The 89,779-nt window shown below is 70.6% G+C and carries 86 protein-coding genes, 3 tRNA genes and 2 pseudogenes; 47 read left to right on the top strand and 44 right to left on the bottom strand.

Annotated elements, in window-relative coordinates; all coding sequences use genetic code 11:
* The 7 genes from ACLBYG_RS25170 to ACLBYG_RS25140 form a co-directional block, all read right to left on the bottom strand.
* Positions 1-1,418: condensation domain-containing protein (locus ACLBYG_RS25170; protein ID WP_447683282.1), on the bottom strand; the 1,418-nt coding region annotated here is incomplete at its 3' end.
* A complete protein-coding gene (locus ACLBYG_RS25165) occupies positions 1,415-4,603 on the bottom strand; it encodes an amino acid adenylation domain-containing protein (protein WP_447683281.1) in 3,189 nt (1,062 codons plus the stop codon). The genes ACLBYG_RS25165 and ACLBYG_RS25170, both read right to left, overlap by 4 nt.
* A complete protein-coding gene (locus ACLBYG_RS25160; protein ID WP_447683280.1) occupies positions 4,600-9,060 on the bottom strand; it encodes a condensation domain-containing protein in 4,461 nt (1,486 codons plus the stop codon). The genes ACLBYG_RS25165 and ACLBYG_RS25160 overlap by 4 nt, the downstream gene beginning before the upstream one ends.
* Entirely contained in the window at positions 9,057-10,754 is a 1,698-nt protein-coding gene (locus ACLBYG_RS25155) for a cyclic peptide export ABC transporter (RefSeq protein WP_447683279.1), read from the bottom strand. Before ACLBYG_RS25155 ends, ACLBYG_RS25160 begins: the two co-directional genes overlap by 4 nt.
* Complete coding sequence (locus ACLBYG_RS25150) at positions 10,754-11,737, bottom strand: TauD/TfdA family dioxygenase (RefSeq protein WP_020094342.1); 984 nt, start codon at positions 11,735-11,737, stop codon at positions 10,754-10,756. Before ACLBYG_RS25150 ends, ACLBYG_RS25155 begins: the two co-directional genes overlap by 1 nt.
* Positions 11,738-11,799: 62 nt before the next feature.
* A complete protein-coding gene (locus ACLBYG_RS25145) occupies positions 11,800-12,516 on the bottom strand; it encodes a thioesterase II family protein (protein WP_447683278.1) in 717 nt (238 codons plus the stop codon).
* Between the two features lie 2 nt (positions 12,517-12,518).
* The gene (locus ACLBYG_RS25140; RefSeq protein WP_020094344.1) at positions 12,519-12,752 is read right to left on the bottom strand and encodes an MbtH family protein; all 234 of its coding nucleotides are present in this window, start codon (positions 12,750-12,752) and stop codon (positions 12,519-12,521) included.
* Between the two features lie 453 nt (positions 12,753-13,205).
* Between ACLBYG_RS25140 and ACLBYG_RS25135 the strand changes: the two genes are divergently transcribed.
* The 6 genes from ACLBYG_RS25135 (at position 13,206) to ACLBYG_RS25110 (ending at position 20,700) form a co-directional block, all read left to right on the top strand.
* On the top strand, positions 13,206-14,579 hold the full coding sequence (locus ACLBYG_RS25135; protein ID WP_447683277.1) for a lysine N(6)-hydroxylase/L-ornithine N(5)-oxygenase family protein: 1,374 nt from the start codon (positions 13,206-13,208) through the stop codon (positions 14,577-14,579).
* A 103-nt stretch (positions 14,580-14,682) separates the two neighbouring features.
* The gene (locus ACLBYG_RS25130; RefSeq protein ID WP_447683276.1) at positions 14,683-15,627 is read left to right on the top strand and encodes an ABC transporter substrate-binding protein; all 945 of its coding nucleotides are present in this window, start codon (positions 14,683-14,685) and stop codon (positions 15,625-15,627) included.
* Entirely contained in the window at positions 15,624-17,636 is a 2,013-nt protein-coding gene (fhuB, locus tag ACLBYG_RS25125; RefSeq protein WP_447683275.1) for a Fe(3+)-hydroxamate ABC transporter permease FhuB, read from the top strand. The genes ACLBYG_RS25130 and fhuB overlap by 4 nt, the downstream gene beginning before the upstream one ends.
* Positions 17,633-18,430: a siderophore-iron reductase FhuF gene (gene fhuF / locus ACLBYG_RS25120; RefSeq protein ID WP_447683274.1), complete on the top strand. Its 798-nt coding sequence runs from the start codon at positions 17,633-17,635 to the stop codon at positions 18,428-18,430. Before fhuB ends, fhuF begins: the two co-directional genes overlap by 4 nt.
* The gene (locus ACLBYG_RS25115) at positions 18,427-19,275 is read left to right on the top strand and encodes an ATP-binding cassette domain-containing protein (RefSeq protein ID WP_170855236.1); all 849 of its coding nucleotides are present in this window, start codon (positions 18,427-18,429) and stop codon (positions 19,273-19,275) included. Before fhuF ends, ACLBYG_RS25115 begins: the two co-directional genes overlap by 4 nt.
* 435 nt (positions 19,276-19,710) lie before the next feature.
* Positions 19,711-20,700, top strand: coding sequence for a helix-turn-helix domain-containing protein (locus ACLBYG_RS25110; protein WP_091682844.1), 990 nt, complete (start codon positions 19,711-19,713; stop codon positions 20,698-20,700).
* Positions 20,701-21,089: 389 nt separating this feature from the next.
* Here the strand turns inward: ACLBYG_RS25110 and ACLBYG_RS25105 are convergent, their stop codons facing one another.
* Positions 21,090-21,368: a hypothetical protein gene (locus ACLBYG_RS25105; RefSeq protein ID WP_091682775.1), complete on the bottom strand. Its 279-nt coding sequence runs from the start codon at positions 21,366-21,368 to the stop codon at positions 21,090-21,092.
* 431 nt (positions 21,369-21,799) lie between these two features.
* Entirely contained in the window at positions 21,800-22,438 is a 639-nt protein-coding gene (locus tag ACLBYG_RS25100) for an isochorismatase family protein (RefSeq protein ID WP_447683273.1), read from the bottom strand.
* 124 nt (positions 22,439-22,562) lie between these two features.
* Between ACLBYG_RS25100 and ACLBYG_RS25095 the strand changes: the two genes are divergently transcribed.
* From ACLBYG_RS25095 to ACLBYG_RS25065, 7 genes and pseudogenes are all read left to right on the top strand, one after another.
* Positions 22,563-22,925, top strand: coding sequence for a LysR family transcriptional regulator (locus ACLBYG_RS25095; RefSeq protein WP_447683272.1), 363 nt, complete (start codon positions 22,563-22,565; stop codon positions 22,923-22,925).
* Between the two features lie 5 nt (positions 22,926-22,930).
* Positions 22,931-23,473, top strand: a complete 543-nt coding sequence (locus ACLBYG_RS25090; RefSeq protein ID WP_447683271.1) for a LysR substrate-binding domain-containing protein — start codon at positions 22,931-22,933, stop codon at positions 23,471-23,473.
* 186 nt (positions 23,474-23,659) lie between these two features.
* Complete coding sequence (locus ACLBYG_RS25085; protein WP_447683270.1) at positions 23,660-24,538, top strand: pirin family protein; 879 nt, start codon at positions 23,660-23,662, stop codon at positions 24,536-24,538.
* Positions 24,539-24,641: 103 nt separating this feature from the next.
* The gene (locus ACLBYG_RS25080; RefSeq protein ID WP_447683269.1) at positions 24,642-25,586 is read left to right on the top strand and encodes an alpha/beta hydrolase; all 945 of its coding nucleotides are present in this window, start codon (positions 24,642-24,644) and stop codon (positions 25,584-25,586) included.
* A gap of 23 nt (positions 25,587-25,609) precedes the next feature.
* A pseudogene (locus tag ACLBYG_RS25075) lies at positions 25,610-26,380 on the top strand (GMC family oxidoreductase); the annotation flags it as partial.
* 95 nt (positions 26,381-26,475) lie between these two features.
* A complete protein-coding gene (locus ACLBYG_RS25070; protein WP_447683268.1) occupies positions 26,476-27,147 on the top strand; it encodes a GMC oxidoreductase in 672 nt (223 codons plus the stop codon).
* Positions 27,148-27,584: 437 nt separating this feature from the next.
* Positions 27,585-28,001 (top strand): ester cyclase, encoded by a 417-nt coding sequence (locus ACLBYG_RS25065; RefSeq protein WP_056529496.1) that lies wholly within the window; start codon positions 27,585-27,587, stop codon positions 27,999-28,001.
* Here the strand turns inward: ACLBYG_RS25065 and ACLBYG_RS25060 are convergent.
* From ACLBYG_RS25060 to ACLBYG_RS24995, 14 genes and pseudogenes are all read right to left on the bottom strand, one after another.
* On the bottom strand, positions 27,998-28,180 hold the full coding sequence (locus ACLBYG_RS25060) for a hypothetical protein (RefSeq protein WP_056529492.1): 183 nt from the start codon (positions 28,178-28,180) through the stop codon (positions 27,998-28,000). The two genes, ACLBYG_RS25065 and ACLBYG_RS25060, sit on opposite strands and share 4 nt — an antisense overlap.
* A 170-nt stretch (positions 28,181-28,350) precedes the next feature.
* A complete protein-coding gene (locus tag ACLBYG_RS25055; protein WP_447683267.1) occupies positions 28,351-29,079 on the bottom strand; it encodes a phosphatase PAP2 family protein in 729 nt (242 codons plus the stop codon).
* Positions 29,080-29,105: 26 nt separating this feature from the next.
* The gene (locus tag ACLBYG_RS25050; protein ID WP_447683266.1) at positions 29,106-30,446 is read right to left on the bottom strand and encodes an MFS transporter; all 1,341 of its coding nucleotides are present in this window, start codon (positions 30,444-30,446) and stop codon (positions 29,106-29,108) included.
* A 468-nt stretch (positions 30,447-30,914) separates the two neighbouring features.
* A pseudogene (locus tag ACLBYG_RS25045) lies at positions 30,915-32,430 on the bottom strand (ATP-binding protein).
* Positions 32,431-32,466: 36 nt separating this feature from the next.
* Entirely contained in the window at positions 32,467-32,757 is a 291-nt protein-coding gene (locus ACLBYG_RS25040) for a hypothetical protein (protein ID WP_447683265.1), read from the bottom strand.
* Positions 32,758-33,346: 589 nt separating this feature from the next.
* Positions 33,347-35,890, bottom strand: a complete 2,544-nt coding sequence (locus ACLBYG_RS25035; RefSeq protein WP_447683264.1) for an HWE histidine kinase domain-containing protein — start codon at positions 35,888-35,890, stop codon at positions 33,347-33,349.
* Between the two features lie 184 nt (positions 35,891-36,074).
* Positions 36,075-36,323 carry a CsbD family protein gene (locus tag ACLBYG_RS25030; protein ID WP_244535010.1) on the bottom strand — a complete coding sequence of 83 codons (249 nt, stop codon included), beginning with the start codon at positions 36,321-36,323 and terminating at the stop codon, positions 36,075-36,077.
* Positions 36,324-36,995: 672 nt separating this feature from the next.
* Positions 36,996-37,087 (bottom strand) — tRNA-Ser (locus tag ACLBYG_RS25025).
* 12 nt (positions 37,088-37,099) lie between these two features.
* On the bottom strand, positions 37,100-37,960 hold the full coding sequence (locus ACLBYG_RS25020; protein ID WP_447683263.1) for a glycosyltransferase family 2 protein: 861 nt from the start codon (positions 37,958-37,960) through the stop codon (positions 37,100-37,102).
* Positions 37,957-39,225 carry a diaminopimelate decarboxylase gene (gene lysA, locus ACLBYG_RS25015; RefSeq protein ID WP_447683262.1) on the bottom strand — a complete coding sequence of 423 codons (1,269 nt, stop codon included), beginning with the start codon at positions 39,223-39,225 and terminating at the stop codon, positions 37,957-37,959. Before lysA ends, ACLBYG_RS25020 begins: the two co-directional genes overlap by 4 nt.
* Positions 39,226-39,392: 167 nt before the next feature.
* Entirely contained in the window at positions 39,393-39,740 is a 348-nt protein-coding gene (locus ACLBYG_RS25010) for a hypothetical protein (protein WP_091928103.1), read from the bottom strand.
* A 168-nt stretch (positions 39,741-39,908) separates the two neighbouring features.
* Positions 39,909-40,211: a hypothetical protein gene (locus tag ACLBYG_RS25005; RefSeq protein ID WP_020094369.1), complete on the bottom strand. Its 303-nt coding sequence runs from the start codon at positions 40,209-40,211 to the stop codon at positions 39,909-39,911.
* Between the two features lie 143 nt (positions 40,212-40,354).
* Positions 40,355-41,077, bottom strand: a complete 723-nt coding sequence (locus ACLBYG_RS25000) for a hypothetical protein (RefSeq protein WP_234081382.1) — start codon at positions 41,075-41,077, stop codon at positions 40,355-40,357.
* A 158-nt stretch (positions 41,078-41,235) separates the two neighbouring features.
* A complete protein-coding gene (locus ACLBYG_RS24995; RefSeq protein ID WP_091682796.1) occupies positions 41,236-41,862 on the bottom strand; it encodes a DUF1134 domain-containing protein in 627 nt (208 codons plus the stop codon).
* A gap of 157 nt (positions 41,863-42,019) precedes the next feature.
* Here ACLBYG_RS24995 and ACLBYG_RS24990 point away from each other — a divergent pair, with 157 nt between their 5' ends.
* Positions 42,020-42,598: a YHS domain-containing (seleno)protein gene (locus ACLBYG_RS24990; RefSeq protein ID WP_447683261.1), complete on the top strand. Its 579-nt coding sequence runs from the start codon at positions 42,020-42,022 to the stop codon at positions 42,596-42,598.
* Here ACLBYG_RS24990 and ACLBYG_RS24985 read toward each other — a convergent pair.
* Both ACLBYG_RS24985 and ACLBYG_RS24980 read right to left on the bottom strand, forming a co-directional pair.
* Positions 42,579-43,451, bottom strand: a complete 873-nt coding sequence (locus tag ACLBYG_RS24985) for a 3'(2'),5'-bisphosphate nucleotidase CysQ family protein (protein ID WP_447683260.1) — start codon at positions 43,449-43,451, stop codon at positions 42,579-42,581. The genes ACLBYG_RS24990 and ACLBYG_RS24985 overlap by 20 nt on opposite strands.
* Positions 43,452-43,523: 72 nt before the next feature.
* On the bottom strand, positions 43,524-46,529 hold the full coding sequence (locus tag ACLBYG_RS24980; RefSeq protein ID WP_447683259.1) for a bifunctional [glutamine synthetase] adenylyltransferase/[glutamine synthetase]-adenylyl-L-tyrosine phosphorylase: 3,006 nt from the start codon (positions 46,527-46,529) through the stop codon (positions 43,524-43,526).
* A gap of 407 nt (positions 46,530-46,936) precedes the next feature.
* Between ACLBYG_RS24980 and chpT the strand changes: the two genes are divergently transcribed.
* The 10 genes from chpT to ACLBYG_RS24930 all read left to right on the top strand — a co-directional run bounded on the left by chpT (position 46,937) and on the right by ACLBYG_RS24930 (position 57,802).
* Entirely contained in the window at positions 46,937-47,647 is a 711-nt protein-coding gene (gene chpT, locus ACLBYG_RS24975; RefSeq protein WP_447683258.1) for a histidine phosphotransferase ChpT, read from the top strand.
* 104 nt (positions 47,648-47,751) lie between these two features.
* Positions 47,752-50,523 (top strand): hybrid sensor histidine kinase/response regulator, encoded by a 2,772-nt coding sequence (locus ACLBYG_RS24970; RefSeq protein WP_447683257.1) that lies wholly within the window; start codon positions 47,752-47,754, stop codon positions 50,521-50,523.
* A gap of 161 nt (positions 50,524-50,684) precedes the next feature.
* Positions 50,685-51,203, top strand: coding sequence for a chemotaxis protein CheW (locus ACLBYG_RS24965; RefSeq protein ID WP_020094377.1), 519 nt, complete (start codon positions 50,685-50,687; stop codon positions 51,201-51,203).
* Positions 51,204-51,214: 11 nt separating this feature from the next.
* Complete coding sequence (locus ACLBYG_RS24960) at positions 51,215-51,607, top strand: response regulator (RefSeq protein WP_012320961.1); 393 nt, start codon at positions 51,215-51,217, stop codon at positions 51,605-51,607.
* A 58-nt stretch (positions 51,608-51,665) separates the two neighbouring features.
* The gene (cheB, locus tag ACLBYG_RS24955; RefSeq protein WP_103986160.1) at positions 51,666-52,883 is read left to right on the top strand and encodes a chemotaxis-specific protein-glutamate methyltransferase CheB; all 1,218 of its coding nucleotides are present in this window, start codon (positions 51,666-51,668) and stop codon (positions 52,881-52,883) included.
* Complete coding sequence (locus ACLBYG_RS24950; protein WP_091682808.1) at positions 52,880-53,743, top strand: CheR family methyltransferase; 864 nt, start codon at positions 52,880-52,882, stop codon at positions 53,741-53,743. The genes cheB and ACLBYG_RS24950 overlap by 4 nt, the downstream gene beginning before the upstream one ends.
* 170 nt (positions 53,744-53,913) lie before the next feature.
* Positions 53,914-54,576, top strand: coding sequence for a hypothetical protein (locus tag ACLBYG_RS24945; RefSeq protein WP_447683256.1), 663 nt, complete (start codon positions 53,914-53,916; stop codon positions 54,574-54,576).
* 119 nt (positions 54,577-54,695) lie between these two features.
* Complete coding sequence (locus ACLBYG_RS24940; RefSeq protein WP_447683255.1) at positions 54,696-55,712, top strand: asparaginase; 1,017 nt, start codon at positions 54,696-54,698, stop codon at positions 55,710-55,712.
* 347 nt (positions 55,713-56,059) lie between these two features.
* Complete coding sequence (locus ACLBYG_RS24935) at positions 56,060-56,965, top strand: tetratricopeptide repeat protein (RefSeq protein ID WP_447683254.1); 906 nt, start codon at positions 56,060-56,062, stop codon at positions 56,963-56,965.
* Between the two features lie 303 nt (positions 56,966-57,268).
* Positions 57,269-57,802: an isochorismatase family protein gene (locus ACLBYG_RS24930; RefSeq protein WP_447683253.1), complete on the top strand. Its 534-nt coding sequence runs from the start codon at positions 57,269-57,271 to the stop codon at positions 57,800-57,802.
* 32 nt (positions 57,803-57,834) lie between these two features.
* Here the strand turns inward: ACLBYG_RS24930 and ACLBYG_RS24925 are convergent, their stop codons facing one another.
* The 5 genes from ACLBYG_RS24925 to ACLBYG_RS24905 form a co-directional block, all read right to left on the bottom strand.
* Positions 57,835-58,431, bottom strand: a complete 597-nt coding sequence (locus ACLBYG_RS24925; RefSeq protein ID WP_447683252.1) for a sigma-70 family RNA polymerase sigma factor — start codon at positions 58,429-58,431, stop codon at positions 57,835-57,837.
* On the bottom strand, positions 58,428-58,685 hold the full coding sequence (locus ACLBYG_RS24920; RefSeq protein WP_447683251.1) for a NepR family anti-sigma factor: 258 nt from the start codon (positions 58,683-58,685) through the stop codon (positions 58,428-58,430). Before ACLBYG_RS24920 ends, ACLBYG_RS24925 begins: the two co-directional genes overlap by 4 nt.
* Before the next feature lie 324 nt (positions 58,686-59,009).
* On the bottom strand, positions 59,010-59,768 hold the full coding sequence (locus ACLBYG_RS24915) for an SDR family oxidoreductase (RefSeq protein WP_447683250.1): 759 nt from the start codon (positions 59,766-59,768) through the stop codon (positions 59,010-59,012).
* A gap of 17 nt (positions 59,769-59,785) precedes the next feature.
* Positions 59,786-61,000 carry an ABC transporter substrate-binding protein gene (locus ACLBYG_RS24910; protein ID WP_447683249.1) on the bottom strand — a complete coding sequence of 405 codons (1,215 nt, stop codon included), beginning with the start codon at positions 60,998-61,000 and terminating at the stop codon, positions 59,786-59,788.
* 282 nt (positions 61,001-61,282) lie between these two features.
* Positions 61,283-61,357: transfer RNA gene (locus ACLBYG_RS24905), tRNA-Thr, on the bottom strand.
* A gap of 268 nt (positions 61,358-61,625) precedes the next feature.
* Between ACLBYG_RS24905 and ACLBYG_RS24900 the strand changes: the two genes are divergently transcribed.
* Complete coding sequence (locus tag ACLBYG_RS24900; RefSeq protein ID WP_447683248.1) at positions 61,626-61,757, top strand: hypothetical protein; 132 nt, start codon at positions 61,626-61,628, stop codon at positions 61,755-61,757.
* Between the two features lie 108 nt (positions 61,758-61,865).
* Here ACLBYG_RS24900 and ACLBYG_RS24895 read toward each other — a convergent pair whose 3' ends face one another.
* From ACLBYG_RS24895 to ACLBYG_RS24860, 8 genes are all read right to left on the bottom strand, one after another.
* The gene (locus ACLBYG_RS24895) at positions 61,866-63,056 is read right to left on the bottom strand and encodes an acyltransferase family protein (protein ID WP_447683247.1); all 1,191 of its coding nucleotides are present in this window, start codon (positions 63,054-63,056) and stop codon (positions 61,866-61,868) included.
* Positions 63,057-63,417: 361 nt separating this feature from the next.
* Positions 63,418-64,017: a hypothetical protein gene (locus ACLBYG_RS24890; RefSeq protein WP_447683246.1), complete on the bottom strand. Its 600-nt coding sequence runs from the start codon at positions 64,015-64,017 to the stop codon at positions 63,418-63,420.
* A 366-nt stretch (positions 64,018-64,383) separates the two neighbouring features.
* Positions 64,384-64,998: a class I SAM-dependent methyltransferase gene (locus ACLBYG_RS24885; RefSeq protein ID WP_447683245.1), complete on the bottom strand. Its 615-nt coding sequence runs from the start codon at positions 64,996-64,998 to the stop codon at positions 64,384-64,386.
* Positions 64,999-65,390: 392 nt separating this feature from the next.
* The gene (locus ACLBYG_RS24880; RefSeq protein ID WP_447683244.1) at positions 65,391-65,768 is read right to left on the bottom strand and encodes a hypothetical protein; all 378 of its coding nucleotides are present in this window, start codon (positions 65,766-65,768) and stop codon (positions 65,391-65,393) included.
* A 64-nt stretch (positions 65,769-65,832) separates the two neighbouring features.
* Complete coding sequence (locus tag ACLBYG_RS24875; RefSeq protein ID WP_447683243.1) at positions 65,833-66,162, bottom strand: hypothetical protein; 330 nt, start codon at positions 66,160-66,162, stop codon at positions 65,833-65,835.
* A 104-nt stretch (positions 66,163-66,266) separates the two neighbouring features.
* Entirely contained in the window at positions 66,267-66,632 is a 366-nt protein-coding gene (locus tag ACLBYG_RS24870) for a response regulator (RefSeq protein ID WP_007567202.1), read from the bottom strand.
* A 163-nt stretch (positions 66,633-66,795) separates the two neighbouring features.
* Positions 66,796-67,362, bottom strand: coding sequence for a hypoxanthine phosphoribosyltransferase (gene hpt / locus ACLBYG_RS24865; protein WP_020094392.1), 567 nt, complete (start codon positions 67,360-67,362; stop codon positions 66,796-66,798).
* Positions 67,363-67,486: 124 nt separating this feature from the next.
* Positions 67,487-67,855: a hypothetical protein gene (locus ACLBYG_RS24860; protein ID WP_447683242.1), complete on the bottom strand. Its 369-nt coding sequence runs from the start codon at positions 67,853-67,855 to the stop codon at positions 67,487-67,489.
* A gap of 470 nt (positions 67,856-68,325) precedes the next feature.
* Between ACLBYG_RS24860 and ACLBYG_RS24855 the strand changes: the two genes are divergently transcribed.
* The 7 genes from ACLBYG_RS24855 (at position 68,326) to ACLBYG_RS24825 (ending at position 73,669) form a co-directional block, all read left to right on the top strand.
* A complete protein-coding gene (locus ACLBYG_RS24855; protein WP_447683241.1) occupies positions 68,326-69,561 on the top strand; it encodes a tyrosine-type recombinase/integrase in 1,236 nt (411 codons plus the stop codon).
* 7 nt (positions 69,562-69,568) lie between these two features.
* Complete coding sequence (locus ACLBYG_RS24850; protein ID WP_447683240.1) at positions 69,569-70,210, top strand: hypothetical protein; 642 nt, start codon at positions 69,569-69,571, stop codon at positions 70,208-70,210.
* 163 nt (positions 70,211-70,373) lie between these two features.
* Complete coding sequence (locus ACLBYG_RS24845) at positions 70,374-70,508, top strand: hypothetical protein (RefSeq protein ID WP_280951362.1); 135 nt, start codon at positions 70,374-70,376, stop codon at positions 70,506-70,508.
* A gap of 196 nt (positions 70,509-70,704) precedes the next feature.
* Positions 70,705-71,136: a hypothetical protein gene (locus ACLBYG_RS24840; protein WP_447683239.1), complete on the top strand. Its 432-nt coding sequence runs from the start codon at positions 70,705-70,707 to the stop codon at positions 71,134-71,136.
* Positions 71,133-71,366: a hypothetical protein gene (locus ACLBYG_RS24835; protein WP_245337779.1), complete on the top strand. Its 234-nt coding sequence runs from the start codon at positions 71,133-71,135 to the stop codon at positions 71,364-71,366. The genes ACLBYG_RS24840 and ACLBYG_RS24835 overlap by 4 nt, the downstream gene beginning before the upstream one ends.
* Positions 71,366-72,598 carry an AAA family ATPase gene (locus ACLBYG_RS24830; protein ID WP_447683238.1) on the top strand — a complete coding sequence of 411 codons (1,233 nt, stop codon included), beginning with the start codon at positions 71,366-71,368 and terminating at the stop codon, positions 72,596-72,598. The genes ACLBYG_RS24835 and ACLBYG_RS24830 overlap by 1 nt, the downstream gene beginning before the upstream one ends.
* Before the next feature lie 396 nt (positions 72,599-72,994).
* A complete protein-coding gene (locus ACLBYG_RS24825) occupies positions 72,995-73,669 on the top strand; it encodes a recombinase family protein (RefSeq protein WP_447683237.1) in 675 nt (224 codons plus the stop codon).
* Here the strand turns inward: ACLBYG_RS24825 and ACLBYG_RS24820 are convergent.
* Positions 73,666-74,121: a hypothetical protein gene (locus tag ACLBYG_RS24820; protein WP_447683236.1), complete on the bottom strand. Its 456-nt coding sequence runs from the start codon at positions 74,119-74,121 to the stop codon at positions 73,666-73,668. The genes ACLBYG_RS24825 and ACLBYG_RS24820 overlap by 4 nt on opposite strands.
* A gap of 149 nt (positions 74,122-74,270) precedes the next feature.
* On the opposite strand from ACLBYG_RS24820, the gene ACLBYG_RS24815 reads away from it, so the two are divergent.
* The 9 genes from ACLBYG_RS24815 to ACLBYG_RS24775 all read left to right on the top strand — a co-directional run bounded on the left by ACLBYG_RS24815 (position 74,271) and on the right by ACLBYG_RS24775 (position 82,114).
* Positions 74,271-74,654 (top strand): hypothetical protein, encoded by a 384-nt coding sequence (locus ACLBYG_RS24815; RefSeq protein WP_447683235.1) that lies wholly within the window; start codon positions 74,271-74,273, stop codon positions 74,652-74,654.
* A gap of 3 nt (positions 74,655-74,657) precedes the next feature.
* Positions 74,658-76,163 carry a hypothetical protein gene (locus tag ACLBYG_RS24810; protein WP_447683234.1) on the top strand — a complete coding sequence of 502 codons (1,506 nt, stop codon included), beginning with the start codon at positions 74,658-74,660 and terminating at the stop codon, positions 76,161-76,163.
* 2 nt (positions 76,164-76,165) lie between these two features.
* Positions 76,166-76,444, top strand: a complete 279-nt coding sequence (locus tag ACLBYG_RS24805) for a hypothetical protein (RefSeq protein ID WP_447683233.1) — start codon at positions 76,166-76,168, stop codon at positions 76,442-76,444.
* A gap of 11 nt (positions 76,445-76,455) precedes the next feature.
* A complete protein-coding gene (locus ACLBYG_RS24800) occupies positions 76,456-76,836 on the top strand; it encodes a hypothetical protein (RefSeq protein ID WP_447683232.1) in 381 nt (126 codons plus the stop codon).
* A 5-nt stretch (positions 76,837-76,841) separates the two neighbouring features.
* Positions 76,842-77,513, top strand: a complete 672-nt coding sequence (locus ACLBYG_RS24795; RefSeq protein ID WP_447683231.1) for a hypothetical protein — start codon at positions 76,842-76,844, stop codon at positions 77,511-77,513.
* Between the two features lie 223 nt (positions 77,514-77,736).
* Positions 77,737-78,213 carry a phage tail assembly chaperone gene (locus ACLBYG_RS24790; protein WP_447683230.1) on the top strand — a complete coding sequence of 159 codons (477 nt, stop codon included), beginning with the start codon at positions 77,737-77,739 and terminating at the stop codon, positions 78,211-78,213.
* 202 nt (positions 78,214-78,415) lie between these two features.
* Positions 78,416-79,057, top strand: coding sequence for a hypothetical protein (locus ACLBYG_RS24785; RefSeq protein WP_447683229.1), 642 nt, complete (start codon positions 78,416-78,418; stop codon positions 79,055-79,057).
* Positions 79,058-79,060: 3 nt separating this feature from the next.
* Positions 79,061-79,912, top strand: a complete 852-nt coding sequence (locus ACLBYG_RS24780; protein WP_447683228.1) for a baseplate hub protein — start codon at positions 79,061-79,063, stop codon at positions 79,910-79,912.
* Positions 79,913-79,921: 9 nt separating this feature from the next.
* Positions 79,922-82,114 (top strand): hypothetical protein, encoded by a 2,193-nt coding sequence (locus ACLBYG_RS24775; RefSeq protein ID WP_447683227.1) that lies wholly within the window; start codon positions 79,922-79,924, stop codon positions 82,112-82,114.
* On the opposite strand, the gene ACLBYG_RS24770 is transcribed toward ACLBYG_RS24775, so the two are convergent.
* From ACLBYG_RS24770 to ACLBYG_RS24760, 3 genes are all read right to left on the bottom strand, one after another.
* Positions 82,111-82,455 carry a hypothetical protein gene (locus tag ACLBYG_RS24770; RefSeq protein WP_447683226.1) on the bottom strand — a complete coding sequence of 115 codons (345 nt, stop codon included), beginning with the start codon at positions 82,453-82,455 and terminating at the stop codon, positions 82,111-82,113. The genes ACLBYG_RS24775 and ACLBYG_RS24770 overlap by 4 nt on opposite strands.
* Before the next feature lie 162 nt (positions 82,456-82,617).
* Complete coding sequence (locus ACLBYG_RS24765; RefSeq protein WP_447683225.1) at positions 82,618-83,178, bottom strand: hypothetical protein; 561 nt, start codon at positions 83,176-83,178, stop codon at positions 82,618-82,620.
* A 19-nt stretch (positions 83,179-83,197) separates the two neighbouring features.
* Positions 83,198-83,599 carry a hypothetical protein gene (locus ACLBYG_RS24760; protein ID WP_447683224.1) on the bottom strand — a complete coding sequence of 134 codons (402 nt, stop codon included), beginning with the start codon at positions 83,597-83,599 and terminating at the stop codon, positions 83,198-83,200.
* Positions 83,600-84,183: 584 nt separating this feature from the next.
* On the opposite strand from ACLBYG_RS24760, the gene ACLBYG_RS24755 reads away from it, so the two are divergent.
* The 4 genes from ACLBYG_RS24755 to ACLBYG_RS24740 are packed head-to-tail and all read left to right on the top strand — an operon-like array spanning position 84,184 to position 85,410.
* The gene (locus ACLBYG_RS24755; protein ID WP_447683223.1) at positions 84,184-84,573 is read left to right on the top strand and encodes a hypothetical protein; all 390 of its coding nucleotides are present in this window, start codon (positions 84,184-84,186) and stop codon (positions 84,571-84,573) included.
* On the top strand, positions 84,570-84,791 hold the full coding sequence (locus tag ACLBYG_RS24750) for a hypothetical protein (RefSeq protein WP_447683222.1): 222 nt from the start codon (positions 84,570-84,572) through the stop codon (positions 84,789-84,791). The genes ACLBYG_RS24755 and ACLBYG_RS24750 overlap by 4 nt, the downstream gene beginning before the upstream one ends.
* The gene (locus ACLBYG_RS24745; protein ID WP_447683221.1) at positions 84,791-85,237 is read left to right on the top strand and encodes a hypothetical protein; all 447 of its coding nucleotides are present in this window, start codon (positions 84,791-84,793) and stop codon (positions 85,235-85,237) included. The genes ACLBYG_RS24750 and ACLBYG_RS24745 overlap by 1 nt, the downstream gene beginning before the upstream one ends.
* The gene (locus ACLBYG_RS24740; protein WP_447683220.1) at positions 85,228-85,410 is read left to right on the top strand and encodes a hypothetical protein; all 183 of its coding nucleotides are present in this window, start codon (positions 85,228-85,230) and stop codon (positions 85,408-85,410) included. The genes ACLBYG_RS24745 and ACLBYG_RS24740 overlap by 10 nt, the downstream gene beginning before the upstream one ends.
* A 379-nt stretch (positions 85,411-85,789) precedes the next feature.
* Here the strand turns inward: ACLBYG_RS24740 and ACLBYG_RS24735 are convergent.
* Positions 85,790-85,866, bottom strand: a tRNA-His gene (locus tag ACLBYG_RS24735).
* 221 nt (positions 85,867-86,087) lie between these two features.
* Between ACLBYG_RS24735 and ACLBYG_RS24730 the strand changes: the two genes are divergently transcribed.
* Complete coding sequence (locus ACLBYG_RS24730; RefSeq protein WP_447683219.1) at positions 86,088-88,019, top strand: chloride channel protein; 1,932 nt, start codon at positions 86,088-86,090, stop codon at positions 88,017-88,019.
* Positions 88,020-88,122: 103 nt separating this feature from the next.
* A complete protein-coding gene (locus ACLBYG_RS24725; RefSeq protein ID WP_020094395.1) occupies positions 88,123-89,214 on the top strand; it encodes a tartrate dehydrogenase in 1,092 nt (363 codons plus the stop codon).
* Between the two features lie 298 nt (positions 89,215-89,512).
* On the opposite strand, the gene ACLBYG_RS24720 is transcribed toward ACLBYG_RS24725, so the two are convergent.
* Positions 89,513-89,779, bottom strand: a 267-nt coding sequence (locus tag ACLBYG_RS24720; protein ID WP_447683218.1) for a transketolase C-terminal domain-containing protein, incomplete at its 5' end; no start/stop codon positions are given.

The following is an 89,779-nucleotide window of genomic DNA, read 5'->3' as shown; positions in this document are numbered from 1 at the left end:
GAGGCCGTGAGCGCGCTCGCCGCGTGGATGGGCCGGTCCGGCGCCGCGACGAGGGAGCGCAGCAGGGCGAGGAACCCGTCGCGCCAGCGCCGGGCGGTGGCGTCCGCGATCAGGCCGGCATCGTACTCGAGCTGGCAATCGATGCCGGTCCCGTCGGCGGCGACGTCGAGGGCGACGTCGAACTTGGCGCTCGCCACGTCGACGTCGATCCGCGCCGCCGCGACCCCCGCGAGGTCGAGGGGGGCGGTATCCCGGCTGGGGCGGAAGTTGAACGCCGCCTGGAAGACCGGCGTGGTCGCGGCGTCGCGCGCGATCCCGGTCTCCGCCACGAGGCGCTCGAAGGGGACGTCGTCCTCGGCCAGGAACGCCATCGCCTCGCCGCGCAGCCGCGCGCAGAGATCGCGGAAGCTCCCGCGCGGATCGAGGCGGACGCGGTAGACCTGCGTGTTGACGAGGAAGCCGACGAGGTCCTGCAGCTCGGGGCGGGTGCGGGCGGCGTTCGGCACGCCGACGGCGAAGTCCTTCTGGCCGCTCAGGCGGGCGAGCAGCACCTGCCACGCCGCCAGCAGCGCCACGAAGGGCGGGCACGCCTGCGACCGGCAGAACGCGGCCACCGCGCCGGCGAGGTCGGCGGGCAGGGTGAAGTCGACCCGCCTGCCCGGGCGGTTCGCCAGGGGCTGGCGGGGATGGTCGAGGGGCAGGTCCAGGGTCGGGACGGCGTCGCCGAGGTAGCGGCGCCCGCGCGCGATCGCCGCGGACCCGGCCGCGCCGTCGAACCGGGCGCGCTGCCACGCGGCGAAATCCAAGAAGCGCAGGCGCGGGGCAGGCAGCGGCTGCCCGATCCGCGCGGGATCGGCGAGGGCCGCGCGGTAGGCCTGCGCCAGATCCCGGAAGAGCCGCGCCGTCGACCACGCGTCCACCGCGATGTGGTGCATCACCACGAGGAGGACGCGCCCGCCCGCCGGATCCGCCTCCGACAGGACCGCGCGCAGCGGCGGCGCGCGGGTGAGATCGAAGGGGCGGCGGCTCAGGGCGCGCAGCGCCGCGCCCGGGTCACCGTCGAGGGCCGGGACGCGCTCGAGTTCGAACGGCACGTGCGGGTGCAGGATCTGGCGCGGGCCGTCGGCGGTATCCGCCAGCGCCGTGCGCAGGACGTCGTGACAGGCGATCAGGCTCCGGAACGCGCCCTCGAGCGCCGGGACGTCGAGGGGGCCGGTGAGGCGGAAGGCCCGGGCCGAGTGGTAGGCCGGGCTCTCCGGGTCGTAGCGCTGGTGGAACCAGAGCCGCGCCTGCGGGAACGACAGGGGCGCCGGGCCGCCGGCGTGCCGCGGGATGCCGTCGGCCGCCTCGGCGTCCTCCCGCAGCAGGCGGGCGAGGGCCGCACGCCGCGCCGCGTCGCGCGCGCCGACCCCGGTCACGCGCCCACCCCGGCGAGGCCGGCGCGCTCGGTCTCGCTCAGGCCGGCGAGTTCCAGGCGCAGGCTCGCCGTCTCCTCGATCGCGTCCGGCGGGGCGTAGGTGCCGAGCGCCGCCGCGAGGGTCGCGGGCGTGCTGTGGTCGAAGACCAGGCTCGGGGGGATCTCGACCTTGAGCAGCTTGCGGATGCGCGCCGTCAGCTTGATGACGAGGAGTGAGTTGCCGCCGGCCGCGAAGAAGTCGCCCGCGGCGCCGAGGCGCTCCGCCGGGAGGCCCAGCAGCTCCGCCATGGCGTCGGTGAGCACGGTCTCGAGCGCCGTGCGCGGCGGGACGCCCGTGCCCCCGTCCGGATGTGCGTCCGGACGGGGCAGGGCGGCGCGGTCGATCTTGCCGTTGGCCAGCCGCGGCAGGCTGTCGAGGCGCAGGATCGAGGCGGGCAGCCACGCGGCGGGCAGGGTTTCGGCCAGCGCCGCGAGGAGCGCGGCGGGTGTCCGCTCGGGATCGGCGACCACGTAGGCCGCGAGTCCGGTCGCGCCGTCCGGCCCCGTGAACGGGCGCACCGCCGCCTGGCTCACGCCGGCGAGGCCCGCCAGCGCGGCCTCGACCTCGCCCGGCTCGACGCGGTGGCCGCGCAGCTTGATCTGGTCGTCGGCCCGCCCGGCGAGCACGAGGCGGCCGCCGGGCAGCAGGCGGGCCCGGTCGCCGGTGCGGTAGAGCCGCCCCGCTCCGAACGGGTTGGGCGAGAACGCGCCCGCGCCGCCGGCCTCCGTGCCCGGGAGGTAGCCGCGGCAGATCTGGGCGCCCCCGAGGTGGAGCACGCCGACCGCGCCGGTCGGCGCGAGCGCGCCCGCCGCGTCGAGGATGTAGGCCTCGCTGCCGGCGAGCACGCGGCTCAGCGGCAGGCTCTCGTCCGGCGGCGCGGTGGCCGCGTCCGGATGCACCAGCACGCCGACACAGGCCTCGGTGGGACCGTAATGGTTGGCGATCCGCGTCGTCGGCGCCGCCGCCCGGATCCGCCGGACCAGGGCGCCCGGCGTCGGCTCGCCGCCGAGCACCAGCAGGGCGGGCATCGCGGGGTCCTCGACGCCGTCGAGGAGGGCGGCGAGGTGGGACGGGACCAGTTTCGCGCAGGCGACGGCGTTGCCGCGCAGGAAGCGCGCGAAGGCCGGGCCGTCGGCCATCTCGGCCTCGTCGGCGACCACGAGGCAGGCGCCGAGGCGCAGCGCCGCGAACAGCATGGTGTTGCCGAGGTCGGCCGCCACCGTGGAGGTCAGCGCGAAGCGCCCGTGGCCGGACAGGTCGAGGGCGTCGATGACGGCCTCCGCGTAGGCGCGGATCTGGGCGTGCTCGATCACCACGCCCTTCGGCGTCCCGGACGAGCCGGAGGTGAAGAGCAGGCAGGCCATGTCGGAGGGGTCCCGGGCCTCGGCGGGGTGCCGGGCCTCACCGAGGCCGTCGAGGATCGCCCCGAGGGCGTGCCGGCCGGCCGCGGGGTCGGCCGAGAGCGCCACGGTCAGCGCGGGCCGGGCGAGCGCGATCAGGCGGTCGCGGCGGGCCTGCGGCCAGGCCGGGTCGAGGGGCAGGTAGGCGCCCCCCGCGCGCCAGACCGCGAGGATCGCCACCACGAGGTCGACGGAGCGCGGCAGGTCCAGGGCGACGACGCGCTCGGGACCGACGCCGCGCGCAGCGAACCAAGCGCCGAGGCGCGCGACGCGGTCCTCCAGCGCGGCGTACGACAGGGTGCGGCCGGCGCCGACGAGGGCGGGGGCGTCCGGCGCCGTCGCCGCGTGGCGGGCGACGAGGACCGGAAGGGTCTCTGCCGGCAGGGCGCGGGCGGCCGGGCGGCCGAAGGCGCGCAGGCGCACCTCCTCGCGCGCGCCGACGAGCGGGTAGGTCGCGAAGGGCGTCGCGGCCTTCGCGGGCAGGCGGGCGAGCAGCGTCTCGACCTGATCGAGCAGGGTCTCCAGGGCCTCCACCGCGTAGCGGCGCGGGTCGGCGTGCAAGGTCAGCGCGGCGAGGCGCCCCTCCGCGTCGAGGGCCGGCTCCAGGCAGAGCTCGAACCCGGCGGGTCCGGGCAGGAGCCGGTCCTGCGCGGCCCCCTGAGCCGCGAGCGCGAAGCCGACCGCGGGGCGGTGGTCGTCGCCGGCCGCGTCGAGGGGGCAGAGTTCCTGGAAGGCGCGGTGCTCGTCGAGCCGCGCGGCGAGACCGGCCGCGGCCTCCGAGACGCTGGTCTCCGGCGGGAGGACGAGGCGCAGGGGCAGCGTCTTGGTGAAGACGCCGACCGTGCCGGCGAAGACCGCGTAGTCGCGCCGGCAATCGTGCGCCCAGCCGCCGAGGATCTCCGTCCGCTCGGCGAGGCGCGCCACGAGCAGCCACCACGCGGCCTGGAGCACGGCCTCGGCGCCGGCCGCGGCGAGGTCCGGCCGGGCCAGCGCCCGCGCGAAGGCGTCCGTGACGGCGGCGTCGACGGCCCGACTCAGCCGGATCGCGGCGGCCGGCTCCTCCACCGCGTCGGCGGCCGCCCCGCGGCGATAGGGCAGCCGGAGGGGCGCCGCGCCCGCGCCGATCTGGTCCCGCCAGTAGGCTTGGCCCTCGCCGTCCGCGTCGTCGGCGGCGACCGCCTCGCGCCACTCCGCGTACTGGGCGTAGGTCGCGGCCTCGGGATCGGCGCCGGGTGCCGCGTCGTCCGCGCAGGCGGCCGCGACCTCCGACAGGACGCGGTCGAGGCTGCCGGCATCGACCGCGAGGGCGCTGGCGACGAGGCGCAGCCGCGGCGTCGCGCCCGGCAGGAGGACGGCCGCGAGGGTTTGGCCGCGCTCCGGCGCGAGGCCGACGGTCCCGACGTCTCCCTGCGGCGCGCCGGTATCGAGCGGGATAGCGGGCGCGCCGGCCTCGGCCTGCCGCAGGCCGCGGAAGCCCGGTTCGCGCACGAAGGCGGTGCGCAGGACGTCGTGGCGGGCGGCGACCGCGGCGAGGCCGCGGCGGAGGCGGTCCGCCTCGACCGGCCCGGGCAGGTCGATCTCGGCGACGAGATTCGGCGCGGTGCCGGTCTCGTCGAGGCAGGCGCGCTGCTCGGGGGTCAGCGCCCGGGTCGGCGCCGCCGCGAGGGAGGCCGGCGCCCCAGTCATCGCCGCGCCGGTCATCGCCGCGCCGGTCATCGCCGCGCCGGTCATCGCCGCGCCGGTCATGCCGCCGCTCCCGTGACCTCGCCGCGCTCGATCATGTCGCCCATGGCGACGACGATCCGGCGCGGCCCCTCGTAGGGGTCGCGGGCATGGGCGGCGAGCATGTTGTCGAGCATCACGACGTCGCCGGGGCGCCAGTCGAAGCGCACGGCGATCGCCTCGTAGAGGCGGCCGACCTCGTCCATCACCGCGTCCTCGATCGGCGTGCCGTCGCCGTAGAGCACGTCGCGCGGCATCCGCTCCGGCCCCACGAGGCCGAGGAGGTCGGCGCGCACCTCGGGGTCGAGGCAGCGCGGGTGGTGCAGCTGCACCTGGTTGAAGAACGACTTCTCGCCGGTCAGCGGGTGGGTGATCACCGCCGGGCAGCGCGTGCGGGTCTGGAGCGTGTCCGCGTCGAGCCAGGCGAAGTCGACGCCCTCGGCCCGGCAGCGGGCCTCCACGGCCGCGCGATCCTCGGTGTGGAAGAACCGGCGCCAGTCGACGTCGAAGCGCTCCGTGAAGGTGCGGACGTAGATCAGCCCCAGGCGCTCGAAGCGGTCGGCGATCGCCTGCGGCAGCTGCCGGTACAGCGCGCGGCAGTCGACGATGGGCGTGGCGCCGCCCACTGGCGACGGCTGCTGGCAGAAGAACCACTGCTTGCGCGGCCAGGCATGCAGGTGGCTGCTCTCGTTGTGGTAGAGGATCATCTCCCGCTCGGGGTAGGGCGTCGAGCGGTAGGTGTTCTTCCCGCCCTCGTTCTTGGGCAGGTCGCCGTACCCGCCGTAGAGGCCGGGCTGGAGCGCCTCGGCGAAGGCCTCGAATTCCTGCGGGGTCGCGATGCCGAAGCCGCGCAGCAGCAGGCCGGCGTGGCGGCGCAGCTTGCCCTCGACCCAGTCGCGCTGGGCGGTCGCCCAGGCCACCGCGTCGACGTCGGCCGACAGCGGCTCGATCACGAGGGGGAAGTCGCGCCCGGGCGCCAGGGTCGAGAGGCGGGCCGGCTCGCCCGCCGCGGCGGCGGGCGAGCCGGCGCCCAGTCCCTTGAGCTTGTCGAGCTTCGCTTCCAGGCGGCCGGTGCGCGGGAGCGACGGGGCGGTGTTCGACATGACGGGGTCCTCCGGGTCTCGTGAGGGCGGGAGCGCGGGCAGAAGGTCGGGCAGGCCGGGCAGCAGGGTCGGGAGCGGGGCCGCGGGCGCGGCGGCTGCGGCGGCGAGCAGGGTCGCGTAGGCCTCCGCGAGGCGCGCGACGCGTTCGGGGGTGAACAGGGCCGTGGCGAAGACCCACTCGGCCGCGATCCCGCCCCCCGGCGCGGGCGGGTCGAGGAAGAGCGCCATCTCGAATTTCGAGCCGTGCGCGCTGGCCGCCCGGGCCTCGGCCGCGAGCCCCGGGACACCGAAATCGCCGGGCGGCGCGTTCTGCATCACGAACAGGGCCTGGACGAGGGGTGGCCGGGCGCGGGCGCGCGGGATGTCGAGGGCGTCGACGATCCGGTCGAAGGGCAGGGTGGCGTGCTCGAAGGCGGCGAGGACGTCCTCGCGGACGCGCTCGATCAGCGCGGCGAAGGACGGGGCGCCGTCGAGGCGCGCCCGGATCGGCAGCACGTTGACGAAGAAGCCGATCAGCCCGGCCAGATCGGGGTGCGGTCGCCCCGCGACGTCGGTGCCGACCACGAAGCGTTCGGCCCCGCTCAGCCGATGGAGCAGGGCCTGGAAGCCCGCGAGCAGCACGACGAACGGCGAGGCGCCGCGCGCCCGGCCCAGCTCCGCCAGACGGGCGACCAGCGGCCCCGGCAGTTCGAAGCGGACGGAGCCGCCGGCCTGCGACGGGACCGCCGGCCGCGGCCGGTCGGTCGGCAGGGGCAGCAGGACGGGCACCTCCGCGAGGTGCCCGCGCCAGAACGCGGTCTCGGCCGCCGCCGCGCGGTCTACGGCCGCCCGGTGCCAGCGCGCGAAATCCGCGTACTGGACGGGGAGGGGCGGCGCCTCCGCGCCGCGATAGGCGGCCCCGAGTTCGGAGAGCAGCACGCCGACCGACCAGCCGTCGCCGACGAGGTGGTGGAGGGCCAGGACGAGGCGGTGATCGTCGGCGGCCAGGCGCAGGAGCCGGGCGCGCAGGAGCGGCGGCACGGCGAGGTCGAACGGCGCGGCCGCCTCCGCGGCCTCGCACGCGGCGACCCGGATCTCGCGGGCGCCCGGATCGAGGCCGGTGAGGTCGTCGACGGGCACGTCGAGGGCGACCGCCTCGGCGATCCGGGGCTCCGGAAGGCCGTCCTCGCCGGTGGGATAGCCGGTCCGCAGCACGTCGTGCCGGGCGACGACCCGGCGCAGCGCCGCGGCGAGCCGGTCGGGCTCCAGCGGGCCTCCGAACCGGATATGTCCGACCATGACGTAGGCGCCGCGCCCGGCCGGGTCGCCGAGCCGCTCGGCCAGCCAGAGCCGCTGCTGGCCGAGCGACAGGAGGGGCGGGCCCGCGCGCGGCAGGAGCGCGGGCGCCGGCACCGCGTCGCGGGGCAGCGCGTCGATCCGCGCCGCGAGGTCGGCGAGGGTCGGGGCCGCGAACAGGTCGCGCAGCGGCAGGGCGACCCCGAAGGCGGCGCGGACGCGGTCGACGGCGCGCATCGCCAGGAGCGAGTGGCCGCCGAGTTCCAGGAAGCCGCGCCCGCGCGAGACCTCGTCGAGGCCGAGGAGATCGCACCAGATCGCCGCGAGGGCGCGCTCCGTCGCGCTCCGGGGCGGCTCATCCGGCGACGGGGCACCCTGCGGGCGCCGGTAGAGGTGGAGGGGGGTGAGGTCGCCGGCCGCGAGGCCGTCCCGGCACGCGCCGCGCCGGAGCTTCCCGCTCGTGGTCTTGGGCAGGGTGCCCGGCGCCAGCAGGGCCACGAGTTCCGCCGGCTCGGCCAGCACCTCCGCCAGCGCGGCGTCGACCGCGGCCGCGATCTCCGGCGCGCGGGCGGCGGCGCTCCGGCCGATCTCGGCGGCGATCCCGATCGCCTCGCCCGCCGGACCCTCGACCGCGAAGGCCGCGACCCGCCCCGGGCGGAGGGCCGGCACGCGCGCCTCGACCGCCGTCTCCACGTCCTGCGGATAGACGTTGTGGCCGCGCAGGATGATGAGGTCCTTGGCGCGCCCGGTGACGTAGAGCTCGCCGCCGTCCAGGAAGCCGAGGTCCCCGGTCCGCAGCCAGGTCGCGCCGTCGCGGGGCACGAAGGTCGCGCGGGTCGCCTCCGGGTTGTTCCAGTAGCCGCGCGCGACGCAGGGGCCGCTGAGCCAGATCTCGCCGACCGTCCCGTCGGGGCAGGGGAGGCCCGTGCGCGGGTCGACGATCCGCAGGTGCTCGGGCCGGACCGGCCGGCCGCTGCTCGCGAGGGCGGTGCCGGCCTCGTCGGCGACGGCGCGGCCGGCCGCCAGCGCCGCCGGCGCGACGCTCAGCCGGCGCCACGGCGTGCCCCGGGGCTTCGCCGCGACGAGGAGGGTCGCCTCGGCGAGGCCGTAGGCGGGGCTGAGCGCCGTCGGCGCGAAGCCCGCCGGGGCGAAGCGCTCGGCGAAGCGGGTGAGGGTCCGGGGCCGGATCGGCTCGGCACCGCTGTAGGCGACGCGCCACCCGGCGAGGTCGAGCTCCGCCAGCGCGGCGGCGCCGACGCGCTCGCAGGCCAGCCGGTAGGCGAAGTCCGGGCCGCCGCTGATCGTGCCGCCATGCGCGCCGATCGCCTCGAGCCACGAGGCGGGCCGGGCGAGGAAGGCCTGCGGGCTCATCAGCACGAGCGGCGCGCCGGCGAAGATCGGCTCGATCAGCCCCGCGATCAGGCCCATGTCGTGGTAGAGGGGCAGCCAGGAGACGAAGACGTCGTCCGGGCCGGGCGCGATCGCCTCGGCGAGCCAGCGGGCGTTGGCGACGATGTTGCCGTGCGTGACCTCGACGCCCTTGGGATTCGCGGTCGAGCCCGAGGTGTACTGCAGGAAGGCGAGGGTGTCGGGCGGGCACGGGACCGGCCGCCACGCCTCCGCCCCGGCGCTGCCGACCGCGTCGACACAGACGATCGCGCTTACGGAGCTGCCCGCGCAGGTCGCCGCCACGGTCTCGCGGTTCGCCCGATCGGTCAGGACGTGGCGCGGTGCCATGTCGGCGATCATCAGGGCGAGGCGGGCCGCGTGGTGCGGATCCCGCGTCTCCGGCGGGAAGGAGGGCACGGCGACGAGGCCCGCGTAGAGGCAGGCGAAGAACGCCACGACGTAGTCGGGCCCGCTCGGCAGGGCGATGAGCGCCCGCGCGCCGGGCTCGGCGTCGCGCTGGAGGCGCGCCGCGAGGGCGCGGACCCGCCGGTCGAGCTCCGCGTAGTCGAGGGACGCCCCGACCGCGCGCCCGTCTGTGAGGAAGCGCAGGGTCAGCCGGTCGGGCGTGGCGGCCGCCCGCGCCCGCAGGATCGCCACGAGGCTGTCGTCCGGCGCGGGCCGGTGCGGCGACGGCGCGCGGTGCGCGCGGCTCACGCGCCGGCTCCCGCCTGGCGGCCGCGCGGCGCGGCGGCGCGGTGCTCCACCACGAGGCCGCGCTCGAGCTTCACGACCTGGTCGGCCCGGTCGAACCAGCGGTCGTCGTGGGTGACGACGAGGATCGTCCGGCCCTCGGCGGCCAGCTCCGGGAGGAGCGTCTCGTAGAAGGCCGCCCGGGAGTCGGGATCCTGGTCGGCGGCCCACTCGTCGAAGATCATGACGGGCCGGTCCTCCAGGCAGGCGACCAGGAGGGCGAGCCGCTTGCGCTGGCCCGTCGAGAGATCGCGGGTCGAGAAGACCCCGTCCCGGAGGCTGACGCGGCCGTCGAGGCCGAGGCGCGTCAGCCACGCGCGCGCCTGCGCCTCGCGCGCGGCGTCCGGCCGGCCGAGCAGCGTCTCGAACAGGTGGAAATCGGAGAAGACGGCCGCGACGTGCGCGCGGTAGCCGGCGAGGGCCGCGCCCGCCACCGGGCGACCGTCCAGGCACAGCGTCCCGCCGGTCGGCGGATGCAGGCCGGCGATCACCCGGGCGAGGCTGGTCTTGCCGGAGCCGTTGCCGCCGACCAGGAAGGTGATCTCCCCGGGGCGCAGCGTCAGGTCGACCGGGCCGAGGTCGAAGCGGTCGCCGGTCTGCGGATCGGCCCGGTGATGGGTCACGCCTCGCAGGGTCACGGTGGCGTCGCGCCGGGGCGCGGCCGGGCCTGTCCCCGGATCGCCGACCGGCTCGGGCGGCAGCTCGGCGAAGGCCGCCTCGATCCGCCGCGCGCCGACGCGGGCGAGGTTGACGAGCGGCATCGTGTTCAGCACCGCCTCGAGCGGCCCCATCAGGTAGAGCAGGGCGATGACGTACCCGGTCGTCACCGCCGGGCTCTGCGCGCCGGTCCCGGGGACGAACAGCGCGAGCCCGATCAGGGCCAGGAACAGGATGCGGCCCCAGCCCGCCGCCAGCGCGAGGAGGGCGAGGCCGCGCCGGCGGTGGTCGGCGACGCGGGCGATCGCGGTCGCCAGGACCGCGTCGAGGAAGTGGCGCCCCTTCTCCCGGTTGAGGCGCAGCTCCTTGGCGCCGCCGTGCAGCGCCTGGAAATGTCCGACGAGGCGGTCCTGCTCCGCCCCGGCCCGGGCGAGGTGCCGCGTGACGCGGCCGTAGCAGGCGGAGTAGCCCGCGGCCCCCAGGGCGATCGTGAGGGCCGAGGCCAGGAACAGGGGGAACGACAGGTAGCCGAGATAGGCGAGGGTCGCCGCGACCACCGCGCAGTTGGTGACGAGCACGGGCAGCGCCGTGAGGAAGTTGGCGACCTGGTTGGCGTCCTCGGTCACCAGCGCCTGCACCCGGGCGCTCCCCACAGCCTCGAGATCCGCGAACGCGGCGGCCTGGACGCGCGCGGCGATCGCGGACCGGAGATCGGCGAGCCCGCGCTGCCCGAGATCGGCGAAGAGCGCGCGCGAGACGACGAGCGCCGCGCAGGCGAGGAGGGCGGTCGCCGCGAAGGCGGCGATCCGGTCGGCCCGGGCGGGCTCGGACGCGTGGAGCGCCCCGTTGATGAGCACGATCAGGCCCGTCGTGGCGATCCCGCCGACGAGGCTCGCCGCGCCGGCCAGCACGAGCCGGGCGCGGGCGCCCCGCGCGAGGGCGCGCCACAGCGCGGTCCCTGGCGCGGACCCGGGCTCCGCGAAGGCGAACGCCGCCGCCATCACTGCGCGCGGCCGGCTTGCGCCATCGCCACCACGACCTTGCGCGGGCCCTTGAAGGGTGTCCGCGCGTGGGCGGTCAGCATGTTGTCCAGCATCACCACGTCGCCGGACTGCCAGGGGAAGACGACGGTGTGCGCGGCGAGCACGGCGCGGATCGCGTCGAGATCCGCGTCGGGGATCGGGCTGCCGTCGCCGTAGTAGACGTTGCGCGGCAGATCCGGCTCGTCGACGAGGTCGAGGAGGGTCGCGCGCACCTCCGGCTCGAGGTTCGAGACGTGGAACAGGTGGGCCTGGTTGAACCACACCGGCTCGCCGGTCTCGGGGTGGCGGGCGGTGCCCTGGCAGACCTGCCGGGTGCGGAGGTCGCCGTCCGGCTTCCACTCGCAGGTGATCCCGTGGCCGGCGCAGTACGCCTCGACCGCCCCCCGGTCCTGCGTGCCGAACACCTGCTCCCAGGCCACGTCGAGCCCGTTGCCGTAGTTGCGCACGTACATCAGGCCCCGCTCGGCGAAGCGCGCGCGGATCGGCTCGGGCACGGCGCGGTAGATGGCGCGGCTGTCGGCCAGCGGCGTCTCGCCCCCCTCGGGCGCCGCCTGCTGGCAGTAGAACCAGATCTTCATCGGCCAGTCGCGGGCGTAGGCCTGCTCATTGTGCAGCGGGATGTGCTGGTGGGGCGGGTACTCGGTCGAGGTGTAGACCCCCTGGGTCACGGCGCTGCGCGGCGTCGAGCCGAACTCGTAGCTCAGGAGGTCGTGGCCGAAGCCCGCCGCGAAGCTGCGGAACGCGTCGGGCCCGTCGAGGCTGAAGCCGCGGAGCAGCAGGCCGCCCGCGGCGTGGAGGTGCGCCTCGGCCGCGGCCCGGATCGCCGGCAGCGCGTCCGCGAGCGCCGCGCCCGCGGCGCCCTCCGGCGGCGTGACCAGGAGCGGCAGAGGACCCTCGTCCCGCAGGGGCTTGGTCACGAGTTCCATCACGGCGTCCTCCATGGTGACATCCCGTTCGTTCGCGCCGCCGGCCCGCGCGCCGCCGATGGGCGGGCGCGGCCGCCTCAGGCCGCGGCCTCGGCCCGCGCGCCGATCCGCCGGCCGACGAGGTCGAGCACCGGCCCCCGCCGCGCGTGGATGAAGAAGTGGTCGCCCTCGAACAGCGCGAGGTCGAAGGGGCCGCGCGTCTCGCGGCCCCAGGCCTCGAGGTCGGCGCGGGCGACGTCGTCCCGCGTCCCGCCGAGCGCCTGGATCGGGCAGTCCAGCGCCGGGCGCGCCGCGTAGGTGTAGGCGCCGCGCAGCCGGAAATCGGCCCGGAGCACCGGCAGCACCAGGGCCATCAGGGCGGGATCGGCCAGCGCCTCCGGCGGCGTCGCGCCGTAGGCGGACAGCGCGTCGCGCAGGTCCGCGTCGCTGCGCGGGCGGCGGAAATACGCCCCGTCGCACACCGCCGGTCCGGCGCATCCGGAGGCGAACAGCGTGCGCGGCGCCGCGAACCCGCGGTCGCGGAGTTCGTGCGCCAGCTCGAAGGCGAGCAGCGCGCCCAGGCTGTGCCCGAACAGCGCGTAGGAGCCCGTGACGGAACCGGCGACCTCGTCCGCGAGGCGCCGCGTCAGCGCCCGCGGGTCGGTGCAGGGCGCCTCGCCGATCCGGGAGCCGCGCCCCGGCAGCTCGACGGGCCTGACGTCGACCGCGTCGGGCAGGCCGCGGCGCCACTGCGCGAACACCGCGGCGCTCGCCCCCGCGTAGGGCAGGCAGAACAGCCGGACTCGTCCCGGCACGGTCACGCCCGCGCGCCGCCCGCGTCCCGCTCCTGCGCCTCCATGTGTCGGCGCAGGCTCAGGGGCCGCATGTCGGTCCAGACCTCGTCGATGTAGGCCAGGCAATCGGCCTTCGCGCGCGGATCGCCCACGGCGCGCCACCCGTCAGGGATGTCGCGGTAGCTCGGCCAGATCGAGTATTGCTCCTCGTGATTCACCACCACGTAGAACAGCGTATCTTCGCGATCGAACGCCATCGATGCATCCCGTTCAGGTGAAAGCTGCGAGCAGCCTCGCCAATGAATCAATGAACTTCGCTTGTCGGCGCATAACATGGCCGAAAGATCGCCGGACTCAAGGGCCCTTTTACATATTTGAAATGTTCTAATTTAATTCATTACTGCTCGATCGTCCGAAGTGTTTTCCGGAGACCTTGAATCACTGTGGCGGTTCGCGCTACGCAGTGCGGCCGGCGGGTGCGGCCGGCGGGTGCGGCCGGCGGGTGTTCTGTGGTCCGGGGCTTGGCGGGGGACGCGGTCAGTGGCGTGTGCGCGAACCAGCTTCCGGTCGCCTGCGAGCGGTCCCGCCGGGGGAACGCGCGGCTCCCCCGAGGGAGGCGCCGCCCCCGTGCGCCGCGGCGGCGAGGATCGCCGCGCATCCCGCCGCGCGCCCCGGCTCCCACCCCGTCGTGCGGACGAGGAGACGATCGGATGACCGCGCGCGCCGCACCGCTCTGCGACGTCATCGGGGTCGGCTTCGGGCCCTCGAACCTCGCCCTGGCGATCGCCCTGGCCGAGACCCCGGCGGCGCGCGGCCTCCGGTACCGCTTCCTGGAGCGGCAGCCGCACTTCCGATGGCACGGCGGCATGCTGCTGCCGGGCAGCGACATGCAGATCTCGTTCCTCAAGGACCTCGTCACGCTCCGCAACCCGACGAGCCCGCTGACCTTCGTGAACTACCTGCACAGCCAGGGTCGACTGCACGATTTCATCGATCTCGGGACGTTTCATCCCAGCCGGATCGAGTTCAACGACTATCTCCGCTGGGTGGCGGACCATTTCGCCGACCGGTGCGACTACGGCGAGACCGCGGTCGCGGTGGAGCCCGGGCCGGGACCGGACGGGACGGTCGAGACCCTGTGGGTCGTCACCCGCGACGCCGCGGGCCGCGAGATCCGCCGCCAGACGCGCGACCTCGCCCTCGCGGTGGGCGGCGCCCCGCACGTGCCCGCCGCCTTCGCCGCCCTGGCGCGCGATCCCCGGCTCTGCCATTCGAGCCGCTACCTCGACCATGTCGACCGGCGCGGCCCGGGCAGCCCGCTCGACCTGTCGCGCCCGGGCGCCCGCGTGGCGGTGATCGGCGGCGGCCAGAGCGCCGCCGAGATCGGCCACGATCTCCACGCCCGCTTCCCGCAGCTGCAGGTCGATCTCGTCTTCCGCGGCCACGCCCTCCGGCCCTCGGACGCGACGCCGTTCGTCAACGAGATCTTCCACCCCGACCGCACCGACTTCGTGTACGCGCAGCCGAGCGAGCGGCGGGCGGCGATCGTGCGCAGCTACCGCAACACGAACTACGCGGTGATCGACGCCGACCTGCTCAAGGCGCTCCACGTCATCGTCTACCGGGAGAAGGTCTCCGGGCCGCAGCGCCTGCACCTGCGGCCGCGCAGCGAGATCCTCTCGGCCGTCGGCGAGGCAAGCGGGATCAGGCTGCGGACCGTCGACCGCTACGCCGAGGTCGAGGCGGAGCGCAGCTACGACGGCATCGTCCTGGCGACCGGGTACGCGCGCGACCCGAACCCGGCGATCCTCGAACCGCTCGCGCCCTACCGCGACGGGCCGGACCTGGCGCGCGACTACCGCGTCCCGACCCGCCCCGGCTTCGTCCCGCGCATCTACGTCCAGGGCTACTCGGAGACCTCGCACGGTCTGAGCGACACCCTGCTCTCGGTCCTGCCGGTCCGCGCGCAGGAGATCGTCGACAGCCTGCTCGATCAGGACGGGCACGGGGGCGCGGTCGCCCCGGCGCGCGCGCCCGCCGCCGGCGGGATCCGCGCCTGGGAGCGGCAGGGAGCGCATCCATGAGGCTCGCCGTCCCGCGGACCGGCCGGGCGCGGCGCGCGGAGGCGTGCCGCGGGCGGATCCGCCGCCCGCTCGCCCGAGTCGGCGCACGGGCCGGCGCATGGGGATGAGCCGCCCGCGCGGCGATCGTCGCGCCCTCCTCGCCGGCCTCGCCGCGGGCGTCCTGAGTCTCGTCCCGGGCGGCCTCGCCGCGTCTCCCGCGGGCGCGTCCGACGACCCGCGGCGGGCGGAGACGGGCGGCGCGCCCGCCGCCCGCGTGGTCGCCCTCGACGGGTTGTTCGCCGAGACGCTCCTCGCCATCGGCCTCGTCCCGGTGGCGATCGCCAACCGGCCGCTCTACGAGAAGCTCATCGCGCAGCCGCCCCTGCCGGACTCGGTCCTCGACCTCGGCCCCCTGCAGGAGCCGAACCTCGAGTTCCTCAGCCTGATCGCCCCCGACCTCATCCTCGCCGCGCCGTGGCAGGCGCAGATCCAGGTCGCGCTGACCCGGATCGCCCCGGTCGTGGCGCTGCCCATCGTCGCGGGCGCGCGGGAGCCGATCGACCACCTCGACGCGCTGACCCGCGACCTGGGGGACCGCGTCGACCGCGCCGCGGCGGCGCGGGCGCTGGTCGCCGGGACCGACGGGGTGCTCGCCGAGGCCCGGGCCGCGCTCGCGGGCCGGACCGGGCGCCCGGTCTACATCTGCCGCTTCCGCGACGATGGGCGGCAGCTGGCCGTCTTCGGCACGCGCAGCACCGTCGGCGCAGTCGCCCAGCGCCTCGGCCTGACCAATGCCTGGACCGGCCGGCAGAGCGGCGCGGGCACGGCGCTCGCCGCGGTCGAGGACCTCGCGGAGGTGCCCGACGCGACGCTGATCCACTTCGACCGCGGCGCCGAGACCGCGCGCGCCCTCGGGCGCCTCGACGACAGCCCGCTCTGGCGGGCGCTGCCCGCCGTGCGCGCCGGCCGCGTGATCCGCATGCCGGTCGTCCATCCGAACGGCGGCCTGCCGTCGGCCGCGCGCTTCGCCCGTCAGGTCGCCGCGGCGCTCGGGAAGGCCCCGGCGTGAGCGCGGCCGGGGCCGGAGCGCGGCGGGCGCGAGCCGACGGGTCCGGGGCCTCGCCGCTCTGGCGCGGGGCGGGGCTCCTCGCCCTCGCGCTGGCGGTGAGCGCCGCGCTGCTGCACGCCAACCTGGCGGCCGTCCTGCCGCCCGGGCAGTGGTGGGCCGCCCTGCTCCACCCGACCGACGGCGACATGCCGCAGCTCGTCCTGCGCGACAGCCTGCTGCCGCGCCTCGCCATGGCGGTCCTGGCGGGCGGCGGCCTCGGCCTCGCCGGCGTGCTGTTCCAGCAGGTGCTCGACAACCCGCTGGCCGAGCCCGGCACCCTCGGCGTGTTCGCGGGGGCGAAGCTCGCCCTGGCCCTCGCGACCCTGTGGTGGCCGGCCCTCCTGATCTACGGCTACGAGCCCGTCGCCGGCGCCGGGGCGGCCCTGTGCACGGGCCTCGTGCTGCTGCTGAGCGGGCGCAGCGGCTACGCGCCGTCCACCGTCATCCTCGCCGGACTGGTGGTCGGGCTGTCCGCCGAGGCGGCCAACCGGATGCTGGTGCTCGCGCATTTCGACGCGCTCTCCGACCTCTACGCGTGGCAGGCCGGCGCGCTGAACCAGAACAATTGGGACGGCGTCCGCGGCCTCGTCCCGCGCCTCGCCCTCGCGGCCCTCGCGGCCGGCCTGCTGGCGCGCCCGCTGACCCTGATCGAGCTCGGCGATGCCGGGGCGCGGGGCCTCGGCGTCTCCACCGCCGGCACGCGGCTCGCCGCCCTCGCCCTCGGCGTCGCGGTCGGCGCCAGCGTGACCGGGTATCTCGGGGTGATCGGCTTCGTCGGCCTGGCGGGGCCGGCCATCGCCCGCTACGGCGGCGCCCGCCGGCTCCGCGACCGCCTGCTCTGGGGGCCGGTCGCCGGGGCGGTGCTGCTCGTCCTGACCGATCAGCTCGTGCAGCGGCTCATCGGACGCAGCGGTGTCCCGACCGGCGCCGTCACCGCCCTCGTCGGCGCGCCCCTGCTGGTCGGCCTCATCCTGGGCCTGCGCACGGCGCGCGAGGCGCCGCCGGCGCCGGGGCCTATCCCGCTCCGGCTCGCCCGGCCGTGGCCCGCCATCGGGGCGCTCGCGATCCTGGCCCTCGCGGCCGTCGGCCTGTCGCTCACCCTGGGGCGGGATGCCCAGGGCTGGCTGTGGAGCCCCGATCCGGGCGCCCTCCTGGCCTGGCGGGCGCCGCGCGCGCTGGCCGCCCTGGGGGCCGGGGCCATGCTCGCCTACGCGGGCGGGCTGCTGCAGCGGCTGACCGGGAACCCCCTCGCGAGCCCCGAGCTGTTCGGCGTCTCCGCGGGCGCGGCCCTTGTGGTGGTGCTCGTCCTGTTCCTCGTCCCCGGCCTCGGCCCGGCCGCGATGCTGGCCGCCTCCGCGGCGGGCGCGCTCGCGACGCTGCTGGCGGTCCTGGCCCTGGGCCGCCGGGCGCGCTACGCCTCCGCGCGGATCCTGCTCGTCGGCGCGGCCCTCACCAGCCTGATCGGCTCGGTGATCGCGCTCCTGCTCGCCACGGCCGACCCGCGGACCGCCGCCCTGCTGACGTGGCTCTCGGGCTCGACCTACAACGCCACCGGGACCGAGGCCGGGCTCGCCTGCCTCGGCGCGGCCCTGGTGCTCGCGGGCACGCCGCTGCTCGCGCGCTGGCTCACGATCCTGCCGCTCGGGGCGGAGACGAGCCGGGCCGTCGGGCTCCAGGTCGCGCGGGCGCGCCTGACGGTCCTGTCGGTCGCCGCGATCCTGACCGGCGCCGCGACCCTGCTCGTCGGCCCGCTGAGCTTCGTCGGGCTGATGGGGCCGCACCTCGCCCGCGGCCTGGGCTTCAGCCGGGCCGCCGAGCAATTGGTGGCGGCGACGCTCGCCGGCGGCCTGATCATGGTGCTGGCCGACTGGCTCGGGCGCGTCGCGGCCTTCCCGTGGCAGTTGCCTGCCGGCCTCGTCGCGACGGTTCTCGGGGGCGCCTATTTCGTCTGGCTGATGCTGCGCCGATGATTCTCTCCCCGCTGAACGCCCTGTTCGTCGGCCCCCTCGAGGGCTACCGGGATCGGATCGTGTCCGCGGAGGATCCGCGCCCCTCCGTGAGGGGCGCCGACCTGCTCGATCCGCGCGTCCTGACCGACCAGCTCGACCGGTTCGCCCGCACCTTCGCGGCGCCGGAGCCCCGCGCCGTCGCGTCGATCTGGGCGAAGCAGCACTTCTCGATGCTGGTGGTGCCCGCGCTCGCCGCCAACATCGTGCTCGACCTCGTCCTGCCCGTGGCCCTCGACGCCGTCGAGATCGTCCCGGACGACGGCGGGCTGACGCGGGCGCTCAAGCTGCGCGACCCCGCCGCGGGGAGCGACGGGCCCGGCGGGCAGACCGGGGAGAGGGCGCCGGCGGATCGCTTCGGCGCGCTGATCGACGCGCACCTGGCGCCTCTGGTCGGTGCCCTGGCGGCGGTCTCGGGCGTGGCGCCGCGCGTGCTGTGGAGCAATGCCGGCAACATCTTCGAGTTCGTGGTGCGCCGCACCGAGGGGCTCCCGCAGGCGGGCCGGACCGGGCACGCGGCCGCCGCGAGCGTCCTGACGAGCCGCCGCCGGTCCGGCGCGCCCAACCCGCTGTTCGCGCCGATCCGCTACGTCCCGGAGGCGGGGGACGCGCCGGCGGGCGCGCCGCCGCGTCGGGTGCGGAAGGTCTGCTGCCTCCGCTACCTCATCCCCGACCAGAGCCTCTGCAACGCTTGCCCCCTGCCGGCACGCCCCGAAGCGGGTCCGGCGGGAACGGACGGCCCGAGGAGGCCCGCATGAACGGTCCCGATGCGCCGGTCGTCGCGCGGCCGCGGGGCGCGCCGACGGCGGAAGCCGCGGGCGCCCCCCCGCTCTTCACCCTGCAGGGCGCGAGCTTCGGACTCCCCGAACGCACCCTGCTGCATCCCCTCGACCTCGTGATCCAGCCGCGGCAGGTGGTGGGCCTGATCGGCCATAACGGGTCCGGCAAGTCGACCCTGATCAAGCTGCTGGGCCGCCAGCAGGCGCCGACCGCCGGCCGGATCGCGTTCGCGGATCGCGCCCTCAGTGCCTGGGAGGACCGCGCCTTCGCGCGCGAGGTCGCCTATCTGCCGCAGGCGCTCCCGCCGGTCCCGGGCATGACCGTGCGCGAGCTCGTGGCGCTGGGGCGCTATCCCTGGCACGGCGCCCTCGGCCGCGTCGCCGACCGGGATCGCGAGGCGGTCCGGCGGGCGCTCGCCGCCACCGGCGTCGCCGCCTTCGCGGACCGCTTCGTCGACACGCTCTCGGGCGGTGAGCGGCAGCGCGTCTGGCTCGCGATGATGATCGCGCAGGAGCCCGCCTGCCTGCTGCTCGACGAGCCGATCTCGGCCCTCGACGTCGCCCACGCCGTCGAGATCCTCGCCCTCGTGCGCGATCTGGCCCATCGTGACGGGCTCGGCGTCGTGGTGGTCCTGCACGACGTGAACATGGCGGCGCGCGTCTGCGACCGCATCCTGGCGCTGCACTCGGGACGCCTCATCGCGGACGGGCCGCCCGGCACGCTGATGAACCCCGACACGCTGCGCGCCGTGTACGACATCCCGATGGGCGTCATGCCGCATCCGGATACCGGTCGGCCGCTGAGCTACCTGCGCGGATCGTAGGCCGGCGCGCGACGACCAGCTGCTCGCGATCCGGCACGCTCGAACCCAGGGTCCGAGCGCGAATCGGCCGGACGCTCGGGTGGCGGCTCGCCGCGGACCTCGTCGCCCGGCGGTGACCCCGTGTCGTCTGGACGATCGAGGCATCGGGAAGAGCGCGGCCGTTGCGGCGGCTCCGACAACGCTGGCGGGGACGGAGGGATTCCGAGACGGTGACCGGCCCCCGCGGGGTGGTCCCGTGTCAGGCTTGGGTGCGATCGGAGTGGCAGCTCCGGGCGGTTTCCTGCCGGTGCGCTTACCGACGGCATTGATTGAGACGCGGACAGAACCGCCGCGAAGCACCCGGCACCGCGGTCTTGAGATGATAGATTATATACAATAACCCTCCGGATCCGCAGTCTGCGCTTGGGGATGGCGCGCTGCGTGCCGAGGCTACGCATGCAACCCTTCTTCTCGACAGAGGGAATTCACCCCAAGGACGCGTTCCGGCGCTGGCGCGAGACGATCTGCGAGCGATTGATCCCGATCGACCAGCAACCCCTTCACGGGGTTCCGTTTCAGGGCAGGCTGGACGTCACCAGCATCGGGCCTGTGCCGATCTCCAAGATGGCACACACCGCCATGCGGACTGAAGCGACCCCCGACGCGATTCGGCGCTATGGGCAGCCCGACCGCCTCTACGCGTCCATGAAGCTCTCCGGCCAGGACGCCATCCAGCAAGGCGATCGGGAGGCTGTATTCCGGACGGGCGACTTCGTCGTTATCGACGCACGCCCGGCCGTCTGCGAGGCCGACACGGGCATCTCCCTCGTCATCGATCTGCCGCGCGAGCGCTTCGAGGCCATGCTGGGTCCGTCCCGGCTGTACTGTGCACTCACGGTCGGCGCGGACCTCGCCTCCACGACCCTGGCAAACACCTTCCTCCAGGAGCTGGTGCGCATGGGCGATCAGCTCACGCCCGACGCGGCCGTGCGCATGGCGGCGATCGGAACGGACCTGATCATAGCGAGCCTCGCCGAACGGATGGCGCAGGAGGTACCCCGTTCCGTTCACGGCAACGTCACGGTCCAGCGCGCCAAGGCCTATGTCGAGGCGAACCTGAGCGACCCGAACCTGGATCCGCCGCAACTCGCCGCCGCGATGGGCGTGTCGCTGCGCCGGCTCCAGGAACTGTTCCACGAGCGCGGCCGGCACATCTCCGACTACATCTGGGGACGCCGCCTGGAGGCGGCAGCCAAGCGCCTGGGCGATCCGGCCTGCGCCCACCTGTCGATCGGCATGCTGGCTTACGGCTGCGGTTTCAGCAGCCAGGCGCATTTCGCGCGCCGCTTCAAGGATCGCTACGGCATGAGCCCGCGTGACTACCGGCAGGCGCACAGCCGAGACACGCAACCGGGCGCGTCCGCGTCCCGGCCGTCATTCTCGTGACCTGAGTGACCGGTTCGGGTCGCTCCCGGAACGGCAGTTCGGGGTGGTCTTCCGTCTGTCCGCTTCTGGGCATCAAGTGTGGGAAAGCCGACCTCGGCTTCCATTCGCGCCCAATCTCGAGAAGCGGCGGACTCCGCCACGATCCGGCGCAGGGGATTTCGCATCGCGCTTCGACTGTGCGCGGCGAACGCGCACCGCGTGCGCTGGCTTGCGGTACCGGTCATCCAACCCCATTCGCCGAGGGCTGTCGGGCGCGATAAGGTTGATACCCTGCGGCGGGTCGCATCCCGGTCAGGGCAGGCGACGGTAGACACGGGCGAATTCCGTGCCGCGCCGGATTTCGCAGATGCCGGCTCGGCTGACCTTATCGAAGACGCGAAGGGATGACTTCACCGTGCGGCGCGGACCTTCCGGATCGGATTCGCGGCCTTCTGCTCCTCTTGGTAAGCGGCGATGGCCATCGAGCAATTCGGTGTCAGGAGGCCGACTCTCTCGCGGAAGCAGGCCTGGACTTCCCCGCCGTCGGGCGAGAACTGGCCGCAATGTTCCAGGTAATCTCCTATGCAGTGGCGCTTCAGGTTCTCCTGGCTCGCCTGTGGCTGGGCAAAGGCCATGTCGGAGACGAGGCCGAGGACAGCGGTGAGGCAAGCGGTCTTCGAGATACTCATGATCGGCTCCGTAGGGTGAGAGATCTACCGAGGCGACGCCTTCAGGCTCCGGTCATCGCCAGATACGGGATGAGGGAGGCGCAGGCGAAGTTGCCGGCGATGACCAGCAGGATGACGGACTGCATGCCCATGACGGCTCACCTCGTCTGCGCGAGGAGACCGGCTGCGGATGCGGGCGTCAGCATCGGCGCGCAGGCGATGGCGCCGATCACGCTGATGACGATCAGCAGTCGTGCGATGATGGTGGTCATGTCTGTTCCCCCTCGTGGCCGTTCGGGCCTTTGGTTAATGAAGGATTTAAGAGCTCGGCCTTACGCGCGTGTTGCTTCGATTGTTGCGTCGAGCAGGGGCCGGCAGACACCGCTGGCGCGCCCGCTTGCCGACCGCTGTGGGACAGGCGGCGGCCGCAAACTGACACGTGTCGGGAACGGTCAAGCATTCGCTCCGCCGTCCACTCTGCCGAAGGAGGCGGCGACCTGGCCGACCAAGGTCGCCCAGGGCATGTCCAAGGCCGCGTAGACCGGGCCCGCCTCCGGGCGGGCGTTGTCCTTCAGGATCTCGACCATCAGCGTCGCGTAGTCGGACAGGACCACGCCCGCCTGGGCCATACGGAGAAGGCCGGCCTGGCGCTTGGTCTCGCTGAACGTCCCGGAGGCGTCGACAGCCACGTAGGCGTCGAGGCCGCGGGCGACGGCTGTCATGGCCGGGAAAGCCGCGCAGACCTCCAGCGAGATGCCGGCGAAGATCAGCTTCTCGCGGCCCGTGGCCTCGATGGCCCGAGCGACGCGCGCGTCGTCGTAGGCGTTCACCGACGAGCGGTCGATGATCTCGTTTCCGGGCAACGCCGCGACCAACTCGGGGAAGGTCGGACCCCATAGGCTGTCGCGCGCCGTCGTGGTGACCACGATGGGCAGGCCGAGCACCGCGGCGGCCTTCGCCAGGGCGATCACGTTGTGCTTGAGCTCGCCCGTCGAATAGTCCCGCACGCCCGTCATCAGGCCGACCTGATGGTCGACGAGGACGAGGGCTGCGTTCTCGGCGGTGAGCGGTTCGTAGGCGCGAGCGGTCATCGTATCCTCCTGCTCAAGGCCCGTCGGGGCCGGCGACGAGCAAGAGCTATCGGCTGGACCGGCGGCCCAGAAGCCGCAACAATTCGAACCCAGCGTCCATAGGTTTGGACGATGAGGGGGCGGCGTGCTCGACCTGAACGACTTCTTCTACTTCGTGCAGGTCGTCGATCGCGGCGGCTTCACGGCCGCCGGGCGGACGCTGCGCGTGCCGAAATCCACCTTAAGCCACCGCCTCCAGCAGCTGGAGGGCGCCCTCGGCGTCCGGCTGCTGAACCGGACCTCGCGCCGGTTCGGCATGACGGATGCGGGCGAGGACTTCTACCGCCACGCGGTCGCGATGCTCAGAGAGGCGGAGCTGGCGGAGACGACGATCCGCCAGCGCCTGACGGAGCCGACCGGCACGGTGCGGTGCACGGCCGGCGTCGCGACCATGCAATTCGCCCGGCGGACATCATCGCGGACTTCCTCGTCCGCCACCCGAAGGTGAATGTCGTGGCCCACGGTGCGGACCGCACCGTCGACATCGTCGGCGAGAACTTCGACATCGCCGTGCGGGCCCATACGGATCCGCTGCCGGACTCGAACCTCGTCCAGCGTACCCTGGCGCCGGCGCCCTGGTTCCTGTTCGCGGGATCGGCATACCTCGACGAGAACGGCGCGCCGGACAACCCGGACGCCCTTCGGGACCATCCATCCCTGTTCATGATGCGGACCGGGGTCGCGCCGGTCTGGCGGCTGCGGCACGCGAGCCGCGCCGGGGAGGAGGCGGTACTGCCGTTGAGCCCGCGGCTGATGGGCGATGACATGGTCGGGCTGCAGCAGGCCGCCATCCGCGGCATCGGCGTGGTCGCTCTGCCGAGCTACATCTGTCGTCAGGCCGTCCGCTCGGGTGCCCTGCGGCGCGTTCTGCCCGACTGGGTCGCGGGCGACTCCACCCTGACGGCCCTCATTCCCTACCGCCAAGGCCTGCTTCCGTCCGTGCGGGCCTTTCTCGACCACCTCGCGGCGGAGTTTCCGAAGGCCGTGCTGCTCTAGGCGCGGGCGATCTCGACGGGGTCGGTCGAGGGTGTGCGGGGCCGGGGCCGGTCGCCATCCGCCGCGAGCGCCACCGGATGCCGGATCCCGGCGTCCAAACGATCGGACGATAGGTCCGAAAATAGCTGCCTTCTCGGCCAGCGTTTGTCGCCACACCATCGGCACATCCACGCAGCGAGGCAGGACATGACAGCTCTCGAGACCATCCACGGGGCCGACGCGCTCCACCCGAGGCTCGGCGAGACCGTTCTCGGTGAGCCCCACCGCATCGGCTCGAACTTCTCCGCGGCGCACTTCTCCGAGGAAGCCTTCGACGGGCGCATGGACCCGCTTCTGATGGTCGACCACTTCGTCATGACCGGGCCGACCTTCGAGCCGCACCTCCATGCCGGAATCTCGGCCGTGACCGTCATGTTCGAGGACGCGACCGGCCAGTTCCTCAACCGGGACACGCTGGGCCGAGACATCGCCCTCGAGCCGGGCGACCTCTACTGGCTCGCGGCGGCGTCGGGCGCCGCGCACGAGGAGAGGCCGGCCGAAGGGGCACGGGTCCACGCCCTGCAGGTCTTCGTCAACCTGCCCGCGCGCCTCAAGGCGCAGCCGGCGCGCGCGCTGCACGTTCGCGCGGCCGACATCCCGGTCCTCGAAGGCCGCGGCCATCGCGTCCGCGTCGTCCTGGGGCAGAGCGGCGACGTTGTCGGCGCGGGTGGCACCCCGGAGGAGATGACACTGCTCGACGGCTTCCTACAGCTGGGCGGCGCCTTCGCCCACGCTCTGCCCGAGGGGCGGCAAGCCTGGATCTACGCCGTGTCGGGGCGCGTGTCCGTCCGCTGCCGTGAGGAGGAGCGCCTCCTGCCGGAGGGCGGCGCCCTGGCGGTGGGCGCCGGTTCCGCCGCGGAGATCATCCTCGAAGCCGCCGAGGCTGCGCATGTCGTGCTGATGGCCGGGCGGCCGATCCGCGAGCCCTTCGTCAAGCGCGGTCCGCTGGTGATGTCCACGGTCGCCGACGTCGAGCGCGCGATCGCCGGCTACGCCCGGGGCGCGTTCGGCCGCATCCCGGCCTGAGATTCGATCGTCCGACACACGAACCCCGCGCGGCGCCGAGCGACGCGCGGACGGCGGAGCCTTGCCCGGCAGCGGTCGGGCCGATGCACCAACGGGAACTGCGATGCACTACGACACCTTCGGCCCCGATCCGGCGCCAGGGACGATCACCATTCCGCTCGCCGACGATGAACGGCGGCGCGAGGACGCCCTGCGGGACCTGTTCGCGCGCTTCTGGGGCAACGCGACGGGAGAGCCGCGGGCCGTCTACGACACCTTCATAGCCGGCAGCCCGCGCGCGGACGGCGTCGTGTTCGACCCCGTGGACGAGGCCAGCATCCGCGGCTGGTGGGTGCGCCCCGCGGATGCCGCGCCCGGCCAGGCGATCCTCTTCCTGCACGGCGGCGGCTACGTCCAGGGCACGGCCGCGGCCTATCGCGGCTTCGTCAGCCAGATCGCGAGCCGGGCCGGCGTCGCCGCGCTCGCCATCGACTATCCTCTGGCGCCGGAGGCGACGCTGCCCGCTGCCCCGGAGGCGGCGCTGGCCGCCTGGGATTGGTTGATCGGCCAAGGCTACGACCGGATCGCCGTCGTCGGGGACTCGGCCGGGGGCGGGCTGAGCCTCGTTACCCTGGCGAGCCTCGCCCTGCGCGCGCCCGGCCCTGCGCCGGTGGCCGGCGTCGTCTTCTCGCCCTGGACCGACCTGACGCTGTCCGGCCCCTCCATGAACGATCCTTCGGTGCAGGACCCGCTCATCGGCCGTGCGTACCTGCAGGACTGCGCGCGCAAGTATGCCGGCGCGCGCGATGTCCGCCACCCGCTGACTTCACCGCTCCTCGGCGACCTGCGCGGATTGCCCCCGCTCCTGATCCAGGTCGGCACCGACGAGCGCCTCATCGACGACGCGACGCGCTACGCCCGGCGTGCCGAACAGGCTGGCGTCGCGGTGTGGCTGGAGGTCTGGGAGGGCCTGCATCACGTCTTCCAGCTCGACGTCGCCCACCTCGACAGCAGCCGCCGGGCCCTCGACCGAGCCGCCGCCTTCCTGCGCCGCGCCTCCGCATCCTGACCATCGCCGCTCTCGAAGAGGACATGTCCGCCATGCCCACCCGCGCCCGCATCCCGGATCAGGCCTTCGACGTCGTCATCGCCGGCGGAGGCTCCGCAGGCGCCGTGCTCGCGCGCCGGCTCAGCGAGAATCCGAACCGGACGGTTCTTCTGCTGGAGGCCGGACCGGCCTACGCGCCGGGGGCGTATCCGGACGTCATCGCGAACGCGAACCGGGTCGGCGGCGACGCGGCGCACGACTGGGGCTACCACACCCAGGACCGCTCCGGCCTCGGCCACGACGTGCGCGCGATCCGCGGCAAGGTGCTCGGCGGCAGCTCCGGCGTGAACGCCGCGGTCGCCATGCGGGCGCGGCCGTCCGATTTCGCCCGCTGGACCGCGCGCGGTCTCGACGGCTGGTCGTGGGACGAGGTGCTCCCGGTCTTCAGGGCACTGGAGAACACGCCGGCCGGCGACGACGCTCGGCGCGGGCGCTCCGGGCCCTTCCCGATCCGCCAGCGCACGATGGAGGAGATCACCCCCTCCATGCGCGCCTTCGTGCTGGCCGCGGAGGCGGCCGGCCTGTCCCGCATCGCCGACTTCAACGGCGCGGAGCAGCACGGCGTCTCGCCCTACCCGCTGAACGTGGTCGAGGGCCGACGCGTCAACACGGGCATGGCCTACCTGACTGAGGAGGTTCGGCGCCGACCGAACCTCGCCATCGTCGGGGGCGCCGAGGTCGACGCCGTGCTGTTCGACGGCCGGCGGGCGCGCGGCCTCCGGCTTCTGGGCGGCGCGACGGTGGAGGCCGGACGGGTGATCCTCTCGGCCGGGGCATTCGGCAGCCCCGCCATCCTGATGCGGTCGGGCATCTCGGGCCGGCGGCGCACCTGCGCGACCTCGACATTCCCGTGCTGCAGGACGCGCCGGTCGGCGAGCGGCTCAAGGAGCATCCGTTCTACTACAACGTCTACGCGCTCAAGCGGGAGGTGCGGGCGATGGACCCGGTCGCGGGTGCGATCATCTGGACGCGGTCGCGTGAGGCCGCCCCGGACGAGTTGGACCTTCACATCTCGGGGACGCACATCTTCGATCCGGCGCAGAGCCCGACCGGCGGGGCCATCGTACTGGCCTGCTCGGTCACGCTGCCGAGGTCCGTCGGCTCGGTTCGGCTGGCGAGCCGCGACCCCCGCGCCATGCCGCTCATCCGCTACAACTTCTTCGAGGACCCGGCCGACCTTAGGCGCATGTTGGAAGCGGTACACCTGTCGCGGCGCATCGGCCGGACGGCCCCGTTCAGCGACGTGGTCGCGGCGGAGCTGTATCCCGGTCCCGATGTCCGTGACGACGACGCGCTGCGGCGAGCCGTGCTCTCGGCAGTCGACGGCTACGCCCACTCGACCTCCTCCGTCCCGATGGGCGGCCGCGACGACCCGTGGGCAGTGGTCGATGGGAGCGGGGCGGTGCGCGGGGTGGACGGCCTGAACGTCGTCGATGCCTCGATCATGCCCGACATCGTCTCGGCGCCGACGAATGTGACCACGATCATGCTCGCCGAGGCGATCGGCCGGAGGCTCGGCTAGAGCCGTGCCCGATCGCGTTGCAATCGGGCACGGCTCTAAACCTTTGTCTCGACGCGCTCTCTTACGCCGAACCGGTATCCACTTCGGCGGAGAGCGCTCGAGCGCTCGGCCGGGGACGGCCGAAGTCGGGACGCTGCCTTCGAGAAGCCGGGCCGTGCGCCTCGGCACGTCCGCCCCACCGCCTCCCCCGGCTTCACACGAGAACGGTCACAGACATGGCGCGCTCGACCTCGAAGCGTCTTGCCCCAACCCGCTCCCGCACGGGCGCGGGGGGCATGGCGCGGCTGCCTTGAACGAGGCGCCTTCCTGACCGTCGCGATACGGTCGGAAGCGGCGCCAGCCGCATGACCGTCCGCGCAGGCCCTCGCAGAGGGTGCTTGCGCGGACGGCGTCCGCTACACTCGGCGCTTCCGGCAATGGAAAAGGGCGATCCAGGCATGGGCGACATCACGACGGTAGCAAAGGCCTTCTTCGACGCCTGCGAGACCGGCGGAGGCTGGGAGGCGTGCGCGCGCTACTGTGCCCCGCATGCGACCTTCTCCGCCCAGGCCGATGCCCTGGCCGGCGTGACCTCCCTGCGGGACTACACGGAGTGGATGAAGGGGCTCCTGACCTTCATCCCCGACGGTCGGTACGAGGTGCGTTCCTTCGCGACGGACGAGGAGCGCCGGAACGTGACGGCCTACGGGGTCTTCCACGGGACCCACACTGGCGAGGGCGGACCCTGCCCGCCCACGGGAAAATCCACGTCGACCGACTACGTGTATGTCATGCAGTTCGAGGGGGACCGCATCATCGGATTGACGAAGATCTGGAACGACGCCCGGGCCGTGAGAGAGCTTGGCTGGGCTTAGCCATCGCAGCGGCGAGCCTCGTCTTCCGCCGAACAGCGTGACGAGGCCGCCCGACAGATGCGCATCGCGCGGACGAGCTTCCTGGCCTGCCGCTTCTCGCAGGTCTCCGTGACGGCACGACCGGCGACCTTGACCATGAAGTGCCCATCAGCGGCCTTCTCCTCGGTGACGTGAGACATGCCGGCGGTCTCCTGTCGTTCGGGGCTTGGATGTCGGGCGGCCCATCTCCGGGGCTGGGTCGGGTGCGGCAAGGGCCCGTGCGCGGGTGCCCAGGATTGCAGTTGGACAGGCGGGTTCGCCCCGCAAACCCGCCTCCCGCCTTCGTGATCCTGCGTCAGGAGCCTTCGCCTCACCGACCGGAGGCGCCGCCCTGGGCCGCGACTTCAGAAGCCGCCCGGGCGAGATCGCGTTCGAAGCGCGGGTCGTGGAACAGCGCCTCGGCGATGACGGCCGCGGCGATTTTGCCGGCTTCGAGGTCGGACGGGAAATGGGTGCCGGCGATCACGCGGTTCTCCCCGTAGGTCCCGGCGAACGCGAACAGCGCTTGGCGCTTCTCGGGCACGAGGCGCGACAGCACCGTGGCCGCGAGATACCCGAACGTGGCGTGGCCGCTCGGGTAGGACGTGCTGTCGGAGCGATGTCCGAACGTGGCGAGGTCCGGCTTCACCGTGTAGGGCCGCGGCCGCGCGATGGCGGCCTTCGCCACCAGCACGGCGAGTTCCCCGTCCTGGAACACATTCTCGATCAGCGCCGCGGTGTCCGGCATCGTCTCCGCCGTGAAGGCTGGGCCGAGCACACCGGTGAAGCGGTCGAGGGTGCACGGCAGGTTCGCGGTGATGCGCCGCTCGTCGTCGGGCGTGCGGGCGCGGACCGCGGCCTCCACGGCCTGCATGTCCGCCTTGGCCGATTCCGAGCCGGCTCCGGGCGGGGGCGGCAGGACGCGCTGCAGCGCCATCGCCGCCGGGTCGACGTAGGTGCTGTGGAGCGTCGCGGCGGTGACGGGCAGGGCAAGGGAGAGGAGCACGGCCAGCGTCGCGGTGAGCCGCCGGCCGCCCCGGCCGGAAATCCGATCTTTCACCACTCCTCCTCAAGCCGTGTCAGGTCTCAACGCTCGCAGCCACGCCGCCGGGCCGCCCCGAGGCTTCTCCGGGGCTTCTCCGGGGCTTCTCCGGGGCTTCTCCGGGGCTTCTCCGGGGCTTCTCCGGGGCTTCTCCGGGGCTTCTCCGGCATTGTCTCGGGCAGCAGCGTCACGAGCACCCCGAGCGCGACCGCCGCGACGGCGGCGCACGCGAGATAGGCGGCATCGAACCCCGCCTGCTGGACCAAGGTTCCGGCGATCACGAACGACAGCGAAGCGCCGGCGCCCTGCACGGTCCCGATCAGGCCGTGTGCGGCGTTGTACCGGCCGGTTCCTCGGGTGATGTCGGCTATGACCAGCGGCTTCACCGCGCTGAGCAGGCCGGCACCGACGCCGTCGAGGCACTGGACCGCGATCAGCCAGTACGGGTCGCGCCAGACGAGATAGAGCAAGGCGCGCACGGGCAGCGCGGCGAAGCCGATCACGAGCAAGGGCTTGCGGCCCCAGCGCTCGGCCCGGCGGCCGACGATGAGCCCCATCGGCACCATCACCCCCTGCGCGCCGACGATGCAGACGGAGACGATGACGGACGACCAGTCCGGGCGCGCCTGCCCGATCTCCTGGGCGACGAGGGTCAGCAGCGGCGCGTTGGCGAAATGGAAAAGCCCTACGCAGGCCGCGAAGACCGTGAGCGGCCGGCAGGTCAGCAGGGTCCGCCACCGGGCCGGGGCTTGCTCCCCCTCGCCGCCGCCGCGGGCCCGGCGCGCGTCGATGGCATCGCGCGGGATGGAGTAGAGGGCCGCGGCCGAGACGATGGCGCAGGCCGGGACCAGGAGGAATACCGCGCGGTCCGGGAACAGCCAGCCGACGAGCCCGATCAGCACGGCGATGGCGACGTTCCCGGTCCGCTCCAGGGCGGCGTTGCGGCCGAAGCGGCGGGCGATCCGGTCGGATGGGAACAGGCCGAGCGTGAGCGTCGCGATGGCCGGGCTCAGCATGCCCCCGACGGCGGCCAGCACGCAGGAGGCCGCGAGCACGGGCCAGAAGTACGGGAAGAGCGCGACGAGGAGCGTGGCCAGCGAGAGCGCGACCAGGGAGCCGAGCAGGATCACGCGCTTGTCGCGCACCGCGTCGATGGCGGTTCCGATGGGTGTCTGCACCACGATGCCGACGATGCCCGACACCGTGCTGACAAGCCCGACCGAGGCATCATTCCAACCGCGGTGCACGTAGAGGTAGACGTTGAGGTAGGGCTTGATCGCCCCGTTCACGTCGATGAGCAGGAGGTTGAGGAGGTCCAGGGACCTGGAGACGGACGGCCGTCGCGAAGCGGGCGGCCGCTCCCCCTCGCCGATGTCCTGCTCCATGCGGTCCGCTCCCCTTTCAGCCAACCTAGAGCGGCGCGGCACCGAACCGAGGTGACCCCACCCCGAATGAGCGTGACCGCCGGTAGAGGCGCTCCGGCCCGGCGACCGCGGCGCCGACCCGCCCGAAGCCCGCGACGCACGCGACCGTCCCGGCCTATCGCGTTGAGCCTCCGGACCTGTTGGCGGAACACGACAAGCATCCGCGTCCTGGCCTGGGCCGGCCGTCACGCCCCGGAGGGAGCGTGGCTGCGCGCACCGGAAGCCGCCGCGGCGAGGTCGTCGCTGTCGGGGGGGCGAGAGCCCCCGGCATCCGAGGCCCAGCCCCGCGTCCGCGCTGCTCCCGGAGGGTGGCTCGTTGGCGGTGGTTCATGCGAGACCCGGAGCCGGCCCCGCATCGCAAGTCCGGGCTCGACCTCCCGGTCGCCCGAGACCGTCACCTTGGGACCTGCCTCGTGGGCAAATCCGGCGTCACGCCTCGGCGACGAGATCCCGAATACGCGTGCCGAGCGCGTCCATGGCGAAGGGCTTCGTCAGCACCTGCATGTCCGGCCCGAGGCTGCCTCCGCCCATGACCGCGCACTCGGCGTAGCCGGTGATGAACAGCACCTTGAGGTCCGGCCGGCATCCGCCATCTGGCGTCCGTTCATCCCGCCGGGCAGGCCGACGTCGGTCACGAGCAGGTCGATGCGCGTGTCGGACTGGAGGATTGTGAGCCCCGCGGCGGCGTCGGCGGCCTCGACGGTGGCGTAGCCCATCTCGTCAGCAGATCGACGACCAGCATCCGCGCGGACGGCTCGTCGTCGACGACCAGCACGGTCTCCCCCCGACCGACGCGTGCCAGCCGGGCGGCCTCGCCGGCGCCGTCCTCGGCAACGGCCTCCCCGTGGTGGCGCGGCAGGTAGAGGCAGACGGTCGTGCCCAGCCCGACCTCGGACTGGATGCGGACGTGGCCGCCGGACTGTCGGGCGAAGCCGTAGATCATCGACAGGCCGAGGCCCGTCCCTTCGCCCAGGGGCTTGGTCGTGAAGAACGGTTCGAACACCCGCGCCACGACCTCGGGCGGCATGCCGGTGCCGGTGTCGGTCACGCAGACGGAGAGGTACTGGCCCTGGGGTATGTCGTAGCGGCTCGCGTAGGACGGATCCACGAGCCGATTGCCCGTCTCGATGGTGATGCGCCCGCCGGTCGGCATCGCGTCGCGGGCGTTGATGCACAGGTTGAGCAGCGCGTTCTCCAGCTGGGTCGGGTCGATCAGCGTCGGCCAGAGGCCGGCCGCCCCGACCACGTCCAGGGCGACCTGCGGCCCGATGGTGCGGCGGACCAGTTCCTCCATCCCCGCCACCAGCCGGTTCACGTCGGTGGGCTTCTGGTCGAGGGTCTGGCGCCGCGAGAAGGCCAGCAGGCGGTGGGTCAGCGCGGCGGCGCGCTTGGCTGCCCCCTGCGCGACCGACATGTAGCGCCCGACGTCGCCGAGCCGGCCCTGGCCCATGCGGGTCTGCATCATCTCCAGCGAGCCGGAGATGCCGGCGAGCAGGTTGTTGAAGTCGTGCGCCAGGCCGCCGGTCAGTTGCCCGATGGCCTCCATCTTCTGCATCTGGCGGAGCTGCCCCTCGGCAGCCAAGAGTTCGTCGGTCCGCTCCCGGACACGCGCTTCGAGCGTCTCGTTGAGCTCGCGCAGACGGGCCTCGGACTGCCGCAGCCGTTCCTCGCTCGCGCGCAGGGCCTCCTCCGCCATGGTCCGTTCCAGCAGATCGGCGGCCTGCCGGGCCAGGATGTCCAGCAGACGGAGATCCCGGTCGGTCGGCTCGTGCGGCTCGACCCAGTGCGTCGATATCATCCCCAGCAGCCCGCCGTCCCGGGATAGGAGCGGCGTCGTCTGGGCGGACCGGATGCCGGCGCGGCGGAAGGCGAGCAGGTCGTCGGTGCCGGCGATGTCGCCCCACGCCTCGAAGTCCGGGACGACGAACCGGGCGCTGAGCCTCAGCGCGGCCGTGCAACTCGTGATCGCCCTGGGATCGACCTAAGTCCAGTGGCCCTCGGCCTCAGACGTCAGTCCGCGCGCGTACAGCAGTTCGAGGTGGCCGGGATGGGTCGGATGGTCGGGCGGGCAGAGCCGCTGCATCGTCCCAAACTGCGAGCCGGTGATCCTGACGGCGGCATCGACGATCTTGCCGCACAGCGCCCCGAGGTCGTTCTCCCCGATCAGGTCGACGCAGATGCCGTGCAGCAGGTCGATGTCGGCCCGGCCGCCGTCCCGTGCCTCAACGGTGCGACGCGATTTCGCGGGGAACGCGGTGACCACGGCGGCCATGGACGGGTTTCCTCGACGCGGAAGGACCCAGGCCGCGCCGGTACGGCGACGCTCGGCGCCGGCTGCTGGTTCCGTCGGATCTTCACGATGATCGGGGGACCGCTACGGCCAGGGATGTCTGTTGCGGATCCGCCACAACTGCTTGCCGGCTCACCATGGGCCAAGTCTTGGATCGCCGCCGCCGGGGATGCCTCGCATCGAACGCGTGACGGCCGCCGCGGTACCCCTGATGTCGCGCGGGCGATCAGCCGGCGCAGCCAGCCACCGCGCTTCGGTCCGGACTGCACGATGAGCGGGTCCTCGACGGGGCCGACGCGCGCGGAGCTTTCCCGTGCCCATCATGCCCAGGATCCACGACGCCCTCTCTGCCGGCGGCTTGGCCGGCTTCGTGGCGCGACAGGCGCGCGGGGTGCGGTCTCGGGTGCTCCGGCCTGCCGGGTCTCGAACGCCTCCCTCGACCTTTCGGGCCCGGCGCCGTGACCCGCGAACTGTCGTCGTTCACCCCGCCTTCGGGCCAGGAGCCGCGCCCGACATCGCCCCAACCACCGGTAACCCCGATCACCGACCCGTCGAGCACCGGCTCGCGGGCTCAAGCCGGGAAGGCGCGCAGGAGGTCCTCCGCCCCGTAGGGCTTCTTCACCACAGGCACGGCGGCGAGGTCTTCCGGAATGCGGAAGCCGTCGCCGTAGCCGGTGGCGAACGCGTAGGGGATGCCCAGTTCGAACAGCCTGCGCGCGACGGCGATGCTGGTCTCGGAGCCCAGGTTGACGTCGAGCAGGGCCCGGGCCGGCGGCGCCGCGTCGATCAGGCGGAGCGCCTCGCGCGTCGACGACGCCATGTCCACGTTCGTGGCGCCGAGCGACGTGAGCAACTCCTCGGCCTCCAGGGCGATGATCATGTTGTCCTCGACGACCAGCACGGACCCGGCGAGACCGCGCAGCGCCTCGGCGTGAACCGCCCTGACAGCCTTCGGCGCGGCGCGTGAGGCGTTCTGGACGAAGGCCGGGGGGATGGTGAAGCGCGCCTCGACGCCCGCCAGTTCGTAGCGCACCTCCGCCTCGCCCTTGAGCTCGTACGGGATCGACCGCTCGATGATGGTCGTGCCGAAGCCGCGCCGGGTGGGCGCCCGCACGGCCGGGCCGCCGGTCTCGCGCCATCGGATCACCAAATGGTCGAGGGCGTCCCGCTCCCAGCGCAGGTCGACCCGCCCGAGGCTGTCGCAGAGCGCGCCGTACTTGGCCGAGTTCGTCATCATCTCGTGGACGACCAGGGCGACGGTCGAGAACGCCTGCGGCTCCAGCAGGACGTCGGCGCCGTCGAGCACGACCCGGCCGGCCTTGGGTCCGAGGTAGGCGCCGGCCTCCAGCATGACGAGGTCGCGCAGGGATCCCGGTCCCCAGTTGCTCGAGGTGATCTGGTCGTGCGCCCGGGCGAGCGCCTGGATGCGGTCGCCGACCGTGTTCGCGAAGGCGCTGTCCGGCTTGCCCGCCGGCCGGCTCTGGGTCACCACCCCGCGGATCAGGTTCAGGATGTTGCGGACCCGGTGGTTGAGCTCGGCGATGAGAAGTTCCTGACGCTCCTGCGCGACCTTGCGCTCCTTCTCGGCGGAGTCGGTGAGGCGCAGGATCACCTCGAGCAGGGTGATGCGCAGGGCCTCGGCGGTCCGCATCTCGACCTCGGCCCAGGGGAGCGAGCGCCCGTGCACGGTCTCGCGCCACGCCTCGAAGCTCTTGCGCGGGGTCAGGCGGACGCCGTTCGGCCCCGGAGTCGCGGGCTTCACCGGGTTGCCCGCCCAGGTCACGGTCCGCGAGACCTCGCGCCGGAAGTAGACCAGAAAATCCCGGGGTGTGCGCGACACCGGGATGGCGAGCATGCCGGCCGCCCGCTCGGTGAAGTCGCGGCCCGGTTCGTGGACGCGCCCGATCTCGTCGGTCGCGTAGGCCTTGCTCGCGGCCGTGCGGTTGAGGAAGCGCACCAAGCCGGCGAACTCCTCCGCGGTCGGGGTCGAGCCCTGGAGCGTGATCTCGCCGTTCACCCACAGGCCGATGCCGTCGCAGGGCAGGATCGCCGCCAGGTCGTCGAGGAAGTCGGAGAGGCTTTCCAGGTTGGTGCCGCCGGTGGCCAGCGCGCCCAGCAGGCGGTTGTGCAACTCGCGCGAACGGACCTCGCGCTCGGCGTCGGCCTGCCGCTCGCGGGCCTCCAGCAGCCAGGAGAACATCTGGCCGAACAGCTCGGCGCCGGTCCGGCGCTCGAGGGAGATGTGGCGCGGCTCGGTGTGGTGGCAGGCGAACAGGCCCCACAGGCGACCGTCGCGCAGGATGGACACGGACAGCGAGGCCGCCACGCCCATGTTGCGCAGGTATTCGAGGTGGATCGGCGAGACCGTCCGCAGGGTCGACAGCGACAGGTCGAGGGGCTGGCCGGCCGGATCGCGCGGGGGCAGCACGGCGGCGCCGGTGTCGTCGACGTCGGCGATGATGCGCAGCCAGTTGCGCGCGTAGAGGGCGCGGGCCTGTTTGGGGATGTCGGAGGCCGGGTAGTGCAGCCCCAGGTAGGGGGCGAGGCCGGACCGGACCGCCTCGGCGATGACCTCGCCCGAATGGTCCTCGGCGAAGCGGTAGACCATAACCCGGTCGAACCCGGTCAGCGCCCGCATCTGGCGGGCGGCCTCGCGGCAGAGGGGGTCGAACCCCACGGTCTGCTGGAGACGGGTGACCATGCTGCGCACGAGGTTGCCGGCGCTGAGGTGTTCGGTGGCGCTCGGCTCGGCCTCGATGACGATGGTGTCCCCGGACCGGTGGAGGGCCACGTCGAACGGCTCGCCGCCCGGCACGAGCCGGAGGCCGAAGACCCGGTCGACGGCGTCGGGCCCGCGCAGGGTCTGCAGGTGCCCGCGCAGGGTGTGGATGGCCTCGCGGTCGAGGACGGCATCGAGGGGCAGGCCGAGAAGTGCCGCCGCACCCTGGCCGAGCCAGGTCGCGATGTTGTCCGAGGCGCGGGTGACGATCCAGTCCGGGGAGACCCCGATGAGGAAGCCGAACCCCTGCACCGCGCCGAGGATGTGGATGGGCTCGCGGTCGCAGGACGAGAGGTCGATCTCCGGCGTCGGTTGCGACGCGTTCAACTGGTCCATGGGCCCACGATGCTGCGCGCAGGCAAGGGTCCGGCTGCGGTTCGGATATTGTCTTCGCAGATCAACGCGGCACGGCGCGCGGACGTTGCAGGACCGGCCTATGCCAGGATCCACGATCCTTTCCTTCGACGCGTTGCCGCAACCTCGGGATGCCCGGAGCGTGGAACCGCTCCGGGCGGCCGGATCAAACTTTGCCGGTGAGCTTGTCGGCCACGTGCTTGGCGCCGTCCTTGACGTTCCCGGTCGTCTTCTGGGCTTCGCCCTTCAGTTCCTGCGCCTTGACCTCGGCCTTCAGCTTGTCGTTGCCAGTCACGCTGCCGATGCCCTGCTTCACGTTGCCGACGGCCTCATTGGCCAGGCCCTTGATCGTGTCGGTGGTGCTGCTCCTGGCGGTTCTCCTTCGCGACCAGGCCTTCGCGACCAGGGCGGCCACGGGGATCGGGAACGGCTCTCGCCCGGGCGCCGTTCCGCGCCGTCGGTCACGGTCACGGTCACGGTCACGGGAGGGTCGTGACGCGTGCCCAGCGGGTGCCCGGATCGACGCGACGGCCTGGTCTCGACTGCCCGGTAGGGAAGGGCGCTCCGCGCGAGCGGGATCCGCTAGGGATGTGCCTTCGCCCTCGTGCGCGCGCTCCTGTTCAGTGCGGCTCCTTCGGACGCGACCACGCCCATGTCAGCCGGTGCCGAAGCCGGCGTACCCGCCTGGACGCCACCCGGACGGAGCAATCCGACGCGCATGCCGGGTGACATCATCCCGCCTCCGGATCGCAGGCAGCACGACGGCACCGGCGCGGCGTGGTTCTCGGAGTCGGTACCTGCGCTGACGATCTGGCGACCCGGGCAGTCAGGTCTCGCAGAGAATGCTGCCGAAGCAGGATGCGACGGTTCGGTCGATCACATTTCTTCGGACGGAGCTCTTCGCAAGCGAGCCAAGAAGCAGTCGTTCCTCCGCTCAAGCTCGAATCACACGCCGTCGTGAAGATCGGACGCGCCGAGTTGGCATTCCTTCTGCCGTTGGCCGAGCCAGTTTCCGCGGGGAGAAATCAAAACTCGACGTGCGGAAAATCGCTGTCACTCCAGAGACTTAGATCGAGTTGAGCGGTGCTGGCGGAGACGGAGGGATTCGAACCCTCGATACCCATTTCTGGGTATGCTCATTTAGCAAACGAGTGCCTTCAGCCGCTCGGCCACGTCTCCGGCGCTCTGGCTCTAGAAGGTCGGATCCGGCGGGTCAACCCGATCCTGGCGGGCGGCGGCCACGCGGCGGCGCTCGACGTGCTTGGCGACGCGCAGATGCCGCGAGATCGCGTAGTTCATCGCCGTCAGGAAGCCGTAGGTGCCCCGTACGAAGTGGCGGCGGCCGAGATAGGCCTTCAGGAAATTGCCCGGCAGCTCGACGAACACCCGCCAGGTCGGGATCACCACACCCCGCGCTTCGAGGTCGTCCGCCTGCTGGTCGGAGTAGCGGTTCAGCTTGTCGAGCTGGTCGCCGAGCGAGCGCACCGAGAAATGGTGGATCACGCCCCGGAGCCGGCCCGGCTTCACCCCCGGTTCCAGCGCCACCCGGTCGTGGACCGGCGAGGCGGCGTAGCGGCCCCGGTCCTTCCGGTAGAGCCGGACCGGCGTCAGCGTGTAGGCGAGCGGGTGTGGCCGGCCCTCGCCGGGGAAGATCTCGGCGATGCCGATCCGCCACGCCGGCCGGCGCGGCTCGCCCGCGGCCCAGAGGCCCCGGATCTCCCGGGCCAGCTCCGGCGGCACCACCTCGTCGGCGTCGAGGTTCAGGAGCCAGACGTGCCGGCACTGCTCCTCGGCGAAGCGCTTCTGCGGGCCGTAGCCCGGCCAGGGATGGTGCAGCACCCGCGCGCCCAGCGACTCCGCCAGGGCCTGCGTGCCGTCGGTGGACCCGGAATCGACCACCACGAGGTCGTCGGTCAGGCCGCGGACCGCCCGAAGCGTCGCGCCGATCCGGTCCACCTCGTTGTGAGCGATGATGAAGACCGACAGCGGCAGGGGCCCGTCGGCTCCCGGGACCGGCCTGGGGGCGGCGGTGCCCGCCGGAGCGCGGCTCACGCCAGCCAGTCCGGCACCCGGTCGAGGGCGATCAGGGCGTCGACGTCGAGGCGGGGGCGGACCACCGCCGCGCGGTCGCCCCGCACCAGAACCTCCGGCACCAGCGGCCTTGTGTTGTAGGTGCAGGACTGCACCGCCCCGTAGGCGCCGGCGCTCATCACGGCGATCAGGTCGCCGGGCCTCACCTCCGGCATCTCGCGGTTAAGGGCGAGGTAGTCGCCGCTCTCGCAGACTGGGCCGACCACGTCGGCGACGAGGCGCGGCGTTTCGGGGCCCGGCTCGATGACCGGCCGCAGGCCGTGATAGGCCTCGTAAAGGGTCGGGCGGATCAGGTCGTTCATCGCCGCGTCGACGATCACGAAGGTCCGCCCCTCGCTGTGCTTCACGTAGAGCACCCGCGTCAGCAGGATCCCTGCATTGCCGACGATCATCCGGCCGATCTCGAAGACCGGCCGCAGGCCGAGGGGGGCGAAATGCGGCCGCAGGGTCGCCGCCAGCGCGGCCGGGTCCGGCGGCGGCGCGTTGTCGTCGCGGTAGGGGATGCCGAGGCCGCCGCCGAAATCGATGTGGCGCAGGGGATGGCCGGCCGCCAGCAACTCCCGGGCGAGACCGGCGAGCAGCCGGGCCGCGTCGGCGAAGGGCGCCAGATCGGTGATCTGGCTGCCGATATGCATGTCGACGCCGTGCACCGCGATCCCCGGCAGGGCGGCCGCAGCGGTGTAGACAGCCGGCGCCCGGGTGATCGGGATGCCGAACTTGTTCTCGTACTTGCCGGTGGAGATCTTGGCGTGCGTGCCCGCGTCCACGTCGGGGTTCACCCGGACCGAGACCGGCGCGCGGAGGCCGAGGCCCACCGCCACCTCGGACAGGACCGCGAGTTCCGGCTCACTCTCCACGTTGAAGCAGAAGATGCCGGCCCTCAGCGCGGCCTCCATCTCGGCGCGGGTCTTGCCGACTCCCGAGAACACGATCTTGCCGGGGTCCACGCCGGCCGCCAGGGCCCGCTGCAGCTCGCCGCCGGAGACGATGTCCATCCCGGCGCCCCGGGCCGCGAGGGTCCGCAGGACGGCCTGGTTCGAGTTCGCCTTCATGGCGAAGCAGACCAGCGCGTCGTCGGCCGCGAACGCCTCCGCGAAGACGCGGAAATGCCGCTCCAGCGTGGCGGTGCTGTAGCAGTAGAACGGTGTGCCGACCTCCGAGGCGAGACCGGTCAGGTCGACATCCTCGGCGTGCAGGCGGCCGTCGCGATAGTGAAAATGGTGCATCTCGGCCGTGTCTCGTCGCCGTATCTCGTCCCGCCGGAGCGCGGGCTGTTTCCCGTGAAACACCCCGCCGCAGGCCGCGGCGGGCGCGCGCCAGTGGCGGGGTCCGACCGAGTCCGAGCGGGGTCACCGGGCGCGCGGCACCGCGACGACGTGCCGGCCTCCGCCCTCTACAGCAGCGGATCCAGAATGAAAGGCTCCTTCGGCACCCGGTAGCCGCGCCGCGCGCCGCGGCTGGTCTCGACCGGCGCCTCGGTGCCGCCCGGCGGGACCGCCGCCGCGGAGAGCTCGTCGCCGGCGCGCACCGAGGCCGGGTCCGGCTCCGGGGCGCCGCCGCCGAGACCGACCGAGACCGGCAGCGTCCGCCGCCCGGTCGGCGCGTCCGCGCCGGTCTGCGCACCCGCCCGCGGGGCCGCCGTCTGGGGCGGCTCCAGCGCACCCCGCCGCCCGCAGGCGGAAGCCGCCAGAGCCACGAGGCCGGACACGGCGAGGAGTTTCAGGGCGGGTTTCGACAACATCGCGCGAGGGTCCGGCGGGCTCGGCACCGGCACGCGAGGGCCGGCGGGAGCGCTACCTTAGCCGTTGCCGCGTCCCGGCGCGAGCGCCCGTCCGCCACAGGCCGGCCGCGGCGCATGGTTGGGGCCCGTCCCCGCGGCTCCCGGCCCGGCCTCGACAGCCGGAAGGCGTCAGCCCCGCCGCTCCTTGCCGCCCTGCGAGCCCTGCCGGTTCTTGGCGGGGGCGTTCTGCTGCTGCTCGGCCTCGTAGGCGTCGATCGCCCGGCGGCAGTTCTCGCTGAGCTTCTTCCAGTTCTTCTGGAAGCAGGCATCGGTGGCCGGATCGTCGGGGGCCAGGTTGCCGCAATAGGTCAGGTAGTCCCCGGTGCAGTACTTCTTCAGGGTCTCGTTGCCGCGCTTCGTCTGCTGCGCGGCTGCCGGCAGCGTCAGGGCAACGGCCGCCGCGACGGCGAGGACGATCGGCTTCAGGCGCATGGGTATCCGTACCATCTGTCGAAGTTGTGAATGCAGGACGCGTCGGCGATGCGATGATGCCTTTGCGTGGTCGAAACAAGGCAGTCATCGCAGGTTTTCGGTTGCGTTCCGGTCGCCAAATCCCGTTTCGGGGGTGGATCGGCTCAGACCCGCTCGGGTTCCGGCATCGCCGCCGCGGTCCGCGGCATCCGGCCCGGGGCCGTGAGGGCCTCGGCGACCTCGACGATTCGCCGGCGGAGATCGGCGTTCTCGCGCTCGATGCCGGCCTGCCGGTCCGGCGACAGGTTTCCGGCCCGGTCGTGGCGTTCGTTCTGGCGGTCGGCCACGGTCAGGGCCAAAGCTTCCTCGGCCGCCTTCAGGCTCGCGCGCAGGTCGTCGCGCTCGGCCGCCAGCGCGGCGGCGTCCGGTGCCGGCGCCGCGCCCTGCCGGAGCGCCAGGAGACTGTCGAGCAGGTCGGCATGGGCGTCCTCGAGGGCCTGGAGCGTGGCGAGGCTCGCGCTCCCGTCCTCCCGCGCCAGCGTCAGCTCGGTCTCCAGCTCCCGGGTCTTGGCCTGGGCCTGGGCGATCTCGGCGTCGCGGGCAGCGACGTCGCGCGCCAGGGCGGCGACCCGCATCGTCCCGGCCCCGATCGCCGCCATGTCGGACTGCCGCCGCGCCTCGACGGTCTCGACCCGGCGCTCCAGGCGGCGCTGCTGCACGGCGAACTGGGCGCGCAGGAAGTCCCGCTCGGCGGCGATCTCGGCCGGCGACAGGGGCAGGCGCGCCTCGGCCCGCCGACGCTCCAGGCGCGCGGCGCGGGCATTCAGGGCCGGCAGAAGCAGCAGGCCGCACAAGCTCGCCGCCAGGAAGCCCAGCGCGAAGATCATCACCGTTTCGATCACGAGGGTGCAGCCCGCGCATCCGGCCGGAAAACCCGACCCAACTCCACTCTAGCCCAGGTTGGCCGCGAGGGTGAAATCCCTCGGGGCCGGTCAATCAGAACGCGTTCCGACGCCATCCCGGATCGAGGCCGGATTAGGCCGGATCAGAACGGGTTCCACGTCGGCTCACGGGTGAACTTCAGATAGCCGACATTGATCCCGAGCCGCGCGCCGACGCCGCTGCGGATCGGCACGACGATGACCCGGTCGTTGACCACCGCGGTCATCCCGAAGCCGCCCACCAAGTAGGCGGAGCCGTCGACGCCGGCGAAGCGGCGGTACAGGTCGCGCACGTTGGGCAGGTTGTAGACCAGCATCATGGTGCGGGCGCCGTCGCCGCCGACATCGAAGCCGAGGGACGGGCCCTGCCAGTAGATGCGCCGCTTGCCGGCGTTGCGGGTGTAGAGCGTGCCCTCGCCGTAGCGGACGCCCGCCACCACGGCGCCGCCGCCCTCCTGGCCGAGGATGTAGCCGTTGGGCTCGCCCCAGCGCCGGCCCGCCTCCTCGACGGTGAGCGCGAGGCCGCGCGACACCGTGCCGAAGAACCGGTGGCCGGATTCCACGATCTCGCCGGGACGGAAGGTCTCGGGCGTGTCGAGATCCTCGCCGGCCGCGCGGGCCGCGCCCGCGGCGCCGAGGAGGGAGCCGCAGAGGGGCGCACCCAGCGCCAGGCCGAGGCCCGCGCGCAGGAGGGTGCGGCGGTCGGTGCCGCGATCGTCTCGTGCCGTCATCGTTGCCTCCTCGCCCGGTTCGATTAACGGTTCGTGCGATGGACCTGAGCCGCTCTGTCCCGCCGGGCCGGCAGAGGCCGCGCCGGGCGGATGAGTCGGACCAGCTTCTGAGGGAATCCGCAAGATGTGGTTAACGCGTCCTGACCCCGCAGTCCGCATGGCCGGGCGGTCGGGCGCGCGCGTCCCGCGGGCGGCGCTCACGCTCGCGCGGGCGGTGGGGCTGTCAGCCGCGCTGTCAGCCGCGCTGGCGGCCCTGCCGGCGGTCGCCCCCGGCCGCGCCGCCGCGGAGGAGGGCCTGACGGCCCGGACGCGGATCGAGCTGCTGACGCTCAACGGCTTCGACCCGGTCAGCTACTTCCTCGAGGGCGGGCCGCAGGCCGGTCTGGCCCGGTTCGAGCTGTCCTGGGGCGGCCAGGTCTGGCGCTTCTCCAGCGGCGCCAACCGCGCGGCATTCCGGGACGACCCGCCCGCCTACGCGCCGCGCCTCGGGGGCTACGACGCCGCCGGGATCCTTGATGGCCGGCTGGTGGACGCCGATCCTCTGGTCTTCGCGGTGATCGACGAGCGCCTCTACCTGTTCCGGGATGCCGGGCGCCGCGCCCGGTTCCTGGCGGAGCCCGGCCTGGCCCGGCAGGCGGAGGCGGCCTGGCCGGCCGTGCGCCGCCTGCAGGATGTCCCGCCCGACGGCTCGCCCGAAGCCTCGCCCAACGTGCCGCCTAGGGATGCGCCGCGCTGAGCGCCGCCGCCGGCCGGTCGCTCGCGCGGGCCGGCAGGGCGAGCCGCGGGGCCAGGGCGGGGTCCCCGAGGGCCGCGAAGGGACCGTTGCGGTGATCGGGTCCGTGCTGGCCGTAGCGGATCGGGCCGCCGCCCGGCACCACCACGCAGCCACCCGCCGCCGCGACGATGTGGTCGCCCGCGGCCGTGTCCCATTCCATGGTCGGGCCGCAGCGGACGTAGATGTCGGCCTCGCCTGCGGCGATCAGCCCGAACTTCAGGGCGGACCCGACCTGGCGCGTCTCCACCACTGGCAGCGCCGCCAGGCAGGTGGCGGTCTCGGGATCGCTGTGCCGCCGGCTGCCCAGGGCGACGAGGCCCGTCCCCGGCGCCGCCCGCGCGCGGACCGGCCGCCCGGCCCCCGGCCGGCCCGCGATCACGGGGCCCTCCAGGGTCGCGGGTCCGGCCCACCAGACGCGGCCGAGGCCGGGGGCGGCCAGCGCGGCCGCCACCGGGCGGGCGCCCGACACCAGCGCGATGTTGACCGAGTAGTCCGGCGTCCCGGCGAGGAAGTCGCGGGTGCCGTCCAGGGGATCGACGAGGAAGAAGAGGTCGGCGGTGCGGGTCGCGTCGCTCTGGGCGCGCTCCTCGGCCACGACCGCGATCCCGGGGAAGCACCCGGCGAGGGCCTCGACGATCAGGTCCTCGGCCTCGACGTCGGCAGCGCTGGAGGGTGAGCCGTCCGGCTTCAGGGCGTGCGGGCAGGGGCCTCGGTGGTAGCGGCGCAGGATCTCCCCCGCCGCGCAGGCGATCTCGGCGAGTGCCGCGGCGATCCGCTCACGCTCCGGTCCCGAGATCGTCGCCGCGCCCGTCATGATGCCTCCCGACACCGCCCTGAATGCCCGAGCGGGGGGGGAATGTCGACGGCCACTGGCCGGAGCGCCGCCTCATCGGCGCTCCGGCAGCTCCCGCGCGGCGGCCGGCATCCGAACCGTCCGCCGGATCCGCGCCAGCAGGGCCTGGCTCCGGCGGCGGTGGCGGCGCAGCTCCGCCGCGAGGCCGCGCGCGTCCGGGAGGCCCACCGCCTTGGCGATCTGCCGGGACGCGGTCTCGGACGGCTCCGCGGCGGGATCGGTCATCACGAGCCGCTGCCACTGGTAGACGGCGTCGAGGAAACCGTAGGTCTCGGCGAGGGCCTCGCCCGCCGCCGCGGGCAGGAGGCCGCGCGTCGCCGCCTCGCGGAAGAGCGACTCCGCGCCGAGGCCGATGCAGCCGGGCCAGTCGTGCGCCTGGCTCAGCACGATGGCCTGGGCGAGGAAGTCGAGGTCGAACAGCGCGCCGGGGGCGAGCTTCAGGTCGTAGGGGCCGGCATGGCCCCGCTCCCGCGCGACCAGGGCCCGCATCGCGCCCGCCTCGGCGCAGACGGCGGCGGTCTCGCGCGGCTGCCGGAGGATCCCGGCGATCGCGGCCGTGACGTCGGCCGCCAGGGTGGCGTCGCCGGCGACGACCCGGGCGCGGGCGAGCGCCATGTGCTCCCAGAGCTCCGCCTCGCCGCCGTGATAGGCCGCGAAGCCGCTGAGCTGCACGGCGGGCGGGCTGTGGCTGCCGTAGGGCCGCAGCCGCAGGTCGACCGCGTAGAGCCGGCCGCGCCGCGTGGCCGTGGTGAGCGCCGCGAACACGCGCTGCGCCAGACGGTTGTAGGCCACCACGGCGTCGAGGGGACGCCGTCCGTCGCTGGTGCGGTTCTCCGGGTCGAAATCGTACAGGAACACGAGGTCGAGGTCGGATTCCGCGCTGAGCTGGTGGGATCCGAGGCGGCCGAGCGCCAGGATGCAGCAGCGCCCCGCCGGCACCGCGCCGTGGTCCAGAGCGAATCGGCGCTCCTCCGCCTCCAGGCTCAGCGCCACCGTGGCCTCGGCGATCGCCGCGTAGGCCTCCCCGGCCTGGCGCGGGGTGAGGATGCCCGACAGCAGGCGGGCGCCCGTAACGAAGGTCATCTGCCGGGTGGCATCCCGGCAGCGGTCGAGGCTCTCCTCGTGGCTCGCCGGCTGGCCCAGGAGCGACCGGTACTGCGCGCGGACCTCGTCGGGATCCGTGGTCGGCGTCACGAAGTCGGCGTCGAGCACGGTGTCGAGGACGTGCGGGCTCAGGCCGACCGTGTCGGCGAGGCGCGGCGCCGTCCCCAGGACGTCGGCGAACAGCAGGCGCAGGCGCTCGTGCGAGCGCAGGATGGCGAGGAGTTCGGCCACCGCGGGCATCCGCGCGAAGGCCCGGTCGAGGGCGAGGAGCGCCGCGTCGGGGTCGGCGGTCCCGCCGAGCGCGCGCAGCAGCGCCGGGAGCATCTCGGCGAGGATCTCCCGGGCCCGGCCGGTCCGCAGGGCCGGGCGGCGCCCGAGATGCCAGCCCTGCACGGTCTCCCAGGCCAGGGGTGGGTCCCGGAACCCGAAGGCGCCGAGCCGCGCCAGGGTCTCGGGATCCGGCTCGCTCTCGCCGAAGACCAGGGCGGCCCCGTCGGCGCCGGCCTCCGGCTCCGCCTCGAACAGCAGGGCGTAGTGCGCCTGGACCCGGCCGGCATGGTGGAGCAGGGCCGCCTCGAAGGCCGCCAGGTCGGGGAAGCCCGCGAACAGGGCGAGCGCGGTCAGCGCCTCGGTCCCGGTGGGCAGGCGCTGGGTCTGCTCGTCCCGGATCATCTGGATCCGGTGCTCGAGGGTGCGCAGGAACGCGTAGGCCGCGGAGAGCTCGTCCCGGGCCCGCCCGTCGATCCAGCCCTCCGCGACGAGCTCGCCGAGCATCGCCACGGTCCGGCGGCCCCGCAGGGCCGGCTTGCGGCCGCCGAAGACGAGCTGCTGGGTCTGGACGAAGAACTCGATCTCCCGGATGCCGCCGCGGCCGATCTTGATGTCGTGGCCGCCGACCGCGATGGTCTCGTGGCCGCGGACCATGTGGATCTGCCGCTTCAGGGCGTGGATCTCGGCGATGGCCGGGAAGTCGAAGTGCCGGCGCCAGATGAACGGCGCGAGTTCCGCCAGGAAGGCCTCGCCGGCCGGGATGTCGCCGGCGATCGGCCGGGCCTTGATGAAGGCCGCGCGCTCCCAGTTCTGGCCGAGCGTCTGGTAGTAGTCGAAGGCGAAGCCGGTGGAGAGCGCCACCGCGGTCGAGCCCGGGTCTGGCCGCAACCGGTAGTCGATGCGGTGGACGTAGCCGTCGGCGGTCCGGTCGGCCAGGAGCTTCACCAGCCCCTGCGCCAGCTTGACGAGGAAGGGCTTCGGATCGCCGCCGGTCGCCGCGGCGGCGGGCTCGGCCTCGTAGAAGACGACGAGGTCGATGTCGCTGGAGTAGTTCAGCTCGCAGCCGCCGAGCTTGCCCAGGCCCAGGACGATCAGGCCCGACCCGTCCTGCGGCGCCTCCGGATCCTTGGGCCTATAACGCCCGGCCGCGATCCCCTGCCGGAGGAGCGCCTCGACCGCCCCGCTCACCGAGGCGTCGGCGAAGGCCGACAGGGCGCCGGTCACCGCGTCGAGGTCCCAGCAGCCGCCGAGATCCGCCAGGGCGACCAGGAGGGCGTGGGCCTCCCGGTTGGCGCGCAATTGCCGGCCGACCTCGGCGAGGTCGGGATTCACCCCGCAGGCGGCGCCGACGGCGCGCTGCCGCGCGATGATGTCCCGGCTCGCCGCGTCCGGCGGCTGATCCAGCAGGGCGACGAGCCGCTCGGGCGACCGGGTGGCCGCCCGCCAGAGGAAGGGGGAATGATCCGCCAGCCCGAGGAGCAAGTCCCGGCAGGGCGGCGTCAGGAAGCCGGCCGGCAGCGCCGGCGCGAGCTCGGCGAGCCGGGCCCGCGCGGCGTCGGGGTCGGCGAGCCCGAGCCGGGGGCGCAGGCCCGCGCGCAGCGGCGTGGCTGACTCGGCGGCCGCTCCCTTCGCCGATCCGTTCGGGAGACCGGTCTCATCTCTCATGCCGCATCCTCCCTGGCGCGACGGGACCGGCATCGTAGCCGACCAAGCCGCCCGTGTCCGGTCCGGCGCACATGGCTCCAGGCGCCCGCCGCGCGTTCACGAGGCGGCCAGGACAGCGCCGAGACGACGCGTTCGCGGCCGATCGGGCCCGGAATCGGGGCCCGTCCCGGCGTTCCGTCCGATCCGGTAACGCTTTTCAAAGCCGACCGTGGCGTCTATCCGTGCGGACCGGTCGTCGCCCCCGGTCCGGCCCGCGGGCCGCGCGGGATCCCTTCGGGCGACTCGATCGCCGCAGGGGCGGCCGAGGACCGGGCGGCCGAGAACCGGGCGGCCGGGAACCGGCAGCCCCAATCGGGGCCCCGGCCCGCAGACGTCCGCACCTCAGATCCGCCCGCCCGGAGCGCACCATGTCCTCCCCGACCTCGCCCACCCTGAACCTCGACGGCCTCGACCTCGCCGCCCTGCTCTGCTCCCGCGTCTGCCACGACGTGATCAGCCCCGTCGGCGCGATCGTGAACGGGCTCGAGGTCCTGGAGGACGACCAGGACGAATCGATGCGGACCTTCGCCCTGGAGCTGATCGGGAAGAGCGCCCGTCAGGCCTCGGCGCGGCTGAAATTCGCCCGCATCGCCTTCGGGGCCGCCGGCTCGGCCGGCGCCTCGATCGACCTCGCCGACGCCGAGAGCGTGGCCAAGGGCATGTTCTCCGACGACAAGACCAAGCTGACCTGGAGCGCCCCGCAGGCGCTGTTCCCGAAGAACAAGGTCAAGCTCCTGCTCAATCTCGTGATGGTCGCCACCTCGGCGATTCCCCGGGGCGGCCTGATCGACGTCGTCGTCTCCGGCGACGGCGAGGCGCCCACGCTGGTGCTGAAGGCCAAGGGCTCGCACGCCCGCATCCCGCCCCACGTCGAGGAGCTGATGGCCGGCAGCCCCGAGAGCGGCACCGTCGACGCCCACGGTATCCTGCCGTTCTACGCCGGCCTCGTGGCGCGGGCCGCCGCCATGGATGTCCGCTTCGCTATCGAGGGCGATGAAGTGACTATCACCGCCACGCCCGCAGTGATCGACACGCCCGAAGATCGCGATGGAGAGGCTTCGGACACGGCGCTGGCGTGAAACTCTGAAAAAGGTGCCGCGCGGGGCCGGGATGGAAACGCTTCCCTAACCCCGCGCGAGTAAGTAGGTTGCGCGAGACCTTCTCCGCGTAACGAGTAGCGCCTATGGACGACCTGCTTCGCGAGTTTCTGACCGAGAGCGGGGAGCATCTCGACACGGTCGATGCAGAATTGGTTCGATTCGAACAGGATCCGAACAACGAGACTATTCTGCGGAACATTTTCCGACTCGTGCACACGATCAAGGGAACCTGCGGGTTCCTCGGCCTCCCGCGGCTGGAAGCTCTGGCGCACGCCGCCGAGACCTTGATGGGTCGCTTCCGCGACGGGCTGCCCGCCACGTCGGATTCCGTCACCCTGATCCTGCTGACGCTGGACCGGCTGAAGGCGATCCTGGCCGATCTGGAGGCCACCGGCACGGAGCCCGCGGGCTCGGACGACGACCTCATCTCCGCCCTGGAGCGCATGGCCGAGGGCTCGCCGGAGCCGGAGGTCGCCGCCCCGCCGCCGCCCGAGCCGGTCCTGCCCGATCCGGTGGTCCGCGAGCTGAAGCCCGGCGAGGTCTCCCTCGACGACCTGGAGGCCGCCTTCCTGGCCGCCCCCGGTCCGGACGAATCGGACTTCCTCCCGCCGCCGGCCCCCGTGGCCGCGATCCCCGCCCCCGCCCCCGCGGCCGCGGCCGCCGTCGCCCCGGCCCCGGCGCCCGCGCCCGCCGTCAGCGCGGCGCCCAAGGCCGAGAAGAAGCCCGAGCCCGTCGAGGCCGAGAAGACCGAGAAGGCTGAGCCGGCGCGCGCCGAGAAGGTCGAGGGCGCCGAGGGCGAGACGACCGCCGCCGCCAAGAACCAGACCATCCGGGTGAACGTCGACACGCTCGAGCACCTGATGACGATGGTCTCCGAGCTGGTGCTGACCCGCAACCAGCTCCTCGAGATCGCCCGCCGGCACGAAGATTCGAGCTACAAGGTCCCGCTGCAGCGCCTGTCGCACGTCACCGCCGAGCTGCAGGAAGGCGTCATGAAGACGCGCATGCAGCCGATCGGCAACGCGTGGCAGAAGCTGCCGCGCGTGGTGCGCGACCTCTCGGCCGAACTCGGCAAGCAGATCGACCTCGTGATGGTCGGCAACGAGACCGAGCTCGACCGCCAGGTCCTCGAGGTCATCAAGGACCCGCTGACCCACATGGTCCGCAACTCGGCGGATCACGGCCTCGAATCGACCGCCGAGCGCGTGGCGGCGGGCAAGCCCGCCCGCGGAACGATCCGCCTCGCCGCCTACCACGAGGGCGGCACGATCACGATCGAGATCGCCGACGACGGCAAGGGCCTGAACCTCGCGGCCATCCGCAAGAAGGCCGCGGAGCGCGGGCTCGCCTCCCAGGCCGATATCGAGCGGATGACCGATGCCCAGGTCGCCAAGTTCATCTTCCACGCCGGCTTCTCGACGGCGGCGGCGGTGACCTCGGTCTCGGGCCGCGGCGTCGGCATGGACGTGGTCAAGACCAACATCGAGACCATCGGCGGCCTGATCGACATCGCCACCACGGCGGGTCGCGGCACGACCTTCACCATCAAGATCCCGCTGACGCTGGCGATCGTGGCCGCCCTGATCGTCCGGGCCGGCGAGCACCGCTTCGCCCTGCCGCAGGTGGCGGTGCTGGAGCTGGTCCGGGTCGATGCCGGGGCGCAGCGGGTCGAGCACATCAACGGCGCGCCGGTGCTGCGCCTGCGCGAGCGGCTGCTGCCGATCGTCTCGCTCACCGGCCTGCTCGGCCAGACGAGCCCGGGCGCGGAGACGGACCAGGCCGGCTTCGTGGTGGTCGCCCAGGTCGGGCGCGAGCGCTTCGGCATCCTCGTCGACGAGGTCTTCCACACGGAGGAGATCGTCGTGAAGCCGATGTCGGTGAAGCTGCGGCACATCCCGATGTTTGCCGGCAACACGATCCTCGGCGACGGCGCCGTGGTGCTGATCGTCGATCCGAACGGCGTGGCCCGTCAGGTGGCGCAGGGCGTCCAGGGCAGTGGCGGCCACATCGACGCCGACGCCGACGAGGCAGTCGAGATGGCCGACACCAAGACCACGCTCCTGGTGTTCAAGGGCGGCCAGGGCAGCTTCAAGGCGGTGCCGCTGTCGCTGGTCACCCGTCTCGAGGAGATCGAGTGCGCCAAGGTCGAGTGGCTCGGCGGCCGCGCGCTGATCCAGTACCGCGGGCGCCTGATGCCCCTGGTCCCGGCCGACGCGGCGATCACCATCAAGTCGGAGGGGACGCAGGCCCTGGTGGTGTTCTCCGACGGCGAGCGCGCCATGGGCCTCGTGGTCGACGAGATCGTCGACATCGTCGAGGAGCGCCTCGACATCGAGATCGCGGCGGACCGGTCGGACCTGATCGGCTCGGCGGTGCTGCGGGGCCGGGCGACCGACATCATCAACATCGCCCACTTCCTGCCGCTGGCCTACGACGACTGGGCGCGCGGCCTGAAGCGGCCCGAGCAGATCTCCACGGTCCTGCTGGTCGACGACTCGGCCTTCTTCCGCGACATGCTGAGCCCGGTGCTGAAGGCCGCGGGCTACCAGGTGGTCACGGCGTCGAGCGCCGAGACGGCCCTGTCGACCCTCCAGTCCGATCCGCAGATCGAGGTGGTGGTCACCGACCTGGAGATGCCGGGCCGCAGCGGCTTCGACCTCGTCGCCGCCATGCGGCGGGCCGAGCCGCGCCTCGCCGGGCTCCCGGTGATCGGCCTCACCGGCGCGATCGGCGCCGACGCGGTGGAGAAGGCGCGGGCGCTGGCGATCAGCGACTTGGTGGCGAAGTTCGACCGCAGCGGCCTGATCTCGGCGCTGGCCGAGATCGGCGCCGCCACGGTGTCGAAAGCCGCCTGAGCCGCCGCGCCGCCCGCCCCGGGCGATCGACCCCGGCCGATCGCTCCAAGCCGATCGACCCCGGCCGATCGCTCCAAGCCGATCGACCCAGGCCGATCGACCCAGGCCGATCGACCCAAGCCGATCGCGACGATCGCGACGAACGAATCCGGAGAGTTCCGATGCAGGCTGCCAACGCCAACACCAGCGGCGCCACCACCAACGGCGCCGAGACCGGCGCCACCGACGACTTCGTCACGGTCTTCGTCGGCGAGACGCTGTTCGGCCTGGCGATCGAGCGGGTCCACGACGTCTTCGTCCCGTCGGGCGTGACGCCGGTTCCCCTGGCGCCGGCCGAGATCGTCGGCCTGCTGAATCTGCGCGGCCGGGTCGTGACGGCCATGAGCCTGCGCCGGCGCCTGGGCCTGCCGGACGCGGAGGCCGAGGCGGACGGCAGCAAGGCCAGCCCGAAGATGGCGATCGGTCTGGAGCAGGCCGGCGAGACCTTCGCGCTGGTGGTCGACGGCGTCGGCGAGGTGCTCAAGCTCGGCGCCGACAGCCGCGAGGCGGTGCCGATCAACCTGGATCCGCGCTTCCGCGACCTCGCCACCTGCGTCCACCGCCTCGACGGCCGGCTCCTGGTGATCCTCGACGTGGACGCGCTCCTCGGCTTCACGCCCGCCGGCGCCAAGGCGGCTTGAGGGAGAGGTCGATGAAGGCGCCCCACGAGACCACCTGCCTGGTGGTGGACGATTCCGCGGTGATCCGGAAGGTCGCCCGGCGGATCATCGAGGATCTCGGCATGAATGTCAGCGAGGCCGAGGACGGCAGCGCCGCCCTCGAGGCCTGCGCGGCCAGCATGCCGGACGCCATCCTGCTCGACTGGAACATGCCGAACATGGACGGCTACGCGTTCCTCCAGGCCCTGCGCCAGAGCGAGGGCGGGGGCGCGCCGAAGGTCCTGTTCTGCACCACCGAGAACGACGTCGGGGCGATCGCCCGCGCCCTCCGGGCGGGGGCCGACGAGTACATCATGAAGCCCTTCGACCGCGACATCCTGACGGCCAAGCTCGAACAGGTCGGTCTCGTCGCCGACGCGGCCTGATCGCCTGCTCCCTGACCCGCGGCCCGAGCCCCGCGACCCTGCACCCGAGGCAATCATCATGGCCCTGAGTCCCGCGGTCGCCCCGCTGCGCACGCCGCCAACCCAGAGCACGACCTCATCGGCCACGGCGATCCGTGTGCTCGTGGCCGACGACTCGGCCGTGGTGCGCGGCCTCGTGGCCCGCTGGATCGGCGAGGCCGGATTCGAGCTCGTCGGCACGGCCTCGAACGGCCGGATCGCCCTCGAACTGATGGCCAAGCACGACCCGGACGTGGTCCTGCTCGACATCGAGATGCCGGAACTCGACGGCACGACCGCGCTGCCGCGCATGCTCGCCATGAGCCCGAGCGTGCAGGTCGTGATGATGTCGACGCTGACGACGCGCAACGCCGATATCTCGCTGAAATGCCTCGCCCTCGGCGCGGTGGACTACATCGCCAAGCCGGAGAGCAGCCGCGGCGTCACCACCTCGGACACGTTCCGGGTCGAGCTGATCGAGCGCGTCCGCGTGTTCGGCTCCGCCCGCGCGCGGAACCGGCGCCCGTCCGCCGCGCCCGCCGGCCACGCGCCGGGCTACCACGCCGCGCCCGCGCCGGCGGCCGTGCCGGCCGCGGCGCATCCGGCGCCGGCCGCCGCGGCGCGCCCCGCGACTCCTTTCACGCTCCGGCCCAAGGTCCGCAACCGGACCCAGCCCCGCGCCCTGCTGATCGGCTCCTCCACGGGCGGCCCGCGGGCCGTGGGCGAGATGCTGGAGGGCATCGGCGCCGCCGCCCTGCGGCGCCTGCCGGTCCTGATCGTCCAGCACATGCCGCCGATCTTCACGGCGGTCTTCGCCGAGCATCTGGCCACCCGCACCGGGCTCCCGGCGGCGGAGGGCAAGGCCGAGGAGCGGGTCGAGCCGGGCCGCATCTACGTCGCCCCGGGCGGCCGCCACATGGGGCTGGCCGGCGGGGCCGGCGGCCCGATCATCAAGCTCACCGACGGTCCCCCGGTGAATTTCTGCCGCCCCGCGGTCGACGTCCTGTTCAAGGACGCGGCGGTGGTGTTCGGCGCCGCCACCGCGACCGTGATCCTCACCGGCATGGGCTCGGACGGGACCAACGGCGCCCGGGCGCTCACCGAGGCCGGCGGCCCGGTCCTCGCTCAGGACGAGGCCACCAGCACGGTCTGGGGCATGCCGGGCAGCGTCGCGCGGGCCGGGCTCGCCGAGGCCGTGCTGCCGTTGCCCGAACTCGCGACGGCGCTGCGCGCCCTGATCACGGGGCAGCCGGCATGACCGAGCTCGAGTTCGAATTCCTGCGCACCTTCCTGAAGCAGCGCTCCGGCCTCGCGCTGACGCCGGAGAAGCGCTACCTCGTGGAGAGCCGGCTGACCCCGGTCTGCCGCCGCTTCGGCCTCGCCAGCCTCGGCGACCTGATCGGCGCCCTCAAGCTCGCCCAGAACAGCACGATCGAGCGGGCCGTGGTCGAGGCCATGACCACGAACGAGACCTTCTTCTTCCGCGACCGGATCCCCTTCGACCTGTTCCGCGACACGCTCCTGCCGGACGTGCTGGCGCGCAATGCCGGCCGCCGCCGGCTGCGGATCTGGTGCGCGGCGGCCTCGACCGGGCAGGAGCCGTACTCGCTGGCCATGCTCCTCCAGGAGGCGGCGCCGCGGCTCGCCGGCTGGCAGGTGGAGATCGTCGCCACCGACCTGTCCACCGAGGTGATCGAGAAGGCCAAGCTCGGGCTGTACAGCCATTTCGAGGTCCAGCGCGGCCTGCCGGTGCAGTGGCTGATCAAGTACTTCACCCAGGTCGGCGAGCAGTGGCAGATCGCCCAGAGCCTGCGCAGCATGGTCGATTACCGCCAGCTTAACCTGCTGCATAGCTTCGCCTCGCTGGGCCAGTTCGACGTGATCTACTGCCGCAACGTGCTGATCTACTTCGACGCGCCGACCAAGTCCGACGTCCTGGCGCGGCTCGCGGCGCAGCTCGCCCCCGAGGGCGCGCTCCTGCTCGGCGCCGCCGAGACGGTGATCGGCCTGACCGACCGGCTCTCGCCGAACCCGAAGCACCGCGGCCTCTACGGCCACGCCGAGGCAGCAGCGCGTCCGGCCGAGGCGGCGCCGCTGCGCATGGCCGCGAGCCTCTGAGCGGCGCGACCGGGAGCCCCGGTCGCGCCCCGGCTCCGGGCCGTCCCCGAGCCCGCCAGCGCGACGGGGATCCGGGCGATCCCGGAAACGCGGCCTTAAGAACCGCGTGGGTAATTTGCACACGGACCCGCCGCCGGGCGAATCCGGCTCATCCGTGACCCGAGCCCCCCATGAGTACCGTCTCGTCCACCGCGACAGCACAGCTCGCCGCGCAGCGATGGTCGCCGCCTGCGTCGCCCCAGACTCGGATATCCGACACGATCAGCAGCGCGCTGTCGACCGGCACGATCAGCAGCACCGACGCGACGGCCCTCGCGGGCGCCCTGAGCAGCATCGATAGGAGCCTGTCGTCGACCAGCGCTGCCTCGACCAGCGCGACGAGCCGGTCCGGGCTCGACCCGTCCTCGATGAAGGACCGGATCGACGGCCTGATCGCCGATCAGGTCAGCAGCGGCAGCCTCACCACCGACCAAGCCACGGAGCTGAAGAACCTGTTCGCCAGCCACGGCCGGAGCACCCAGAGCGCGGACGCCACCGGCGACGGGACTGGCGACGTCGCCGGCCCGGACGGCCCGCCGCCGGGGCTCCCGCCCGGCCCGGCGCCGACGGACGCTGCGGGCAGCGCCGGGAGCGGGGCGTCGGTCTCCGCGTCGGCCTCGACCTCGACTTCGACTTCGACCTCGACCACCGACGCGGCGCGCACGACGAACGACCTGCTATCCACCTTCATCCAGCAGCTCCAGAGCGGCCAGTCGGGCCGCGTCGGCTACGGGGCGAGCGGCACCGCCAACAGCGGCGCCGTCTCGGCGCTCCTCCTCGACTTCCGCAGCTGAGGCCGGGGACGCGCCCGGCGGGCCTCCCGCCCGGTGCATCGCCCGCCTGCGCGCGGCCGGGGTCGACCCCGGCCGCGCGACGCGGCATCACAGCGCCGGACAGGCACGGGAGAGACGGCATGGCGGCAGGAGCGGGGACCGGATTGCCCAAGGTCGCGTTCATCGGTACGGGCGGGACGATCTCGTCCCTCGGCCGCGATGCCCTCGACATCCTCGACTACACCGCCACCGACCGGCGTCTCGAGGCCGGCGCGATCCTGGACGCGGTTCCGGAACTCGCGACAGTCGCCGCGGTGGTGCCGGTGCCGTTCCGGGCGGTCCCGAGCCCGGCGATCGGGTTCGCCGAGTGGCGCGACCTCGTCCGGCTGTGCGAGCGCCTCGCGTCCGAGCACCCGGACCTCGCCGGCATCGTCATCGGGCACGGGACCGCCACGCTGGAGGAGACCGCCTACGCCCTCAGCCTCACCCTGACGGTGGATCTGCCGGTGGTGCTGGTCGGCTCGCAGCGGCCGATGAGCGCCCTCTCCACCGACGCCAAGCTGAACCTCGTGGCGGCCGTGCGCACGGCCACGGCGCCCGCCTCCCGCGGGCGCGGCGTGCTGGTGGTGCTCAACGACGAGATCCAGGCGGCCCGCGAGGTGACCAAGACCTCGGTGGCCCGGCTCCAGACCTTCCGGACCCCGGATTTCGGCGTGCTCGGCCACGTCGACGGCGAGTCCGTCCGCTACTACCGCCGCTCCGAGCGGGCGCACGCGCCGGGCACGCCCTTCGACATCCGGACCCTGCCGGCGCTGCCGCGGGTCGACGTCGCCTACGGGTACGCCGACGCCGACGGCACCGCGGTCCGGGCCTTCCTGACCGCGGGCGCGCGCGGCCTCGTCGCGGCCGGTCTCGCGCCGGGCATGACCCCGCCCGCCGAGGCCGAGGCCCTGGAGGCGGCGGCGGCCGCCGGGATCGTGGTGGTGATGTCGACCCGGGCCGGCAGCGGCGTGGTCCCGCTCACCACCCGGCTGCGCAGCCGCGGCATCCTCAGCGCCGACAACCTCACCCCGCAGAAGGCCCGGATCCTGCTCGCCCTGGCGCTGACCGTCACGGCGGAGCCCGAGGCGGTGGCGCGGCTGTTCGCGACCTACTAGCGACGCGTCCCGGGACCGGTCGCCCGCCCCGCCGAGCCCTCAACGCCTCCTTCCGGCCGGTCCCGCACGGTCCCCGCCGCGCGCGAACCCTGTCGCGACCCGTGGCGCGCGCCGGCGATGTCGGCCGACCATGCGGGCCGCATGTGCGATTTGGTCCAGAAAGTCCTGCCGGGCCCTGATAGGTCAAGGATCAGTCCGGTGCAGTCCAGCCGAAGGGTTTTTCGCCCGGAAGACTGTCAGCGGACAAAGACGGTTCGGGAACACGCCTTCAGCATTGCGGAAGATGCTCGGGATCGGCTTCCGCGCAGGGCATGACGGTTCGCGTGCCCGCACAGGGATTCACGGCCATGCGCGCGACATCCATCGTCTCCATGTCTCTGGCGCTCTCGGTCCTGTCCGGGCTGGGCGCACAGGCGGAGACCGCCGGGAGCCTCTCCACGACGACGGCCGTCAGCGGCAGCGCCGCCGCGATGTACAATCTCGGAATCCTCTACATCAACGGCCAGGGCGTGAAGCAGGATTTCGGTACGGCCGGACGCTGGTTCGAGAAGTCGGCCGCCGGCGGTGACGTCGACGCCATGCTCAACCTCGGCAGCCTGTACTACAACGGCCAGGGCGTGAAGCAGGACTACGCCGCCGCGGCCGCGTGGTTCGAGAAGGCCGCCCTGGCGGGCAACGCCGAGGCCATGAACAACCTCGGCAGCCTCTACGATGCCGGCCAGGGTGTGACGCAGGACTACGCCACCGCGCGCAGTTGGTACGAGAAGGCGGCGGCCGCCGGCGCCGCGTCGGCCCTGTACAATCTCGGCCTACTCTACGCCAACGGTCAGGGCGTCGGGCAGGATTACGGCGCGGCCGCGTCCTGGTTCGGGAAGGCCGCCGCCGCCGGCAACGTTGACGCGATGAACGCCCTCGGCAGCCTGCACCTCAACGGTCAGGGCGTGAAGCGGGACGCCGCCGCGGCCCGCCGCTGGTTCGAGCGGGCGGTCGCCGGCGGCAACGTGGACGCGATGAACAACCTCGGCAGCCTCTACCTGAACGGCCAGGGCGTGAAGACGGACGCCGCCGCGGCCCGCCGCTGGTTCGAGAAGGCGGCCGCCGCCGGCCACGCGGAGGCGATGAACAATCTCGGTTTCCTCTACGTCAACGGTCGCGGGGTGAAGCAGGATTTCGAGGCCGCCCGGCGGTGGTTCGAGAAGGCCGCCGGCGGCGCCGCGGCGGCGAACATCCCCGGCGACATCGCGCTCCGCTAGAGTCCTCTCCGATCGGGTCGCGACGGAGGCGAGCGCCGGGGTTGTGCCGAACGAGGCACCGGTGCCCTCTTCCGCGAGGGAGAGGGAGCCTGGCGCGGCTGCCGGGACCGGAGTCGCCGCCCTTCCCAACCGTCGCAAAACGATCGGGAGCGGCTCTTGGGCGGGGTCGCGGTCGGGGCGCGCACGTGTCATGCCGGCGGGCGCGGTCCCGACCGGACCGGATGGGGCGAGGATACGGCTCGGATGGGGCCACGATGGCCCCCTCCGTCTCCGATGCGACCCGTCCGCAGGGACCAGACATCGATGCCGCTGATCGACCCCGCCCGCTCGCTCCTCCTCGTCATCGACGTTCAGGTCCGGCTGATGCCGACGATCGCGGAAGGGGACGGGGTCGTCGCCAATGCGGGCCGCCTCCTCGCCGCCGCGCAGCTGCTCGACGTCCCGGTCCTGGTCACCGAGCAGAATGCCGGCGGCCTCGGGCCGACCGTGCCGGCCCTGGCGCCCGAGCCCGGGACGGCCTTCGCGAAGATGAGCTTCGGCGCGACCCGATCGCCCGGCTTCCTCGAGCGCCTGCCCGCGGATCGCGACCTCGTGGTCAGCGGCTGCGAGGCGCATGTCTGCGTGCTGCAGACGGTTCTCGGGCTGCGCGAGTCCGGCCGCCGCGTCGCCGTGGTGGCCGACGCCGTGGGCTCGCGGCGGATCGAGAACCGGGAGGCCGCGCTCGCCCGGATGGCGGCCCACGGCGCCGAGATCGTCACGACCGAGATGGTGGCGTTCGAGTGGCTCGGCACGGCGCGGCACAGGCGGTTCCGCGACGTCGTCAGGCTCATCAAGTAGGCGCCGCGGCGGTCCTCGCCGCGGCGCGCGCCTCAGGAGCCGTCGAGGGCCGCGCGGGTCTGCGGGTCGGGTCCGATGTCGTCGGTGCCGGTCATGCCCAGCACCTCGATCAGGCGGGTCCGGGCGCGGCTGACCCGGCTCTTGATCGTGCCCACCGCGACGCCGCAGATGGCCGCGGCCTCCTCGTAGGTGAAGCTCTGGGCGCCGACCAGGACCAGCGCCTCGCGCTGGGCCGGCGGCAGCCGGTTCAGCGCGCTCTGGAACTGCGCCATCTCCATCCGGATCTCCTGCTCGGGGAGGGCGGTCAGGCGCCCGGCATGGACGCCGTCGGCGTCCTCCACCTCGCGCTTGCGCTTGCGCTGCTCCGAGTAGAACAGGTTCCGCAGGATCGTGAACAGCCACGCGGTCAGGTTGGTCCCGCGGCGGAAGCTGGCGGCGTTGACCCAGGCGCGCACGAGCGTGTCCTGCACGAGGTCGTCCGAGCGGTCGAGGTCGTAGGTCAGCGAGAACGCGAAGGCCCGCAGCGCCGGGATCGCCCCCAGCAGGAGGTCGCGCATCTCCGCGTCGGCGCCCCGGGGGGCCGGACCGGATCCGCTCCCCGCGGGGGCGGCTTGCAGCATCAGGGTCATCGCGAGGCCTCCGTGTCGGAGTGTGCGGCGAGCTCGTCGAGCAGCGTCCGGAGCCGGTCCGGGATCGGCAGGGCCAGGACGCCCGCGTAGTGCAGGCGCAGGCCGCGCCCGATCCGGTCCCGCGCGCCGTCGTCGATCGGCCGGCCGGGTCCGCCGACCGGCACGGGGCGTGACGCGGCCGCGGCGCCCGGTCCGGCCGGGTCCGCCGCGCCGGCGGAGCCCTGAATCCCTGGATCGTCCTCGGTCCCTGACATGGTCGCGCCCCCCGGTCGTGCGCGATGGGGCCCCGAGGGGCCCGGCGGTCCGCCGGACCGTTGTCCCCATCGGTTCGGCGAAGACGCGTCTCATCGCCTTCCGGCAGCGCTGGTAGGCGCGACGGATTTAATCGGTTCTGAACCCCGCATTCATCCAATTTTAATCTTGAAATAGCCCAGCTTGCGCCGAATTTAGTGCATAAAGTCTCAGATACGATTCAGAAATACTTGGTTTTAGCTTGGCCGTGGCGACACTCGTCCTCCGTGCCTGAACGCGGGATGAGCGCACCGCGCCCCGGGTCGGGCGCGCCGCGAAGGCCCCGCTCAGAGCTTCACGCCCTCGAGATAGCCGCGGTTCCAGGTCGGGCTGATCAGGATCTCGTTGACGCAGACGGAGGCCGGGAGGCGGGCGACGAACAGGATCGTCTCGGAGAGATCCTCCGGCTGGAGCATGCGCCCGCGATCCTCCGCGGTGACCGGGACTGGCCGCTTGTCGAGGAGGGGCGTCGCGACCTCGCCGGGGCAGATGCAGCAGGACCGGATGCCGTGCCCGCACTCCTCCTGGTTCAGGCTCTCCGAGAGCGCCACGAGCCCGTGCTTGGCGGCGGAATAGGCCGGTCCCGTCAGCTTGGAGACGTAGCGGCCGGCCCAGGAGGAGACGTGGATGATCAGGCCGCTCCGCTGCGCCCGCATGGTCGGCAGCACCGCCCGCGCCGCGTAGAAGGGGCCGTTGAGATTGACGCCGACCACGGCGTCGATGCCGGCCGGCGTGATCTCGCTCCAGCCGCGCCGCGGCACGTTGAGGCCCGCCGCGTTCACCAGCAGGTCGCAGCGCCGCCACGCGGCGTGAACCGCCTCCCAGGCGCGCTGCACGTCGTCGGCCACGCCCATGTCGGCCGGGGCGACCAGCGCCTCGCCGCCCGCCGCGCGGACCATCTCCGCGGTGCGCGCGAGGGCCTCCTGACCTCGTCCGGTGAGCGCGACCCGCATGCCGGCCCGCGCCAGCGCGACGGCGGCCGCCTGCCCGATCCCGGATCCGGCCCCCGTCACCCAGGCGACCTGCCCTTCGAGCGCGCGCATCATGGCGTTCGGCTCCCTCCCTACGGCTTGGCGACGAGCGGGCAGCCGCCCTCGGCGAGGGGGCGGAAGGCCTGCTCGGCGGGGATCGTCTCCAGCACCTTGTAGAGGTCCCACGGGCCCTTCGACTCGGACGGCGCCTTCACCTCGAACAGGTACATCGGGTGGATCTTGCGCCCGTCCGCCCGGACCACACCCTTGCCGAACAGCGGGTCGTCGGTCGGGTTGGCCTTCATCCAGGCCATGGTCTTTTGCGGGTCCGTCGACTTCGTCGCCGCCACGGCCTTCAGGTAGTGCAGGAGCCCGGCATAGACGCCCGCGTGGTTCATCGTCGGCATGCTGTTGCCGTTGCGCGAGTAGAAGCGCTCCGAGAAGGCCCGGGTCTCCGGGTTGAGATCCCAGTAGAACGACTCGGTCAGCACGAGGCCCTGCGCGGTCTGCAGGCCGATCGCGTGGACGTCGACGGCGTAGATCAGCAGGGCGGCGAGCTTCTGGCCGCCGTCGGTCAGCCCGAACTCGTGCGCCTGCTTGACCGCGTTGACCGTGTCGCCGCCCGCGTTGGCCAGACCCACAACCTTCGCGCCCGACGCCTGCGCCTGCAGCAGGAACGAGGAGAAGTCCGTGGCGGGGAACGGGACCCGCGCGGCGCCCAATACGCGCCCGCCGCCCGTATCGATCACGGCCTTCGCCTCGTTCTGAAGGGAGAGCCCGAAGGCGTAGTCGGCGGTGAGGAAATACCACGTGTCGCCGCCGCGCTTGAGCATGGCGCCGGCCGTGCCGTGCGCCAGGGCGTAGGTGTCGTAGGTCCACTGGATCGTGTTCGGCGAGCACTGCTTGCCGGTCAACTCCGTGGTGCCGGCCCCCGAGTCGATGAAGACCTTGTTCTTCTCGCGGGTGACCTGACTCACCGCCAGCGCAACCGAGGAGGTCGGCACGTCGAGGATCGCGTCCACGCCGTCGCGGTCGTACCACTGGCGGGCGACGGCGGCGCCGATATCGGGTTTGTTCTGGTGGTCGGCCGAGACGATCTCGACCTGCACGCCCGGCTCGGTCTTGGCGAAATCCTCGACCGCCATCTGCGCGGCGACGACGGAGCCCTTGCCGCCGGTATCGGCGTAGACGCCCGACATGTCGTTGAGGACGCCGACCTTGACGCGGATCGGCTCGGCAACGGCCGGCCCGGCGAGCGCGGCGAAGCCGATCGCGACCGAGAGTACGCAACTCCGGATCGACGCCATGGCAGACCGTCCTCCGCGGCAGCTTCTGTCTTTCGGCCAGGAGGGCACGCTGGCATCCCAGCGTCAAGCAGCGGTCCGCGACCGGATCCGGGAGCAGTGAGACAGGCCGGTGCCGGATGTGTCGCGGCGGCGGTGCCGACGGAATCGGGCCGGAACACCCGCCCGAGACCGGCCCGTCGCGACATCGAGATCGGCGCGGTGGAGCGGCCTCAGCCGGCGCGCTGTGCCGGGCGACGGTCACGCCCCACGGGCGCGAGGCCCGGCCTCGGCGATCGAATGTCGTGGTGCCGGCGGAGGGGATCGAACCCCCGACCTTCGGTTTACAAAACCGCTGCACTACCGCTGTGCTACACCGGCAGGCGCTCTGAAACCATTGAGAAAATTGGCGGTTTCGGTGCGTCAGACGCGCTTTTGACTACGTTTGGGGGCGCTTCGTCAAGGCACACATCTCGGCACGTTCCGTTCATCGTGCGTGCGCGCAACCCTTGGAGTGGGCCGAAGAAGGCCGGCGCCCGAGCGATGCGGGAGGCGGCATAGTTCACGGCTTGGGAGTGGATGGCCGCGGAACCCACGACTCGCCGAACTGCGCGAGACCACCGAGGTTACCGACTGGGCGATCCGCGCCGTGGTCGTCGCAGTGCTGGCCGATCGCGCCAGCGACACCCACCGGCGTCCAAAGGGTTGGCGCCGCGACGTCGCCGAGACGCTCCGCACCAACGCTCGCGCGGCCGAGGCGCTCATCACCGACAATGGTTGATTACAAGTCGGTTTTCTACGCCGTTATCTGAGTCAGCTGGGTGCTGAGTTCCGCTGATGGTCAGGATGGAACAAGTCCTAATGTTTGACCACGTTCAACGTGAGGATGTCACTTATGTCCTCGGATCCGGCTACGAAGGCGGGAACTCAAGTCATTGAGAAAGTAACGTAGTTTTCCCAATCCCTTCAGGAACGGCCTCTCGACGAAAACTTCTGCCATGTAAGCAAGAGAAATTACTGCCGCAAAAGCAAATATGAAAACGAGTACTAGATAAATTATATTATGCGGTCTGATCAAAACGATAAACGAAAACACTGTATAAATTACAGGAACATGGACTAAATATAGTGGGAACGATATAGCTCCAAGGAACGATCCTATTTTTCCAGAAAGCGCGCGATGTGCAGTAGGAGAGTTGATGCATCCGTATACAATCAAACCCGCGGCCATCGGGTAGAGTATGCTGTCCTTTGTGCCCATTGCAAGAAATGCAGGGAGCCAGTCAAGTCCCAATATATTAGCTGCGTCACCACTCTGGGATCCAATGGCCAGGCCAAGAATCACCGCAAGCATTGGAAATCTAAAATTCAACTTTCCAACTGCCCACGCTTCTCGTAGATATATGCCCACAATAAAGCTTCCATACTCATATTTGCTTAGCGTATATATCAAGCATAAAAAAATGAATGTTATAATAATCCTGTCTCTTGCGCGCTTAAACAGGCAAACCAAGAAGCACAAAAGTGATCCAAATAGCTCAGGACGCATAGTCCACAGAACGTTATTGAAGTACGAACCACCTTTTGCAAATATATCAAAAACTCCGCTTCGAATGGCGACACTAAAACTTGGGATATCTCCCTGATAGGTCCAAAGAAGCCAGCGGCTATGCGTAATTTCATGGAGCGCGCTTGCTTCTGTAGGAAATATTTTCAACAATAGCCAACCGAAGCAAGTGCTTAACAGTGCCGGGTATGCTAAGCGTAGATATCTAATGATCACGTTGACCCATATAGGGTCTGGTCTGCGTATAGTGGCATTTGTCAAAACAAATCCACTAAGAACAAAGAACACAGATACAGCAAATGCCCCATTCCATAGAACTGCCACTGGACTGTAGGATATCCATGATGCATTTGATTGCTGTTCTGGAACTAGAAATGGGACCAAGGCCGACATAAAGTGAAAAAGGACGACGATTAACGCGGCAAACCCCCGAAGTCCGTCAAGTTGGTTTAAGCGAGCGGTCTGCAATGGCTCATGTCCCACAAAACGTGCTGGTAGAGGGCGGCGCGACATCTGCGAACAACGGCGGGCCCGAAAACCCCATCCCATTAATGGACGGTCTTCTGCATAGCACTCGAGGGTTTCGAAATCGCTGAAAGAACTGACCAGTCAAGCCCTAGCGTACTCATATTTCTCGACTAGATTTCGCCACCAAGGGGCTGCTTCCGTATCAACTGCGGGCATCGCGAAATGCGGGCTCGAAGCTCCCGAAAGGGGCCTGGGCGGGCACGGGGTACATCCGCTTGTGTGTATCGCCGCCCGCCAGCGGATCTGCGAAAATCCACCCACAGCGGTCACCCAAGCATCCTGTTAAGGTTCAGGCGTAGGCGATTGGCAGTTCGCTCACCAGCGTCTTGTAGCGCGGCGCGCGATTCTACACCTTGGTGTTCCAGTCGCACCGGATCACCCACGCGGGCACCGCGGTGCTTCGGCTCCAGCGCGCGTTGCACGCGTCCAGCGCCACCATCAGCGGGGTCGCCCCGCCCGATCCGGCGCGCCGATCAGCGCCCGTGGGTCTTGTGACAGCGGCACGAGGTCGGTCGTGACGATCTCCGCCTTGCTGTAGCGTCATGGCCGCGCGCCAAGGCAGTGCCACCCTGTGCCGCACCGCCCTGATCGGCGCCAGCGTGTCCGAACTGTGCTCCGGCAGCTGCACCCGCGTCGACACCGAGCGCATCCGCTCGTCCCGGTCGTGCTCGCTCGTGTGGTAGAAGACCGTGACGTTGATCGGTTTCCAGTCCTTCGCGCCGCAGCTTCTCCCCGAATTGTTCAGCGTGCGCCGCCACCGCTTCCTCAAGCAGGGTTTGGTCGGGCCGAGGCCGATGGAGGTCGGGACCCCGGTCCAGGCCCGCACCGTGGCGTGCTGGTGTTGCGCGCGCTCGACCTTCGAGCACAGTGCCGCGTCCGACAGGTCGGGAAGCTCTCGTCGACCGGGTCGATCCCCATCTGCGCGGGCAGGGTTGGTCCGACCCAACGTATCCCCGTCGAGGGTGAAGTTCGTCGAGGGCGCCGCTCGCGCGAGCAGCAGGGGCTGTTGCCGTGGATCAGCGCCACGGCGCGGCCGCCGCCGATCCGGTCGGGGTAGCCTGGCCTCCGAGGGAGGCTTTGCCCGGACCGGCAGGCCGCCTCAGCCCAGGCTTCGTCCGGTACTCCGCGCGCCCGTATAGGAGCGTAGAAGGCCTCCGATGATTGCATCAACGCGAAGCCCGTTCGCCGTTGGATGCGCGCGAAATGCCGTATCGCTCACATATTCCCTGCCCATCATTCCGTTCATCGCCGTGCGTATGCCGAGCGGTTGCCAATGTGTCAGAGGCGATGGCGATTTCCGGCGCGGATCCCGCTAGACCTCGAACCAGAAGCTGGCACCCTCGTCGCACATGCCCTCACAATGCATGTACTTGATCGGAGCGATAATGTCGGACGCGGGCTTATAGTAAAACATTATGGCAAGAATGTATTGCTCGTTCCAAAACAGCCTGTCGCAAACCTCGGGATACTCATATGGCAGATGGATGTCGTGCACATGCACGATCACGCCCGGCCGGAGAAGCGAGTAGATTCGCAGGAAGAAATGCGTCGTGTCGCTGCCATGGAACAGGAGATGGCTGCCATCCAGCATCAGCACATCGCCATCCTTCAGCGATTGAAAGTAGGACGGGTCAACATCGAGAAGGCCGTCAGAAATCCACTTATCCGCAATGTCGCGGACGCTTGAGCGCGGATTGGGGTCGATGCACTCGATCTTGGTGTCGAGCTTGTACTTGCCGATTGCGCGGCGAGCGAATTTCGTACTGTTGCCGTTTCCGACCTCGACATACCGGGCCGGCTTGCGTGTGGCGAGAACAGTCGTCAGGGCCAATGCGTCGCCGTAGCTGAAGTAGCCGTTCGGCAGGAACGGTGTCCGGCCGTCGAGGTCGCGGTCAGCGACGTCCGAGAAATCGGCGAATTGCTTCATGTCGTCGGCGAACGTTCTGAAGTGCCGGCTCTTGCGCTCGATGCGTTCGCGCAGCCAGAAATATGGCCTTCGATTCAACTCAGTTTTGACAACGTAGTCGCCGTCGAGAGAGCAGCTAGGCCCGGATTTCGATATCCGGGCATGAGCACTCGTCCATTGGTGTAATACGGCACCAACGTAGGGGCGCCCTGGAACATTTCGAGCGTTGGATGTGATATCTTATCGACAGTTTCGTTAGTCGGCACAGGCATACCGGTTCAGACCCGCCGCCACCGCGTGGGGGGCGCTGAGAACGGAAGGTGCCGGGGCGCGCGAGGCAGGTACTCGGTTCGCAGAACCGCCGTACAAGCGCCGCTCAATCCGAGCCGCGCCAGGATCTGCGCGGCCGACCCTCAATGGCCCGAGCGGCGGATCAGGCTCTTGAGGCGCTGGTCCGCGGTGTCGAGGCGGTCGGCGATGCCGCGCCGGATGCATTTGCCGACGGAATCGCCGGCGTAGAACCCGACCGTCTGGTCCTGGTTGCGGCAGGACTGGACCGGCGGCCACGCCACCACCCCCGCCACGACCAGCAGCACGACGAGGCAGTCGACGACGAGCCAGCCCTTCCAGCCGAGCCGGAAGCCGCGCCGCCGCTCGGGCGCCCGGTTCCGGCGCGGGGTGCGGTGCGCGCCGTCCGGGCCGACCCGCGCCAAGCGAGCGCGGAACTGGGCCTCCTCGAGGGCGTCGGAGGCGCGGCTGGACGAGGCCGGGAGGAGCGGGCGGGTGGACATGGCGGCCTCGCGGAGGTCGGTTCGGAGCGGATCGGCGGAGCGCGGAAGGGCCTTGAGCGGGCGCTCAGTCGATGAGCCGCTTCAGGAGCGCGAGGTTGTCCTGGATCGACAGGACGTTGCCGAGCATCTCGGTACGGGCGCAGGCCCCGGCTCCGACAAGACCGAGCCAGCCCGCCGCCGGGCGGGCGCTGCAATCCGCGAAGCTGCCGTACAGGAACAGCCCGGCCGGCACCGCGAGGAGGGCGAGCTTCGTCGGAGAGAAGAGCCGGCCGACGACGCCTCTGCGCGGCCGCCGCACGTCGCGGTCGTCGTCCCAGTCCCTGTCGTCCGGCTCCCAGCCGTAGCGGTCCGCCTGGTACGCCGCCGCGTCGATGTCCCGGTCCCGGCGATACATGGCGTTCCGTGCTCGGTCTGATCAGTCGGACCGAAGATGCCACGCTTTCGTGAAGCTCAACCTAAGAGCAATGTTTAAGTTCTTCTGAACCGGTCCCGCCCGGCTCAGGCGGCGAGCGCCCGCCTCACCGTGGCGCGCAGATCTGCCAGGGAGAAGGGCTTGGTCAGCACGTCGGTGACGATGGCGTCGAGCCCGCGCGCGCGCTCGCGCTGATCGGCGAAGCCGGTCATCAGCAGGATGGTCAGGTCGGGGAAATCGCGCTTGGCGGCGAGGGCCAGCGCGATGCCGTCCATGAGCGGCATGCGGATGTCGGTGAGCATCAGGTCGAAGCCGCCGTCGGCCTCGTTGAGGCGGTCGAGCCCGTCGCTGCCGTCGTTGGCCGTGACGACCGCGTGCCCGTCGATCTCGAGCCCCCGCTTCAGGAAGCCCCGGACGGTCTCTTCGTCATCCACCAGGAGGATGCGCGCCATGTGGTCCCGTAACCGTCCCCGAAATCCGCGCGCGCCGCGTCGCGACGCCGCGCACGCTCAAATGTCGACAGACGCAGACGAATTCTCCGTCTGTCAAGTCGTCGCAGGCTGAATTGTCCCGCGGGTCGCGGCGCGCGGCGAAAATGCCGCGCCGCGGGCACGGTCAGGCGTCGAACAGGTCCGGGGCGCCGTCCCCGTAATCGACCACGCCCACGAAGGGCAACTGGCGGAAGGCGTGGGCGGCGTCCATCCCGTAGCCGACGACGAACACGTCAGGGCAGGTGAAGCCGACGAAATCCGCGTCGATCGTCACGGCGCGCTTGCCGGGCTTCTCCAGCAGCACCGCGGTGAGGACGCGCCGGGCGCCGCGGGCCATCAGCAGGTCCTTGGCGAAGACGACGGTCCGGCCGGATTCCAGAATGTCGTCCACGAGCAGCACGTCCCGCCCGCGCACCTCGCTCTGTACGTCGCGCAGGATCTCGACCTGCCCGCTGGAGACCGTCCCGGTGCGGTAGCTCGACAGGTGCACGAACTCGACCTGCGGGGCGAGGCCCACCCGGTGCAGCGACCGGAGCAGGTCGGCCGCGAACATGAAGCTGCCCTTGAGCACCGCCACGACGAGGAGGTTCTCGGGCCGCGCGGCGAGGATCTCGCGGGCGAGCTCGTCGTTGCGCTTGGCGATGGCCGCCTCGTCGAACAGGGTGCGGACGCGCCGTTCAGGGATGCTCATCTCTCGTGTCCCGAAGCCCGTTGGCGCGGCGGCGCCCGCCGCCACGCTCGGGAACGGTCTTAGCGTCCCGGGCGCGCGCGGGGAACTCCGGATCCGCCAGATGGTCCAGCGCCGTCGACGCGGGTCAGCCTTCGGCCGCCTGCCGGAACGGTCGGAGCAAGCGGGTGAGCCCGCGCCGGCGCGCCGGCCGGGCCGGTCGCCGCGCCGCGGCCAGGTCCGGCCCCGCATCGGTCTCGTAGGCGTCGTCCCCGTCGACCGCGTCGTCGTCCGGGTCGTCCGGTTCGACGTGCCGGACCTGCTCGAGAACGTCCGTCACGATGCGCGGGATGGGCCGCGCGTGCTCTTCCAGAAGCAGCGAGGCTGTCCAGAGGCGACTCGCGTTCGCGAGGGGCAGCTTCCCCTGTGTCAGGCGCTCCATCAGCATCCGGTCGGCGAGCGAGGCCGCGAGGTCGCTCACGATCTCGAGCTGATCCTGCTGTGTCGTGCTCTTCATGGCAGTCTTCACGCTAACGAAAATAGTCTTCTCCCAAACGGGACGGTATGCGAGCAAATTTGGCGATTCTATAACGTGCGTGAGCATTGGAGCGGCCGCCTGTGTACAGGCCGGCTCCGGCGCGAGGATCGGTCCCGTCAATTCCGATCGGGGCGGGGTGAGGGTTCGGGCTGGCCCTGATACGGCGCGGTGCCATCCGCGCACAAGCAAAAGGGGCTGGCGATCCGCCAACCCCTCGCGCTGTCGAGCTGAATGGTTGGTACCACCGCCCCGGCTCGAACGGGGGACCCCCAGATCCACAATCTGGTCAGGAGCCATAACACGGCCTGACATTGAGGTGGTTCAGCGGCAGTCAACGGCTTTGCCAGACCTAGCAAAAACTGCCATTGTGATACCTTGTTAGTAACACGGGGTAACAGGGCATAATGCCCGATTTCTGTTACCCCTGGTTACCCTGGAGGATCATCAGAGTGGCAGCGCGAGTCCTGACCGTGCAAGCCATAGAACGCTTGAAGCCAGATGCTGCGCGCCGGCTTGAGATCCCCGACGCGACGCTGCCGGGGCTGTATTTCATCATCCAGCCGTCCGGCGCGAAAAGCTGGGCAGTCCGGTACCGGCACGATGGTCGGACACGGAAGCTCACCCTCGGCGCCTACCCGGCTCTAGATCTCGCGAAGGCGCGAACCGAGGGGAGGGCGGCACTTCAGTCCGTATCGCTGGGGCAGGATCCAGTAGCCGAGCGCAAGGTGGCCGCGCCGTTGCCGGCCCGTGACCTGATCGGTTCGGTGATCGAGAGCTTCATCGAGCGGCACGTGAAGCCCCGGAACCGACCTCGCACGGCCGAGGAGACGATCCGCATCCTACACACCAAGGTGCTGCCAATCTGGGATGGCCGGAAGATCCAGGACATCGGCCGCCGCGACGTGATCGAGCTACTCGACGGGATCGTCGATGCCGGAACGCCAGTAGCAGCCAACCGCACGCTGGCGGCGCTATCCAAGCTGTTCAACTGGGCGACCGATCGCGGTGTCATTGACGCGAACCCGTGCGTGCGGATCAAGGCGCCGGCCGCCGAGACAAGCCGCGACCGAGTCCTGAGTGACGACGAGCTGCATCTGCTGTGGCGTGGGTGCGACGTGATCGGATGGCCCTTCGGGCCGTTCGTTCAGCTCTTGCTGCTGACCGCGCAGCGCCGCGATGAGGTCGCTAAGATGCGGCGGGTGGAATTGCGTGAGGGCGGAACGCTGTGGACCATACCGGGCGAGCGGGCCAAGAACGGTCAGGCTCACGACGTGCCATTGAGCGATGCGGCCCAGCGCGTTCTGGGCTCGCTGCCACGGGTCGTCGGGCATGCTGGCTATCTCATCAGCACGACAGGCAACAGCGGCGTCTCGGGCTACGCCAGGGCCAAGGCGCGGCTTGATGCTGCGATGCTGAAGCTTGCGCGTACCGATGCGGAGGAGGCGAGGACTGATCCCGCGAGCATCGCCCTCGAACCCTGGAGACTACACGATCTGCGCCGGACAGCCGCCACCAGCATGGCACGTCTCGGGGTCGAGCCGCACGTGGTCGAGGCCGTGCTGAACCACCGGTCGGGCACGATCACCGGAGTAGCGGCGATCTATAATCGGCACAGCTACGGACCTGAGAAGCGGGCGGCGCTTGAGGCGTGGGCGGCGCATGTCGAAAGGCTGACCAATGGCTGACCGTCGGATGTACATCTCCGAAGCGTTAGATCATGTGCGCTCCGTCCTCTCGCCAGAGGACATTGCGAAAGTCGATCCTTATTTTTTGTCGAAGGGCCCTGATGTGGCGGCAGCAAGAGCCGCTACCGATAAGATGATTATATCTCTTAGGCGCGGTGAGCTTGCTGCGCGTGCGGAGACGTGGGGCCATACAGATAAACATGTTTCGCTTTATATGGGAAATACTGCGTTTGATCTGCCTGCGGAGCTATGGTCTTCGGACGCAAGCATACTGCCGAACAACAAAATTACTTGGCGCAAGCGTTTTCCGTTAGAAGGAGACATGATTAGGCCAGAAGACTATGAATTTGCTCACGGTGTTCATGTGAGCAGAGAAGATGTCGAGGAGCTATGGCCTAAGAATTTGCTGACTGGGCCATTCAATGAGAATGATCGGGCGAGACCAGCCAAAGTCGTTAGCTCGAAGCCTGATCGCCCTCGTGGACCTCCGCCTTCGAAGCGTGAAAGCATCAAGGCCGCGATGAGGAATATGTCTCGCGTCGACCTTCAATCCATGAAGGAGGAAGCGATGGCTGTCGATTTCGGTGCGTCTCGCGACACGTGCCGGAAGGCTCGTGAGGAAGTTCTGTCGGAGATTGTCGACGACTGAAACTCCAACAAACACCGACCATCGACAAATAGCGACACTGCAAAAGCCGATCCACTTTGAGCGTGTTCCAACAAGGAGCCACGCAATGCCTCTTGCTGTCCCAAAGTCTAACGAAGACCTGCTTCCGGCCTCCGCTGCTCGCGCACGCTACGGTGTGTCGGACATGACCATCTTCCGGTGGCTGGCTGATCCCAGGCTCGGCTTTCCGCAGCCCATCCGTATCAACGGGCGCCGCTACTGGCGGCTGGCCGACCTGCAGGCCTTCGAGGCCCGGCAGGCTTCCAAGGAGGCCGCATAGCCATGAAGAAACCCGCGCATCGCGGGGCGAAGGCGGGTCTCTCAAATCGCGTCCGGCAAGATCGCTTTGAGAGATATGCGCCAACCGAGACTCCTCGGCAAGCCCCCTATCTCGCAGCCCGCTTTGGATTGACGCCATCTATGGCCAGCGTCGTCGCTGAGCTGGCGTTCACCGTCACCGACCGGTGGGGGCGCGCATGATCGCGAGCGCCACTCCCATCCACATCGCCACCATCAACGGCGTGTCGGTCCGCTTCTTTCGCGGGCCGGCTGATGGCCCCGACATGCCTTGGCACGCCCATGAGGAATTGCTGGCAGCACTCGCGCTGCCACGCAACCTGCGCCGCTCCCTCAGGGCGGCTCTGCTGAAGAGCTGGAAGGATGCCTGCCACACGGTCGAAGTCGACGGCGAGCCGGTGCTGATTGCCCCGCACTTCGTCGCTCAGGGCCTCGTCGGCATGGCCCAAGAGATCGGGAAGGGCATCAGCACGACGCCCGACCGTGTCGACCGTGAGTACGCCCGTGCCGGTGTCGCCGCGATGAATGCGCTAACGGCACACATCCCGGCGGCAGCCGACCGGTTCACTTGGGCAATGCAGGCCTTCCACAATCAAGGAGGCGCGGCATGAATGCGCCCGTCCGCAATCCCGATCGGGCGGCCATGCAAGCCCTGACCTTCGAGACCATCGCGGAAGCGGCCGGCGTCGCCGAGACCTACGCTCGGACGGCGGCCGAGCTGGCTATGATCGGCGACATCCGAGGCGTGAACTACGCCCTCCGGCAGGCCGCCATGGCAATCACCAACGCGGCGGACACCGCATTGACGCTCCGGCCCGCCGGCTCGCGCGGAGGTGCCTGATGTCGGAGCGCTCGTACAACGGGGCCTCAGTCGACGCAGACGCGTTCTGCGGCTGGCCGGGCCCCGATCCCGACGCGATGCCTGGAGCCAGGCCGGTGATCCGTGCCCAGCCCTTTCGATGGCGGGATCCGGCTACGATCCCTCCGCGCGAATGGGTCTACGGCCGGCATCTGATCCGCAGGTTCCTGAGCACCACGGCGGCACCCGGCGGCGTCGGCAAGTCCAGCCTCGCGCTGGTCGAGGTCATCGCCATGGTGACCGGCAGGCCCCTGCTGGGCGTGTCAGTCCCGAAGCCGCTGCGGTGCTGGTACCTGAACCTCGAAGACCCGATGGAGGAGATCGAGCGCCGCGTCGTGGCGATCTGCCTGCATTACGGGATCAAGCCGGCCGAGGTTGAGGGGCGGCTGTTTCTCAATTCCGGCCGGACCACCAGCATCGTCATCGCCACCACCACCCGCGAGGGGACCAAGGTCGCCGAGCCAGTCGTGGAGGGGCTAACCCGCGCCATCCTCAACAACCGGATCGACGTGGTGGTGATCGACCCGTTTGTCAGCTCGCACCGGGTCACCGAGAACGACAACGCTTCCATCGACATCGTCGCCAAGGCGTGGAACCGCGTCGCGGAGGAGGGCCGCGCCGCCGTCGAGCTGATCCACCACGTCCGAAAGGGTCAGAGCGGATCCACGGGCGAATACACGGTCGAGGACGGCCGTGGAGCCGGCGCCCTCCTGGCAGCCGCTCGAAGTGCCCGCGTGCTCAATTCCATGACCAAGGAGCAAGCGGACCGCGCCGGGCTGCCGACAAACCGTGGCTACTTCCGTGCCGACAATGGCAAGGCGAACCTCGCCCCGCCACCCGAGCGCAGCGAGTGGTTCCACCTCGTACCGGTCAATCTCGGCAACGGCCCGGCAGACTCTATCGACGGGGGCGATCACGTCGCTGTCGTCGAACCCTGGCGGTGGCCAGACATGCTTGAGGGACTGACCGTCGATCACCTCCGGAAGGCTCAGCGCGCAGTCGCGGAAGGCCGGTGGCGGGAGAATGCTCAGTCCAAGGAGTGGGTCGGGATCCCGATAGCCAGAGACCTCGGTATCGAACTCGATGCTGCCGGCAAGAAGCGCGTGCAAGCCATGCTCAAAGTCTGGATCGAAACCGGCATGTTCGTGGTGGTCGAGGGCACCGACGAGAAGCGCAATAAGCGGTCCTTCGTCGAGGTAGGTGAGGCAGCCTGAAATGGGGGTGAACTGCCCCGCCTCACCTTGCCCCCCCCTAAAGGGGGTGGGGCAGGTGTGGCAGTGGGGCAAACCACCCGAGGCGCCACACCGCCCCACCTTGCCACGCCACACTCTGAGAGGTGTGGCAGACGCTGAAAGACGAGCCGGGTTAGCGTGCCGGTAGCCGTAGGAAAGCTCGCTATTAGCCGCCAAGATGAGGTCGAGCGGCTGCGAGCTCCCGACACCCGCTGAGTCTGCGTGCGCACTGTGGGTCTCGGTTCGAGATGAGGCTTTTCGGTAGCGCTCACGCGCGCAGCGGCTGGCCGGAAAATTCTGGCGGCGCAGCGGCATCCGCTCATTGACTGCGGCGCTAGGGGCGTTACAAATATCTCAACGACGGTTGAGGTGTTTGTGATGGCGAGCGGCAACCACGTCCTCTACTTCAGGGTCAGCACCGCTCGTCAGGGTGCCAGCGGTCTCGGTATCGAGGCGCAGCGCGCGGCCGTCGCGGCGTTCCTCAACGGTGGTGACTGGAAGGTCTGCGCCGAGTTTGAGGAGGTCGAGAGCGGTAAGCGCGACGATCGCCCGGCGCTCGCCAAGGCCATTGAGGCGTGCCGGCTGTACGGCGCCCGTCTCGTCATCGCGAAGCTGGATCGGCTGAGCCGTGACGCTCACTTCCTCCTCGGGCTGGAGAAGGCCGGTGTGGACTTCGTGGCCGCCGACATGCCCAACGCCAACCGGCTCACGGTCGGGATCATGGCGATGGTTGCCGAGGAAGAGCGCCGCATGATCGGTGCCCGCACCAAGGCCGCCCTACAGGCCGCTAAGGCCCGCGGGACCAAGCTCGGGGGCTTCCGGGGCTACGTGCCCACCAAGGCCGACAACGAGGCTTCCAGGGCCGTCCTCAAGGCCAAGAGCGAGGGCCAGGCCGCCCGGTATGCCCCTGTCATCGCCGAGCTGCGTGCGGCCGGCATCACATCTGCCACGGCTATGGCGAAGGCTCTCACCGCTAAGGGCATTCCGACCAGCCGGGGCGGTGATGCCTGGACGACGACTCAGGTTTCGCGAGTGTTGGCGCGCCTTGGTTAGCGCGTCGGGTTCGGCCGGAAGCCACGGATTACGAAGGCGCACGCACACCCTAGTACAAGCAGCGCCAACGGCGGCAGCAGCGATGCGAGGATCAGAGTTGAAAACACGCGCCAGAGGCGAACGGGTAGGCTGATGCGGTCATAGTTGCCGACAATGCCTTCTGCGATCTTTTGAGGGGACTCGCTGGCCGGACCCATAGCTTCAGCATGCCCTTTGGCGCGCTCTTCGATGATAAACTCCGCGATTGCAGAGATTATTTCGGGTCGCGCGACATCTAGAGGAAACTCTAGTTGGTAATTGCCTCCTTTAATGATCAGGGGGGCAGTTGCATTGGTCCAAAGGGCTGGCAAATCGAAGACGAATAAGCACAGACATACCCAGGCGGCCGTGAGCACGACCCATAGCCGCAGCATGCCGCGCTTCCAGTTCAACTGTGTCTGATCCTTCGCCATGAAGGGACGCCTACCATTCACGATAGGCACACGCCAGCATCAAGCATCATGCGGCGATTATAACTCGATATCACTATATATAACACTGCCTTACGTAGATTTGTAGTCGTTTTTCGGATATACTCGGCAGACAACGGTCGGTCGGTCGAATGACGTTCCAAGCTCAATCTACAACTATTCGTTCGCCCAAGCAGCGCTCGGCGCTCGCCAATGGTAGCCGGCCGTTCCTCGTGACCGTGCCGGGCAGCACCGAGGCCGCGCGGCACTACAAGTCTGTGTTGGATGAGGTGGAGGCCGAGCGGGGCGGCAAGGCAGCCATGTCGGTCACCCAGCGCGAGGCGGCCCGTGCCTATGCCGGCCTCGCGGTCGAGCTGGCCAAGCTGCACGCGGCCATCGCGGCCGGTCAGAACGTCGACTTGGAGGCCCTTGGGCAGATCGGGGACCGGATGGACCGGCAGGCCCGCCGCATGGGCCCTCCGAAAGCATCGCGCACCCTGTCCTGGGACGAGCGCAACGCCGCGCGGAAGGTCTAGGCCATGCGTCGGCTGACCACGATGCGGGAGGCACTGGCCGATCCCGAGATGTTCGGTGCGGTACTCCCTGGCCCGACCTGGGAGGCGTGGCGCATCGTGCTGATCGCCAGCCAGGGCGAGGCGCTGACCGATGCCGAGCGGGAGATCTTCCGCGAGCTGACCGGCGGGCGTGAGCGCGAGCCTGACAGGCCCTGCAAGGAGCTTGTCGCGGTCTGCGGGCGCCGGGCGGGCAAGACCCGTGCGATGGCGGTGGCGGCGGCCTACTTCGCCCGGTGCATCGACTACACGGACGACTTCGCTCCTGGGCAGCGCGGGCGCATCCCGGTGATGGCAGCGGCCAAGGACACGGCCAAGGAGTGCCTGAACTACATCCTGGGCGTGTTTCAGGAGTCGCCGGCCTGCCGCGAGTACCTGGACGGGGATCCGATCGCCGACACGATCCGGCTGACGAACCGCATCGACATCCAGGTGATGACGGCGAGCTTCAAGACCACGCGCGGCCCGACGCCCGTGGCAGCCGTGGCGGACGAGATCGCGTTCTGGAGCGTCGACGGCGCCAATCCCGACACGGAGGTGTTGCGCGCCCTTCGCCCCGGCCTCGGCACTCTCGGCAGCCCTCTGTTCGTCCTGAGCAGCCCCTACGCCCGCCGGGGTGCACTTTGGGACCTCTACCGCAAGAACTTCGGTCCGGAGGGCAGCCCGCGGGTGCTGGTGATCCAGGCGCCGACGCAGGCGATGCACAAGAGCGCGACGCTGCTTGCCGAGGAGGAGGAAGCCTACCGGGACGACCCAGTGGCGGCGTCGGCCGAGTGGGGCGCGCAGTTCCGGACCGACAGCGAAGCCTTCGTGTCGATCGAGGCGGTGGCGGCTTGCATGCCGAAGGGCGTGCGCGAGGTCCCGCCGGTCGAGGGCCAGTGGTACGCAGCCTTTGTGGACGTGTCGGGTGGTGGCGCCGACAGCCACGCCATGGCCATCGCGCACCGGGACGGTGACTTGGTGGTCCTCGACGCGGTTCGGGAGGTTCGCGGCTCTCCGGACGCTGTGACGGCTGAGTTTGCCGCCCTTTGCAAAACCTATCGGGTCCACACGATCACGGGCGACCGCTACGGCGCGGCTTGGGTCCGGGATCGGTTTGCGGCCAACGGCATCACCTACGAGCCGTCCGAGAAGAGCAAGTCGGACATCTACCGCGAACTGCTGCCGATCTTGAATTCCGAGCGGTGCCGGCTGCTCGAAGTGCCGAAGCTTGAGGCGCAACTTACCTCGCTTGAGCGCCGCACGACGCGCGGCAGCGGCAAAGAGACGATCGATCATCCGCAGATCAAGGGCGCTCACGACGACGTAGCGAACGCCGTCGCCGGGGCCATCGTATCGGTCAATTCGATTTCAAAGCCCTTAGTCATCACCAAAGAACTTCTGGAGATGGCCAAGCAACCGCGCGGTACATACCCCGGCGAGCGCGGCTATCGCGGCCGTTCTGCGATGATCTCATTCCGAAAAGGATTTTGAAGATGGGATACCGCGTCTGCCTCTACTCGGCGCAGTCCCTGCTGATTGACGGCCGCCCCTGCCGCCGTTGGCCTGCTGCGGCCTACACCGGCATCGCGAACGACCAGCGGTACTTCGCCATCGTCCAGCCGGTGAACCTGATGTCCGCGTCCTGGGCGCCGGCCTCGGCTGTCACCGGCAACCCGGCGGACGGCGGCGTGATCGAGCTGCACGCGTCGACGGAGAAGCCCTCCGACGTGCCGCTGTCCAACTTCATCCCCTGGAACCCGCCGAGCAACTGAAGGAGAGACCGATGAACGTCGAGACCATGGAACGCATCATGGAGTTTTGCATGGGCAAGATCCCTGATGATGACATGATGAAGCTAGACGAGATGCTGTCGTCTCAGATCCCACCCAAGGACATGGCGGCAGACGCCGCGATCAAGCGGCGGGAGATCCTGGCGATGGACTGTCAGGCTCGCGGCTACAGCGTGACGCGGAAGCGCGTCCTCAAGGCCGTGGCCGAGGACCGTGCTGCCATCGAGGCGCTGCATCCTCACATGTTCCGTCTCGATAGCGGCGACTCCATCGGCTTCGCGGCGCCGATGCCGGCCAAGCCTTCGCGTCCGATGACGGAGGCCGAGAGAGCCGAAACTGCCAAGGCGTTCCCGAACATGTTCAAGGGGCATTGAGCGCCATGGCGAAAGCATCGCTCGCCCTCGTTCCGCCCGGCCGCACGCCCGAACGGCAGCGGCTCGCCGACGCCATCGCCGAGCGCGACCGCCGGCTTGCACTGGTCGCGGCCAAGCGCGCCGAGATCAAGGCCACCGACGAGGCTCGATATCCGCTCTACTCCCGCCAGTCCGACCTTGAGGAGGAAGTCCGGAGCCTCGGAAGTCTCCGCAGCGAGGCCGATCGCCGTGATGCGCTGCTCCGCGGCGAGAGCTTCACTGGCACCGGCAGGGCCGCGGAGGCCCGCGCCGAGTTGGCCGCCGTGAACGAGGAGATCGCGGCTTCCAAGAAGGTGACGGCCGAGCTTCAGACCGACCTTCAGCTTCTGGAGACGCCGTGCACGCTATCCCAGATGGCCGTTGACGACGCGATCAAGGCGGTTCTTGAGGCCGACCCGACGCGGGCGGCCGTCATCGCCGAGCTGCTAGACCTGCAACACCGGGTGACGATGCTGCGGCGCGCGGCGAATGCCACCTACGGGCTTTGGGATCCCGGCGCCGGCTACTCGCCGAGCAGCACGACGGCCATGCCGTGTCCCTGGCAGGCCGTGCGTGACCGCCTTGCTTCCGATCCTGATGCGCGGCTCCCCATGCCGGAGGATGTGTTCGCCGAGCCGCCCCCGCGGTCGGCTGCGTGATGCCGTGCGAGTGCCGACCCTGCCTAGGGCGCAAGCGGTTCGGTGCGCGCGGACAGTGTGGGGTGAGCTTCACCCGCACGGCGCCCAGCCGCTGAGTGGCGCTCTCCAAATAACCAGCGGCAGACGGGACGAATAGCCGACGATCCCGCACCCGACACAGCCTCCGGCGCGCTCGACGTGCCGGGGGCTCCTTGAGATCACAGCACACAAGGAGTCAGGGCCTATGGCAAGGCGAGAAAGCCGGATCACATGGTCCGGCGAGGATCGAGACAACGGCAAGGTGTTCGTGCTGACGGAGATGTCGGCGCGGCAGGCCGAGGAATGGGCAGCACGCGCGCTGACGACCCTCACACGGGCGGGCGCCGAGCTGCCGGACGAAGTGCTCAACGGCGGCATGGCGGCCTTTGCCGCTATGGGTGTCCAGGCGCTCCAGGGCCTACAGTGGGACGATATCTCGCCGCTGATGGACGAGATGTTCACGTGCGTGAGGATCTGCCCCGATCCGTCTCACGCCAATGTCGTGCGAGATCTGGTCGAAGATGACATTGAGGAAGTGTTGACGCGCGTCAGCCTCCGCAAAGAGATCTTGTTGCTCCACATCCGCCCTACCAATCCCGGCGCCCCCTCGACATCGGCTCAGCCGGGGACCCCGGGCTTCCCCGTCGCTGGCGAAATCACCCGAACCTCCCCGCAGGCATAGCCTACGTGGTCGGGGAGGGGATGGCGACGCTGCACGAATTGGAGACGGTCTACGGAAGCCAGGACTTGGCAGACATGATCGAGATCCTGAGCGTCAACGCGCACAACCAGCGTCTACTTCAGCCCCCGCCAGGGCATCGATAGAAATCTAAAGATCGGGGCAGTCAATGCGCGGGTCAGAAAGCCAAGCTCCTGTCGGGCAGATGACTGTCCGCGATCCCAACTCGGAAGTGAACCGCGATGCTTTCCAGTCTCGCCAGCAATTCGGCGAGCGCCGGTTTCACTTCATGGCGAAGATCGTCAAAGTCTACAATCGGAACTCACTCACCGAGCCTTGCACGGTCGATATCCAGCCGCTGGTCAAGCAACTGGACGGTAGCGGCAAGGCGATGTCGCACGGGATCATTCACGGCGTGCCGGTGCCCCGCAGCCAGTCCGGCGATAGCGTCTTCGTCAACGATCCGCAGGCCGGCGACGTGGGCACGTTCTCGGTTTTGGATCGAGACCACAAGTCGGTTCAGGCCAACGATTTCGCGGAAGCCAATCCTGGCAGCCAGCGCCGCAACGATATGTCGGACGCTGTCTTCCACGGGACGCTTCCGCGTAAATCTCAGCCAATCAAGCAGCACTTCATGTTCACGGATGACGGCATCGACTGCGCCGATAGGAACAAGAACACGCTGAAAAGCTCGTCGGCCGGCTGGAACATGAACGGCGTGGTCATCACCGACAAGGGCGAGATCCAGGCGCCGGGCAACGTCACGGCCGGCAAGGGCACTGCGGATCAGGTGACGCTGCAAGGCCACATCCACGGCACCGGCCCCGCCCCCAATCCGGGGAGCTGATCCATGGCCTTCGCGCGCAAGTTCATCAACGTCACAATCCAGCTACAGAATGGCGGCCTGAACGGCGGAGTTAACAAAGCGACGATCAAGGATCATCGCGTTGCTGTGGCCATCGAACAGAACGGCAGCCCCGACGCGGGCAAGGCGACATGCAGCATCTACGGCTTGCCGCTGCCCATGATGAACCAGCTCACACAGTTGCCATTCATGTCCGAGGCTGTCGGGAACAACTCAATCCTGATTGAGGCCGGCGAGGAAGGCGGCCTCGCGAAAAAAGCGTTTTCGGGGACGATCTTCGCGGCGTTCGCCGACATTCACGCGCCGATCGCAGCCCTTCGCATCGACGCGATGGCTGGCCTCTACAATGCGATTGCCCCGGCGAAACCGACGACTGCGCAGGGCTCCCAGGATGTCGCCCAGTTGCTGGGACTCATCGCCAAGCAGGGGCAATTGACCCTCGAAAACAACGGCGTGAACTGCAAGGTGCGCGACCCGTACCTGCCGGGATCTAACCGTCAGCAGATCAAGCGGCTCGCAGAGTCCGCCGGCATCAATTGGCTGATTGAGAACGACACACTCGCGATTTGGCCGAAGAACGGTAGCCGCACCAGCGCCACGCCGACAATCAGCAAGAAGACCGGGATGGTCGGCTATCCTCGCTACACTGCGAGCGGGATCGAAGTCGTCACGCTGTGGAACCCCAATTTGATCTACGGCGGCAGCGTCAAGGTCGAGAGCGACCTGACGCCCGCGTGCGGCACTTGGTACATCGTGAACATTGCTCACGAATTGGAAAGCGAAACACCTAACGGGAAGTGGTTCACTATCCTGTCTTGCTCGCGGCTTCAGGTTTAGGGGGTGAATATGGCTACGGTTGTGGATGCTTTGGTCGTAACTCTCGGCCTGGATCCGGCGCAGTTTACCAAGGGGCAGAAGGATGCCGCGGCGGCCCTCGTCAAGACCCGTGAGAGCGCGACCAAGGAAGGCAAGCAGATTGAAAAGTCGATCGACAATGCCGGCGAGGCTGTCGAGCGGCTGGCGCGCAACGCGCTGAAGCTCTTCGCCATCTTCACGGCCGGGCGGGCGATCAAGGATTTCGTCAGCGACATCACCAACGCGGATAGCTCGCTCGGGCGGCTCGCCAAGTCGATTGGCTCGACCCCGGAAGCTATCTCTGCTCTCGGCAATGCAGTCGCCCGCAACGGCGGCTCGGCTGACGCGGCGGCCGGATCCTTCCAGCGCCTGTCCGACAGCATCAATGAGATGAAGACGACGGGCAACTCGTCCGCCCTGCCGGCCTTCGCTCGCTTGCAGGGGCTGAGCGGCAAGCAGATCCGGCTCAACACCGACTTGCTGACCACGTTCGGCGACCTCGCCGACGCGGCAAAGGGGACGGCCGACCGCTCTGGCGTCCCGATGGCGACGTACCTGCTCAAGCAGGCCGGCGTAGATCAGGACACGGCCGCCTTGCTGATCCAGGGCCGCGCCAAGCTGATGGAGAGCCTGCGCAAGTCGGGGCAAATCGGCCTCGTGCGCAAGGAAGACACAGAGGCGGCGCAGCGGCTTCAGACTTCGATCCGCACCCTGCAGCAGGTTTCCGAGAGTTTCGGCCGGTCCATCATGACGGCCGTCACGCCGGCCATCGTGGACCTGATCGAGCGGTTTCAGAAGTGGCTCGACGCCAACCAGGATTGGATCAAGAGCGACCTCGTGGACTCGCTCAAGCAGTTCGCCAAGCAGCTCCGTGAGCTGCCGTGGGAGGAGACCGGCAAGAATATCAGGGCGTTCGCCAAGGGTGCCGACGCCGCCGCGCAGTCGATGGGCGGGTGGATGAAGGTGTGCGAGGCCCTGTTCCTGTTCTGGGTCGGGAGCAAGGCCGCGTCCATCGTCGCCAGCATCCTGCGGGTGTCTGGCCTTCTATCGGGCGGCCCGCTCGGCGCTGTGCTCAAGCTAGCGCTGGCCGCATCTATCGCCAGCGATGTAGGCGTACCGAACGCCGAGAAGCCAGGCGTCATCACTCGCTCAGACGACGAGAACAGCGGGGCGGCTGTCGGGCCGTCCGGTGCCGGGCCGGATAGTCGGCTCGACCGCGACCGCGCTGCCGCGCGTAGCTGGGCGGATCGGCAGTGGAACCGCGTGCGGCGCTGGGGTTCCAGCCTCGTCGGCGGCGGCGAGGCGCAGGCCGCGGAAGGTGGGGAGGGCATTCGCACTCGCGGGCGTCGCGCCGCGCGTGGAGACCAGTCTGAGGGCGTCGCGGCGAACCCCGGCGCCTACAAGGACGTGCTGGACCATATCGCCCGCTCGGAGGGTACGGCGCATCGCCGGGGCGGCGGCTACAACACGTCCCTGGCGAATGGCCTGTTGCTGCCGGGCGGCAAGGAGCAGGATCTGACGAAGCTAACCCTTGATCAGATCGACGCCTTGCAGACGGGCATGCTCCGTCACCCGTCGAACCGTTGGAACAGCAGCGCGATCGGTCGGTATCAGGTGGTCCGGACGACCCTGCGGGATCAGCGGGCGAAGCTCGGCCTCAAGGGCACGGACCTGTACGACGAGAAGACCCAGGACCTGATCGGCGCCAACCTCGCCCGACAGACGAAGGGCAACGCCGTCGCCCTCAAGAACGAGTGGGCCTCACTCGTCGGTGCGAAGAACGCCATCGCCGTCGAGCTGATGCGCAAGGTGGACCCGAAGTCGTCCGTCATCCCGCTGGAGAGGCCGCCAGCCAACACCGAGGGCGCTCGCAAACCCGACGTGCTCGCCGATCCGGGGGACGACCGCCGGAAGCCCTTGGCCTCCGTTCTCTATCCTGCTGTGCCGAAGGCAGCGCAGACCGGGGCGGCGTCAGTTGTGGCGCAGACGGCATCCATTGCCCCGGACCGGGCAGCCGTGACGACGAACGACAATCGGAGCACCAGCACGTCCATGGCGGAAGCGCATTTCCACGGCGACATGGTGTTCAACGGCGTGAGGGACAGCGGGGACGTGGAGCGCAATCTGCGGGCTCGCCTCAAGGAGCCGCAGTTCATCCAAGCGGCGAACTACGCTCAGGCTTAGCAGCCGGCCTTGCACGCCACGGACTGCACGCGGATCATGTCGACCTCTTCGCCGTAGGTCGTGACCTCGGCGAGAGTGTCGCCCCGCCGCCAGAGGAACCGGCAAAGCGCCAATCCGCTGCCGGAGCAGGCCGACGCTTCGGGATAGCGTTCGCAGACATCCTCACGTCCGCCCGTGCAGAACCGCCGATCCGAGGGGAGAGGCGCAGGGTGCCAGCCGAGTGCGGTGAGGCTGTCGCGGGCCGAATAGTAGAACGTACCCTTCGGCAGCGTCGGCACCGAGCCGGCGGCTTGAGCCGCGACGGAGGTAGCGAGGATTACGGCGGCGAGGGCGTAGCGCATCCCGGCAGACTATCTGTTCAGACACACATGTCGAGGCACGGGCTATCAAGGCGGACCCGAAATCGCATTGAGCGTCTTTACTCAATAGCGGATTGCGCACTCACCGATGACAGTCCACGATCACCAGATTGATGACTATACCCGAAGGCGCGAAAGTTTTCCTTAAGTGTTTGCGACTTCAGTAGATGACTTAGTGCTCGCAGGACTACCAGTTTCTTCTTTTTCTGCAGGCCCGGTATCGAACTTGATCTTCCTCCCGCCTGTGATTAATTGCCCAACAATACCAAGAGAGCCAACACCAAACGCAATATAAGCCAGTTCTTTGGCCCCAAGGTAGTACATTGCGCCAGCAAACACGAGGATGACTACGAAAGCGAAAAGGCCATACCTGCGCCCCTGACGAACCGAATTAAAATCCTCTCTGGCCAAAGTGTCGATTAAAGCAAGCTCTTTCTCTTTTAAGTCAATTTCTCTATTTTCGATATCGTTATTATGCTTTATAGTATCGGCCGCTGTTTGAACAATGAGTGCAGTTGATCCCGGAGCAAGATTTTCTATTTGACGCAGAACGTCTGGATGCGGGTAGGGGCTTATATAGCGCTCAACCACAGCGCCCACTCGCGTGAGAACTTCTTGCTTTTTTTGAACGGGGAGGGATGTTCCGCTGAGCGCACGCTCCATCTCTTCTCGAACATCTTCCCGCACCTCGCGAACTGCGGTCACCTGTGTCCGCTCGTGATCCCTATTCCGAGCCATTTTCCGCGCGTCTCTGCACCCTGGGGCGGCGTACTTCGCGCAATTTGCCCAGGTGGTCGAGACGACGAATTGTTTCTGTGCCGATTTTTAGGCCCTGCTGGTCGCTAACTTTGGTCGTAGCCTGGGCAAGCGCGCGCGCAAGCTCCAGCGCCTCTTGATGCGACCCCATAGCATAGCGGCGGCGCCAACCAGGCAACTTTAAGTAAACCCTATTGTCTCTGACCTCGACTAGGTTGCCAATCACCTGAGGCTGATCAGAAAGCATGGCCGGGCCAGAAAGCCCCTGCAGCACACCGCTCCAGAACGACTTCTGCTTCACTTTCGACACCTTGACCGCGGCGTCATCATCATCGTTATGACTGAAGGCCATAAATCCAGACACTGACACGGGTCCCTCCTTGGACTCTGCCACAGCGAAGCTTGCCAAGCGTTTAAGCAACTAAATGACACACCGGCTGCGACATCGAGTCGCGCAAGCTGCACGTCGCTCCGGCCTCAAACAACTCACAAGAGGCGTTTTGGCTACCGGTACGCGCTAACAATTCTGTGTGGCACGCTTGTTACATAGGCGCTTTTTGGCTTGACACCATAGGGCCTTTGCGCATCCCCGCAAGGTGTTTCGTCGCACAGCTCGAGGGCTTGCACTAAGCCATTGGTAGTAAGAGCATCTTGTCCGACTGCCATCAGGAACGCTTGGTTCTCAAGGCCTCCTCGACGAGGCGGCGGATCGCTTCGGTCCTCGACGGGAGGTCAGGCTGAGTGCGACGCCACTCGTCCACCGCCTCCATCTGAGCGACCGTGAACCGCATCGGGAACGGGGCGGCAAAGACGCTCCCTGGGGGGCGGCCTTTGACTTTCTGTTCTACGGGCGTTGACATCGTCAGCATTCTACTCGTATAACAAAAAAGCGGGCCGAGAGGAAGAGGCAACTTCCGTCTCAGCCCTGACCACGAACTGAAGGGGTCTACAGTCATGGCTATCCACCACCCTACACCGCCCCTCGGCGGCGGTGAACGCCCGCGCTTGCCTTCAGCACAGGTAGGACCGGTCACACAGGCCATCCGCGCGATGCGCTCGGCCGAACCTGCCCCTCAGTCAGGTTTTGCGACGCAGTTCACCCAGGGCATCCGCACCCTGTCCCGGACCGAGGTCGAGGGCCTGATCGGCGGCCTGATCGACCTCCTCGACGCCATGGACGGCGACGCGGACCTGGAGGACGGTGCCGACCTCGAAGCCGAGAACGAGCACGGCGGCGACGTGCAGGACGAACCGCACGATCCGGAGGAGGACGGCGACGTTCATGAGATCGCTACGGCGGTCGCCGGTTTCGACGGCACCAACTACGGGAGGGCGCGGTCATGAAGGAGCGCAACCCGGCCCTGCACCCCCTCTTGAAGCTAGAGGGCGATATCGCGGACGTGTTCCGCTATGGGCAGCTCCTGAGCCTCGTGGCGGGGTGCCCGGACCAGATCGACAACGCGATGCTCAACACCATCGCTGTGCCGCTGATGGAAGCTGGCAAGCGGCTGAGCGTCTACTACCGGGAGGCTATCACGGCGGCGCAGGAGGGCATCCAGTGATGGCCTCCACCCGCCGCGCCGCTCTCGGCGCCATCCTCTCGGCCCCTCTGGCATCCGTGCCGGCAGCGGCCGCCATGGGCTCAGACGAAGCCCGGTTTCTCGCATCTGCGCCGCGTATCGTCGCATTGTTGGAGGAGTACGACCGGCTTTGGGCTATCTCAGCTCCGCTCTATGAACTCTACTCTGAGGCATCCAACGCGCTTCGAAGCGGCGGCTTTGAGGACCGGCACGAAACACCGGAATGGTTCGCCTATATCGAGAGCCGGAGAGGGGCCGACGAGATCGACAACGCGCTGAATGAGCTGTTCCTGTCATTCAGAGGCATCCGGTTCAGAAGCCCGGAAGCCATTTTGCTCCGGCATCGGTATGCGCTGACCTTTGAGTGGGAGGAAGATCAAGCCGCCGCGGACGTGAGGGCGTATTGGGACGCGCAGACATGCGCCTGATCTACGCCTTCCTCGCTGTCCGGATGCTCCGGCTCGCCCGCTTTGACCTGTTCCGGCATGAGCTGCTGATGGCTGACGCGGATGCGGCCCTGGCTCGTTCTCGGGATCGGGTGCGGATCGCCGAGGCCCTGGCTGCGCGGGCGGACCTGCCGTCGCTGGCAGCAGGGCGGTGAGGCATCCACGCCCGCCGCGACAGCTGAGGGGCATATCTGCGGACGGGCGTGGAGGCCGACCGAAGCCGACCTCATGCTGGTACGACGTTCCCAGCCGGCGGCTCTAACATGGATGAGTTTCGAGATAGCTGTCCCCGGCATCCACGCCCGCCCACGACGGTCGGGGGTTGAGAAGGGCGGGCGGGCGCGGAGGTCGATCCAGGGTCGACCAGTAGACGATACCGCAGCCTGACCGAGCTGTCTGAGGCCCAAGGCGACAGATCTGTGCGAACGTCGCTCGTGCACCCGGTGGAGGCACAAAAAACAAAACCAGGGGTCGCTGTTACCCTCAGCGTTACCCCTGGTCCACCTTCGAGCTGTCTGAAACCAGCTAAGTCCTTGGTACCACCGCCCCGGCTCGAACGGGGGACCCCCAGATCCACAATCTGGTGCTCTAACCAACTGAGCTACGGCGGCACTGGCGCGGGGTGTATCGTGGGCCGCGGCAGTTTTCAAGGCGATGCGTGCACGGGATTTGGACTTCGTGGACAGCGCCGTCCGAGCCCCCCGCGCCGGGGCCGGCTGCGCTCCCGCAGCACCGCCCGTTTGCAACGGGCTCGGCCCCGGCTGTAACTGCGGCGGCGGGGCCGACGCGTCGGCCCCGCCGATCGGGCGGACCGGAGGCGAGGGGGCGGACCGTGAGCGCGCGACAGCCATCGGGCGCCGCCGGCGGGGGCAGGGCGCCCGGCGACGGATCGGCCGACGTCCCGGCCCGGCGGCCCGTCAGGCCGGCGCGGAGGCCCCGTCGGCGCTGGACCGGGATCGGGCTCGTCCAGGCCCCCGGGCGGCTCCGCAGCCTCGTCCGACGGAGCGAGGGCGGCCTCGTCGCCCTCGCGACCCTGGTGGGCTGCGTCGCCGGCGTGGCGGTGTCCGCCATGACCTGGATCACCCAGACCCTGCGCGAGCATCTCTACCAGCTGCCCGCGGGCGCGCGCCTCAGCGCCGTCGACGCCGTGCCGCCGGCGCTCCTGCTCGTGGGCCCGTGCCTCGGCGGCGCCGTCCTCGGCCTGCTGATCGTCGCCGCCAACTACGTCCGCGGCCCGCGCAAGCGCCCGGCCATCGACCCGATCGAGGCCAACGCCCTGCACGGCGGCCGCATGTCCCTGCGCGACAGCCTCTACCTCGCGCTCCAGAACGTCATCTCGAACGGGTCCGGCGCCTCGGTGGGGTTGGAAGCCGGCTACACACAGATCGCCTCAGGCCTCGCCTCGCGCCTGGGCATCGCCTTCGAAGTGCGGCGCAGCGACCTGCGCACCCTGGTCGGCTGCGGCGCGGCTGGGGCGATCGCGGCCGGCTTCGGGGCGCCGCTCGCCGGCGCGTTCTACGCCTTCGAGTTGATCATCGGCACCTACTCGATCGCCACGCTGACGCCCGTGGTCGTCGCGGCGCTGTGCGGCAACCTGATCTCGCGCGCCCTGATCGAGGCGCAGCCGCTCGTCGATCTCGGCGACATGCAGGCGGTCACGACCTCGCACGTCACCAGCCTCGAGATCCTGCCGAGCCTCGCCCTCGGGCTGTTCTGCGCGGGCCTCGGGATCCTGATCATGCGCGGGGTCACGCTGGTCGAGCGCCTCGTCCAGGCCTCCGGCGTGCCGCGGGTGGCGGCGCCCGCCTTCGGGGGGCTGTGCGTCGGCGCGCTGGCGCTGCTCGCGACGCCTCAGGTGCTCTCGGGCGGCCACGGCGCCCTGCACATGCACTTCGCCGCCGAGGGGCAGGGGCACGGGATCGCCGTCCTGGCCGGGCTGTTCGCCGCCAAGGCCACGGCCTCGGCGATCTCGATCGGCTCGGGCTTCCGCGGCGGCCTGTTCTTCGCGTCGCTGTTCCTCGGGGCCATCGCCGGCAAGCTGTTCGCCGCCCTCGCCCCCGTGCTGGTGCCGCCGCTGGCGGATTTCGGCCTGACGCCGCTCGCCTACGCGGTGATCGGCATGAGCGCCCTGGCGGTGGCGGTCATCGGCGGCCCGCTCACCATGACGTTCCTGGCCCTGGAGGTCACCGGCAGCCTGCCGATCACCGGCGTCGTGCTGGCGGCGGTGATCTCGTCCTCCCTCACCGTGCGCAAGACCTTCGGCTACTCCTTCGCCACGTGGCGCTTCCACCTGCGCGGCGAGAGCATCCGCAGCCCCCACGACGTCGGCTGGATCCGCTCGCTCACCGTCGGCCGGCTGATGCGCCGCAATCCCGGCACCGTGGCTCTGGACACGCCGCTGCCCACCTTCCTGCGCGCCCATCCCCTCGGCTCGCCCTCCCGGGTGATCGCCGTGGACGGGGCGGGGCGCTACGCCGGCATCCTGAACGTGCCCGAGACGCACGCGGCCGCCCGGGATTCCGGCGCCCACGCGCAGCCGGTCCTCGCCGACCTGCTCCTGCACGCGGACGATTTCCTGACGCCGGGGATGAACGCCAAGGACGCCGCGGCCGCCTTCGACCGGACCGAGAGCGAGGCGCTCGCGGTCGTCGAGAACGCCGAGAGCCGGAAGGTGCTGGGCCTGCTCACCGAGAGCCACACGCTCAAGCGCTACAGCGAGGAGCTCGACCGCCAGCGCCGGGCGATGGCGGGCGAAACCGACTGATTGTCAGGTCGGGGTGTTGACCCGATCCCGGCGCGGACCAATCACCTGACGCCGACGACCCGGGCCCCGCAGCGGCCCGCCCCTCGAAACGCGTGGAGGATTCATGGCCGCCCCAGAGAACAGCCAGCAGCGCCGCTACCGCATCGCGGTGATTCCCGGCGACGGCATCGGCAAGGAGGTCGTGCCCGAGGGCGTGCGCGTGCTGGAGCAGGCGGCCAAGCGGCACGGCTTCGGCCTCCAGCTCGACTGGTTCGATTTCGCCAGCTGCGACTATTACGAGCAGCACGGCCGGATGATGCCGGAGGACTGGAAGGCGCGGATCGAGACCCACGACGCGATCTATTTCGGTGCCGTCGGCATGCCCGAGCGCGTGCCCGACCACATCTCCCTCTGGGGCTCGCTGATCCTGTTCCGGCGGGAATTCGACCAGTACGCGAACCTGCGCCCGGTGCGGCTGATGCCGGGGGTGAAGTGCCCGCTCGCCGACCGCAAGCCCGGCGACATCGACTTCTGGGTGGTCCGGGAGAACACCGAGGGCGAGTACTCGAACGCGGGCGGCCGCATGTTCGCCGGCACCGACCGGGAGTTCGCCCTGCAGGAGACGATCATGACCCGGCACGGGACGGACCGGATCCTCAGGTTCGCGTTCGAACTGGCGCAGAAGCGCCCGAAGAAGCACCTGACCTCGGCCACGAAGTCGAACGGCATCTCGATCACCATGCCGTACTGGGACGAGCGGGTGAAGGCGGTGGCCGAGGCCTACCCGGACGTCCGGTGGGACCAGTACCACATCGACATCCTGACCGCGCATTTCGTCCTGAACCCGGATCGGTTCGACGTGGTGGTGGCCTCCAACCTGTTCGGCGACATCCTGTCGGATCTCGGGCCCGCCTGCACGGGCACGATCGGCATCGCGCCGTCCGGCAACATCAACCCGGAGCGGGTGCACCCGTCGGTGTTCGAGCCGGTCCACGGCTCGGCGCCGGACATCGCCGGCCAGGGGATCGCCAACCCGATCGGCCAGATCTGGTCGGGGGCGATGATGCTGGAGCATCTCGGCGAGCACGCGGCGGCGGCCGAGATCGTCGGCGGGATCGAGCGGGTGCTGTCCGAGCGGACGCTGCGCACCCGCGACCTCGGCGGGAATGCCGACACGCAGACCTGCGGCAAGGCGGTGGAGCAGGCTTTGGGGTAGGAGCGGTTTCGACCGGACCCGCAGAGATCTCCGGAGATCGCTCGACCTCCGGAAGGCTCCTTCGAGGCCCGTGCCACGCTCCGGCACCTCGGAATGAGACGGGATGCCGTCTCCGTCTGGGGGCCTCGGTCAGCGTGTCGGCTCCGTCATCACGAGCGAAGCGGAGTGACCCGGGGGTTGGCGCGACGCCGGTGAGCGCCGCGCTGCCCTGGTTCGCTTGGCTCCGCTTGCAAGGACGGCAGTCCGAACACATCGACAGGGAACGGAGCGAGCGCGGGAGACCGCGCTCTCCGCGGCGTCAGCGCGGGCGGCGGCGCACGCTCACCACGTTGCTCGCCGGCTCGGCCTTGCCGGTCTCCGCCGGCAGTGTGTCGAGGGCGGTCCTGACGATGGTCTTGGCGTCGAGGCCCGCCTCGGCGTACATCTTCTCCGGGCTGTCGTGGTCCTGGTAGGCGTCCGGCAGCGTCATCGTCCGCACTCGCACGCCGCCCGCGTCCAGCGCGCCGCGCTCGGCCAGCAGGTGCAGCACCATCGCGCCGAACCCGCCCCGCGAGCCCTCCTCGAT

Source organism: Methylobacterium sp. D53M, from assembly GCF_053345625.1.
The sequence above is the reverse complement of the archived record's forward strand: the minus strand, read 5'-3'. Positions and strand labels throughout refer to the sequence as shown.

What these genes read in the sequence shown, in the direction of transcription:
- ACLBYG_RS25165 (WP_447683281.1), bottom strand. Translation starts at nt 4,603, where the DNA reads ATGACCGGCGCGGCGATGACCGGCGCGGCGATGACCGGCGCGGCGATG.
- ACLBYG_RS25155 (WP_447683279.1), bottom strand. Translation starts at nt 10,754, where the DNA reads ATGGCGGCGGCGTTCGCCTTCGCGGAGCCCGGGTCCGCGCCAGGGACC.
- ACLBYG_RS25150 (WP_020094342.1), bottom strand. Translation starts at nt 11,737, where the DNA reads ATGGAGGACGCCGTGATGGAACTCGTGACCAAGCCCCTGCGGGACGAG.
- ACLBYG_RS25140 (WP_020094344.1), bottom strand. Translation starts at nt 12,752, where the DNA reads ATGGCGTTCGATCGCGAAGATACGCTGTTCTACGTGGTGGTGAATCAC.
- ACLBYG_RS25135 (WP_447683277.1), top strand. Translation starts at nt 13,206, where the DNA reads ATGACCGCGCGCGCCGCACCGCTCTGCGACGTCATCGGGGTCGGCTTC.
- ACLBYG_RS25130 (WP_447683276.1), top strand. Translation starts at nt 14,683, where the DNA reads ATGAGCCGCCCGCGCGGCGATCGTCGCGCCCTCCTCGCCGGCCTCGCC.
- fhuF (WP_447683274.1), top strand. Translation starts at nt 17,633, where the DNA reads ATGATTCTCTCCCCGCTGAACGCCCTGTTCGTCGGCCCCCTCGAGGGC.
- ACLBYG_RS25115 (WP_170855236.1), top strand. Translation starts at nt 18,427, where the DNA reads ATGAACGGTCCCGATGCGCCGGTCGTCGCGCGGCCGCGGGGCGCGCCG.
- ACLBYG_RS25110 (WP_091682844.1), top strand. Translation starts at nt 19,711, where the DNA reads ATGCAACCCTTCTTCTCGACAGAGGGAATTCACCCCAAGGACGCGTTC.
- ACLBYG_RS25105 (WP_091682775.1), bottom strand. Translation starts at nt 21,368, where the DNA reads ATGAGTATCTCGAAGACCGCTTGCCTCACCGCTGTCCTCGGCCTCGTC.
- ACLBYG_RS25100 (WP_447683273.1), bottom strand. Translation starts at nt 22,438, where the DNA reads ATGACCGCTCGCGCCTACGAACCGCTCACCGCCGAGAACGCAGCCCTC.
- ACLBYG_RS25085 (WP_447683270.1), top strand. Translation starts at nt 23,660, where the DNA reads ATGACAGCTCTCGAGACCATCCACGGGGCCGACGCGCTCCACCCGAGG.
- ACLBYG_RS25080 (WP_447683269.1), top strand. Translation starts at nt 24,642, where the DNA reads ATGCACTACGACACCTTCGGCCCCGATCCGGCGCCAGGGACGATCACC.
- ACLBYG_RS25065 (WP_056529496.1), top strand. Translation starts at nt 27,585, where the DNA reads ATGGGCGACATCACGACGGTAGCAAAGGCCTTCTTCGACGCCTGCGAG.
- ACLBYG_RS25060 (WP_056529492.1), bottom strand. Translation starts at nt 28,180, where the DNA reads ATGTCTCACGTCACCGAGGAGAAGGCCGCTGATGGGCACTTCATGGTC.
- ACLBYG_RS25050 (WP_447683266.1), bottom strand. Translation starts at nt 30,446, where the DNA reads ATGGAGCAGGACATCGGCGAGGGGGAGCGGCCGCCCGCTTCGCGACGG.
- ACLBYG_RS25040 (WP_447683265.1), bottom strand. Translation starts at nt 32,757, where the DNA reads ATGGCCGCCGTGGTCACCGCGTTCCCCGCGAAATCGCGTCGCACCGTT.
- ACLBYG_RS25035 (WP_447683264.1), bottom strand. Translation starts at nt 35,890, where the DNA reads ATGGACCAGTTGAACGCGTCGCAACCGACGCCGGAGATCGACCTCTCG.
- lysA (WP_447683262.1), bottom strand. Translation starts at nt 39,225, where the DNA reads ATGCACCATTTTCACTATCGCGACGGCCGCCTGCACGCCGAGGATGTC.
- ACLBYG_RS25010 (WP_091928103.1), bottom strand. Translation starts at nt 39,740, where the DNA reads ATGTTGTCGAAACCCGCCCTGAAACTCCTCGCCGTGTCCGGCCTCGTG.
- ACLBYG_RS25005 (WP_020094369.1), bottom strand. Translation starts at nt 40,211, where the DNA reads ATGCGCCTGAAGCCGATCGTCCTCGCCGTCGCGGCGGCCGTTGCCCTG.
- ACLBYG_RS25000 (WP_234081382.1), bottom strand. Translation starts at nt 41,077, where the DNA reads ATGATCTTCGCGCTGGGCTTCCTGGCGGCGAGCTTGTGCGGCCTGCTG.
- ACLBYG_RS24995 (WP_091682796.1), bottom strand. Translation starts at nt 41,862, where the DNA reads ATGACGGCACGAGACGATCGCGGCACCGACCGCCGCACCCTCCTGCGC.
- ACLBYG_RS24990 (WP_447683261.1), top strand. Translation starts at nt 42,020, where the DNA reads ATGGCCGGGCGGTCGGGCGCGCGCGTCCCGCGGGCGGCGCTCACGCTC.
- ACLBYG_RS24985 (WP_447683260.1), bottom strand. Translation starts at nt 43,451, where the DNA reads ATGACGGGCGCGGCGACGATCTCGGGACCGGAGCGTGAGCGGATCGCC.
- ACLBYG_RS24980 (WP_447683259.1), bottom strand. Translation starts at nt 46,529, where the DNA reads ATGAGAGATGAGACCGGTCTCCCGAACGGATCGGCGAAGGGAGCGGCC.
- chpT (WP_447683258.1), top strand. Translation starts at nt 46,937, where the DNA reads ATGTCCTCCCCGACCTCGCCCACCCTGAACCTCGACGGCCTCGACCTC.
- ACLBYG_RS24970 (WP_447683257.1), top strand. Translation starts at nt 47,752, where the DNA reads ATGGACGACCTGCTTCGCGAGTTTCTGACCGAGAGCGGGGAGCATCTC.
- ACLBYG_RS24965 (WP_020094377.1), top strand. Translation starts at nt 50,685, where the DNA reads ATGCAGGCTGCCAACGCCAACACCAGCGGCGCCACCACCAACGGCGCC.
- ACLBYG_RS24960 (WP_012320961.1), top strand. Translation starts at nt 51,215, where the DNA reads ATGAAGGCGCCCCACGAGACCACCTGCCTGGTGGTGGACGATTCCGCG.
- cheB (WP_103986160.1), top strand. Translation starts at nt 51,666, where the DNA reads ATGGCCCTGAGTCCCGCGGTCGCCCCGCTGCGCACGCCGCCAACCCAG.
- ACLBYG_RS24950 (WP_091682808.1), top strand. Translation starts at nt 52,880, where the DNA reads ATGACCGAGCTCGAGTTCGAATTCCTGCGCACCTTCCTGAAGCAGCGC.
- ACLBYG_RS24945 (WP_447683256.1), top strand. Translation starts at nt 53,914, where the DNA reads ATGAGTACCGTCTCGTCCACCGCGACAGCACAGCTCGCCGCGCAGCGA.
- ACLBYG_RS24940 (WP_447683255.1), top strand. Translation starts at nt 54,696, where the DNA reads ATGGCGGCAGGAGCGGGGACCGGATTGCCCAAGGTCGCGTTCATCGGT.
- ACLBYG_RS24935 (WP_447683254.1), top strand. Translation starts at nt 56,060, where the DNA reads ATGCGCGCGACATCCATCGTCTCCATGTCTCTGGCGCTCTCGGTCCTG.
- ACLBYG_RS24930 (WP_447683253.1), top strand. Translation starts at nt 57,269, where the DNA reads ATGCCGCTGATCGACCCCGCCCGCTCGCTCCTCCTCGTCATCGACGTT.
- ACLBYG_RS24925 (WP_447683252.1), bottom strand. Translation starts at nt 58,431, where the DNA reads ATGACCCTGATGCTGCAAGCCGCCCCCGCGGGGAGCGGATCCGGTCCG.
- ACLBYG_RS24920 (WP_447683251.1), bottom strand. Translation starts at nt 58,685, where the DNA reads ATGTCAGGGACCGAGGACGATCCAGGGATTCAGGGCTCCGCCGGCGCG.
- ACLBYG_RS24915 (WP_447683250.1), bottom strand. Translation starts at nt 59,768, where the DNA reads ATGATGCGCGCGCTCGAAGGGCAGGTCGCCTGGGTGACGGGGGCCGGA.
- ACLBYG_RS24910 (WP_447683249.1), bottom strand. Translation starts at nt 61,000, where the DNA reads ATGGCGTCGATCCGGAGTTGCGTACTCTCGGTCGCGATCGGCTTCGCC.
- ACLBYG_RS24895 (WP_447683247.1), bottom strand. Translation starts at nt 63,056, where the DNA reads ATGTCGCGCCGCCCTCTACCAGCACGTTTTGTGGGACATGAGCCATTG.
- ACLBYG_RS24885 (WP_447683245.1), bottom strand. Translation starts at nt 64,998, where the DNA reads ATGAAGCAATTCGCCGATTTCTCGGACGTCGCTGACCGCGACCTCGAC.
- ACLBYG_RS24880 (WP_447683244.1), bottom strand. Translation starts at nt 65,768, where the DNA reads ATGTCCACCCGCCCGCTCCTCCCGGCCTCGTCCAGCCGCGCCTCCGAC.
- ACLBYG_RS24875 (WP_447683243.1), bottom strand. Translation starts at nt 66,162, where the DNA reads ATGTATCGCCGGGACCGGGACATCGACGCGGCGGCGTACCAGGCGGAC.
- ACLBYG_RS24870 (WP_007567202.1), bottom strand. Translation starts at nt 66,632, where the DNA reads ATGGCGCGCATCCTCCTGGTGGATGACGAAGAGACCGTCCGGGGCTTC.
- hpt (WP_020094392.1), bottom strand. Translation starts at nt 67,362, where the DNA reads ATGAGCATCCCTGAACGGCGCGTCCGCACCCTGTTCGACGAGGCGGCC.
- ACLBYG_RS24860 (WP_447683242.1), bottom strand. Translation starts at nt 67,855, where the DNA reads ATGAAGAGCACGACACAGCAGGATCAGCTCGAGATCGTGAGCGACCTC.
- ACLBYG_RS24850 (WP_447683240.1), top strand. Translation starts at nt 69,569, where the DNA reads ATGTACATCTCCGAAGCGTTAGATCATGTGCGCTCCGTCCTCTCGCCA.
- ACLBYG_RS24845 (WP_280951362.1), top strand. Translation starts at nt 70,374, where the DNA reads ATGACCATCTTCCGGTGGCTGGCTGATCCCAGGCTCGGCTTTCCGCAG.
- ACLBYG_RS24840 (WP_447683239.1), top strand. Translation starts at nt 70,705, where the DNA reads ATGATCGCGAGCGCCACTCCCATCCACATCGCCACCATCAACGGCGTG.
- ACLBYG_RS24835 (WP_245337779.1), top strand. Translation starts at nt 71,133, where the DNA reads ATGAATGCGCCCGTCCGCAATCCCGATCGGGCGGCCATGCAAGCCCTG.
- ACLBYG_RS24830 (WP_447683238.1), top strand. Translation starts at nt 71,366, where the DNA reads ATGTCGGAGCGCTCGTACAACGGGGCCTCAGTCGACGCAGACGCGTTC.
- ACLBYG_RS24825 (WP_447683237.1), top strand. Translation starts at nt 72,995, where the DNA reads ATGGCGAGCGGCAACCACGTCCTCTACTTCAGGGTCAGCACCGCTCGT.
- ACLBYG_RS24820 (WP_447683236.1), bottom strand. Translation starts at nt 74,121, where the DNA reads ATGGCGAAGGATCAGACACAGTTGAACTGGAAGCGCGGCATGCTGCGG.
- ACLBYG_RS24815 (WP_447683235.1), top strand. Translation starts at nt 74,271, where the DNA reads ATGACGTTCCAAGCTCAATCTACAACTATTCGTTCGCCCAAGCAGCGC.
- ACLBYG_RS24810 (WP_447683234.1), top strand. Translation starts at nt 74,658, where the DNA reads ATGCGTCGGCTGACCACGATGCGGGAGGCACTGGCCGATCCCGAGATG.
- ACLBYG_RS24805 (WP_447683233.1), top strand. Translation starts at nt 76,166, where the DNA reads ATGGGATACCGCGTCTGCCTCTACTCGGCGCAGTCCCTGCTGATTGAC.
- ACLBYG_RS24800 (WP_447683232.1), top strand. Translation starts at nt 76,456, where the DNA reads ATGAACGTCGAGACCATGGAACGCATCATGGAGTTTTGCATGGGCAAG.
- ACLBYG_RS24795 (WP_447683231.1), top strand. Translation starts at nt 76,842, where the DNA reads ATGGCGAAAGCATCGCTCGCCCTCGTTCCGCCCGGCCGCACGCCCGAA.
- ACLBYG_RS24790 (WP_447683230.1), top strand. Translation starts at nt 77,737, where the DNA reads ATGGCAAGGCGAGAAAGCCGGATCACATGGTCCGGCGAGGATCGAGAC.
- ACLBYG_RS24785 (WP_447683229.1), top strand. Translation starts at nt 78,416, where the DNA reads ATGACTGTCCGCGATCCCAACTCGGAAGTGAACCGCGATGCTTTCCAG.
- ACLBYG_RS24780 (WP_447683228.1), top strand. Translation starts at nt 79,061, where the DNA reads ATGGCCTTCGCGCGCAAGTTCATCAACGTCACAATCCAGCTACAGAAT.
- ACLBYG_RS24775 (WP_447683227.1), top strand. Translation starts at nt 79,922, where the DNA reads ATGGCTACGGTTGTGGATGCTTTGGTCGTAACTCTCGGCCTGGATCCG.
- ACLBYG_RS24770 (WP_447683226.1), bottom strand. Translation starts at nt 82,455, where the DNA reads ATGCGCTACGCCCTCGCCGCCGTAATCCTCGCTACCTCCGTCGCGGCT.
- ACLBYG_RS24755 (WP_447683223.1), top strand. Translation starts at nt 84,184, where the DNA reads ATGGCTATCCACCACCCTACACCGCCCCTCGGCGGCGGTGAACGCCCG.
- ACLBYG_RS24750 (WP_447683222.1), top strand. Translation starts at nt 84,570, where the DNA reads ATGAAGGAGCGCAACCCGGCCCTGCACCCCCTCTTGAAGCTAGAGGGC.
- ACLBYG_RS24745 (WP_447683221.1), top strand. Translation starts at nt 84,791, where the DNA reads ATGGCCTCCACCCGCCGCGCCGCTCTCGGCGCCATCCTCTCGGCCCCT.
- ACLBYG_RS24740 (WP_447683220.1), top strand. Translation starts at nt 85,228, where the DNA reads ATGCGCCTGATCTACGCCTTCCTCGCTGTCCGGATGCTCCGGCTCGCC.
- ACLBYG_RS24725 (WP_020094395.1), top strand. Translation starts at nt 88,123, where the DNA reads ATGGCCGCCCCAGAGAACAGCCAGCAGCGCCGCTACCGCATCGCGGTG.